General features: G+C 37.8%; 101 protein-coding genes and 3 tRNA genes. 86 read left to right on the forward strand and 18 right to left on the reverse strand.

Annotated features, from left to right (window positions below; all coding sequences use genetic code 11):
- Positions 1 to 58: 58 nt before the first annotated feature.
- From HMPREF0381_RS01550 to HMPREF0381_RS01560, 3 genes are all read right to left on the reverse strand, one after another.
- Positions 59 to 847, reverse strand: a complete 789-nt coding sequence (locus HMPREF0381_RS01550) for an ABC transporter ATP-binding protein (protein ID WP_008750100.1) — start codon at positions 845 to 847, stop codon at positions 59 to 61.
- Complete coding sequence (locus HMPREF0381_RS01555; RefSeq protein WP_008750101.1) at positions 844 to 1,863, reverse strand: FecCD family ABC transporter permease; 1,020 nt, start codon at positions 1,861 to 1,863, stop codon at positions 844 to 846. The genes HMPREF0381_RS01550 and HMPREF0381_RS01555 overlap by 4 nt, the downstream gene beginning before the upstream one ends.
- 220 nt (positions 1,864 to 2,083) lie before the next feature.
- Positions 2,084 to 2,734 carry a hypothetical protein gene (locus HMPREF0381_RS01560; RefSeq protein WP_040461021.1) on the reverse strand — a complete coding sequence of 217 codons (651 nt, stop codon included), beginning with the start codon at positions 2,732 to 2,734 and terminating at the stop codon, positions 2,084 to 2,086.
- Positions 2,735 to 3,269: 535 nt separating this feature from the next.
- Between HMPREF0381_RS01560 and lepA the strand changes: the two genes are divergently transcribed.
- From lepA to glf, 12 genes are read left to right on the forward strand one after another with little or no spacing between them, the layout of a single operon-like run.
- Positions 3,270 to 5,081, forward strand: coding sequence for a translation elongation factor 4 (lepA, locus tag HMPREF0381_RS01565; RefSeq protein WP_008750103.1), 1,812 nt, complete (start codon positions 3,270 to 3,272; stop codon positions 5,079 to 5,081).
- Between the two features lie 2 nt (positions 5,082 to 5,083).
- The gene (hemW, locus tag HMPREF0381_RS01570; RefSeq protein WP_008750104.1) at positions 5,084 to 6,241 is read left to right on the forward strand and encodes a radical SAM family heme chaperone HemW; all 1,158 of its coding nucleotides are present in this window, start codon (positions 5,084 to 5,086) and stop codon (positions 6,239 to 6,241) included.
- A gap of 12 nt (positions 6,242 to 6,253) precedes the next feature.
- The gene (locus HMPREF0381_RS01575) at positions 6,254 to 7,276 is read left to right on the forward strand and encodes a threonine aldolase family protein (RefSeq protein WP_008750105.1); all 1,023 of its coding nucleotides are present in this window, start codon (positions 6,254 to 6,256) and stop codon (positions 7,274 to 7,276) included.
- Positions 7,277 to 7,319: 43 nt separating this feature from the next.
- Positions 7,320 to 8,417 (forward strand): DegT/DnrJ/EryC1/StrS family aminotransferase, encoded by a 1,098-nt coding sequence (locus HMPREF0381_RS01580; RefSeq protein WP_008750106.1) that lies wholly within the window; start codon positions 7,320 to 7,322, stop codon positions 8,415 to 8,417.
- Positions 8,414 to 10,552, forward strand: coding sequence for a PEP/pyruvate-binding domain-containing protein (locus HMPREF0381_RS01585; protein ID WP_008750107.1), 2,139 nt, complete (start codon positions 8,414 to 8,416; stop codon positions 10,550 to 10,552). The genes HMPREF0381_RS01580 and HMPREF0381_RS01585 overlap by 4 nt, the downstream gene beginning before the upstream one ends.
- Positions 10,539 to 11,612 (forward strand): hypothetical protein, encoded by a 1,074-nt coding sequence (locus tag HMPREF0381_RS01590; RefSeq protein WP_008750108.1) that lies wholly within the window; start codon positions 10,539 to 10,541, stop codon positions 11,610 to 11,612. The genes HMPREF0381_RS01585 and HMPREF0381_RS01590 overlap by 14 nt, the downstream gene beginning before the upstream one ends.
- 15 nt (positions 11,613 to 11,627) lie before the next feature.
- Positions 11,628 to 11,993 (forward strand): diacylglycerol kinase, encoded by a 366-nt coding sequence (locus tag HMPREF0381_RS01595; RefSeq protein WP_008750109.1) that lies wholly within the window; start codon positions 11,628 to 11,630, stop codon positions 11,991 to 11,993.
- Positions 11,990 to 12,565, forward strand: a complete 576-nt coding sequence (locus tag HMPREF0381_RS01600) for a CDP-archaeol synthase (protein WP_040461024.1) — start codon at positions 11,990 to 11,992, stop codon at positions 12,563 to 12,565. Before HMPREF0381_RS01595 ends, HMPREF0381_RS01600 begins: the two co-directional genes overlap by 4 nt.
- A gap of 3 nt (positions 12,566 to 12,568) precedes the next feature.
- Entirely contained in the window at positions 12,569 to 13,165 is a 597-nt protein-coding gene (locus tag HMPREF0381_RS01605) for a CDP-alcohol phosphatidyltransferase family protein (protein ID WP_008750111.1), read from the forward strand.
- 9 nt (positions 13,166 to 13,174) lie between these two features.
- On the forward strand, positions 13,175 to 14,050 hold the full coding sequence (locus HMPREF0381_RS01610; RefSeq protein WP_040461027.1) for a phosphatidylserine decarboxylase: 876 nt from the start codon (positions 13,175 to 13,177) through the stop codon (positions 14,048 to 14,050).
- Positions 14,028 to 14,993, forward strand: coding sequence for a UbiA prenyltransferase family protein (locus HMPREF0381_RS01615; protein ID WP_008750113.1), 966 nt, complete (start codon positions 14,028 to 14,030; stop codon positions 14,991 to 14,993). Before HMPREF0381_RS01610 ends, HMPREF0381_RS01615 begins: the two co-directional genes overlap by 23 nt.
- 13 nt (positions 14,994 to 15,006) lie before the next feature.
- Positions 15,007 to 16,104, forward strand: a complete 1,098-nt coding sequence (glf, locus tag HMPREF0381_RS01620) for a UDP-galactopyranose mutase (RefSeq protein WP_008750114.1) — start codon at positions 15,007 to 15,009, stop codon at positions 16,102 to 16,104.
- Positions 16,105 to 16,121: 17 nt separating this feature from the next.
- On the opposite strand, the gene HMPREF0381_RS01625 is transcribed toward glf, so the two are convergent.
- The 7 genes from HMPREF0381_RS01625 to HMPREF0381_RS01655 form a co-directional block, all read right to left on the reverse strand.
- On the reverse strand, positions 16,122 to 17,003 hold the full coding sequence (locus tag HMPREF0381_RS01625) for a DUF3881 family protein (RefSeq protein ID WP_008750115.1): 882 nt from the start codon (positions 17,001 to 17,003) through the stop codon (positions 16,122 to 16,124).
- 142 nt (positions 17,004 to 17,145) lie between these two features.
- Complete coding sequence (locus HMPREF0381_RS01630; protein WP_040461032.1) at positions 17,146 to 18,495, reverse strand: DUF1576 domain-containing protein; 1,350 nt, start codon at positions 18,493 to 18,495, stop codon at positions 17,146 to 17,148.
- A gap of 208 nt (positions 18,496 to 18,703) precedes the next feature.
- Positions 18,704 to 19,729, reverse strand: coding sequence for a site-specific integrase (locus HMPREF0381_RS01635; RefSeq protein WP_008750117.1), 1,026 nt, complete (start codon positions 19,727 to 19,729; stop codon positions 18,704 to 18,706).
- 153 nt (positions 19,730 to 19,882) lie between these two features.
- Positions 19,883 to 20,536 carry a hypothetical protein gene (locus HMPREF0381_RS01640; protein WP_008750119.1) on the reverse strand — a complete coding sequence of 218 codons (654 nt, stop codon included), beginning with the start codon at positions 20,534 to 20,536 and terminating at the stop codon, positions 19,883 to 19,885.
- A complete protein-coding gene (locus HMPREF0381_RS01645) occupies positions 20,533 to 20,877 on the reverse strand; it encodes a hypothetical protein (RefSeq protein WP_008750120.1) in 345 nt (114 codons plus the stop codon). Before HMPREF0381_RS01645 ends, HMPREF0381_RS01640 begins: the two co-directional genes overlap by 4 nt.
- Positions 20,849 to 21,712, reverse strand: coding sequence for a ParA family protein (locus HMPREF0381_RS01650; RefSeq protein ID WP_008750121.1), 864 nt, complete (start codon positions 21,710 to 21,712; stop codon positions 20,849 to 20,851). The genes HMPREF0381_RS01645 and HMPREF0381_RS01650 overlap by 29 nt, the downstream gene beginning before the upstream one ends.
- Positions 21,713 to 22,253: 541 nt before the next feature.
- The gene (locus HMPREF0381_RS01655; RefSeq protein ID WP_008750123.1) at positions 22,254 to 22,619 is read right to left on the reverse strand and encodes a helix-turn-helix domain-containing protein; all 366 of its coding nucleotides are present in this window, start codon (positions 22,617 to 22,619) and stop codon (positions 22,254 to 22,256) included.
- Positions 22,620 to 23,157: 538 nt separating this feature from the next.
- Here HMPREF0381_RS01655 and HMPREF0381_RS14770 point away from each other — a divergent pair.
- Both HMPREF0381_RS14770 and HMPREF0381_RS01660 read left to right on the forward strand, forming a co-directional pair.
- Positions 23,158 to 23,325, forward strand: a complete 168-nt coding sequence (locus HMPREF0381_RS14770; protein ID WP_008750125.1) for a hypothetical protein — start codon at positions 23,158 to 23,160, stop codon at positions 23,323 to 23,325.
- Positions 23,326 to 23,333: 8 nt separating this feature from the next.
- The gene (locus HMPREF0381_RS01660; RefSeq protein ID WP_008750126.1) at positions 23,334 to 24,113 is read left to right on the forward strand and encodes a phage antirepressor KilAC domain-containing protein; all 780 of its coding nucleotides are present in this window, start codon (positions 23,334 to 23,336) and stop codon (positions 24,111 to 24,113) included.
- A 177-nt stretch (positions 24,114 to 24,290) separates the two neighbouring features.
- On the opposite strand, the gene HMPREF0381_RS01665 is transcribed toward HMPREF0381_RS01660, so the two are convergent.
- Positions 24,291 to 24,647 (reverse strand): hypothetical protein, encoded by a 357-nt coding sequence (locus HMPREF0381_RS01665; RefSeq protein WP_154647068.1) that lies wholly within the window; start codon positions 24,645 to 24,647, stop codon positions 24,291 to 24,293.
- A gap of 96 nt (positions 24,648 to 24,743) precedes the next feature.
- Here HMPREF0381_RS01665 and HMPREF0381_RS14775 point away from each other — a divergent pair, with 96 nt between their 5' ends.
- The 50 genes from HMPREF0381_RS14775 (at position 24,744) to HMPREF0381_RS01910 (ending at position 61,897) form a co-directional block, all read left to right on the forward strand.
- Positions 24,744 to 24,911, forward strand: a complete 168-nt coding sequence (locus HMPREF0381_RS14775) for a hypothetical protein (RefSeq protein WP_008750129.1) — start codon at positions 24,744 to 24,746, stop codon at positions 24,909 to 24,911.
- Positions 24,911 to 25,123: a hypothetical protein gene (locus HMPREF0381_RS01670; RefSeq protein ID WP_008750130.1), complete on the forward strand. Its 213-nt coding sequence runs from the start codon at positions 24,911 to 24,913 to the stop codon at positions 25,121 to 25,123. The genes HMPREF0381_RS14775 and HMPREF0381_RS01670 overlap by 1 nt, the downstream gene beginning before the upstream one ends.
- Before the next feature lie 19 nt (positions 25,124 to 25,142).
- The gene (locus HMPREF0381_RS01675) at positions 25,143 to 25,385 is read left to right on the forward strand and encodes a hypothetical protein (protein WP_008750131.1); all 243 of its coding nucleotides are present in this window, start codon (positions 25,143 to 25,145) and stop codon (positions 25,383 to 25,385) included.
- Between the two features lie 21 nt (positions 25,386 to 25,406).
- Positions 25,407 to 25,766, forward strand: coding sequence for a hypothetical protein (locus tag HMPREF0381_RS01680; RefSeq protein WP_008750132.1), 360 nt, complete (start codon positions 25,407 to 25,409; stop codon positions 25,764 to 25,766).
- A 2-nt stretch (positions 25,767 to 25,768) separates the two neighbouring features.
- Entirely contained in the window at positions 25,769 to 25,969 is a 201-nt protein-coding gene (locus HMPREF0381_RS01685) for a hypothetical protein (protein WP_008750133.1), read from the forward strand.
- Positions 25,953 to 26,309 carry an Rcat domain-containing protein gene (locus HMPREF0381_RS01690; RefSeq protein WP_008750134.1) on the forward strand — a complete coding sequence of 119 codons (357 nt, stop codon included), beginning with the start codon at positions 25,953 to 25,955 and terminating at the stop codon, positions 26,307 to 26,309. Before HMPREF0381_RS01685 ends, HMPREF0381_RS01690 begins: the two co-directional genes overlap by 17 nt.
- Positions 26,261 to 28,195 carry a DNA cytosine methyltransferase gene (locus HMPREF0381_RS01695; RefSeq protein WP_008750135.1) on the forward strand — a complete coding sequence of 645 codons (1,935 nt, stop codon included), beginning with the start codon at positions 26,261 to 26,263 and terminating at the stop codon, positions 28,193 to 28,195. The genes HMPREF0381_RS01690 and HMPREF0381_RS01695 overlap by 49 nt, the downstream gene beginning before the upstream one ends.
- A complete protein-coding gene (locus HMPREF0381_RS01700) occupies positions 28,188 to 28,898 on the forward strand; it encodes a 3'-5' exonuclease (protein WP_008750136.1) in 711 nt (236 codons plus the stop codon). The genes HMPREF0381_RS01695 and HMPREF0381_RS01700 overlap by 8 nt, the downstream gene beginning before the upstream one ends.
- Positions 28,899 to 30,248, forward strand: a complete 1,350-nt coding sequence (locus HMPREF0381_RS01705) for a DEAD/DEAH box helicase (protein WP_008750137.1) — start codon at positions 28,899 to 28,901, stop codon at positions 30,246 to 30,248.
- Positions 30,248 to 30,814, forward strand: a complete 567-nt coding sequence (locus HMPREF0381_RS01710; RefSeq protein ID WP_008750138.1) for an MT-A70 family methyltransferase — start codon at positions 30,248 to 30,250, stop codon at positions 30,812 to 30,814. The genes HMPREF0381_RS01705 and HMPREF0381_RS01710 overlap by 1 nt, the downstream gene beginning before the upstream one ends.
- A 19-nt stretch (positions 30,815 to 30,833) precedes the next feature.
- Complete coding sequence (locus HMPREF0381_RS01715) at positions 30,834 to 31,304, forward strand: gp33 family protein (protein ID WP_008750139.1); 471 nt, start codon at positions 30,834 to 30,836, stop codon at positions 31,302 to 31,304.
- Positions 31,304 to 31,975 (forward strand): PH domain-containing protein, encoded by a 672-nt coding sequence (locus HMPREF0381_RS01720; protein ID WP_008750140.1) that lies wholly within the window; start codon positions 31,304 to 31,306, stop codon positions 31,973 to 31,975. The genes HMPREF0381_RS01715 and HMPREF0381_RS01720 overlap by 1 nt, the downstream gene beginning before the upstream one ends.
- Positions 31,968 to 32,381 carry a hypothetical protein gene (locus tag HMPREF0381_RS01725; protein WP_008750141.1) on the forward strand — a complete coding sequence of 138 codons (414 nt, stop codon included), beginning with the start codon at positions 31,968 to 31,970 and terminating at the stop codon, positions 32,379 to 32,381. Before HMPREF0381_RS01720 ends, HMPREF0381_RS01725 begins: the two co-directional genes overlap by 8 nt.
- Before the next feature lies 1 nt (position 32,382).
- Entirely contained in the window at positions 32,383 to 33,318 is a 936-nt protein-coding gene (locus HMPREF0381_RS01730) for an AAA family ATPase (RefSeq protein ID WP_008750142.1), read from the forward strand.
- On the forward strand, positions 33,311 to 33,748 hold the full coding sequence (locus HMPREF0381_RS01735) for a single-stranded DNA-binding protein (RefSeq protein ID WP_008750143.1): 438 nt from the start codon (positions 33,311 to 33,313) through the stop codon (positions 33,746 to 33,748). The genes HMPREF0381_RS01730 and HMPREF0381_RS01735 overlap by 8 nt, the downstream gene beginning before the upstream one ends.
- Positions 33,749 to 33,759: 11 nt before the next feature.
- Positions 33,760 to 34,395, forward strand: coding sequence for a DUF7768 domain-containing protein (locus HMPREF0381_RS01740; protein WP_008750144.1), 636 nt, complete (start codon positions 33,760 to 33,762; stop codon positions 34,393 to 34,395).
- 1 nt (position 34,396) lies between these two features.
- Positions 34,397 to 37,102 (forward strand): DUF927 domain-containing protein, encoded by a 2,706-nt coding sequence (locus HMPREF0381_RS01745; protein ID WP_008750145.1) that lies wholly within the window; start codon positions 34,397 to 34,399, stop codon positions 37,100 to 37,102.
- A 440-nt stretch (positions 37,103 to 37,542) separates the two neighbouring features.
- Positions 37,543 to 37,929, forward strand: coding sequence for a hypothetical protein (locus tag HMPREF0381_RS01750; protein ID WP_008750146.1), 387 nt, complete (start codon positions 37,543 to 37,545; stop codon positions 37,927 to 37,929).
- A complete protein-coding gene (locus tag HMPREF0381_RS01755; RefSeq protein ID WP_008750147.1) occupies positions 37,926 to 38,105 on the forward strand; it encodes a hypothetical protein in 180 nt (59 codons plus the stop codon). Before HMPREF0381_RS01750 ends, HMPREF0381_RS01755 begins: the two co-directional genes overlap by 4 nt.
- A complete protein-coding gene (locus tag HMPREF0381_RS14295) occupies positions 38,095 to 38,577 on the forward strand; it encodes a VRR-NUC domain-containing protein (protein WP_008750148.1) in 483 nt (160 codons plus the stop codon). The genes HMPREF0381_RS01755 and HMPREF0381_RS14295 overlap by 11 nt, the downstream gene beginning before the upstream one ends.
- Entirely contained in the window at positions 38,577 to 38,816 is a 240-nt protein-coding gene (locus tag HMPREF0381_RS01765) for a hypothetical protein (RefSeq protein ID WP_008750149.1), read from the forward strand. The genes HMPREF0381_RS14295 and HMPREF0381_RS01765 overlap by 1 nt, the downstream gene beginning before the upstream one ends.
- Complete coding sequence (locus HMPREF0381_RS01770) at positions 38,806 to 39,291, forward strand: hypothetical protein (RefSeq protein WP_008750150.1); 486 nt, start codon at positions 38,806 to 38,808, stop codon at positions 39,289 to 39,291. The genes HMPREF0381_RS01765 and HMPREF0381_RS01770 overlap by 11 nt, the downstream gene beginning before the upstream one ends.
- 69 nt (positions 39,292 to 39,360) lie before the next feature.
- Positions 39,361 to 39,885 (forward strand): hypothetical protein, encoded by a 525-nt coding sequence (locus HMPREF0381_RS01775; RefSeq protein WP_008750151.1) that lies wholly within the window; start codon positions 39,361 to 39,363, stop codon positions 39,883 to 39,885.
- Between the two features lie 272 nt (positions 39,886 to 40,157).
- The gene (locus HMPREF0381_RS01780) at positions 40,158 to 40,712 is read left to right on the forward strand and encodes a hypothetical protein (RefSeq protein WP_008750152.1); all 555 of its coding nucleotides are present in this window, start codon (positions 40,158 to 40,160) and stop codon (positions 40,710 to 40,712) included.
- Positions 40,666 to 42,531, forward strand: coding sequence for a phage terminase large subunit family protein (locus HMPREF0381_RS01785; protein ID WP_008750153.1), 1,866 nt, complete (start codon positions 40,666 to 40,668; stop codon positions 42,529 to 42,531). Before HMPREF0381_RS01780 ends, HMPREF0381_RS01785 begins: the two co-directional genes overlap by 47 nt.
- 17 nt (positions 42,532 to 42,548) lie before the next feature.
- Complete coding sequence (locus HMPREF0381_RS01790) at positions 42,549 to 42,773, forward strand: peptidyl-prolyl cis-trans isomerase (RefSeq protein ID WP_008750154.1); 225 nt, start codon at positions 42,549 to 42,551, stop codon at positions 42,771 to 42,773.
- 5 nt (positions 42,774 to 42,778) lie between these two features.
- The gene (locus HMPREF0381_RS01795) at positions 42,779 to 44,293 is read left to right on the forward strand and encodes a phage portal protein (RefSeq protein WP_008750155.1); all 1,515 of its coding nucleotides are present in this window, start codon (positions 42,779 to 42,781) and stop codon (positions 44,291 to 44,293) included.
- Positions 44,238 to 44,894 (forward strand): HK97 family phage prohead protease, encoded by a 657-nt coding sequence (locus tag HMPREF0381_RS01800; protein WP_242824378.1) that lies wholly within the window; start codon positions 44,238 to 44,240, stop codon positions 44,892 to 44,894. The genes HMPREF0381_RS01795 and HMPREF0381_RS01800 overlap by 56 nt, the downstream gene beginning before the upstream one ends.
- Complete coding sequence (locus HMPREF0381_RS01805) at positions 44,891 to 46,420, forward strand: phage major capsid protein (RefSeq protein WP_008750157.1); 1,530 nt, start codon at positions 44,891 to 44,893, stop codon at positions 46,418 to 46,420. The genes HMPREF0381_RS01800 and HMPREF0381_RS01805 overlap by 4 nt, the downstream gene beginning before the upstream one ends.
- 16 nt (positions 46,421 to 46,436) lie before the next feature.
- Positions 46,437 to 46,763, forward strand: a complete 327-nt coding sequence (locus HMPREF0381_RS01810; RefSeq protein WP_008750158.1) for a DUF2190 family protein — start codon at positions 46,437 to 46,439, stop codon at positions 46,761 to 46,763.
- A 9-nt stretch (positions 46,764 to 46,772) separates the two neighbouring features.
- Positions 46,773 to 47,081 carry a hypothetical protein gene (locus HMPREF0381_RS01815; RefSeq protein ID WP_008750159.1) on the forward strand — a complete coding sequence of 103 codons (309 nt, stop codon included), beginning with the start codon at positions 46,773 to 46,775 and terminating at the stop codon, positions 47,079 to 47,081.
- Positions 47,082 to 47,087: 6 nt separating this feature from the next.
- Positions 47,088 to 47,423 (forward strand): hypothetical protein, encoded by a 336-nt coding sequence (locus HMPREF0381_RS01820; protein ID WP_008750160.1) that lies wholly within the window; start codon positions 47,088 to 47,090, stop codon positions 47,421 to 47,423.
- The gene (locus HMPREF0381_RS01825) at positions 47,420 to 48,034 is read left to right on the forward strand and encodes a hypothetical protein (protein WP_008750161.1); all 615 of its coding nucleotides are present in this window, start codon (positions 47,420 to 47,422) and stop codon (positions 48,032 to 48,034) included. Before HMPREF0381_RS01820 ends, HMPREF0381_RS01825 begins: the two co-directional genes overlap by 4 nt.
- Positions 48,034 to 48,510: a hypothetical protein gene (locus tag HMPREF0381_RS01830; protein WP_008750162.1), complete on the forward strand. Its 477-nt coding sequence runs from the start codon at positions 48,034 to 48,036 to the stop codon at positions 48,508 to 48,510. The genes HMPREF0381_RS01825 and HMPREF0381_RS01830 overlap by 1 nt, the downstream gene beginning before the upstream one ends.
- Positions 48,507 to 48,827: a hypothetical protein gene (locus tag HMPREF0381_RS01835; protein WP_008750163.1), complete on the forward strand. Its 321-nt coding sequence runs from the start codon at positions 48,507 to 48,509 to the stop codon at positions 48,825 to 48,827. The genes HMPREF0381_RS01830 and HMPREF0381_RS01835 overlap by 4 nt, the downstream gene beginning before the upstream one ends.
- Positions 48,827 to 50,287, forward strand: coding sequence for a phage tail sheath family protein (locus tag HMPREF0381_RS01840; protein WP_008750164.1), 1,461 nt, complete (start codon positions 48,827 to 48,829; stop codon positions 50,285 to 50,287). The genes HMPREF0381_RS01835 and HMPREF0381_RS01840 overlap by 1 nt, the downstream gene beginning before the upstream one ends.
- A 2-nt stretch (positions 50,288 to 50,289) precedes the next feature.
- Positions 50,290 to 50,817 (forward strand): phage major tail tube protein, encoded by a 528-nt coding sequence (locus HMPREF0381_RS01845; protein ID WP_008750165.1) that lies wholly within the window; start codon positions 50,290 to 50,292, stop codon positions 50,815 to 50,817.
- 11 nt (positions 50,818 to 50,828) lie between these two features.
- Positions 50,829 to 51,191, forward strand: coding sequence for a phage tail assembly protein (locus tag HMPREF0381_RS01850; protein WP_040461036.1), 363 nt, complete (start codon positions 50,829 to 50,831; stop codon positions 51,189 to 51,191).
- A 129-nt stretch (positions 51,192 to 51,320) separates the two neighbouring features.
- Positions 51,321 to 54,422: a phage tail tape measure protein gene (locus HMPREF0381_RS14300; RefSeq protein WP_008750167.1), complete on the forward strand. Its 3,102-nt coding sequence runs from the start codon at positions 51,321 to 51,323 to the stop codon at positions 54,420 to 54,422.
- Between the two features lie 14 nt (positions 54,423 to 54,436).
- Complete coding sequence (locus HMPREF0381_RS01860) at positions 54,437 to 54,667, forward strand: tail protein X (RefSeq protein WP_008750168.1); 231 nt, start codon at positions 54,437 to 54,439, stop codon at positions 54,665 to 54,667.
- Positions 54,654 to 55,688 carry a phage late control D family protein gene (locus HMPREF0381_RS01865; RefSeq protein ID WP_008750169.1) on the forward strand — a complete coding sequence of 345 codons (1,035 nt, stop codon included), beginning with the start codon at positions 54,654 to 54,656 and terminating at the stop codon, positions 55,686 to 55,688. Before HMPREF0381_RS01860 ends, HMPREF0381_RS01865 begins: the two co-directional genes overlap by 14 nt.
- 10 nt (positions 55,689 to 55,698) lie before the next feature.
- Positions 55,699 to 55,998, forward strand: coding sequence for a hypothetical protein (locus HMPREF0381_RS01870; protein ID WP_008750170.1), 300 nt, complete (start codon positions 55,699 to 55,701; stop codon positions 55,996 to 55,998).
- An 8-nt stretch (positions 55,999 to 56,006) separates the two neighbouring features.
- Positions 56,007 to 56,402 (forward strand): phage tail protein, encoded by a 396-nt coding sequence (locus HMPREF0381_RS01875; RefSeq protein ID WP_008750171.1) that lies wholly within the window; start codon positions 56,007 to 56,009, stop codon positions 56,400 to 56,402.
- A 9-nt stretch (positions 56,403 to 56,411) separates the two neighbouring features.
- Entirely contained in the window at positions 56,412 to 56,723 is a 312-nt protein-coding gene (locus HMPREF0381_RS01880; protein ID WP_008750172.1) for a GPW/gp25 family protein, read from the forward strand.
- Complete coding sequence (locus tag HMPREF0381_RS01885) at positions 56,707 to 57,870, forward strand: baseplate assembly protein (protein ID WP_008750173.1); 1,164 nt, start codon at positions 56,707 to 56,709, stop codon at positions 57,868 to 57,870. Before HMPREF0381_RS01880 ends, HMPREF0381_RS01885 begins: the two co-directional genes overlap by 17 nt.
- Positions 57,863 to 58,513 (forward strand): phage tail protein I, encoded by a 651-nt coding sequence (locus tag HMPREF0381_RS01890; protein ID WP_040461038.1) that lies wholly within the window; start codon positions 57,863 to 57,865, stop codon positions 58,511 to 58,513. The genes HMPREF0381_RS01885 and HMPREF0381_RS01890 overlap by 8 nt, the downstream gene beginning before the upstream one ends.
- Before the next feature lie 15 nt (positions 58,514 to 58,528).
- A complete protein-coding gene (locus HMPREF0381_RS01895) occupies positions 58,529 to 59,095 on the forward strand; it encodes a phage tail-collar fiber domain-containing protein (RefSeq protein WP_008750175.1) in 567 nt (188 codons plus the stop codon).
- Positions 59,095 to 60,417 (forward strand): hypothetical protein, encoded by a 1,323-nt coding sequence (locus HMPREF0381_RS01900; RefSeq protein ID WP_008750176.1) that lies wholly within the window; start codon positions 59,095 to 59,097, stop codon positions 60,415 to 60,417. Before HMPREF0381_RS01895 ends, HMPREF0381_RS01900 begins: the two co-directional genes overlap by 1 nt.
- A 78-nt stretch (positions 60,418 to 60,495) precedes the next feature.
- Positions 60,496 to 61,458, forward strand: a complete 963-nt coding sequence (locus tag HMPREF0381_RS01905; RefSeq protein ID WP_008750177.1) for a cell wall-binding protein — start codon at positions 60,496 to 60,498, stop codon at positions 61,456 to 61,458.
- A 10-nt stretch (positions 61,459 to 61,468) separates the two neighbouring features.
- Positions 61,469 to 61,897, forward strand: a complete 429-nt coding sequence (locus HMPREF0381_RS01910; RefSeq protein WP_008750178.1) for a phage holin family protein — start codon at positions 61,469 to 61,471, stop codon at positions 61,895 to 61,897.
- Positions 61,898 to 62,043: 146 nt separating this feature from the next.
- On the opposite strand, the gene HMPREF0381_RS01915 is transcribed toward HMPREF0381_RS01910, so the two are convergent.
- A tRNA-Leu gene (locus HMPREF0381_RS01915) sits at positions 62,044 to 62,123 on the reverse strand.
- A gap of 173 nt (positions 62,124 to 62,296) precedes the next feature.
- Here HMPREF0381_RS01915 and HMPREF0381_RS01920 point away from each other — a divergent pair.
- Complete coding sequence (locus tag HMPREF0381_RS01920) at positions 62,297 to 62,896, forward strand: uracil-DNA glycosylase family protein (RefSeq protein WP_008750179.1); 600 nt, start codon at positions 62,297 to 62,299, stop codon at positions 62,894 to 62,896.
- 198 nt (positions 62,897 to 63,094) lie between these two features.
- Here HMPREF0381_RS01920 and HMPREF0381_RS01925 read toward each other — a convergent pair whose 3' ends face one another.
- Positions 63,095 to 63,442 carry a choline-binding protein A gene (locus HMPREF0381_RS01925; protein WP_008750180.1) on the reverse strand — a complete coding sequence of 116 codons (348 nt, stop codon included), beginning with the start codon at positions 63,440 to 63,442 and terminating at the stop codon, positions 63,095 to 63,097.
- Positions 63,443 to 63,699: 257 nt separating this feature from the next.
- Here HMPREF0381_RS01925 and HMPREF0381_RS01930 point away from each other — a divergent pair, with 257 nt between their 5' ends.
- From HMPREF0381_RS01930 to HMPREF0381_RS01965, 8 genes are all read left to right on the forward strand, one after another.
- On the forward strand, positions 63,700 to 65,634 hold the full coding sequence (locus HMPREF0381_RS01930) for a thiamine pyrophosphate-binding protein (protein ID WP_040461041.1): 1,935 nt from the start codon (positions 63,700 to 63,702) through the stop codon (positions 65,632 to 65,634).
- Position 65,635: 1 nt separating this feature from the next.
- Positions 65,636 to 66,583 (forward strand): NAD-dependent epimerase/dehydratase family protein, encoded by a 948-nt coding sequence (locus HMPREF0381_RS01935; RefSeq protein ID WP_008750182.1) that lies wholly within the window; start codon positions 65,636 to 65,638, stop codon positions 66,581 to 66,583.
- A 65-nt stretch (positions 66,584 to 66,648) separates the two neighbouring features.
- A complete protein-coding gene (locus HMPREF0381_RS01940) occupies positions 66,649 to 67,764 on the forward strand; it encodes a class I SAM-dependent methyltransferase (protein WP_008750183.1) in 1,116 nt (371 codons plus the stop codon).
- Positions 67,765 to 67,833: 69 nt separating this feature from the next.
- Positions 67,834 to 68,223, forward strand: a complete 390-nt coding sequence (locus HMPREF0381_RS01945; RefSeq protein ID WP_008750184.1) for a DUF1304 domain-containing protein — start codon at positions 67,834 to 67,836, stop codon at positions 68,221 to 68,223.
- Positions 68,224 to 68,363: 140 nt separating this feature from the next.
- Entirely contained in the window at positions 68,364 to 69,161 is a 798-nt protein-coding gene (locus HMPREF0381_RS01950) for an HAD family hydrolase (RefSeq protein ID WP_008750185.1), read from the forward strand.
- 2 nt (positions 69,162 to 69,163) lie between these two features.
- Entirely contained in the window at positions 69,164 to 70,138 is a 975-nt protein-coding gene (locus tag HMPREF0381_RS01955; RefSeq protein ID WP_008750186.1) for a zinc dependent phospholipase C family protein, read from the forward strand.
- 15 nt (positions 70,139 to 70,153) lie between these two features.
- Complete coding sequence (locus HMPREF0381_RS01960; RefSeq protein ID WP_008750187.1) at positions 70,154 to 70,948, forward strand: TerD family protein; 795 nt, start codon at positions 70,154 to 70,156, stop codon at positions 70,946 to 70,948.
- 9 nt (positions 70,949 to 70,957) lie between these two features.
- Complete coding sequence (locus HMPREF0381_RS01965) at positions 70,958 to 71,665, forward strand: AIM24 family protein (protein WP_008750188.1); 708 nt, start codon at positions 70,958 to 70,960, stop codon at positions 71,663 to 71,665.
- Between the two features lie 42 nt (positions 71,666 to 71,707).
- Here the strand turns inward: HMPREF0381_RS01965 and HMPREF0381_RS01970 are convergent, their stop codons facing one another.
- A complete protein-coding gene (locus HMPREF0381_RS01970) occupies positions 71,708 to 73,489 on the reverse strand; it encodes a sugar phosphate nucleotidyltransferase (RefSeq protein WP_040461042.1) in 1,782 nt (593 codons plus the stop codon).
- Positions 73,490 to 73,751: 262 nt separating this feature from the next.
- Between HMPREF0381_RS01970 and HMPREF0381_RS01975 the strand changes: the two genes are divergently transcribed.
- The 8 genes from HMPREF0381_RS01975 (at position 73,752) to pepT (ending at position 80,678) form a co-directional block, all read left to right on the forward strand.
- Positions 73,752 to 75,410, forward strand: coding sequence for a cell wall-binding protein (locus HMPREF0381_RS01975; protein WP_008750190.1), 1,659 nt, complete (start codon positions 73,752 to 73,754; stop codon positions 75,408 to 75,410).
- Positions 75,411 to 75,728: 318 nt separating this feature from the next.
- The gene (gene mscL, locus HMPREF0381_RS01980; RefSeq protein ID WP_008750191.1) at positions 75,729 to 76,124 is read left to right on the forward strand and encodes a large-conductance mechanosensitive channel protein MscL; all 396 of its coding nucleotides are present in this window, start codon (positions 75,729 to 75,731) and stop codon (positions 76,122 to 76,124) included.
- 9 nt (positions 76,125 to 76,133) lie between these two features.
- Positions 76,134 to 76,505: a desulfoferrodoxin family protein gene (locus HMPREF0381_RS01985; protein WP_008750192.1), complete on the forward strand. Its 372-nt coding sequence runs from the start codon at positions 76,134 to 76,136 to the stop codon at positions 76,503 to 76,505.
- Positions 76,506 to 76,508: 3 nt separating this feature from the next.
- Positions 76,509 to 76,667, forward strand: coding sequence for a rubredoxin (locus HMPREF0381_RS01990; protein ID WP_008750193.1), 159 nt, complete (start codon positions 76,509 to 76,511; stop codon positions 76,665 to 76,667).
- A 262-nt stretch (positions 76,668 to 76,929) separates the two neighbouring features.
- Positions 76,930 to 77,100: a DUF6472 family protein gene (locus HMPREF0381_RS14950; protein WP_008750194.1), complete on the forward strand. Its 171-nt coding sequence runs from the start codon at positions 76,930 to 76,932 to the stop codon at positions 77,098 to 77,100.
- Positions 77,100 to 78,245, forward strand: coding sequence for a rhodanese-like domain-containing protein (locus HMPREF0381_RS01995; RefSeq protein WP_008750195.1), 1,146 nt, complete (start codon positions 77,100 to 77,102; stop codon positions 78,243 to 78,245). The genes HMPREF0381_RS14950 and HMPREF0381_RS01995 overlap by 1 nt, the downstream gene beginning before the upstream one ends.
- 35 nt (positions 78,246 to 78,280) lie before the next feature.
- Positions 78,281 to 79,462 (forward strand): metallophosphoesterase, encoded by a 1,182-nt coding sequence (locus tag HMPREF0381_RS02000; RefSeq protein WP_008750196.1) that lies wholly within the window; start codon positions 78,281 to 78,283, stop codon positions 79,460 to 79,462.
- Positions 79,443 to 80,678 (forward strand): peptidase T, encoded by a 1,236-nt coding sequence (gene pepT / locus HMPREF0381_RS02005; protein WP_008750197.1) that lies wholly within the window; start codon positions 79,443 to 79,445, stop codon positions 80,676 to 80,678. Before HMPREF0381_RS02000 ends, pepT begins: the two co-directional genes overlap by 20 nt.
- A 62-nt stretch (positions 80,679 to 80,740) precedes the next feature.
- Here the strand turns inward: pepT and HMPREF0381_RS02010 are convergent, their stop codons facing one another.
- Together HMPREF0381_RS02010 and HMPREF0381_RS02015 are read right to left on the reverse strand one after the other, a co-directional pair.
- Entirely contained in the window at positions 80,741 to 81,160 is a 420-nt protein-coding gene (locus tag HMPREF0381_RS02010) for an RrF2 family transcriptional regulator (protein WP_008750198.1), read from the reverse strand.
- A gap of 93 nt (positions 81,161 to 81,253) precedes the next feature.
- Positions 81,254 to 81,529, reverse strand: coding sequence for a GNAT family N-acetyltransferase (locus HMPREF0381_RS02015; protein WP_008750199.1), 276 nt, complete (start codon positions 81,527 to 81,529; stop codon positions 81,254 to 81,256).
- 124 nt (positions 81,530 to 81,653) lie between these two features.
- Between HMPREF0381_RS02015 and HMPREF0381_RS02020 the strand changes: the two genes are divergently transcribed.
- A tRNA-Thr gene (locus HMPREF0381_RS02020) sits at positions 81,654 to 81,726 on the forward strand.
- A 68-nt stretch (positions 81,727 to 81,794) separates the two neighbouring features.
- Here HMPREF0381_RS02020 and HMPREF0381_RS02025 read toward each other — a convergent pair.
- A complete protein-coding gene (locus HMPREF0381_RS02025; RefSeq protein ID WP_008750200.1) occupies positions 81,795 to 82,778 on the reverse strand; it encodes a biotin--[acetyl-CoA-carboxylase] ligase in 984 nt (327 codons plus the stop codon).
- Between the two features lie 14 nt (positions 82,779 to 82,792).
- A tRNA-Arg gene (locus HMPREF0381_RS02030) sits at positions 82,793 to 82,865 on the reverse strand.
- Between the two features lie 234 nt (positions 82,866 to 83,099).
- Between HMPREF0381_RS02030 and HMPREF0381_RS02035 the strand changes: the two genes are divergently transcribed.
- From HMPREF0381_RS02035 to HMPREF0381_RS02050, 4 genes are all read left to right on the forward strand, one after another.
- The gene (locus HMPREF0381_RS02035; RefSeq protein ID WP_008750201.1) at positions 83,100 to 83,918 is read left to right on the forward strand and encodes a hypothetical protein; all 819 of its coding nucleotides are present in this window, start codon (positions 83,100 to 83,102) and stop codon (positions 83,916 to 83,918) included.
- A 1-nt stretch (position 83,919) separates the two neighbouring features.
- A complete protein-coding gene (queA, locus tag HMPREF0381_RS02040) occupies positions 83,920 to 84,945 on the forward strand; it encodes a tRNA preQ1(34) S-adenosylmethionine ribosyltransferase-isomerase QueA (RefSeq protein WP_040461635.1) in 1,026 nt (341 codons plus the stop codon).
- A gap of 21 nt (positions 84,946 to 84,966) precedes the next feature.
- A complete protein-coding gene (locus HMPREF0381_RS02045; protein WP_008750203.1) occupies positions 84,967 to 85,572 on the forward strand; it encodes a L,D-transpeptidase family protein in 606 nt (201 codons plus the stop codon).
- A gap of 155 nt (positions 85,573 to 85,727) precedes the next feature.
- The gene (locus HMPREF0381_RS02050; protein ID WP_008750204.1) at positions 85,728 to 86,207 is read left to right on the forward strand and encodes a GNAT family N-acetyltransferase; all 480 of its coding nucleotides are present in this window, start codon (positions 85,728 to 85,730) and stop codon (positions 86,205 to 86,207) included.
- Positions 86,208 to 86,272 lie beyond the last annotated feature (65 nt).

Raw genomic sequence — 86,272 nt, forward strand, 5'->3', positions numbered from 1 at the left:
TCTTTCCTTTCTTTAAAATGTTAAACCATGTAGATGAACAGATTTTTCAAATACATGCTCAGTCTAAAAGATCCAGAGCGGTTACGGTAGTGTAATTCGCAATAGGGTTGGTATTGTTTACAATATCCACATAAACTTTGAAAGTTTTCTCAATATTTTCCTTATTAAGTACATCCTTAATATTACCGAATATACTTGTTTTATCCTTCCCTAACAGTATGCATTTGTCAGCAATAGAAAAAGAGTGGGCAGGATAATGCGTGTTAAAGATACAAATAAGTCCTTTATCTGCAAGTCTTCTTATTGTTTTTAATATTATAAGCTGATTTCTAAAGTCAAGATTACTTTCAGGCTCATCTAAAATAAGTATTGACGGTTCCTGAACCAGAGCTCTTGCAATTAAAAGCATCTGCAATTCACCACCGCTTATTTGATGACAGTATTTCTCACTCAGATGTGAGATGCAAAGTTCATCCATTACCTTATCCACCATTTCATAATCTTTTTTGCCGGGCTTTGAAAAATTTCCGATATGAACGGAACGCCCGAGGATTACAAGTTCTCTGGCTTTAAAAGCAAAGGCGGGAGCTTTAGCCTGCGGTACATAGGAGGCCTTTGAAAAAAATTCTTTGGGACTCATAGTTGAAATGTCCCTGCCGTCTATACTGCTGAAACCGCCTGACCAAGGATGAAGCCCTGTAATGCATTTAAGAAGAGTGGTTTTACCTACTCCGTTAGGACCGAGAATTGCCAATACCTCATTGCTTTGAACACTGAAATTAATGTTTTCAAGGATAGTTTTGGATTTTTTATAAGCAAAACTTCCGTTTTTTGCTTCAAATATCATAAGCTTTTCCCTGCCCTTCTAAGTAACGATAGAAACAGCGGAGCACCTATCACGGCAGTAAGTATTGAAACCGGGATTTCAGTTACCACTACACTTCTGGATAAAGTATCTACTAAGAGCAAAAAGGTTGCTCCTATGGATATGGATGTCGGAATTACTTTTGATGTATCACTTCCGAAAAGCATTCTGCATATATGTGGAATCAAAAGTCCTACCCAGCCTATCTGTCCACACATGGAGACAACGGAAGAAGTTATCATGGCTGAACAGATAATAACGGTCATACGCATATAGCGTATATTCATACCTAAAGACTTAGCCTCATCTTCGGTAAGACTAAGTACATTCATCTTCCAACGTATTAAAAGAAGTATTGATACTGCAATCAATATAGACGGAGTGCCAAGTATAATACTTTTATAATTGGAAGTGTATAAACTCCCCATCAGCCAATATGTGATACTGGGAAGAATCTCTTCAGTATCAGCCACATATTTGACCAATGAAACCATAGCCTGGAACAGTGAGCTTATTACCAGACCTGATAAGATGAGCATTATTGTTTTTTTTGCGCCTCTTATATCGGCAAGAATATAAGTAAGGAAACATGCCAAAAGCCCGAAACATAAAGCACTGAATTGTACGGTAATCATATTGGCTCTAAAAAGCAATGATAATGCGGCACCAAAACTTGCTCCGGATGCCACTCCCAAAGTATCGGGAGAGACCAAGGGATTGGAGAATACAGCCTGTAAGCCGACTCCTGCAACTGCAAGACCGCCACCACATATCATAGCAAGGATAATTCGTGGCAGACGCATATTTATAAGTACACTGTACTCATTTGCCGCAACAGAATCCTTACCTTTTTTGATAATGGAATAAAGAATTTTGATACCGTCAAAAAGACTTAGCGAAAATCTTCCCACTCCTAAACATATTCCTGCTACTATAAGAGGAACTGTAATCAAACCTATAATAAATATAAGTTTTTCACCTATAGTTTTCAAATACATACCTCCCTACATATAATATAGCAGTAAGAAAAACACTGTACGTATTGAAATTCCTCTAATTAAACTATACTAGATTAGTAGGAATAAGTAAAGATATAAAAAAGAGTCTTTTATAATATGTAAAAAAATTCAATTATTTACTTAAGTATAGACATAATAAAAAGGTGGGTTGAAAAATCAACCCACCCAAACACTTAACGTAGAATTTATAAAGAGAATATCATTTATCTATATACATATCATTAATTACAGGTGCTCCAAGCGGCAATGAGGTGTCACTTGGCCAATAAGCAACATTTAAATCAAATCCTGCTTTCACATGCTGTCCGTTATATGCTTTGATATCCGGCAAATAATTTAATGAAAGCACCTTAACAGTTCGAGAATAAGAGCCACCGTCAATGGTCTTACATGTAAGTTTCTGTGGTGTATCCAATATAAACAATATAAAATCTTTGTCTCTGTCTATAGAAGAATTCGGATTAGGATCACTAATTCCCTGTACCGCAAGAACTTCATTATATTTCAATACACGTATAGTACCGTTTAGTATGGTGTATCTTGCATCGGCAATATCTACTTTCTTGGTTTGCACTATATTATTTTTAACCCATGCACCCGAAGCATTAACACGGTAATTATCAGGAGTTATCGTATTTGTCATACAGTATCCGAATTTATCAAAATAATAGCACTCTGCTGTGCCGTCTGAATTACCGTCTATCCATTGCCATGAGTTGGAAGGCCATGTTCCGTTGCCTTGGTCATACCACCAACCCTTAGTATCCTGCTTCCAAGTTCCGGCATAAGCATTTATTGTAAAAAACACTACAAATACCGGTAATAATAACAGCATTTTGATATTTCTCATAAGCATTTCCTTTCTATAGAAATATTGTTCTATATTAACAGACTATGTGGTTACATAATAAGGCTATCAAATTGTACTTTCTAAGTCAAGGATATTTCTTATCGTTTATTTCTTACAATTTTACTATATCCGAAGACTTTAATAAAAAGGTAGAATGCTTAATTTATAGCGGCAGATGAATTGCATACTATCTATAAAGCTTGAGCATTCTCAAAGGCAAAATGGTTAGTTTATAATATTTAGATATACACTTATCCTTAAACCTACCTTGTGTTAATTCCTGCCAAGTGCTTAAGATCATTGCAAAAATTTTCTGCGTCTTGTTTACTCTTTGAGTATATTATAGCCTTGGTATTATTCCTTTGATATATTGAAATCTTTCTATGTCTTAAAAATAATAAAATCAATATTATACAATAACATTAAATAATTGCCTATAGCTTTAGTTCTAGATTCATTTTTACCATTATTGTAAGAAACTCAAAAAAATGGTATTATAAGCATTATTATCAACTTTTAACGATAGGAAGAAAAGATGACTGTTGACCAAAGTAAGATTAGAAATTTTTGTATTATTGCACATATAGACCATGGTAAGTCTACTCTTGCAGACAGAATTATAGAAAAGACCGGACTGTTGACCAGCAGGGAGATGCAGGCTCAGGTTCTTGACAATATGGACTTGGAGCGTGAGAGAGGCATCACTATAAAAAGTCAGGCGGTAAGGACTGTCTATAAGGCAAATGACGGAAATGAATATATATTCAATTTGATAGATACTCCGGGACATGTAGACTTTAACTATGAGGTGTCAAGATCACTTGCGGCCTGTGACGGTGCAATACTGGTGGTGGATGCGGCACAGGGTATAGAGGCGCAGACTCTTGCAAATGTATATATGGCACTTGACCATGACCTTGAGGTATTCCCCGTTATAAATAAGGTGGATTTGCCAAGTGCCGATCCGGATCTTGTGGCAAGTGAAATAGAAGATGTGATAGGAATAGAAGCACATGATGCTCCGAGAATCTCCGCAAAGATGGGACTGAATATAGAAGAGGTACTTGAGGCTATAGTAGCAAAAATTCCGGCTCCTAAGGGAGATATTAAGGCGCCGCTTCAGGCACTGATATTTGACTCCTTATATGATTCATATAAGGGAGTAATAGTCTTTGTGCGTATAAAAGAAGGCAGTGTAAAAAAAGGAGATACCGTAAAAATGATGGCAACAGGTGCTGTGGAAGAAGTGGTTGAAGTAGGGTATTTCGGTGCAGGACAATTTATTCCATGTGATGAACTTTCAGCCGGTATGGTAGGCTATATCACTGCAAGTATCAAGAATGTAAAAGATACCAGAGTCGGTGATACCATTACATTAAACAATAATCCATGTAAGGAGGCATTGCCCGGATATAAGAAGGTCACACCTATGGTATATTGCGGACTTTATCCGGCTGACGGAGCAAAGTATAATGACCTTAGAGAAGCATTGGAGAAATTACAATTAAATGATGCTTCACTTTTCTTTGAACCCGAGACCTCACTTGCTTTGGGGTTCGGATTCAGATGCGGCTTTTTGGGGCTTTTGCATCTTGAGGTAATACAGGAAAGACTTGAAAGAGAATATAATCTTGATCTTGTAACTACCGCACCGGGTGTTGTATATAAGGTGTTTAAGACAAACGGTGAAGTTATAGAGCTTACCAATCCTTCAAATTTGCCGGATCCGTCAGAAATAGAGCATATGGAGGAGCCTGTAGTGTCGGCAGAGATAATGCTGACTAAGGAATTTGTAGGGTCTATTATGAATCTGTGTCAGGAGCGAAGAGGTATATATCTGGGGATGGAATATATCGAGGAAAACCGTGCTATTTTAAGATATGATTTGCCGCTCAATGAAATAATATATGATTTCTTTGATGCCCTAAAGTCAAGGTCAAGAGGCTATGCTTCACTTGACTACGATTTAAAGGGCTATGTTCCTTCAAAGCTTGTAAAGCTTGATATATTGATAAATAAGGAAGAAGTGGATGCACTCTCATTTATCGTTCATGCCGACTCCGCTTATGAAAGAGGCAGGAAGATGTGTGAAAAGTTAAAAGAAGAGATACCGAGACATTTGTTTGAAATACCTATACAGGCGGCAGTCGGTTCAAAGGTCATTGCAAGAGAAACTGTAAAGGCAATGAGAAAAGACGTGTTGGCAAAGTGCTATGGAGGAGATATAACAAGAAAGAGAAAGCTGCTTGAAAAGCAAAAAGAGGGAAAGAAGAGGATGAGACAGATTGGTAATGTCGAAATCCCTCAAAAGGCATTTATGAGTGTACTGAAATTGGATGAGGATTAATAATGTCTATGAAAAGGTTGGAATTATATGTGCATATACCATTTTGTGAAAGAAAATGTGAATACTGTGATTTCCTGTCATTTAGCGCAGATGACGGTGAAAAAAGAGCCTATGTCGCACAGCTTGCAGATGAGATAAGGGCACAGGGAGAAAACTATAGAGATTATCTGGTAAGCTCAATATTTATAGGTGGCGGGACACCTACCACACTTAGCGGGATTTGGATACTTGAGATAATGAATACTGTCCGTGAAAGTTTCATTGTAGCAACTGATGCGGAAATCACTATAGAATGTAACCCCGGCACATTGTCAAAGAGCAAGATAATGCATATCAAAAAGGCGGGAATAAACAGAATAAGCTTCGGCTTACAAAGCAGTATAGAAGAAGAGTTAAAGGCACTTGGCAGAATACATACCTATAAGGGCTTTTTGCAAAGTTACCAGCTTGCAAGAGAATTCGGATTTACAAATATCAATGTAGATCTTATGAGCGGACTGCCATATCAAACAATTGACAGTTATAAGACTACTCTAAAAAGAGTCTGTGAGCTGAAACCTGAGCATATCAGTGCATATTCATTGATTATAGAACCCGGTACTCCGTTTTTTGACAAGTATGGAAGCGGAGAGGAAACGGCATTGCTTCCGGATGAGAATGAGGACAGGAGTATGTATGCTATAACAAAGGCTGTCTTAAAAGAGCATGGATATGAGAGATATGAGATAAGCAATTATGCCAAACCCGGCAGAGAGTGCAGACATAATATCGGCTATTGGACAGGTGTTTCATATCTTGGACTTGGAGTAGGAGCTTCTGGTTATGTAATGAACAGACGTTTTCATGTAGAGGGCGACTACAAAAAGTATATGAATATCAAGATGCAGCAGGATATTACACCGCTGTACTGTGACATTGAGGAGCTTGATACGAAGGCAAATATGGAAGAGTTTATGTTCCTTGGGCTAAGGCTTATAAGAGGAGTCTCAAGACATGAGTTTAATGAGAAGTTCGGTGTGGATATGTTTGAGGTATATGACAGGCAAATAAAGAGAAATATTATGTTGAAGCTTATGGAGTATAACTCACCATATTTGAGACTGACAGACAAGGGGCTTGATCTCAGCAATATGGTAATGTCCGACTTTTTATTGGACTGAGGAAAAAGTTTTATGCTATATTTTATAAATGATTACAGTGAGGGCATGGCACCGCAGATTTTAGATGTAATGATTTCAAGCAATATGTCAAAGCAGTCAGGCTATGGAGATGATGAGTTTTGCATATCCGCAAAGGAAAAGATAAAAAAAGAAATAGGAATGGATGCCGAGATTTTCTTTGTAAGCGGTGGAACTCAGGCAAATAAGATAGTTATAGCAAGTATTTTAAAAAACTATGAAGGTGTGATAGCTGCCGATACGGGACATATCGCCGTACATGAGGCAGGAGCTATAGAAAATACGGGGCATAAAGTCTTTACTCTAAATTCAAAGGACGGAAAGATTGATGCCGGAAGTATAAAAAGATTTTGTGAAAATTTCTATGCGGATGTCAACCATGAGCATATGGTATACCCGGGGATGGTATATATATCACAACCTACAGAGTACGGAACTCTATATTCCAAGAAGGAACTTGAAGAGATAAATAAGGTTTGTAAGGAATACGAACTTTTACTTTTTGCAGACGGTGCAAGACTTGCCTATGCACTTGGAAGCAGTGAATGTGATACTTCACTTAAAAGTATTGCAAAGCTTTGTGATGTATTCTATATCGGCGGTACAAAATGCGGTGCTTTACTTGGAGAATCCATAGTCTTTACAAATAAAAATATATGTAAGCATTTCTTTACCGATATGAAGCTGTTTGGCGGAGTACTTGCAAAGTCCAGAGTAATGGGCATACAGTTTGATGTGTTGTTTGGTGACGGATTGTATGAAAGACTTGGAAAGGCGGGTGTGGATGCCGCTATGAAGATAAAGCAGGCACTTATAGAAAAGGGTTATGAACTATACCTTAATTCTCCTACCAACCAGCAGTTTATTGTGGTAGATGATACCGTAAGGCGGAAGCTTTCAGAGAAGGTTGCATTCGGTTTTATGGAAACCCTTGATACCGGTAAGCATGTGATAAGATTTTGTACAAGCTGGGCTACGAGGGATGAGGATGTGGAGAGTCTGATATCTGTACTGTAAAATAGAGTGTATAATATTTACTGATATATAAAAAGGGAGGCTTATGAAAGAAAATAAAATATTTGTCACAAAGGCTACATTGCCTCCTAAGGAGGAGTTTCTTCAATATGTAGATAAAATATGGGACAGTGCATGGCTTACAAATATGGGTGATGTACACAATCAGCTTGAAAAGAGACTTAGCGAGTTTATGGACGGAATGGAGGTTGTACTTACGGTAAACGGACATCTGGCACTTGAACTTGCACTACAGTCTCTTAAGATAGAAGGTGAGGTCATCACCACACCTTTTACATTCGCTTCCACTACACATGCGATAGTAAGAAACGGCTTAAATCCGGTTTTTTGTGATATAAAAAAAGATGATTTTACAATAGACCCCGAAAAAATCGAAAAACTTATAAATAAAAATACAAAGGCTATAATGCCTGTACATGTATATGGCAATATATGTGATGTGGAAGCTATAGAAAGTATAGCAAAAAAATACGGACTATATGTGATTTATGATGCCGCCCACACCTTTGGAGAGAGGTATAAGGGAAAAAGTGTGGCGGATTTTGGAGATATGAGCGTGTTCAGCTTCCATGCCACCAAGGTTTTTAATACTATAGAGGGCGGTGCTATCGCTCTGAGAGATAAGAATATAAGAAAATCATTGGATTTTTTAAAAAATTTCGGTATTGCGGATAAGGAAAATGTACCCTATGTGGGCAGCAATGCAAAGATGAATGAGTTTGCAGCGGCTATGGGGCTTTGTAATATGAGGCATCTGCCGGAATATATAGAAAAAAGAAGGCATATATCAGAGATTTACACAGAAAGGCTGTCAGATTTAAAGGGTATCAGACTTAATAAATATAATAACGATACTGTATATAATTATGCCTATTTTCCTATAGTTGTGGAAAATGGAGACAGGGATGAATTGTATGAAAGTCTGGCAAGGGAGAATATTTTTGCAAGAAAATATTTTTATCCATGCACCAATGCTTATGAATGTTACAGCAAAAGCTTTGATGCAAATGATACGCCTATAGCTTCGGATATATCAAAAAAGGTTTTGACCTTGCCTATATATCCTGATTTGGAGGCGACTGATGTAGAGAGGATATGTGATATTATTCGGAGAGAACTATGAAAGCAAAGAATTTAGAAATTTTGCACAATAACGGCTTTTTGGTTCCCAAATTTCAAATCGTTCATCCGGAGGATGAGCCTGACTTTTCATATTTTGATTCGGAATTTTTTGCCATTCGTTCAAATGACGCACATGAGGATGGTGAAAAGTTTTCCTATGCGGGACAGTTTTTGACTGTTTTAAATGTGCCGAAAGATGGAGTAAAAAAGGCGATACTTTCGGTAGTTGAAAGTTATAAAAACAGGCATTATGAAAAAAAGTTGGGTATAAGGAGCGCAAATAATTACTCGGGTGTCATCATTCAGGAGATGGTGGAATCAGAGTATTCAGGTGTTTTATTTACTGCCAATCCTAAGGGGATTCTAAATGATATGGTGGTTGTCGCCGGAAAAGGACTGGGCAATAAAATAGTGGAGGATAAAGCTGAAACTGTTACCTACCATCATTACAGGGAGGGGGTTACCTATAAGGAGGGAAGCGGTGATTTTTTTCCAGAGCATTTTGTAAAAGAGCTGATTATCCTTGGGGAAAGGATAGAAAAGCTCTTTGGAAAGCCTATGGATATAGAATTTGCCATCAAAGAAAATAAAATATATATTTTACAGGCAAGAGAGATTACAGGTCTTGATTTTACTTTGCCTGTTCGTATACTTGATAACAGCAATATTGCGGAAAGTTATCCCGGAGTGTGCAGTAAGCTTACAAGAAGCTTTGCATGGGAAGTATATACAAGGATTTTTACAAGACTGGGACAAAGAGTGCTTGGGAAATCGGCAAAACAGTATGAAGATCTGTTTACAAATATGGTCAGTGATTTTGGCGGAAGGATGTATTATGAAATCAGCAGTTGGTATGATATTTTAAGACTGATGCCGCTATCTTTGAAAGTTATACCTGTTTGGCAAAGAATGCTTGGGGTGGAGGATACGGAAATTCACTTTTCCAAAGACAAGCCGGGACTGAATAAAAAAGTAAGACTTCTCTTTTCAACGCTTTATCTATTTGTACTTTCACAGAGAAAGATGAGGAATCTTTCTGTATTTTTCAAAAAAGAATTCCATTATTTTGATAAAAAAATTGAAAAGGAAGAAGATACAAAGAAACTATACCGTATTTTTAAGGAGATGGAAGAAACCTTTTTTAAAGAATGGGATTGGACATTGATAAACGATATGGTGTCTTTTTTGTCTACACATTTTGCCGGGAGCAGAGTAAAAAAGACATTGGCACTCGAGAGTAAAAAGCCGGTAGAGGCATTAAATGATTTGATTTATATATACAAAAGATTTGGAGATAAATCAAAAGAGTACCAAAAAGCAAAAAGAAGATATATAAAATACTATGGTGACAGAACTGTAGGTGAGCTCAAGCTTGAAACAAGGACTTTTGCGACGAATCCGAATCTTTTGGATAAGCTTGTGGAGGAAAGGGCATCACTACCTATTAAAAAATCAAGGAAAAGCCTTATAAATATAAAAAACTCATTAGCAAGAAGCTCAACCAATTACCGTGAGATTTCAAGGCTTAACAGAAGCAGGATATTCGGTCTTATGAGAAAACTTATTGATAAAATAGCTTTAAAAACAATCGGTGAAGATATTTATAATTTATCACTTTCTCAAATAGAGGAGATGATTTTTTTAAATAGGGATTTTAGTGAGGAGATAAAGGAAGAAAAAAATCTGATGCTTGTATATAATCAGATTCCGACTATAAAAAAGGTGAAACTTTTGGGAAATCCCGGTATTGATTTTTCCGGAATAGATATATCCTCCTGCAAAGAGGACAATAAAAGTGATTTTCTTGCAGGCAGAGGAGTGTCAAATGGGAAAGTCGTTGGAGAAGTAATAAAAATCACAGATATGAGCAAGGTATCTCTAAAGGATGTTAAAGATAAAATAATAGCTGCTTATTCTACTGATCCCGGATGGTTTCTTTTGCTGGATGTGGCAAGAGGGATTTTGGCTGAGAGAGGTTCACTTCTTTCACATACCGCAATCGTGGCAAGAGAGTTAAAAAAGCCGGCAGTGGTAGGGATAAGAGATTTGATGAGTCGGATAGAGAGCGGAGATATTGTGGAGCTTGATGGAGATAAGGGCTGTTGCAAGATAAAAAGGGAGAATGAAATTGAGTGAAATAACAGTAAGTATAGTTAAAAAGAATGAGGATAAGGAACTGTTTTTAAGGTTTCCGTCAAAAGTTTATGATGATAAACATATTATGCAGGATAAAGTCTTTGAGAGGGAAGTTTTAGAAAGCACCAATGTTTTATGCAAGGGGGTAGATATTATTCCTCTTATTGCAAAAAATAAAAAGGAAGAAGTAACAGGGCGTTGTTTATTATCTTTATATAAGGATGATGATACAGCATATATAGGTTTTTTTGAATCCGTAAATAAAGAAGAGGTCGCAAATGAGCTGCTTAATACGGCGCAAAATCTGTCAAAGGATGCCGGAAAGAAAAAACTTTTAGGACCTATCGACCTTTCCTTTTGGGCTAGATATCGCTTTTGTACGGAGGAGGGTTTGCCATATATAGGAGAGCCGGCGAACAGAGATTTTTATATAGGACTTTGGGAAAGGCGCGGATTTTCGGTGGCAGAAGAGTATTCTTCCAACTTTTTTGATATTCCCGATGAGGATTTTGAGAGTAAAAAAGCGAAGTTAAGACTTGAAAAGGTAAAAAAAGAGGGCTATGTTTTTTGCCATCCGAATGTAGATAATTTTGAGAAATATTTAAAAGATATATATCCTGTTTTGATGGAGGGGTATAAGTATTTTTGCGGCTTTAAAAAGATATCCGAGCAGGATTTTATAAAGCTTTATTCTCCTTTAAAAATGGTTATAGATACGGATGTGGTATTTTTGGCATATAAGGAAAAAAGATTAAAGGGATTTTTAATCTGCCTGCCTGATTATGGGAATTTGCTTTGTAAGCCCGGAACCCACGCACTTTTACTTAATGTAATGAGTGTAAAATCAAAGGCAAAAAGATATGTACTTTTATATATGGGTGTGGAAAAGGATTGTCTGGGGCTTGGTTCGGCACTGTCACAGATGGTTGTGGATAAATTAAGAGAGAAAAAGGCGAGCGGGATATCGGCACTGATACATACCGGAAAGGCAACCGGAGGATATTTTAAGGACAAAATAAAGACACAAAGAAAATATGTTTTGCTTGAAAAGATGATTTAAGATTTGAGGATATGGATGAAAAATAAGACCTTTTTAAAGAGTGTATATTGTGCAATTGAGGGGCTTATCTTTGCTGTAAAAACGGAAAAAAATTATAAATATTATCTATGTATTGATATTATATTTTTCCTGTTGGATTTCTTTGTTTTTAAGGTGGATAAAGCGACCTGGTTTGCATATATTATCACATCATCGGGGGTGTATGCAATGGAATGTATAAATACCGCCATAGAACATATAGCAGATCTTATTTCAAAAGAAGTGCATCCTGAGATAAAGGTCATTAAGGATATGGCTGCTGCGGGAGTACTTTGTTTTGGGATAGCATTCTTTATGGTGCAAATAATAGAATGTATAAATTATATGAGAGTATCAATATGATTATTTCACTATATATCAGTATGTTGCCGGTAATTTTCGGGGGTGTATTTAATATGCTTTTTGTAAAGATAAAAGCATTGTCGTTTTTACGGATTCCCGTGGATTGTGGCAAAAGTATAAAAGGTAAAAGAATATTCGGAGACAGTAAGAGCGTTCTTGGATTTATAGGTATGACATTTGGAACGGCTGTTATAGCAATCCTTTGGGGATTGTTTTTGAAAATGATGAATATGGAAGCCCTTAATCTGATTTATAAAAATCATCCGAATACAATTTTTTTGAATTTGTTTACAGGGGCGGCATTCGGATTTGCATATATGGTTTTTGAACTGCCGAACAGCTTTATAAAAAGAAGATTTGATATAGATGCAAGTAATAGAGGAAGGTTTCCGATAAATATTTTTATATTTATCTATGACCAGATAGATTCTATGATTGGGGTAATGCTTGTACTTTCATTGCTTGCAGGTTTGAATTTAAAGGAATATATATTGGCTGTTTTTCTGGGAGGATTTACCCATGTGGCAGTCAATGGTATTTTGATTTTGTTTAAAGTAAGAAAGTACTGGTGATAAATGAAAAGAATATTTTTGGGAGTATATCATCCGAGTGTGATACTTACCTATATAGGAATTTTAATATCAATATTCGGGATTTTCTTTGTCGGAGATTTATATATATCAACTATTTTTCTGATGCTTGCAGGGCTTTGTGATGCATTTGACGGAATATTTGCAAGAATGTATAAAAGAACAAGTCAGGAAGAAAACTTCGGGATACAGATAGACTCATTTGCGGATTTGATTTCATTTGGAATATTTCCTGTAAAAATATATATGAGCTTTTTTGCCGGTAATATATATATTTCCTTTATTTTAAGCGGCTTGTACATTCTGGCTGTAATAATCAGGCTGGCTTATTTTAACAGTGAGGGCAGTGAGGATAAAATATATTTTACAGGGCTGGCTGTAACATATTCCGCATTCTTTTTATCACTATATACAGTTATAGGCAAGTATATGAAAAGCTTTAATAAATTGCCGATAGAATGTTTGTATATTTTTTTGATTTTGGCATTTTTATGGAATAAGAAGATAAAAAAGCCGAATCTGTATATAAGAATAGCTTTCCTTGTTTTAGCACTTGTTTTTATAGTTTTATTGCTTTTATAGGTGAGTAATTTGAAAATAATAGATAGAAAAAACGGACAGATAATAAATGAAGTGGAAGACTCTTCAGGGATTATCAGGTTTTTATACCACAGTTTGCCGGGAAGGATATTTTTAAAGCTGTTTTTTGCAAGAGTATATTTTTCAAAACTGCTTTCAATATATTATAAAAGTCCTTTATCAAAAGCTAAGATAGAAAGTTTTGTAAAAAAATATAATATGGATGGCAGACTTTTAAAAAGAGGCTTTGTAAGTTTTGATGATTTTTTTACAAGAAAGGAAAGAATAAATCCGGATAGGGAAGGATTTATTGCAACGGCAAGTGCTAAGCTAAGAGTATTTAGAATAGGTGAAAATGGGGAACTTTATCAGGGCAAAAAAAGACTTAATATAATGATAAAGGGTAATGTTTATAATACCAATAAATTGTTGAAATCTCCACTGCCAAAATGGGCAAGAGGTGGATATCTTTTATTATACAGGCTAAGTCTGTCAGATTATCACAGATATATTTATCCTATAAGAGGTAGGTGCAAAGCTAAGAGAAGCATCGACGGGCATCTTGAAAGTGTAAGAAGGGATGCGGCTTATTGGAGAGCATTTGCGGAAAATAAAAGAGTATTGGAATATTGGCAGAGTGAGTATGGGAAAATGCTCCATATGGAGATAGGTGCAATGCTTGTCGGGCATATACACAATTATGAGAAAAAAGTTTTTTTGCGAGGTGAGGAAAAAGGATATTTCTCTTACGGAGGTTCAAGCATCGTGGAAATAGTCGGCAAAGGGATAGAGATAGATAAAGATATTTTAAAAAACAGTGAAAAAGGTTTTGAAACAAAGGTTAGAATCGGAGAAAGGATAGGATATGGAAAGACTGAAAAGGCTTAGAGTTTATTTTAATGAAATGTTTCCGCTGCTTCCAAGGCTATGTCTTGGCTATATTGTATTTTTAGAGATTTATTTTATCGTACTCTTAAATCATGGCGTGACAGGCGGGCAACTTCTCTTATTTGACAGAGTGGAGGGGCAATCCGACTTTATATCCTATTTTATACAGCATGATGTGACAGGCGTGATTATAGGCGGATTTACAATCTTCAGCTTTTTATTATGGCTTCGTATTGCAGATGATTTTAAAGACTATGAGCTGGATTGTAGACTTTTTGCAAGCAGGCCTCTTCCGTCAGGCAGAGTTCATAAAGATGATCTTAGAATTTTTGCCACCATACTTATTGGAGTAACTATTTTGCTAAATCTTATCTTTATGAGGAATTTTATATTCTGTTTGATTCTTTATACCTATGGAAGCTTGATGGCGGTATGGTTTTTTCAAAAGCATAAAATAGCGAAATCACTTCCGCTGGCTTTGGTGACTCATAATCCCGTACAGATAATATTAAATATTTATGTTATTTCCTATGCTATAATGAAGTATAAACTTCCGATATTTGATATTACAAATCTTATGGCGGTGATGACTCTGTATTTTCCTGCACTTATATGGGAGATTTCCAGAAAGATTCGTGCACCGAAGGAGGAAACAGAATATGTTACCTATTCCAAGCTTTTCGGATATAAGAAATGTATTGATTTTGTGTTTGTTCTTACATGGCTTGATATATTTACAAATATAGTGCTGGTTTGGAATCTGAATAAAATCTCAGTGGCGGCATTGCTTGCAAATACTGTATGGTGTTCTATGAAATTTTTTGAATATAAGAAGGATCCTACAAAGTACAGAATAGTAAGCAAGGTGGAAAGGTATACATATATACAGGAAAGTATGATGATTGCAACTATTATAATTTATTTGATAGTTGGAAAAATATAGAGAGGAGTAATGTATGAAATACGATTTTTTAATAGTGGGAGCGGGGCTTTTCGGAGCGGTATTTGCATATGAGGCAAAGAAGCGAGGTAAGAAGGTTTTGGTTATTGATAAGAGAGAACATATAGCCGGAAATATATATACCGAGAATGTAGACGGTATAAATGTACATAAATACGGTGCGCATATTTTCCACACCTCAAATAAAAAGGTTTGGGATTATATCAATAATTTTGCCGAGTTTAATAATTATATAAATTCACCTGTGGCAATATATAAGGATGAGCTTTATAACCTGCCTTTTAATATGAATACCTTCAGCAAGCTTTGGAATATCAAGACTCCGAAGCAGGCAAAGGAAAAAATAGAGGAGCAAAGAAAAGAATCAGGCATTACAGAACCGAAAAATCTGGAAGAGCAGGCAATATCTCTTGTCGGCAGGGATGTATATGAAAAGCTTATAAAGGGATATACGGAAAAGCAGTGGGGAAGAGATGCAAAGGAGCTTCCGGCATTTATCATAAAAAGATTGCCGCTTAGATTTACCTTTGATAATAATTATTTTAATGACAGATATCAGGGCATTCCGATAGGCGGATATACGGGAATAGTAGAAAAGCTTTTGGAGGGAATAGAGGTAAGAACAAGTACGGAATACAAAGACTTTATAAAAGAAAATCCCGATATAGCAAACAGAACTGTATATACCGGAATGATTGACGAATTCTTTGACTATCAGCTGGGGGTATTGGAATACAGAAGAGTATACTTTGAGGATGAAAGACTTGATACCGACAACTATCAGGGAAATGCCGTGGTAAATTATACCGAAAGAGATGTGCCTTTTACCAGAATAATAGAGCATAAGCATTTTGAGTATGGCAATCAGGACTTTACCATCATTTCAAAAGAGTACCCAAGTGAGTGGCAAAAGGGTGAAGAGCCTTATTATCCAATCAACAATGAAAAGAACAATGCTCTTTATGAAAGTTATGTAGAACTTTCAAAAAAGAGACCTGAGATAATCTTTGGCGGCAGACTTGGTGCGTATAAATATTATGATATGGATAAGGTGGTGGAAGCCGCACTTGAGAGTGTGGAGAGGAATTTATAAATATAATAAGCCACCGGCTAGGCCGGTGGAAATGATTCTTTATTTATTTTTCCATGTAGCCATATATTACCTTTGAATCGTCTGCCGATAAGCGGCTCACCTTGCAAATCATCCTTTTTTATAGCTACACTAATCTCTATATCACTACATTCTATTTGTAGTATTAATAACTTTTCATTAGTGATTATGTTTTCCTCTTCTTTTATAGCTAAGATATTTCCTACAATACTGTACATATCATTTTCCATACCATAGGGCATAAAGAGTGTATCCACTATACTGTATACATCTTCAGTCTGTATCCTGTCACTTAGTGCAGAGTATAACAGTGCCTCATCGGCAGTCAGAGTATCCATAGCGTTTTCATCACCGTGCATGGCAGCTTCTATAAGTAGAGACCTGTCCTGTGACCTCTGCTTGGAACTTTCTATCTCCACTAAGGTCTTCTTTATAGGCAATAAAACTTTGCCGTCTACACAGAAACAGAAGAGACTGACAGATGTTGTTTTTTTACTTGTATTGTCAACATAGTCAAGACAGTTGGAGAGCCTGAATATCAAAGACATTCCAAGTCTGTTGTCGTCAATCATACCTGAGAATGTAGAGCCGTCTATATGTCTTTCTATACTGCATTTAGAAGTGGAACTGTGAGGAGTATCCTTGATATATGGGAAGAATCCCTCTCTTACAAAGACTCCCAAGTTCTCAAGATAGCCGTACAGACACAATCCTGTTGACTCTGAGAGATCTTTACGTATCTCCCAAAGCCTTTCTTTTTCTGTAGTTACTGTAATCCTTGCCGAAGCTATATTCTCTCTTTGAATCTTATCCAGCAATTCCTTTACTTCATGTTTTTTCTTATACATTGAAAAGCCAATGCTTCTAATATAATTTTGCAATGTCAGATGTCCTTTTTTATATAATCCTACAATATCAAATCTTTAGTGCTACATAGACCGGATAGGTTGCATTTACCAAAAAATTCTGTCCTGTAGTCAGCTCCTCTACATAGCTGTTTACTCTGCCCCATGGTTGAGTTGTCTAATTGTCATTTTGAGGATTATCATTTTTAATCATAGTATCTGTAATATTTTCCATAGGTATCCTCGAGTTCTTTATATTTTTACTTTTTTCTATGATTGCTTCTATCACAGGTACCATAAAGATAGCTACAATACCGCCTGCAAAGCCGTTATTATAAAGGTTTAGACCTCGATAAACAATACCGACATTCAAGGCTACAGATGAATGTAAGAAACCTGCTATAAGTCCTGCCAATACACCGAACTCACCTGCAATAGGTGCTAAAGTGGTGGAAAGTAAAAGTGTAAGTATCGGCGCAGGGTCGTTCAGATACCATTGCTTCATAAAAGCGGAGATACATACTCCGACCATTATAGGCAGTATATTTCTCATATGCTTGCCGGCGGGAGAAAAGCCTACTATTGTGAATATGGATCCGATAGTAGGTCCGTTTAGGCTTCCTCTTGCAGCCAGTACAAATGCCGTGGCTATTATACCGTTTATAGCCATATTGAAGATATAGACCGCATCGGAATAATTATGTTTGTAGGTTCCATGCACTCCGGTTTCTTTTAGAAGCGTCATATATGACGGAAAAAGGCTTTTACCGTCCAGTACAATTGCAACCGTTACCATGCAGATAAACAGTATAAACAGCGCAACGGCAAAGAGTGAAGTATGCGAACTGTCCCAAATAAGTCTGGTTTCTATCTCAACGCCGAATGAACGGAATATGGATACAAGCACTGTAGCTATAATACCTGATGAAAACCCTACATTATAGAGAGAATAGCCCTTGTGTGCGGCTTTTACATGGAGTGAAATAGGAAGAAGTACATATCCGATAACAAGTCCGGTGACGGTTGCAAAGAGCAGCTGCCACAGGGTACTTTTGTGACCTATCTGCATTACCAATGTGATGGCAGGTGACAGGCTGGTACCATAAAGGCCGTAGTAGATATATTTTTTCAGTGAGCAACCATGCAGTTTGGCATAGATAAAGAAACCTATAAGTATCAGCCATATATTCACTACATTTTTGCCAAAGAGTGAAAAACCGAATATAAGGTAAGAGCTTACTACTATATGCCTGTCAAAATCCACTTTAAAGCGGTACAGCAAAAATAACAGAATAAGCGTGAGTATTCCCGCATTAAAAAATGCCGCACCGATACCGCCCACTACTATATAGTCGGTGATAAGCAGGTCGGGCTGTATGATGATTTGCCAAAGTCCCGGTAATATTTCCTTAACAGGAGAAAATATCAGTGCAAATATCATAAAATAAATGGGTACTGTAGAGATAAATAAAAATCTCTGCTTATAAGTTAATGCTCCGGCGGCTCTGTAATCCTTAAAAAATGCCATAAGAAACTCCCGTTTGAGGGTAAACCTCATCATATTTTTATTTATTATAATGAATAGCAGGGAGTTTCGTCAAATACTTTGGTGAGTATAAAGAAAATTATAAGAAATTAAAAAAGCTGTCACTAAATATGACAACCCGAAACTGCGGGTGACAGGAATCGAACCCATCATATATCCCTTTAAAGCCTTGATTTTAAAGGGGTTGCATTTATTCGTGTTGCATTTCGTGTTGCATACTCTCAAAATAATCATTTATTCTTTTATTAATTTCCTTATTTTTCCCCCTCATAGTATGTTGGTATACAGTCTTAAGTGTTGAGCTTGTGGACCATCCGCCGCGCTCCATAATGTATTTATCCGGAATTCCCATAGCGTGAAGAATCGAGGCGGAGTAATGCCTTAAATCGTGAAATCTGAAGTGTTTAAGACCGGCTTTTTTTAAAAGATTTGCAAAGCGATCCGTTATCATGTTAGGATGAAGGTTTGTAATTTTTCCTTCTTTAGGCAATAGATCTATAACAAAATCAGGGAATTCTATATATCTGTCACTGCTATAAGTCTTTGGGGCTTTTATAACCCATGATCTATCAGGAGCTTTTACCATAGCATTCTTAACATGAACGATATTGCCATTTATATCTGAAGCCTCTAAAGCACATATTTCACCCCGACGCATGGGACCGAAAGCGGCAAGCAGTATAGGTATTTCTAATTCTGTACCTTTTGTATATGCTAAAAGCTGCTTTACCTCATCATCTGAGGGTATATGGATATCCGGCTGTACTTTTTTAGGCAAGTCGGTTTTAAGTGCAAAATTAGGCCTGTATGTGCGAATAACGGCGTTAAGCAGCCCATGAACATTTCGGATAGTTTTAGGTGATAAAGTGCCGGCAATGGAGTTTATAAATACCTGAATTTGCTCTTGGGTGATACTGTCTATTTTAAGTTTTGCAATTTTACTGATCTGATTATTTGCTATACCGGTATAAGTTCTTACTGTGGTAGGGGACAAGATAGATAATCTATTATTGATATACTGTTCAGTGGCTTTGCTGACAGTAAGATTGCCTTTTACAGTGGCGGTTTCCTCTAACTTAAAGGAAGTAGCCAAGTATTCCGCTTCTTTTTTAGTAGCGGCAGTAAAGGACTTATAGTGTCTTTTCCCCTTATCATCTGTATAGTCATATATTTGGCATCTGTAACTTCCTGATGGGAGCTTTTTCGCTGTAGCCATAGTGTACCTCCTTTTTGGGTATGGTCAAAATGCTGTCGGCGTGATACAATATAGCTTGTCGATGGCGTATATTGTAAGCGTAACAGCTTTACAATGTATATGTGTGCCACTTGGTATTGGAGTACTGGGTGGCTTTCTTAATATAAAAAATATTTAGTTACCAATAAGGTATCTTAATATAGTTTTCTTCCTATGAAAACACGCATTTACAGTATCGGTATTATTAGAAATAATAATTCTAATGAATGTAGTTATTATTCTACTCATATTATTGTATAGTGCCCTTGAATTTTTAAACTCTAGTTTATTATTAATATATTCATCCAGTACGGAAATAAGGCTGTGTTCTAATTTTTTTCCTCCATGCACATAGTTACAGGAAACATTATACTCACTTTTTATTAAAGAAAATTCACTTTGAAATTGTGTATTTTTAAAAAAAGTGTTGTTCATTTCATCAAATAAGGAGTGAGTAACTTGACTGTCTTCAAGAGTCTTTTTCATAATGTACCTAGTAAAGTTTTCGATTATGGATCGCTCATTTAAGTATATATAACGGATTTCGTTTTTGATAATGCTAATTATAAGAAAAAAGAAATCTGATATAAGTACAGCGAGATTGTAGTTGTTTTCTTCATGATATAGATATTTTAAAAACATCAATTTTTTTGATAAAAAAGCAATAAAATCTTTAGTGCTTTGTTTGGATAGCGATTTATTCGTATCCAAATCATTTAGCTTTAGCATAAATGAGCTTAACTCTTCCTTAGTACTATTTAGCATGGAATTATTTATACTGTGTTTCATTGATTAAACCATCCATCAAGCTGATTTTTTTTCTTTTTATCCGGATCGGACATGCTGTCGATACGCTTTTGTATAAAACTATAAAGTTTATTTTTGTAACTTCTATCGTTTTCCATAGAGAAAATCAACTTAGATATTTTTGCGACAGTTAAAGTTCGTGATTTTATTAAATATGGTTTTAAATCTATAGAAAAAACATCTTTTACAAAATCATATACTGCAGCATTATTTTTGAATATTTCCTTTGATAGGAGTAGTGATGAAACAATACCAATTAGTTTATATTTAGGTATAAGTTTATTTTTTAACTCATTACGATATAATATTAGATCGTTGAACATCTTTTTCCTCCTTTTCTATCCTATCCATTAATTCTCTAGAGACCGCTATAATATCTTGCTTCGCTTTAATGTAATTAGTTGGATTTGCTCCCAACTTACCAAATTGTATACTTTTATAAAAAGTAGTCTGAGAAGAAAATATATCTATTCCTTCCAAACTTTTTTTGCTTTCGAAACTTTGCCTTAAATCTTCTTGTTTTTGTGGTGGGTTTTTATAAACCATAGTATAGACAATTCCAAGACATTTTAGGGGCAACTCTTCCTCACTTATAAGTCCTTTTATAGCTGATTGAAGAGAATCAATACCTATTATTGAGTACCTATCAATGCGATTTGGAATCAGATAATAATCCGAGGCTATTAAAGAACTATCAGTATAGATAGTCAATGTTGGCGGACAGTCGATAAAAATATAATCATATTTATCTTTTAGATTGCCCTTATCAATAAAAGTCTTAATTCTTTTAGCAAATCTTGCATTGCTAGAATTATTTGATAGGACTAATCTTAAGTCTCCACATATTAAATCCAGATTATCAGTTAGTGCAACTTTTAATTCATCAACAGTAGGATACTCATAAGCTTTAGTTAAGCTTTCTGTAGTTGAAAACAGTCTAAAAATAGTTTTTTCTTTGTTAATGACTTGTGATGTGTAAAAAGAGTTATCAGAGGCTTTATATTGATCTAATAACGATTGTGTTGCATTAAACTGTGGATCAGCATCTATAAGTAAAACTTTCTTACCAATTTCTGCAAGATAGTCTGATATACCGACACAAAGAGTTGTCTTACCAACTCCACCTTTCATATTAATAATCGAAATTACTTTTCCCATGCTTACTCCTAAAAATATATAATAATTTCTTAAATCTATAGTATAACAATCTACAGATGCAGACAAGCATAAAACTTCATTCTAAAATGTATATGTGTGCCACTTGGTATTATAGCGTACCGGGTGGCTTTTTTATTATCTTGTTTAGAAACTTGTTTTAAACTTAACTAAAACTCGTTTTAAGATATTTTAAAACAAGGATTTAGTCATCTAACTTCTTTTTCAACCTGATCGCAACTATCTTTATCAAAATCATTTCTCAGTATGTGTTTTACTTCATGTAGCTTCGTTCTTTTCGGATAAATTTTAATATTTTCATGATTAAAAATACTTCCTTCTGCTCTTGACAATAGAACGTATGTTCTATATACTTACTTCATCGCTACTTTAGATCGTGTGACTTAGGAGGATTATAGGTGGAAGATGAGTATAAAAATTTGATACTGGAACTTTTAGATAGACTTAATAAAAATCAATTAAGATACATCTACAAGCTCATAAAGGCTTTCTTAGACTAGGAAAAATCCCGCTTCGGCGGGTCCTAGTCTTTTTTCTTTAGCCCCTCTGCTATTTCACTAAGTACTTCCCATTGCTCAGGTGTCAACTTTGCAAGTACCGCTATAACTCTATTTTTAAAAGAATCTTCTTCTTCCAATAATAAATCCCTTGTCAATCTGGCGATTTCAGTTTCTCTGTCAAGCTTTATAAACATTTCACCGTTTCCGGTTCTTAGCCACTCTTCATTAACATTGAACTCCCTGCAAATAGCTAAAATCATTTGTTCGGTGAGATTATTTGTTCCCTTTTCCAATCGTGAAACAGCAGATTTACCAACACCTACCTTTTCACCAAAAGCTTCCAGAGTTAGTCCTAAGGCTTTTCTAAGTTCTCTTACTCTTTCGCCCATCCTACCTCCTTTCTATACAGCTTTACTAAATAGTAGGAATAAACCGACTACTATAATAGCTAATCTAAGTAAGGTAAATAAAAGCAATGATGTCTTTTTTATCATATTAATTACCTCCATGACTGAAGTATAAAACACAAGGGGAAAAAAGTCAAGAAAAAAGTTTCCTAAAGTAACAAAAAGCTATTGACAAAGTTACTTTAAGGAACTATAATGTTTACATAAGCAAAAGAAAGGAGAAACGCAATGAAGAAATGGTACAAAATCATTGATGAGCTCACCGTCTTAACCGGAAAGCTCATCAGGCTGGCATTAGAGATTGGCACTCTAATATCAGTAATACATATGATACTTCAAAGTATCAAATAAATAAAAACAGTCAGGAATGGGGCGAAAGCCTCAAACCTGATTGGATTATACCATTTCTTCATTGCAAGGGCAATAAGATGAAAATAGCAAAGTTGATTCTAAATGTGCTTAGATTAGCGGTTATTGTAGCAGGATTGTATTTAATTTTTTTCAGATAGGAGGTAAGAACATGGCACTTAGTAAAGAAGATAAATCAGTACTCATTAATTTGATTGACATTATCGAAAGGTTGGATGACGGTGCAAAAAAGTATCTTATGGGTGTGGCTGACGGAATGAGTTTTTGCAATATGTCAGAGGACTTAAAGAGAAAGCCGGAAGAAAAAGAGGCGGTTTAAAAAGGGAGGTGATTTTATTGAATGAATTAAAGATTTTTAAGAACAGTGAGTTTGGAGAAATCCGAATGGTGGAAATTTGCGGTGAGCCTTGGTTTGTGGGTAAAGATGTGGCGGAGGTGCTGGGATATAGCAACCCAAGAGACGCACTAAGTAAGCATGTAGACAGCGAAGATAAGGGAGTAGCGAAATGCGACACCCTTGGAGGAAGTCAGGACTTAACTGTCATCAACGAGTCTGGGCTTTACAGTCTTATTCTCTCGAGCAAGCTACCAAATGCAAAGGCATTTAAGAGGTGGGTAACTTCAGAAGTTCTTCCAGCTATCCGCAAGCACGGCTTATATGCTAAAGAAGAGTTACTGGATAATCCGGATATAGCCATAGCGGCTTTCAAGGCCTTAAAGGAAGAGAGGGAAGCAAGGAAAGCTTTAGAAGTTGAAAATAAGCAGATGCAACCTTTAGCCTTGTTCGCAAAATCGGTATCGTCGAGTGATACGTCGATACTTATCGGAGACCTTGCAAAGCTCCTGAAACAGAATGGATATGACACAGGACAAAAGAGGCTGTTTGAGGAATTAAGGCAAAGAAGCTTCTTAATGAAGAGCGGTAGCAGTAAGAACTTACCTACACAAAAGGCTATGGAATTAGGCTTATTTGAGGTAAAGGAAAGCACGATAAATAATCCTGACGGAAGTGTAAGAGTTACAAAGACCACAAAAGTAACAGGGAAAGGGCAAGTGTACTTTGTAAATCTCTTTTTAGGGAAGCAGGTAGAAGAAAAGGTTGGTTAGGATGAAGTATGACAGCGAAACCGATAAAGATAGAAATATTAACAAGCTATATCTCTGACATAGGGGGAATAGTTGAAGCAGTTAGAAAGTTAAGAAAGTCCAACCCTGACGAAACGTTGGAGGTTACAGTCAGGGTTGAGAAAATGTGTTCTACACATAAGGTTATAAAGGCAGATTTTAAGAAGCCTCTGGATTACCTATTGCTACTGCAATTACTTGATCAAAAAACAGGAAAAAGCTTGGTGTAGAAAAAGCTGAATGCCCGTTATTAATTGTAACATCTTTAAGTAGTATGAAGCCGTCATTCTCATTGATGTCTTTGAGGCTTTGAATGTTTTGCTCGTAGTCCTTTAATAAGGTGCCGGCAGTCATAGACATACTGCTTGAGGCTGTCCTTATATTTGATTTATCGTTAATTTCCGATTGATAGCCAGAGATAATACCGGCAGCAGTTATAAATACTAGTTTGTTGTTATCACTTGAAAGATTTGAAAGCGATTTAATAATGTGCTTTTTTAGGCTGATTTTAGACATACTCATATCCCTCCTTTCGTTTACTCAGCTACTGCAATAGCTTGTTATATTAGTTTAGTAGAGATTAGGGGGAAAGTAAATAGTAGGATTTTATGAATGAAAAAAAGAGTAGAAAAATATGCAGAAATGTCAAAAGGCATCCAATACCTTGAATGGTTAGAGCTTCAGAAGACTATAAACGAGATGTTCAGGGAGAAAACAAGAAAACTTCAGGAGGAACTTAGGCTTAATTTTGGTGAGAAAGAAGAAGGAGGTGAGAAGTGATGGCAGGAGTAGTTATACCATATTTGGGACCGTATGGAGAGCATAAAGGAAAAATTGAACTTATAGATATAAACAGGAAAAAGACAGAACCACTAAAAGGTGAAGTCGGTAGATTAAGAGAAAGAGTTACATGGCTTAAAAGTATAGTATGGGGGCTGGTTGCACTAAACATAGCCACGATAGCAATAGTAATATATTTAGTGACTAAGTAGAAAAGATAAGGAGGATCGTATGCCAAGACTTACACCATCCGCCACTGAGATGATGGATAGAGAATACAGGGCGGCATATAAGGCGGGGTTAGAGCTTAAAGGTCTTACACCTGCAAACATCGCAAAATTACTCGGAACATGTGAAAAAACAGTAAAAAGGCGAAAAGATAAGCCGGGAGATTTGAAGTTGTTTGAGTTAAGAGCAATAGCAGAGAAGCTTAACTTCACACCTGAGCAAGTAGTAAGGATGATTTTAAAGTAGAGGAGGTGATAAGACTTGAAGATGGCATTAAAAGATGGCCATATATTAATAAAAGAGGCTGACAATGTCCAATTCCAAATTATAAAAAGCTGGGGAAAAATGAAGTGGAGCAGGGTGAGTCAGACTCTAAGTGGAGTTGTAGATATTGAGCTACTTAATAAACTGGCAGGTCTTGTGAATCTACCAGCAAGTATAGAGGCAGAACGTAAGAGACTCAATAGAATAATGGTAGCAGTGGACAAGGAAAGAGTGAATGAGGATCCTGTACCACTGATAGATCCACCGATTAAGGTGTCACCATTTAAGCATCAGATCAGGGGCTACAACATGGCACTAATGGTTCTTGGACTAATTGAGCCACCAGTAGAAAATGAGAGGTAAGAATGACTGACTTTAAGAAGAAAATTATTGAACCACTACAGTACGCAAAATTTGAGTATAAGCAAAGGTATATGCAATCACCTTATTCCAATACACAATCTGAGGAAGTTAAGCAATTTATGGAAATAGTGACAGCATTAGATATGGCTATTGATATGTTGGAAAGGCAAGAAAGAATGGAAAATGATGAAAAAGACAAGTAAGTACTACAAGAAAGTTATATCACAACTTGAAGACTTATATCAGAATTCAAAGGATATGGCAAAAGACGGAAGTAAAGTATGGCGTGACGATATGGAGGCTTTACAGGTAGCCATGGATATCATTGAAGACTATGAGAAAATGTCTGAGCAGGTGTCAAGGCTGGTTAACAAATATGAGGTAGGGAAGCTACTTGTAAAGAGAAATACCGGTATATATTCATGTCCTGAGTGTGGAAGCTTAATAAAGAAAACTAATAGAAATCACTGCTACAACTGTGGACAAAGAATATTATGGCTAAAAAAGAAGGATGGAAAAGTAGTGAAAGGAAATCTCAGATGAAGCTAGGTGCTTTATTTAGTGGAAGTGGAGGGTTCGAGCTGGCTGGGCAGCTTGTAGGTTTTACTCCTGTGTGGGCAAGTGAGATAGAGCCTTTCCCTATATTAGTGACAACAAAAAGATTTCCTAGGATGTTGCACCTTGGTGATATTAAAAAACTTGATGGTGCGAAAATGCCAAAAGTAGACATTATAACGGGTGGCTCACCATGTCAGGATATGAGCATAGCCGGAAAGCGCGTAGGATTAGATGGCTCACGAAGCAATTTAATCAGAGAACAGATAAGAGTTGTAAAGGAGATGAGAGAAAGTGATAAGGCAGATGGAAGAACAGGAAAAGAAATCAGACCACGATTCATGGTCTGGGAAAATGTCCCCGGAGCATTCTCAAGTAACAAGGGAGAAGACTTCAGGTGCGTCCTTGAAGAAATCTGCAGAGTCGCAGATGCTGAAGTTTCTATTCCTAGACCTCCGAAAAGTAAATGGGAAAAGAGTGGAACAATCATGGCAGATGGCTACTCCGTGGCATGGAGAACACTTGATGCACAATACTGGGGAGTTCCCCAGCGAAGAAAAAGAATCTACCTTGTTGCAGATTTTGGAGGTGAATCCGCACCCGAAATACTATTTGAGCAAGACAGCTTGCGAAGGGATTCTTGTAAGAGCAGAGAGGAAAAAGAAGAAGCTTCCGGAAATTTTAGAGAAAGCTTTGAGAAATCAGATAAATACCGATTTGTAGTGATAGAAAATCATCCAGCGGACAGCAGAGTAGATATATGCAAAGATGGCAAAGTTCAAACTCTTACCGGCAGGATGGGTACTGGAGGAGGAAATGTTCCTATTCTTCTTGAAGAAATAAAAGCATTCCATATCACACAAGATCCAATAAGTATGAAGATTTCGCCTTGTTTGACACAAGGAAATTCAAATACAGGGCAAGCAACGATAGGAGTTGTAATCCCAGTAATGGATAAAGCTTCAAGATACAAGAGCCAAAAGACAGCAAACAGCTTTGGAGTAGGAGATGAAGATAATCCTGCTTATACCTTAACTACAGCTGATAGGCATTCAATTGCTTATTCAATCGACAGAGCAGCATTTAATCAGGATGTAAATGCGAAGTACGACATAGGCATTGCAGAAGATATTGCACAAACAATAGTTGCCAGAGGACCCAGTGCAGTCGCACATGAGACATATGCTATACAGGGCTTTGGAGAATACAAGCCTTCGGGTAAGGCCTCTTCAATTAAGCATAGGGACTTTAAGGATGCTACAGATTTAGTTGTGGCATTTGAACCTGGAACAGTTTCCAGAGTGGGTGGACATTATTATGAAGATGGGAAGGCAGGTACGATCAGAGCAAAGCCGGGAGACAACCAGCAGACGATTATAAATGATTACATAGTACGCAGGCTGACACCGAAAGAGTGCGGAAGACTTCAAGGATTTCCGGATGGTTGGACTGACAATCTTGCCATAGCAGAGCCTACGGAGGACGATATCCTGTACTGGAGAATGATATTCAAGGAACATGCAGAAGCATTTGGAGAAAAGAAAAAGGAAAAGACTGACAATCAAATTAGAAAGTGGCTGCAAAATCCTGAAAGTGATTCAGCAAAATATAAGATGTGGGGAAATGGAATAGCTTTGCCGTGTGCCACATTTGTAATGAAAGGAATCGCACAGAAATTACAAAGGAGAAGTATGAAGGAAATAAAAATAAATGTTCCGGATGGGACGCAATTGCTGCATGTATTGGCGGTGATAGATAATGGCAGAGAAATTCACTATGAGGCAAAGTTCTGTGATTTAAGAGATGGTAATACAGAGTACTCTATTAACTCCAATGATGAAAAAAATATAGGAGAATCAAAAGGAAATGTTTGAGAAAATATTTGAAAAATACAATCAAATTATATTTTTTGATACAGAAACAACAGGGTTTCACCCTGAAAGACTGGATCAAATAATAGAGCTGGCAGCTATAAGTATTGATAAAACCGGTAGACAGCAGGAGATGGATGAATTTATAAAGCTTTTCAGAGTACAAGAACTACCACAACAAATCACAGAATTAACAGGAATTTCAAGTGATACACTTTCAGCTCAAGGAAAAGATGAGTTCGCAGTATTAAATAAATTTATAGACATGATACAGGGTAATGGCAAAACACTTTTAATAGCACACAATGCCCAGTTCGACCTTAAATTTATGGCATATGCAATTCATAGAAACAAGAATAAAGAGTGGATGCAGGTGTTTAATGATTGCGACTATCTTGATACCTTAACAGTATACAAAGATCGCAGGCAGTATCCGCACAGATTAGAATCAGCAATAGTTCAGTATCACTTGATTAATAAAGTAAAAAATAGCCATAGAGCGATAGATGATTGCAGAGCGCTTATTGAAGTGACAAGGTGTATGTATGAAGAGAGAGAAGACTTGGATAGATATGTAAATCTATTCGGATTTAATCCAAGATATGGTCCTGATGAAAAAAAGCTTAAAAAAGTCACATATGTAAGTCAGAGTATGGATGCTTACTTGGGCAGACCATTATATGAAACTATAAAAAAGGGAGTATAGATGGGCATACAAAATAAGGGTTTCGGATTTCTATTCGAAATGGGATGTGGAAAAACACTCACAGCCATAGCCACACTGGGTACAGCTTATAAGCTTGAAAAAATAGAAAAAGTTCTTATTATAGCACCCACATCAGTCTGCAGTGTGTGGCCTAAAGAGTTTGACGATTACGCAGACTTTAAGACAATAGTAAAAGTTCTTTTAGGAGATAAGGATAAAAGAATTAAGGCACTCTCTGACTTAAATAGCTTTCCTTTTAAAGCATTAAAGGTGGCCGTGATTAATTATGAAAGTACATGGAGAGAAGATATATTTGAGGCACTATATGAATGGGATTCAGACATGATTATATGTGACGAGAGTCAAAGAATAAAGACTCATGATGCGGAGCAGTCAAAAGCAATCCATAAATTGGGAGACCAGGCACGATACAAACTGATACTGTCAGGAACACCAGTGCAGAACAATGCTATAGATTTGTACAGCCAGTACAGGTTCCTAGATCCAACAATATTCGGAACAAATTTCTATCAATTCCGAAATAGGTATGCAATTATGGGAGGCTTTAACAGGCATCAGATTGTAGGTTACAGAGACCTTGACCAGTTAATTCAGAAAGAGCATTCAATCGCTTATAGAGTTACAAAGGAAGAGGCTTTGGATTTGCCGGAGCAGACATTCCTTGAAAGAAGAATAACTCTATCTGCAAAGGAAAAGAATATATATAGCAAGATTAAAAGAGAAAGCTTTGCAGAACTTGATGGCGGTGGGAAGGTTACAGTCACAACTGTACTCACTAAGCTCCTAAGATTACAGCAGTTCACAGGTGGTTTTTTGGTGGCTGATGGATCCGAAAAGGCTGAGCTTGTGAGCAAAGGGAAGCTCAATGCTTTAGAAGAAATCATTGATGATTATGTAGTGGATGCAGACAAAAAGCTTGTAATCTTTGCAAGGTTTAGACCGGAGATTGATTTAATCGGTCAAATGCTTACAAAGAAAAAAATCAAGTATGGAGCCATATATGGAGATGTAAAACTGGAAGATAGAGGTGGCATAGTCAAAGATTTTCAGACAAATGAGAACACAAAGGTATTCCTTGCACAGATTGATACTGCAGGACTTGGTATCACGCTAACTGCTGCAGATACATGTGTATATTATTCTGTCAATTTTAATTATGCAGCGTACACACAGAGTCTTGCAAGAATCCACCGTATTGGGCAGAAGAATATCTGTACATATATTCATTTGATTACAGAGGGAACTGTGGATGAAACGATATTGAAAGCACTGGCAAGGAAAGAGGACTTGGCAAAGACGATAGTAGATGAGTGGAGGAATTACTTTTAATGGCAAAGATTGATATTTTTAATTCGGGAAATAAATACGATATCCTATACACAGATCCACCATGGCAACAAGGTAGGGGTGGAAAGAAGACGGCAAGACCAAACAGTACTGGAATGACAGTTCCATATGAAACAATGGACATCCCGGGTATTATGGAGCTTCATAACTATGTCACAAATAAACTGATGAATGAAAAGCACAATGTATTCATGTGGACGATAGACAAATACCTTCCACAGACAGAGGAAATCATGGATCTGCTTGGATATAAAATTCATGCAAGACTTGTATGGGATAAGGGTAATGGACCAGCACCCGCCTACACAGTACGCTTCGCACATGAGTATCTGCTCTGGTTCTATAAGAATGGGAATATTATACTTCCAAATAAGGACAAGCGTGGAACTTTTTCAACAGTACTCAGAGAGAATAGCAAGCGGCATCACAGCCAAAAGCCGGAGTGTGCCTATCAGATGTTAGAAACATTCTTCCCACAAGCAAAGAAGCTGGAGCTTTTCGCAAGGATAGAGCGTGACGGATGGGATGCATGGGGAAATGAATTATAAATCAAAGAAGGAGTAAATAATGGAAACGATTATAACGCTTGACGATAAGGTAAGAGCTTATAAGGATCTCTTAGATAAAAAGGATGAGCTGACAGAGCAGACAAAGGAAAATAATAAGAAGCTTGATGAACTTGAGCAGGAAATTGCACAGCAGATGGTAGATGAAGAAAAGCCTGATACTACAGTAGACGGTTTCAAATACAGTTTGCAGGAGAAGACCATCTATTCAAAAATCGGTGAAGACAAACTGATGGAGAAAGGACTGGACTTCTTCGAGGTACTTCGTGAGGAGGGATTCGGAGATTTGATTGTTGAAAGAGTGGATTCAAGGACACTTAATTCAGCGATGAATAATCTTGTAGAGGAAACAGGAGAGCTTCCGGAAGGGCTTGCGGAGTGCTTAAGTATTTACTCTCAATTAAAAGTTTCAAAGCGTAAGGCAAATACGAAGGCTCTTAGCAGAGCAAAGAAAGCACAGGAGGAAATCTGATGAAAAGACTTAGTGAATATACAAATGGGGAGCTTATAAACCTTACAAAGGAAGAATATGACGAATTGATTGATTTTGAGTGTATGTATCAAGGTGCACCATTATCAATTGAAACACCGACATACAAGGAGCTTCCATCTATTCCTGAACCTGAAGTGGTTCTGTACCAGGTAGCCGGATTTTTATTTGAAGACGAATCTGAAGCAAAAGAATTTTTAAAGGTTGTAAATAATCTAAAATCTTGCGTTGAAACAGATTATGATTACTACTCCGGAAATTCAGATTACAAATATGTGAAGAAAAGAAATGTACGACAGAATAATGGTATTACAGAAAAAAAGGTATACACAGAGGAAACATACTGCAGTGTTAGGGCAACTCTAAAAAGTATTGAAGATTTGGAAAAATACAATAGAGATGTAAAGGCTGAATATGAATCGAGATGGGCTCAAAGGAATGTAATTATTTGTGATGTTGATGAAGCTATAGACAAAGCTCGAGATGAATCTATAAAGTTAGAGAATGCTGTGCGAATGTATAAGAAATATTTAGAACTCAGTGAGGGGAATGAAACAATAGCACAAAGTTTCTTTTCTACTACAGAGTATGCAAACCTTTTCCCAAAGGTTTTAGAAAAGATTACAGGTCAGGAGGGAGCAACTAATGGATAACTACTTTGAGTGGAAAGATAATCTGAAAGAGAATATGCAGGAAGTGGCCAATAGAACTCTTGAGCAAATACAGGAAAATATAGTTCTTTCAGAGGTTAAAAACAGGCATGAGGGATACGGTATATCTGCAGAACACTATATCATAATGCAGAAAGCTTTTAAAAGCGTAAAAACGGATATGGATGACTTCCTTAAACTTTTGCCGGTAGAAGATAAAAATGCTTTAAATACGGTTAGTTCGCTATATAATTCAGCCATTGACATGGGAGTGGTTGCAATGGAGTTTGCTGCACAGTGTAAGAGAATTCTTGCCGACCTTTATGACAAAGAAAAGTCTCCATTGGAACAGTACATAGATGAAATGGAGTCGGACAAAGAAGATTTTGAAGATGTAGAGGAGAAATAAAATGGCAAAAATTAATTTTACAATTACAAAAGCAAAAAAAGAACAGATTTGTGTCAAGGTATTAGTCAGTGGACCTTCAGGAAGTGGAAAGTCTTATTCAGCACTTAGGCTGGCAACAGGAATTGCAGGCAAGGTAGGTGAAGGAACAAAGATAGGATACATAGGTACAGAGGGCATGAGAGACAAGCTCTATGCACATGAGTTCGACTATGACCTGATAAGTCTTGAAGAGTACAGTCCTGATTATTACATTGCTGCTATAGATGCATTCTTAGATGCAGAATACAAGGTCATTATTATAGATTCTATGACACATCTGTGGAATTGGGTGCAGGATCAGGTACAGGTTACCACCAAGGGTGATAATACATTCCAGGCGTGGGGAAAGTATAAAAAAGAAAATAAGAAGATTATCGAGAAAATCCTACTTGCACCGGCACACATCATAGTGACAGCGAGAGGTAAGGATGAGTATGTCCTTGAAGCCAACAGCCGTGGCAAGATGGCACCAAGAAAGGTCGGCGTGGGAGCTCAACAGGATAAAGACATTGAATACGAATATATGGTTACTTGGATGATTGATCAGGATACTCACCTTGCAGAGGCGGTAAAAGACAACACTCATATCTTTGAAGGTAAGATTCAAGTGCTTGATGAGAAATCCGGAGAGGCACTCTATGATTGGGCAAATGACGGCGATCCGGTCAAGTCTCCGGCACAGAGGGCAGAAGAAGTAAAGAAGATACATGATGAGATTACAGAAAAGGCAACAGAGCTTGGCGGTTCAAAGAATAAAGAGATGATGAAGTGGTATAAGGATAAATTTGGTGGAAACCATAAGAACAATAAAGACCTTGAGTTCTTAAAACAGGCTTTAAGTGAGATGGATCAATTCAAAGCAGTAGCAGAGGAACAAAAGGAGGACAAGAGTGAATAAAGTAATACTTATCGGAAGATTTGTACGTGATCCTGAAATAAGGTACTCATCAAATGATAAATGCTGTGCGAATTTTAGTATAGCGGTAGATAGAAAGTATAAGCAGGAAGGACAGCAAGATGCAGACTTTCCCCGAGTAATCGCTTGGGGAAAAACTGCAGAATTCATTGAAAAATATTTCAGGCGGGGAATGAAGATAGTAATTGAAGGACGAATCCAGACAGGCAAATATACAAATAAAGAAGGTCAAACAGTTTATACAACTGATGTGGTCGCAGAGTCTGTTGAATTTGCCGAAAGTAAATCTGCCACATCAGGCAATAATAACAAGTCGAAACCTGCAAAAAGCGACAACTATCAAGGCATGGATGAAGATGGATGGATGAGCATACCTGATGATGTGAATGATGAGGGACTGCCATTTAATTAAAAGGAGGAACTATGAAGCCATTACATGGAAGTTTTGATTACTTACAACAAAGAGAATGTATTCAAGTAGGAGAAATAGTAGATCCTGAAACATTCTGCCATTTTTCAGAAAATTCAACTTTTCAAAGAGATGATATATTTCAAATAGATTATGTAGCGGCAATAATCGGAGATGTTAAACTTTATGATACCATAGCAAAAATGAATAAATATGCACCTTGGAGATATGTAGGTCAGTGTGAAAAAGGGCATATAGAAAATAAGAATCCTGCACTGATGCCGTTTGTATATGTTTGTTCAAGGTACAGAGCAAAGACATCAGATGAAAGGCTACAAAATATTGAACTTGCTAAATATGCTTGTGAGAGAGTTATACAGACGGGGGCAATACCGATAGCACCGCATTTATACTTTACGAGATTTTTAGATGACAATGTCGAGTTTGAGAGAAGCTTTGGTATGGAAGCTGGCAAAAAGATGATGGAGATGTGTAGCTCTTTCTTTGTGCTTACAGTAGATGAAGAAATCAGTGAAGGCATGGATGAAGAAATTAAATATATGACAGGGATACTTGGACTTGAGGGTAGTAACAAGAACTATACAAAAGAAGAGGCAAAAAGGATTGTAGAGCAAAGATTGGAGATTTGATATGCGTGTAGATGAAGTGGACATTGATCACTTGGTCGATTATAAAACTGAATATTCTCGCATTATCCCAAAATACAAAATCTCCGGAGATAATCTGACAGGTCTGTGTCCATTTCATGATGATAAAAACAATTCTTTTTCAGTAGATCTAAAAACAGGCTGTTGGAAATGTCATGCTGAGGACAGAGGCGGAAATTTTACATCATTTTATGCAGAACTGAACGGTATCGATACTAAAGAAGCCTATAAAGCCATATTAAAGAAATATGGAGCTTATAAGGCGGAAGAAGATAAGAAGCCTGAAGGGAGCCTGTTATCGTACAGCGTAGCACAGTATGTGCTTGAAAAGAGGCTCCCGGAGGAGTTCCTAAAAGAGCAATGCTGTCTACAGACAAAAAAGGACAAACAGGGAATTCAATATTTATATATTCCATACTTCAATGAAAATTCTGATGAAGTGACCTACAGAAAGAGGTACGGAAACAAACAATTCAGATGGAAGTATGGAGCCGGCAAAGACATCTGCATGTATGGAGAGTGGAAGCTGGAACAGATACGGACTGCAGGATATGTAGTCTTAGTTGAAGGCGAATCAGACAGTCAGAGTATGTGGTATATGGGCATAAGTACACTTGGAATCCCCGGAGCCTCTATGATGAGAAAAGAGTGGGCAACCACTCTGCAGGATTTAAAAGTATATATCCATGTTGAGCCTGACAAAGGTGGTGAAACATTCCTTCATAAAGTTACTACCGCACTAAGAGACGGCAAGTTTATCGGACAGGTATACAAGTGGAGTTGCAAGAACTTAGGGTGCAAGGATCCTTCAGATGTGTATATCAAGTATGGCAAGGAAGAAGCTGCAAAGAAGATAAAATCAGCCATAAGTAATGCCAAAATTATAGATATAGATGAAGAATCAATCCCTGAAGCTTTACCGGGAGCACCCGTTAATTTAAGGCAGCCTGAAGGGTGGATTTATTCAGATAAGGGTATAAGTAAGATTGATGAGAAGAAATTTACACCTGTAACAGTTTGCAGAACACCGATTATTTTAACCAAGAGACTTAGAAGTATGGAGACCGGAGAAGAAAAAATGGAGGTAGCATTTAAGAGGGATGGAACTTGGCACAAAGCAATATATCCAAGAAGTACTATCTTCACGGCAAGAGGCATTACAGCACTGGCAGACCTTGGATGTACGGTCACTTCGGAGAATGCAAAGCAGGTGGTTAAGTTTTTGGCCGCACTTGAGGCAGAGAACATAGACATCATAAGAAAGGCTGACTCTACATCTACATTCGGATGGCAGGAAGGGAAGAGATTTATACCGGGACATGATAAAGATATAGTGCTTGATATAGATCCGTCACAAAGGGCACTTGCTGCTGCCTACTGTCAAAACGGTACATTCAAAGACTGGCTTGAGATGATGAGACCACACAGGAAGAGAGATAAGTTCAGATTTATTTTAGCTGCAGGCTTTACTGCTCCGCTTCTTAGAATAATTAAACAGAGAATATTCTTTGTATATAACTGGGGAGGCTCTAAAGGTGGAAAAACTGCAGGACTAAAGGCGGCACTGTCCGCATGGGGAGACCCTGAAAGACTGATGGTAAACTTTAATGCCACACAGGTGGGACTTGAGAGAACAGCAAGTTTTTATTGTGACTTGCCACTTGGGATTGATGAGAGGCAGCTTGCAGGAAACAATCAAAACAGCCTTGAAAAGATTGTCTATATGATAGCAAGCGGTACTGGAAAGATACGAGGAGCAAAGTCGGGTGGAATTCAGGCAATGCATACATGGAGAACTGTTGCTCTTGCTACAGGTGAGGAGCCACTGTCAACAGAAACGAGCCAGACCGGTGTCAGCACCCGTGTGCTTGAGATTTACGGCGGCCCCTTTGATGATGAAAGAGAAGCATCTATGATGCACCAGCAATCAGCTATAAATTGTGGCTGGGCAGGTCCGGCATTTATAGGGATGTTAATGCATACGGATGAGCGAAGCATAACTTTAAAATATGATGAGATGATGCAATTCGTATATCAGCTAAGCAAAGGCAAGAGCGGTTCGCATATAGCAGGTATAGCTGCAGTAGCACTAACTGATGCAATTATAGATACATGGCTGTTTGAGGGCTCAGAATGGCTTCATAGATATGAAGTCGGAGAATTTGACACTAAAGAGTCTAAGGACAATCCTGAAGCATTACAGATAGCTCCTGAGTCATGGGAAAGAGCCAAGGAGATGGCAAGAAACATCCTAAAAGAGCAAATGGATGCGGATGTTGGTGATGTAAATGAAAATGCAACACAATACATTATTGACTGGATTCTCTCAAATAAAGACAGTTTCGGAGAAAGGGTATACGGAACATGTTTGGGGCTTATACAAGGACCGGAAGTGTATATATTTCCATCAATGCTCACTCAAGCACTTACAAAGGCAGGATACTCATCCAGAAAGACTATGAAATATCTTGCAGATAAAAACCTGATCGGAACAACGACCAGTAAAAGCGGAGGAACTAAAAATTCAGTATTTAAGTGGTTCAATAACAGGCAGTGTCGGTTTGTAGAATTTCATCTTGGAAAACTGGTAAAGGAAAGTGAGCCGGCAGTAGATGAGAATGGAAATCCAATGGGAAACGGATGGAATAAAGTTCCTGAAAATGAGCAAATGGAGCTGCCATTCGATTAGATTGTGCAAAATCAAGAAGTCACCAAATTTCAAAAAAGGCCACCAAATTAAGAAATTGGAGCAAATTTGGTGACTGTATGAGTGCATAAAAATATTAAAATATCAGCATTAAAATATATTGAATATAACGAAAGTTACTACACACCTATTTTAAAATTAAATTAGGTGTGTAGTCAGGTGTGTAGTAAGAATGGCTTAAAATAAGGCTTTATAACACTTATACACACCTATAACACCTATACACACATTTATATACCAATATATTTTTCAGTGGAAAGTGGTGATACCTAGTCACCAAATTTGCAAAAAAAAACAAGGTGTATGTCAAAAATTAGGTGTGTAGGTGTGTAGTAAGCCCACAAACAGCGTAGTTGAGCCATTTTTACTACACACCTAAGGTTTTTCGCAGGTGTGTAGTAGGAAATAGGTGAGTAGTAAAAATGGATTTAAAAAATCAGGTTGATGAACTTAAAAGGCTTGTAGAGAAACTTAAGAGGAATGATTCAAATGTCTCTAAAGAGGATCTAATGACGAAGTATAAAAAGCCTTATATGGAGTTGAAAAATGAAATAAAGAAAAAAGTAGATGAGCTTACAGATGAGATACTTATAGAAGGCTTACTGATTGTTAAAGATGAAAGGGGATATAAATGTCTTGAAGATATAAGTCAATTTGTCGAAAAGAAAAAGGATGAAGGGATTATTAGGCAGTGCAGTGATTTAATCTTTAAGAAATATGATGTAGATAAAGTGGTTGAACTGGCTAAAGATGTTAAAACAGGAATTGATAAAATTTACAGTAAATATTTAGAGGAGGTAGAGCAATGAGTATGGCGGAAATATTAGGAATGCTTAACGAAAAAGTCAAGGAAGATGATAATAAGCATTCGCCTTGGACACGTATGGTATTAGAAAAAGATTTACTAAAAAAGTTAAGAACGGTTATTGTAATAGAATATGCCAAGAATATGAGACAAAAAAAGAGGAGAGAACATGGGAAATAGAGAAGGATATAAGGATCCGACCGCCGATATTGCAATACACAGAGCATATCATGCTCGTGGCAAATTAGATTATACGAAGTTCAACTCTTATGATGAGCTTAAGGATTACATAATGCAAAGGTACAAAATAAAGACAAGGTATGAAGCTGAAGTCTATATTAGAGAGCATATGCCAAAAGAATCGTATTTCCAAAAGCAGATAATGGACTGGATTAATAAAAACATTCCTGGGGCTGCTGTGTGGAAAGAAGCAGCCGGTCCGTATTCAGTAAGTGGGATTCCTGATATAACTTGTATAATAAGGGGACTGTATTATGGATTTGAGATTAAGCGCCCATTTATTGGGAGGCTTAGTAAGATTCAGAAAGAAACAATTGACCGGATAAATGAATCCGGCGGCAGGGCATATGTTGTGACTTCGGTAAAGGAAGTTGCAGAAATTCTAAAAGATGAACTTAGAAAGAGAGTGTGATGATGAATAAAGCCTCAGAAAGCAAGAATAAAATATATGCAATGCCATTGCTTAAGAACATCGGATTACAGGCAATGGACAGAAAAGAGTGGAATTTGCTTCAATGTCCGGTGTGCAATTGCAAGTGTTTTGAAATGCCACAGGCAAGGGTACTAAAGAGTTTAGGATACACAGGTATGTGTACAGAATGTATGCTTAAGCATCAATTTGGTGCAAAGGGAGAGGATAATGCAAACTGATAATAAAGAGTTGAAAGTGACTTTAAAAAAGTACCTTGGTCAATACTACAGAGCGAAGATAAAGCGAAAGCAATTGGAAATTAGACTTAAAAACTTTAGAGAAGAAATGGCTGGCACGCAAGGAGTAAAATATTCTCCTGTGCCGGGAGGACAGAGTGGAAGTCAAATATCCTCAACCGAAAATGCTGTTATGAGAGCAATGGAGATTGAGGAGAGAATCGTTAAACAGCAAGCACAGGTTCAAAAAGCAATGCTTGCTGTTATGGAGTTTATGGATTTCTTACCAATTGATTCTGTGGAGAGAAGTATACTTGAATACAGACACATAGACTGCTTACATTGGGAGCAAATCCCAGCAAGAATAAGTTATTCAAAAGCTTCATGCCATAAGTATTATAATGCAGGAATTGATATGTTACTTAGTTGTAGTGATGTACAGGAAACACTTCAAAAATATATTGGATTGGTTAAATAAAGTATATTGACTTTAGAGAACACAGGATGGTATTGTTGAAGTTACAAATACAATATATGGAGGGTATGTATGAATCAAAAAAGAAGAGGTATAGTGGCTATAATTTTAATCGCTATTATTATTGTGTGTGTCATTGGTATAATCATGACGAAACCTGCAGGTAAAAAAGTTGTGGATGAGAAGAAAGAGACAATGCAACCATTAGACATCTCAAATGTAGAACAGGAAAAAGAAACTGAAACATCAGAGCTATCTAAAACAATTGATAATGTTGATATTATCTTTTTTGAAAAAGTGCCAAAAGATTCAACAGGAAATATGAGGTTGGCAAAGGTCACAGGTAAGAAGTCTGCAGAGGGATATGCACTTGACTATTATAATATTTATTTTAAAGATGACAAGGAAGTACATGCGATAGTAAATTACACTCTCAATACTACAGCATGCATAACGAGTGTAGGTAATAAAATCAATGTGAGAATTTATGAACATAGGGATGGTGAAGAGAGTGATGCAAAAGAATTGTTTACTGGAGAGAAGTATGCAGAGTACAACATAGACAAAGAGACAGGAACAGTAGAGAAGATTGAATGATTAAAGAGTAGACATAAATAGACTTTTATATGTGTTATTATGGTAACATGGAGTATGATGGAAGAGGACAAGGTACAGGCTGATAGTGACCAGTACAATGTCCTTTTTTGTGTGAAATAATTTATAGCATCAAAAAAATAATAGGTACTACCAGAGGGGGAGGCCATATGCGGGGCGGAAAACAGCCCTGTCCTTGTCTCCCTAAAAATAGAAACACATGTTTGATTTCGTTACGACTGGCAGGGAAAGTAATCTATAGGAGGTGATGGTTGATGCTTGAAGAGCAAAATACTTATTGTCGTGTAGAAGTTATCTCCTCGCTTTTTGGTGTGACTGTGAGAAGGGTTCAACAACTTACACAAGAAGGAATAATATCTACTACAAAAACATTAGAGGGGAATAGGTATGAATTAGTTCCAACGACACAAAAATATATAAAATATCTTTCGGATAGAGCATATGGTAAAAGTAAATCTGAAAGAGAAATGGAACTTAGGGAACAAAAGCTTCAAGCTGAAATTGCTTTAAAAGAATCGCAAGGAGAAATGCATAGGTTAAAGACAGAGATAGCATCGGGTAAGTACATTGATATCGAAGAGGTGAAGATGGACTATAGCCGATTTTTTGTTTCATTCAAAAAATTTGCATTATCTTTGCCAAGTAGACTTGTAGGCAGAATTATAGGACACTGTGATCCTGTTGAACTTAGAGCAGTGGAGAAGGATTTGAGTTCAGAAGTTATAAGATTGATGGACAGCTTTGTGGTGGCAGGCTGCACACATGAAGAATTGGAAAAGAAAAAGCGTGGCAAGAAATCCGTTCCGTAAATTTGAAGTAACAAATTATCAGAAAGAAGTACTTAAATTCTTAAAGCCACCAGAAGATATTACAGTCACACAGTGGGCAGATAAATATAGAGTTTTAGACTTAAGGTCTTCTGCTATACCTGGGCCGTGGCGAACAGAACACACACCATATTTGAAAGGAATAATGGATGAATTTAATAATTATGAAACAGAGGAAATTATATATGTTAAACCTACTCAAGTAGGTGGCACGGAATGCCTACAAAATATGGTTGGATATATTATTCAGCAGGACCCGTCTCCAACTATGATAGTGTATCCTACTGATAAACTTGCTGAATCAGTATCTCAAAACAGGCTTCAACCTATGATAAAGGCTTCTACGGGGCTTAGAAACAGATTTTTAGAAAACGAGTCAACAAGGTTGGAGTTACAGTTTGATGGAATGTATTTAACTCTTGCAGGTTCAAATTCTCCATCAAGTCTTGCAAGTAAGGCAATCCGATTTCTTTTCCTTGATGAGGTAGATAAATATCCAGGTGCAAGCAAGAAGGAGGCTGACCCAATTTCTCTTGCAAGGGAGAGAACGAAAACATTCCATAATAAAAAAATATTCCTGACGAGTACGCCTACCTTAAGAGAGGGGCATATATGGAAAGCTATGGAAGATGCTGATATTGAAAAGCATTACTTTGTGCCATGTCCACATTGTGGAGAGTATATTGAATTAAAGATGAAACAAATCCAATTCCCCAAGGGTGAGGATATGAGCTATGCAGACCGTGCAGAGTTCGCAACGTATGTGTGCCAAGAATGTGGATGCATAATAACAGATAGAGATAAACCGGATATGCTTAGGCTTGGAGAATGGAGAGTTGTCAAGGAAAACACTAAGTTCGCAAGAAAAGTTGCATTCTGGATGAATACGTTGTATTCGCCTTTTGTGAGGTTTTCTGAGGTTGCAAAAGAATTTCTTGAAAGTCATGATGACCCCGAGAAACTGCAAAACTTTGTAAACAGCTGGCTGGCAGAGCCTTGGGAGGATACAAAGCTTAAGACCAATGCAGACCTCGTTATGGAAAGGCAGACAGAGTATGAAGAGTTTATTGTTCCTGAGTGGACGAAGGTTCTGACAGGAGGAGTTGATGTTCAGGAAAACTGCTTTTATTGGAGCATAAGAGCATGGGGAGATTATTTCACAAGTCAAAATATAGCACATGGCCAAGCATATTCATTCCAGGAGGTGGAAAGAATAATGAATTTGTCGTACCAGATGCCTGACAGTACTCCTCTTGTAGTTTCACTCGCATTGATAGATTCAGGAAACGATACCGACAGAGTATATGATTTCTGTGCAAACAACTCTGAGTGGGCATTACCAAGTAAGGGTGCTTCAAATAATATGCTTACTCATTATAAATTGTCTAAAGTAAATAAGGCTGACAGTAAAGCATATGGGATGAATCTTGTACTCGTTGATACCGGTAAGTATAAGGATATGATTGCAGGACGTATGAGGAAAGATAATGGAACCGGTTCATGGATGGTGTATAAAAATTGTGATATGGAGTATGCGACACAAGTAACTGCAGAGCATAAAGTTAATGTTAAAAACGGAAAAGGTGTTGTTAAGCAAGAGTGGAGACCAAAAACAGCACATGCTGATAACCACTATCTTGACTGTGAGGTTTATGCACTATGTGCAGCGGATATTCTTGGAGTGAGAACAATGCATCTTGATAATGTTGTTGAGAATGTAGGGAAGAGCGCAAAGCAAGATAATACGAAGCACTTTCCTGAAGAACAGTGGATTAAAACTAGTGAGAACTGGAATATTTAAGGCTAAGGAGATTTGCAATGAATAACAATTATACAGCAAGAGAAATGCTTGAAGAAGTTAATAATGCAATATATACAGTTCTTGTAGGAGGACAGTCATATAAGCTTGGTACAAGGCAGATGACACGTGCAGATTTGAATCTACTCTACAAGATGAAAAATGATCTGACCGCACAAATACAGTCAGAGAACGGTAATCACCTTTTAGATGATACCTATGTTGCTATATTTAGCGGAAGGTAGGTAATATGAGTTGGTTAGATAATTTAATCTCTTTTATATCACCTGAATGGGGTGCAAAGAGAGAAGCATGGCGACAAAATCTTGAGGAAATGAGGAGCTATGATGCGGGTGATTACTCAAGAGGGAATGCAAATTGGAGAGTGATAAATCAGTCAGCGGAGTATACCGATAAATACAGTCGTGATAATGTCAGAGCCAGAGCCAGGGACTTAGAGAGGAATTCGGATATGATGAACTCCGTTATAGGTGCCTATAAGAGAAATGTAATAGGTGGCGGATACACCTTGCAGGTAAAGACAGGTGATGATGAATTAAATGATACCATAGAGGCGGCATGGAAAAAGTGGTGTAAAAAGCAAAACTGTGATGTTACCGGAACTCAATCATTTACTCAGATGATGCGAATGTGCATGAAACGAAAGAAAATAGACGGAGGAATTCTGATAGTAAAGAGGTATACAAGTGACGGGTTCCTGCCATTTAAGCTTCAGACATTTGAGGTGGATGAACTTGATAATTCTCAGATGACACCAAAGGTTCAAGGTAACAAGGTGGTTGGCGGTATTGAGATGAATGAGTACAATAAACCGGTTGGCTATTGGATTAGGCAATATCCTGTTGACAGTTTAGCACTGACAACACCTGTATACATTGAGGCAAAGGATGTTATATTCCTGTACACAAAGCATAGACCGTCACAGATTAGGGAAATTAGCGATATGAGTCCTACAATCACAAGAATTCGTGATACAAACGAATTTATGGTAGCTGTATCGGTGAAAGAGAGGATAGCGGCCTGCCTTTCGGTATTTATAAAGAAAACCATACCAACTACGGGCATAGGAAGAGGAATTGGTGTAGGGCAGGGAGCTCTCCATGATTATCGAGGAAAGTCTATAACACCCGGAATGATCAAAGAACTTAATGCAGGAGATGAAATACAAGTTGTTAATCCTGCAGGACAGGCTACAGATGCAGCAAGCTATATAAAACTTCAGCAAAGACTTGTTGGTGCAGGACAGGGCATCAGTTATGAAGCAACAAGCAGGGATATGAGTGAAAGTAATTATTCTTCTACAAGACAGGGAATTATCGAAGATGAGATGACCTATGCGGAAGAAAAAGAGATGCTGATGGAAGTAATGGATGAGATATATGAGACATTTGTTATATCCTTATGGCTTTCAGGAAATATCTCGCTAAAAGATTTCTGGGGAAATAAAGATAAATATTTGGAGCATACATGGATTATTGCACCTAAAAAATGGATTGATCCACAGAAAGAAGCAAATGCAAATCGTATTGCTTTGAACACAGGTCAAAAGACCTTTAAACAGATTGCTGCAGAACAGGGCAGGGATTGGAAAGAACAGATTGAAGAAATTGCAGAAGTCCTTGAGTACGCTAAAGGTTTTGGCATTGATATGGGCAGTGTGATTTTTAATAAAACAAAGGAGGAGTTATATGAAGATGAAGAGGAGAGTTCTTCAGAGGGACAAGCCGGTGCAAAAAAGGAGTAAGGATACAGCAACCAGAGAGCTGATAAAAAACAGTATAAGAGCTTTAGATGGAGAGGGGAATGAACGAAAGTTTATCCTCTCTTTTTCATCTGAAGAACCGTATCAAAGATTCTGGGGAACGGAAATACTTGATCACTCAGAGGGAGCTGTAGATCTTACAAGGATTCAGGAAATTGGATGTTTGCTTTTTAATCACAATCGTGATGCGGTAGTAGGAAAAATCACAAAGGCATGGCTTGAAAATGGCCGTGGCATGGCAGAGATTGAGTTTGATACGGATGAAGCTTCAGAACTTATTTATCAGAAGGTAGCAAGTGGAACACTCAAAGGGGTGTCGGTAGGCTATCAGATAGATTCTTGGGAAGAGGTAATGCCTGGGAAGCATTCGGCAGATGGAAAGTTTACGGGACCTTGCGATATTGCAAGGAAGTGGACACCTTATGAGATTTCAATCGTGAGTGTACCTGCAGATCCTACAGTAGGCGTAGGCAGAGAACTTGGAGAGGAAAAGGTAACTTCAAGTAATCGCTCTTTAGATTGGTTTAACAGGCAACTTCAAATAAATAAAACAAGGGTAAAACAAGGAGGAAAAAAAACATGAATAAAAAAGCATTAAGACAGACAAAGCTTTTACGCCAGCAGGATATAGTAAATGCTGCAAAAGAAGCAAACAGGGATTTGACTGTTCAGGAGCAGGCGGAATTTGATGCTCTTCAAAGAGATATTGATTCGTTAACGGCAGAAATTTCAGCAGAGGAAAATCCTGCAGTCCCTGCCACAGGAGAGAGGGATGGAGATATTCTTCAAAGGGCAGTTGCTGAAGAGAGGGAACGTATAAGTTCGATAAATGACTTGTGCAGAGAGTTTGGGATGGATGCACAGGGATATATTGATAACGGTTCAACTATTGATCAGGTTAGAGATGCAGTTCTTGAACATGTGAGAAAAAACGGTGCACCGGTTGCTGCAAGAGGAGTTGATGTAACAGCTACTGCAGAAGATAAGTTCAGGGCAGCGGCAGCAGATTCCCTGTTACTTAGGAGTGGAATGAGCATTGAAAAGCCTGCTGACGGTTCAAGACAGATGATGGGAATGTCGCTTCGTGACTTGGCTATTGAGTGTCTTGCAGGTGAAGGAGATAGCAGTTTAAATCGCAGATCGTCTGATGAACTTTTTGGAATGCTTCAGAGACAGTTCTATAATCCAACTGCTTCTTTCCCGGCAATCTTAGACAATGCTATCAATAAGGCATATGTGGAAGGTCATAAGACTGTATCTGTGACATTTGACAGGTGGACTAAGAAGGGAAGCCTAAAGGATTTTAAGACTAATGATAACTATTATTTAGCAGGTCCGGCAGGAGAGTTCCTTGAAGTGCCGGAGGGCGGTGAGCTTAAGCATGATACCTTCAGTGATGAAAAGCGTCCGACGAGAAGATTGAAGACTTACGGTAGGCAATTCACACTTACAAGACAGGCATTCATAAATGATGATATAGATCTTGTAACAAGAATACCGGCAAAGTATGCAGCAAGTGCAAGAAAGACAATAAATAGGCAGGTATACAATATTTTGATAAAAAATCCGGCAATACATGACGGCACTGCTTTATTCTCAACAATGCATAAAAATCTGCTTGCAACAGGAACAGGAATAACAAGGGAATCTATGCAGAAAATGATTATTGCACTTCAGAATCAGGTGGATGAGTTCGGAGATGCAATAATTATAAGACCGGCTACATTGGTTGTTCCTTCCGGTATGGGATTTGAGATATTTACAATATTCAACAGCCCTACAATTAATACATCCGGCAATACACAGGCAGTAAACCCATTGTTTAGATATGCAAGCTCTATTGAGATTGTGGAAGAGCCAACTATCAATGTATTGTGTGGAGGCTATGGAAAGACAATGCCATGGTTCTTAATCGGACATAAGGATGATACGGACTTTATAGAAGTTGATTATCTTAACGGACAGGAAGTTCCAACTATACGAAGAATGGAAACACCTGGGCAGCTCGGATTCGTTTGGGATATATACCTTGACTGGGGTGTTGCGGTTATGGACTGGAGAGGTGCAGTCAAGAATAACGGTACCACAGTTGCAGACCCATTGGCATAAATAAAGGAGGTTTAGTATGGCAAGTGCTACATATTTTCAGAGAGGGGAAGCCCTCGATTACACAAATACTGGCAGTGATAAGATTACTGTCGGCACTGTAATAAAGATTGGAACAAGAATTGGTATAGCAGGGGACGACATCCTGCCAAAGGCAACGGGAACGATTCATGTTTCAGGAGTGTTTGAATTTAAGAAAACCGGAACGAATGAAATAAAAATGGGAACGAATGTATACTTTGACGGCACGGGAATAACTGAGACCGCAGGAAGCAACACACCTGCAGGATATGCTGCTGAAGATGCAGTGGCGAGTGCTACATCCATCAAGGTAAAAATTGGATAGGAGGCAAATATGCGAAAACTTATAGCTAAATATCCAATTCTTTATTTGTCTAAGCAATACGACATTGGAGATGAACTGGTCGCAAACAATCCTGAAATGGTGAGTGCATGGATTGAGGCAGGGACTGCCGAGTGGGTAGAGGATGAGGAATCTGCATCGGATGGTACTACAGATGAAAAATCAGAAGAGAAATTGCCACCTGCTAAAGCAATTCCTGTAGTGGCAGAGGCAGGACTTGCAGGTGATGCAGTAGGTTCAGAGACAGATGAAAATCTTGTAGGTAAGATACCGAAGACACCTGTAAGGAGCAGAAAGTAGGTATTGATGCAAAGGAAGTCATTCAAAGAAATTTTAAATCAGGATATTGAGAATGTATTCCTTAACACCTTGGAGTTTGCAGATATCCATAATGTAGATGGAAAAGATATGCCGGTGCAGGTAGATGATAATGAGGTTATAGAGAGAGAAAAAAAGGCAAAGTCTAATATGGACGGAGTATATGTTAAGCAAAAGTTGATTTATGTGAAAGCGAAGGACTTTGGATCATTGCCTGCAATCGGAAGGCAAATCATGCTTGACGGTAAGCGATATTTAATTACTGACTCTACAGATGAGTATGGTATTTATACGATAACATTGGAAGGGAATAGGAGCAAATGATTGAGTTTGGTATTGATGAGGTTAGCCTTTCAAGGGTCAGAGCTAAACTTTTGTTGTTCGAAAATCAAGTGCCTAATGTTATAAAAAAAGCCTTAAACGCTACTGCCAGAGATGCAAAGACAGCTCTGGCAGATAAAGCGAGGGAGACGTATGCTGTAAAATCTCCAAGATTTAAAAAAGCAATTAGGCAGAAAAATGCAACCGCTTCAAATCTTGTTGCGACTTTAAAGATAACAGGAAAGGCTACTGCACTATCGGATTTTAAATATAGAAGGCATAGCGGTGGAGCAAGTGCAAGGGGTAAGTTGTATAAAGATGGAGCTTTAAAGGACTTGTCATTGAACGATAAGTTAAAAGCATTTGTTGTGAAGTATCATTCAGGACATGTAGCTGTAGTGAGGAGAGACCCACCTAATAAATATACAAATGGTATATCTAAGAGAAAAGAAACCGGTGGAGATACTACTAAATTAAAAGAATTTTACAGCCCATCAATCCCTAGAATGATTGGAAATGAGTTAAAAGTATATGGCATCGTCAAGCCTAAGATACAAGAAAGCTTGAAGAAACATATCAATAGGGAAACGAGTAGAATTTTCAGAGGTAGATAATGACAGCAGGAAATCTTCAAAAAGAGTTGATGAAAGATATCGGTGGTATTTTTGAGAAAGATTTATTTAAAGATTCTCTTGGTAAGTATGGCTCACTAAATATATATGCACAGAATCTTCCAATACGAGAAGATGAGGATGCACCGGATCCTGTTCCATATATTATCGTGAGGATTTTAGATGGCAAGATAAAAGGATGGGTGGAAGCACAGGAAGTTCAGGTAATGCTAATTCTTGGATGTTTTGATGATAATTTGAACAATGATGGCCATGAGACATTGCTTGAATTAATTCAGAAAATTAGTGAGCGATTTTTGAAAAATCCTATCTTGGCAAATCAGTTTGTATTTTTAAATGATGAACAGCATCCATTTGAGTGGGCTCTTCAGGAAGAGGAGTCATTCCCATATTTTTTCGGAGCTATCAGCATGACTTTTAAGACAGCAGCTATAAGAACGGAGGATAAATACGCATGAGTGAACTGAAGAAAACAATAACAGAACCGGTGGAAGAAGAGGTAAGAGCACTTATACCTACATCCCAACCCAAAGAAGTGGAAACACTTGTTTATGTTGGTCCTACAATAATAGGTGTAGCAAGTCACAATACTATATTCAATAATGGTCTACCGGATAATTTAAAGGCGGCAATTGATAAAGAGCCTGCATTTAAGGGATTAGTTATTCCTGTAAACAGGCTTGCAGATGCACTAAAAGAAATTGAGACGAAGTCAGGAGCAACATTCTCATTATATGAAAAGGTTGCAGATTATAAATTACAGGAGGATAGTTAATGGCTTATAATCACGGAATAAGGATTGAGGAACAGGCAACAAGTATTGTTGCTCCAATTACAGGAAGTGCAGGACTACAGGTTGTAATTGGAACTGCACCGATAAATCTTGCAAAAGACCCATATAGTGTTACTAATGTACCACTGATTGCATATAGCTTTTCAGAGGCAGCGAGTCAGCTTGGATACAGTGATGATTTTAAAAAATTCACTCTCTGTCAAAGTATGGATGCAAGTTTCAGGATTTTTAATGTGGCTCCAATTATTTTTATTAATGTATTGGATCCTAAAAAGCACAAAAAAGATAATACAGAGGCTTCAGTAAATGTGGTTGCAAAGCAGGCAAAGCTTGAAGAAGATGGGATTCTTATTGATACTTTAGTGGTTAAAGATGGGGCTGCTACGCTTGTAAAAAATGAAGATTATATTACAAGTTTTACTGATGATGGAAAAGTACTGGTATCTCTGATTGAGGGAAGTTCACATGCAGGAGCAAGTACATTAACAGTAAAGTCCACAAGTATAGATCCTTCGGCTGTAAAGGCTAAGGACGTAATTGGTGGATATGATGCAGCTACAGACAAAGAAAGTGGGCTTGAGCTTATTAGACAGGTATATCCGAGGTTCAACATGACACCCGGTCTTTTACTTGCACCGGGATGGTCGCAAATACCTGAAGTAGGAATTGTTTTGGGAAGCAAGTGTTCGGAAATCAATGGAGTATTCAGTTGTGAATGTGTCCTTGATTTAGACAGCAGTAGTACCGGAGCAAAGAAGTACAGTGCAGTTGGAGAGTGGAAAAATAAAAACGGATATACAAATAAACATAGCGTTGTGCTATGGCCACAAGTAAAGGTTGGTAAGAAGCAGTACGCATTTTCGGCAATATTTGCAGCACTTACTGCTTATACAGATGCAATTAATGATGATGTTCCAAATCTTTCACCTTCAAATAAGATGGCAAAAATCACAGGTCTGGTACTTGATGACGGAACAGAGGTAACACTTGATCAGAATCAGGCAAATCTACTTAACAGCCAGGGTGTTATCACAGCAATTAATGTTAATGGTTGGAGAACATGGGGAAATAATACAGCAGCATATCCCGGAGTGACAGACCCTAAAGACAGATGGTTCTGCTGTAGAAGGTTTTTTTCATGGTGGGGTAACAGCTTTATTATGACATATTTCCAGAAAGTGGATGACCCTGCAAATTATCGTTTAATTGAATCAATTGTCGATAGTGAGAATATCAGAGGAAATTCATATGTGTCACAGAGCAAGTGTGCAGGCGCAAGGATTGTATTTGAGGAAAAGGATAATCAAATAACGGATATACTGAATGGTAAGATTAAATTCCGTCAATATCTGGCACCTTATACACCGGCAGAGGATATCCTTAATGTTTTGGAGTTTGATCCAAGCATGCTTGCAGCAGCAATAAGTGGAGGAGGTAATTAATTATGGCAGGAGTTCTTGGGATACCGGGAGTGATTAACAATTTCAATCTTTATTATAAAGGAACTGCTCTTGTGGGATTGACAGGTGAGATAACTCTCCCTGATTTTGAAGGAACAACGGAGACGCTTAGCGGACCGGGCATACTTGGAGAAATAGAAGAGGTTGTAATCGGAGCTTTCGGAAGTATGGAGCTTGAAATTCCATTCCGTATACTTGATGAGGATGCTTTTAGCCTTATGTCTCCAACAGAAACTCTTGACTTAACTCTTAGAGCAAGTGAACAATATACGGTAAAGAGTACCGGTGGAATAGATACTAAGGGAATGAGAGTTGTAGTCAGGGGAAGGCAAAAGAAGCTTACAGGGGGAACTATTAAGCAGGGCGGAGCAATGGATGCCTCTGTTACTGTTGAGGTGGCATATATCATGATAGAGCTTGATGGTAAAAAGAGAGTTGAACTTGATAAGCTTAATAATGTTTATAAAGTCAATGATAGAGATTTGTTGGCGAAGATTAGAAGTCAGTGCTAAAGGAGACAGATATGGCAGATAGAGATAAAGTAGTTAATGTATCAGTTGCTCAGGATATTACTGTAGAGGGTCCTAACTCTGAAAATTCTATGGTGATTACTTTTTCAAGAAAGTACAACTATGAGGGCGAGGAATATGGACAGGTAGATTTAAGTGGATTAGAGGATATGACTGCAACCGATATGATTGCAGCAAATAAAATACTGGAAAAAAGTGGAAGCTTCTCATTCTTACCTGAGATGTCACTTGAATATGCTTGTATCATATCAGCAAGAGCAACAAAGATGCCTTTAGAATTTTTTCAAAGATTACATCCAAGGGATGCTATCAAGGTAAAAAATAAGGTAACCTCTTTTTTTTACGGAGAGGGATAAGACCTGAAGATGGTAAAAATTTAAGAAAAATTGCAATACAGCTTGCTATGTCATTACAGACAGGGATTGATTATTTTCTATCCCTGTCTGTTTTTGAATTGATAGAAATAGCAGAGGAGGTGGAAGAGATTGGCAGGAAGCAGCGAGCAAGAGCTGGCAATTCGAATCGCAGGTAAAGTAGAGAACTCTTTGAAGCAGAGCCTTGGCATGACTGAAGATGGGATTAGTCACCTTGCAGGAATGGCAAAAAAGGCAGCTGTTATGATCACTGGAGCATTTGCTGCAATAAAGGTTGGACAATTTATTGGAGATGCGGTCAGTGAGTATTCTGAATTCGAACAGTCAATGGCAAATACAGCAGGTATAGCCGGTGCTACTGAAAGTGAATATGAAAAACTGTCAAAAGCTGCAAGAGAAGCAGGAAAAGCCACCACCTTCACTGCATCTGAAGCCGCTGATGCATTGGGATATATGGCACTTGCGGGTTGGAATGTGGAGACCAGCACAAAAGCACTTACTCCTGTCTTAAAGCTTGCAGAGGCTACACAGGCAGACTTGGCAACCACAAGTGATCAGGTCACTGATTCAATGAGTGCAATGGGAGTCGGTATAGACGAACTTCAAGAATATCTTGATGTAGTAGTTATGACAAATAATAAGGCAAATACAACTTCTGCAGCATTGATGGAAGCAATGATTGGGTGTGGTGGTGCCGCTAGGGCATCAGGCATGGATTTCAAGGAGACTGCAACCGCTCTTGGTATACTTGCGAATAATGGTGTAAAGGGTGCAGAGGCAGGTACTGCCCTGAACTCAATGTTGGTGCGTATTTCCACCAAAGATGCGGCAAAGGCGGCATTTAAGGAGCTTGGTGTCGCTGTCTATGATAATACCGGTAAAATGAGAGATATGCGTCAAATCCTTATTGATTTGAATGGTGCGATGTCAGGTCTGACAGAGGAAGAGAAGAATAACTATATGGCAGCCATTGCCGGAACAAACTACTACTCAAAGTTTGGATATCTCCTTGATGGTGTAAAAGAAGGTGTAGACGGTACGGCTTCAGCATGGGATGCACTATCAGATAACCTTAATAATTCCGAAGGTGCACTGGATGAAATGGATAAAAAGGTCACAAACACCTTGAAGGGTGCAATGGCAAGAATGGGCAGTGCTGTAAGTGATCTGAAAATATCAATGATTGAAGCCTTTGGACCACATGCGATAAAAATAATGGATGGATTTTCCAATACTATTCCTAAGATTACTGAAAACTTTGTCGGAATGATAAATAAACTCCCAATAGATGAGTTTATGACAGGTGTAGGTAATATGACTACAGGTGTCATGGATTTCTTGGTGGCGGTCACAGGCGGTGAAGGAGATATAAATTCTTTCAGCACAATGATGGAGGAAAGCTTTGGAATTAAGTTGCCTGATTCAGTAAGAAGTGCCATTGAAGTGGCTCAGGATTTCATCAGTAAAGGTCAGGAAGTGGCAGATTTTCTGATAGGGACACTTGAAAGTGCGGTCACCGGGGTAGCAGAAAAAATCTCGGAAAACGAGCCTGCAATCCAAAGTGTTATAGATTTAGCAAGTGATTTAAAGGACAGGTTATTCGAAGCTTTTGATAATGCCAAGCCTACGATTACATATATAGCCGAAACGGCTATTCCAAATATTACGGACGCACTTCTTAAAGTGGTAGGAGGTGCCGCAAATGTGGTGGATGCATTTGTAGAATGGGATGGATTCTTGCCTACAATCACTGCAATAGGTGCAGCAGTCGGAGCTGTTAAATTTTATCAGCTTGTAACAGGTATTTATTCTGCTGCAAAGGCTATGACAATTTTAAATATTGCAAAAGCAAAGGACATTGCAGCAACAATATATATCAATGGATTATATGCTCAAGATCATATTCTGACAGGAATATCAATTGCTAAGAAATATGCCCTCATTGTTTCAGAAAAAGCACACACTGTTGCACAGTGGGCAAGTATAACTGCAACAGCAGCTTGGAATACTGTGGCAGGCATTGGTGCAACAGTGACAAGTGCACTTGGTGCGGCATTTGCTTTTTTAACTAGTCCTATAGGTTTGGTGATTTTGGCAATAGGTGCGATTATTGCTATCGGAGTTTTACTTTGGAAGAACTGGGATACGGTAAAGGAAAAGGCAGGACAGCTTGGATCATGGCTTGGTGAGAAGTTTAATGCCATTAAAGAATCTGTTGGGAATGCTATAGAAAGTTTTAAGAATAAATTCCCTGTTGCTTTTGCATTCATTGAAGGAGTCTTTAATGGATGGAAGGCGACAATAGATGGAGTTATTGGTGGAGTAAAACAGGTATTTCAAGGAGTCATAGACTTTGTGCAAGGAGTTTTTACAGGCAACTGGTCGCAAGCTCTTGAAGGATTGAAAGGTATCTTCTCAGGTGCATTTGGTGCATTGAGTTCTCTTGCCCTTGCACCACTTAATGCAGTGAAAGGAGTTGTTGTTGGTGCTCTTAGTGCAATAAATGTGGCTACAAATGGCAAGTTGTCAGAAATAAAATCATTTTTTACTACTCACTTAGAGGGTGCAAAGAACACAGTGGTTGGCATACTTGATGGAATAAAGAATGCATTTAGTGAAAAGCTTGAAGCGGCAAAAAACATTGTGTCTGGTGCAGTAAATGCAATAAAAGGATTTTTTAACTTTAAATGGGAACTACCCAAGCTAAAAATGCCGCATTTTTCAATAAAGGGAGATTTCAGCCTTGCACCACCAAAGGTACCTACTATGGGAGTAGAATGGTACAAAGATGGTGGAATAATGACCAGTCCCACAATGTTTGGAATAAATGGGAATAGTGCTATGGTAGGTGGAGAGGCAGGAGCTGAAGCAATACTTCCGTTGTCAGATCTGTGGAGTAAAATGGGTGGATTTATTGACAGTGCAATAGGTGCATCTGTAAAACTTCTCGCAGAGCGCATTGAAGACTTACAGATGGGAACAAACAGGGTTCCACTATCAACACTGAGTGATCGAATAGCTACTTCAGGATATGAGGTCGAAGATGCAGGTCGTGACAACGGAGCGGTGTCAATAAACTATGCACCTGTATATCACTTTGAAGGGGCAGCACCAACAAAAGATGATATTGTTCAAGCAGAGAAAGAATCACAGTCTGAATTTGATAAAAAGATGGAGCAATGGCTTAAAAGAAAAAGAAGGACTAACTTTTAGAAAGGCAGGAGTATATGAGAGTATATACAACAATTCAAGGTCAAACATGGGACCAGATTGCATATGAGGTATATGGAAACGAATATATGTGTGACAAGATTATGGACTTAAATAGGGATAAACTTGATACTTTCATATTCCCTGCAGGAGTAAAGCTCATGCTACCTGATGAAGAAAATATAATCAGACAATCTGTGCCAAGTGACTATCCAACATGGAGGACTATGCTTAATGCAAAAGGCTAGAAAAGTTACATATCAAATACTTTATGACGGAGTGGAGGTAGGTCTGTCAAGCCGATGTGAAAGTATATCGTATACCGACAATGATTCAGGAAGTGCAGATGAAATCACGATAGATTTGGCTGACAGAAATGCTGCTTGGGCAATGGGCAAAGGTTTTGTCCCGGAAAAAGAGCATGACCTTGATGTAAGCATATTCTTTCACAACATGACAGGCACCAATACATATCAGAAGTATCACTGTGGAAACTTTACAATAGATGATATTACATATTCAGGTGGAAGCAGTGGACATAAATGCAGTATTAAAGGAATTTCCCTTCCGGCAAGTCAGGGCTTTCAGACAGGTAAAGTAAGCAAGACTTGGGAGAAGGTCACTGTGAAACAGATTGCAGAAGAGATAAAAGGTAAATATGGTATGACTGACCTCTATTTCTGGGCAGGGGAACCGATAATCGAAAAGATAGATCAGGAAGAGCAATCTGACAGTGAGTTCATATCAAAACTTTGTAATGACCAAGGTCTCTTTATAAAGATTTATAAAAAGGCTTTGGTTATCTTTGATAAGACTATTTATGAAGGAAGAGGTATAACTGCAACATACTCAGAGCACGACTTTGAAGAGTGGGCTTGGAATACAACTCTTGTAGGTACATATACCGGAGCAAAGATATCATACACACAGGTAGATAAAAATGCTAAAGATGAAAAGGAAAAAACAAAAGTTATATCTGTAACTGTCGGAGATGAAACAAGGCTTTTAATACTTAATGAAAAGGCTGACAGCAAGGAAGAAGCTGAGAGAATTGCAAAGGCAAAGGTTAACTCTGAAAATGAAAAGGCTGTAACTTTAGAGTTTACAGCTTTAGGAGATGCCAATATTGTGGCTTCATGCAATATAGAGGTAAAAGGCATGGGAAGGATTGACGGTAAGTACTATGTAACTAAGGTCAGCCATGAGCTGTCAGGAGGTTCGGGCCATAAGATGCAGGTTAGTGCCTACAAAATATTTGAACGATTATAGGAGGCAGATAATGATAAGAATAGGATTTGTAAGCAGTATTGGAAGTGGTGGAGTGTCTGTCACCTATCCGGATACCGGGAAAACAACCACAGAACTTCCGGTATTGGCTTTTGCAGGGATAAAACAGACATTCGAAAAAGATGATGCAGTAGTGGTTGCCCACATGAGCAATGATAATTCAACGGCAGTAATTCTTGGGAAGTTTTACGCCGGAGACGATCCAAAGGCAGAGATAAATGTAAGTAATGGAGTATTAAATTTCAAAGACAAGTCGGGAAGTATCAGTTTAGCAGAGATTATTGCTAAGTAGGAGGACAAATGGCAAAGATTGGAAACTGGGGGCCTTATCTTAAATTTGAAACCAGTGATAAAAGAATCCTTACATTTAACGGATTTAAAAGGGATTTCGGAGTCAGAACTACATTACATCAGATAATTGGTGGCAAACCCTTAGTTGAATTACTGGGGAGCGATCTTCAAACAATAACATTCACAATAAAAGTTATTGCTACAAGGGGAATGTCACCTAAGAAGCTTGAAAAGAGACTCATAAACTATATGACATCAGGAGTGATAGCTCCACTTGTGATCGGAAGGCGGAATATATGTTCTAAAGCTATGATTACAGCAGTGTCGGAGAGTTTTGGAGTTGTACTTCAAAAAGGCGAGCTCTTAAGTGCGCAGTTTGATATTACAATGACGGAATACAGATAGGGAGATTATATGAATGAATTTCAGTTTGAATTTTTAGATGAGGTAGACAAATCTGAAATCAAAGATATTCTTAGAAATTTGAATAATATCTTCAGACTGTCTGAAGGTACTGTGCCACTGATTAGAAGCCTGGGACTGTCAATTGATAATGTTTCTAAAATTCCTGTGGATCTTGAGAATGATATTGCAACAGATATTGTTGCAAAGGTTGAAATATTTGAGCCAAGGGTGTCTGTAAGCAGTGTGGATTTTAAGCATACCAATGATGGAGAAACAAAGATAAAAGTATACCTTGAGAGGGGTGATGGCATTGGAGAATAGTAACCTAAAGAGTATAAAAGACTATCCTGAAATATCTTTTATGAAGAACTATACAATGGAGCAGCTTGCAGATGATATGATTGCCTGGTTTAAAGAAAAATATAAGGAAATCACAGGTGAAGATATTGTACTTGGTAAAGCAGATGATAGGCGAATAATATTGCTTACAGGCGCATACTTTATCTATCAGGGATATATGTATTTGGATGATGCCGGCAAGATGGGGCTTTTAAAATACAGCAGAGGTGACTACCTGGAAAATCTTGGTGCACTAAAGCATATCTATAGGAAGCCTGCAACAGGTGCTACAACTACAATAAGATTTTCAATGACCACTCAAAGAGTATCTGCGATAGGAATTCCTAAAGGGACAAGGGTGACTGCCGGAGATAATATTTATTTTGCTACAGATGTGTATGCAGAAATAGCAGTAGGTAAGAAGTATGTAGATGTTCAAGCGACTTGCACGATCACAGGAGCAGCAACTAATAATTATGATATTGGAGACCTTAATACAATAGTTGATATAGTGGCTTTTGTAGATAGTGCAAAGAATATAACTAAACCTGAGAACGGAGCCGACATAGAGTCTGATGAGTCACTAAGACAAAGGATATATATTGCTCCTGCGTCATACTCAACTGCAGGTTCTGTGGACTCATATGAATACTTTACAAGGCAATACAGTTCGGATATCAGCAATGTAAGAATTACAAGTCCTGAGCCCGGAGTCGTTCAGATACGATATCTTTTAAAGGACGGTGCAATACCTGAAGCTGAATCAATACATAAGCTAAAGGAATATCTGTCAGGAGAAAATATAAGGCCGTTGACAGATAAAGTTGAAGTGCTTGCACCTACAAGAAAAAAATATAATATTAACCTGACTTATTATATCAATAAAAGTGATCAATCAATGGCAAATACAATACAGGCGAAAGTTACTCAGGCAATAACAGACTATATTGCATGGCAAAGAGCTGAGATTGGAAGAGATATCAATCCTGATATTTTAAAGCAAAAAATTATTGATGCAGGAGCAAAGAGAGCAGACATAACATCCCCTGTTTTTATAGTGGTTGATGAAAATTCAGTGGCGGGCATTGATACACAGACAGTAACTTATGGAGGTCTTGAAAATGATTAAGTATGAAGATGCTGAACTTATTTCCGTTTTACCTTCGGTGCTTTCGTCTGAGCCAAGTAATGTAGCTATCAGCTATGCATACAAGATGGCAATGGAGAAAATTATAAGGTTTTCTATTCAGACATTGCTATACGCTGATATTGACCACATGGAAGATGATATATTGGATTTAATGGCTCTTGAGTTTAGAACACAATATTATGATGAGAACTTGCCAATCAATATAAAGAGACAGCTTGTAAAAAATGCACTGGTATGGTATCAGAAAGCAGGAACTCCAAGTGCCGTCAAAGAACTGATAAACACAGTTTTTGGAGATGGTGATGTTGTAGAATGGTTTGATTTCCCGGATCCACCTTATACACCGGGAACTTTTGAGATTCAGACAGCGGCAAGGGTGACTGAGGAGCTTATGCTCTACTTTGCAAATCTCATTCAAAAAGTTAAAAATGCAAGGTCGCATATCAGAAGAATTACAATTTTGCGTAATGTAGGGATGAGAGAAAAGGTGGGTGCAGGAATAGTAAGCAAGCCGGAAAGAAACATATATAATTATAATAGTCGTGATGAGCTTGTCAAAGGCGGGTCTTATATAGGTGTAACAGCGATAAGCTTTCCGGAAATAGTAATTTATAACAGGTAGGAGAGGTAAGAAAATATGGCTGGAGTATTTAAAGAGGCTGTTCTGACAAAAAAAGGCATTGCCCTGCTTGCCAAAGCACAGGTAAATAAAGCAAAGATAGAGTTAACTAAAGCGGTATCGGGAGATGGAAGCTATAGTATATCTGATGATTTAACCCAAAGAACTGCTCTAAAGGCACAAAGACAGGAATTTAAGTTTGTAGCATTAAAGAGACAAAATGATACTAATGTCTTTATAAAATTCCTTATTACAAATAAGCAGGAAAGTGGAAATTTGCAAAATGGATACTATATCAAAGAAGTGGGTATATATGCAAAAGACCCGGATGAAGGTGAAATTCTATATGCAATTGCTATTGCAAATGATAATCAGTGGGACTATTTACCGGCTTATAACGACCTGCTACCATCTACAATTGCAATAAATTTCTTAATCGAAGTTTCAAATGCTGATAAGGTTGTAATTAGGATGGATGCACCACTACAGGTCAATACAGTTATTCTGACAGATGATATAACAGGTAAAAAGTATAGGCTTGGAGTCAGCAATGGTGCTTTCTACTATGAGGAGGTGGAAGAATAATGGCAAAGGTATTTTTGGCAGACAAAGAAACGCAGGATAAAATTTATAACATTGTCAGGGATGACCAGGTGTATGGATTCGTTGAACACATGAGGGAATCTAATCCTGCAAAAAAGATTGAGTATATTGGAGCAAACAAGGACTTTACTCCAATTACACAGGATTTGGATCAAAGCAAAGTAAATTATGGTTCATGGGAAAAATTTCCCGTGATTGCCGGCAATAAACCTTGGATGGTACTTGAAGCCGGTATTGGTGATTACAGGTTGAATGAGGATGACTACACAAAGAGGCTGGATGGATCTGCTTCAGATGTAAGTAATGCAAGGTATCCGGGTGGTGCATACTCGTGGCTTCCAAGAGTATATACAAGACAGGAAGTCTATGGTGATGATAGATATGTGTGGTTCAGTTTTGAAAAAAGAGAAGGTTTTGAGGCTATCGGATTTAGAGAGTGGAACGGCAGTAAATTTGAAGAGGTAGAAGGAGTTTGGCTGCCAATGTTTTATGGCTCGAAGTTAGCTGATAGTGTTATGAGCATTTTTAAGTCGAAAACCGGTACAGGAGATACTAACAGTGTATTTCTAACGAGTATAGCAGGGGCTGAGGTGTTTGCAGGAAATAAGACACAAATACAACATTTAGTTGGAGCTGTATCATTATGGAAAGGTGATGAGCTGCTTCGTGGCTATAGACTTTTGCAAGGTGCAATACTGAATGTGATTACCGATTTACTTATTTTATTTGCAAAGACTACAGATTTAAAAAGTGTGTTTGGTAAAGGAAGACAAAATATTAGAGTTGGAAGTGAGCAATTAAAAAATGACATTGTGTCGGGTGGGCAGTTTATGGGAACTTCAGATGGAAATTCCTTGAATAAAATATTTCACTCTATTGTACTTGGCTCATACCAGCTGGCACAGGTGGATGCGACAATGCATATTAATAATACAAATGATAAATCTTTTCTTTGCGTCCAAAAAGAAGAGACAATAAACACTTCCAATTTTTCTGATCCTGCAAATTATGTTCAAGTAGCATATTATAAAAGTAACTTGCTTGATGGAACTTGGAGAAGCGTTGACACAAGTCGTGTAAAGGCAGATTATGGAGCTGTACCTGCTACACTGTATAGTGATGCAGGTATAGGTGATGTTAAGCTTAGAGCAAGAAGCAGCCATACATGTGTTAGACTCTCACCGGGAGAGAATGCAAGCTTTAGAACATATGATTTTGCGTCTGTGCAAATCGGAAGTACGGATATAGGTAATGGAGTTGGAGCATCTACTATGCTTATGCCACCTGTTGGATTAACTCCGTAGGGTAAAAAGAATAGAATATTAAGTAGTTTTTAGAGAGCCATAATGTGCTCTCTTTTTTATACAGAAAGAAGGTAAATAATGTTGAATGCGTTTTTAGCAGGCAAAAAGCTTATGGGTGGAGATTACTCGCAGTTCACTCTGGCAGGTAAAGCTTTACTAAGTAGACAAGGAAGAATTAGTAGAGAACCACATATTGGGGATAAGGTATACTTTTATAGTCAGAGCCTTGGCAGAGTGGCACATGTAGGGATTGTTGTATCTGTGGAAAAGATTGGAGACAGATACAATATTGAAACAGTGGAAGGCAATACAAGTTCCGTAAGTTTTGATAGAAATGGTGGATGTGTAGCAAGAAAAAAATATTCTTTCGCTTTAGCAGAGGTGGGAGGAACTAATAGAATCAATTGTTTTTGTAGTCCATTGTTTGGGGACAACACCTGTACAGCTGAAGAACTTGTAAAAGTAGCTTGCGAAGAAATAGGCTATGAGGAAAAGGCAAGCAATGCAGGTCTTGACGGTAAACATACCAATGTGGGTAGAAATAACTATACCAAGTATGGAGAATGGTATAAGGAAAATTGTGATGGCAACCATCCGGCATACTGGTGTGAGCAATTCACAAGCTGGTGTGCTTATAAGGCTTGTGAGATGCATAAAAAGAATTCCTTTACAGGATGGGTGCAGTTTGACGGCAAGTGGATATATGAGCTTAACGGTGTGGTGTTAAAAGGTCAATGGATAAAATCCGGTGATAGATGGTATGTGACAGATGAAGCTGGTTATATGATCACAGGCTGGTTTAAACAGGAAAATGATGAATGGTATTATCTTAATCCACGGGACGGAGCCATGCTTAGTGGAAAATGGATAAATGTTGATGGTACTGACTACTATCTCACAAGCAGTGGTGTAATGGCGAAAAGTGGATATATAAAGGATTCTGATAAGGAGCTTTACTACTGGGTAGATAATAAAGGTAAGTATCAGAAAGAATATGATACAGTGGCACCGGAATTTGATGAGTATGAGCTTATAGAATAGGAGGATTCATATGAAAGCAAATGTTTTATATTCAATTGTTGGAGTGATAGGGGGATTTATAGCAACTATGTTTGGCGGATGGAGCGATGCGCTTATTACACTTATAATTTTTATGTCGGTAGACTATGTGACAGGGATTATAGTTGCCGGAATTTTTAAAAAGAGTAAGAAATCTGAAAGTGGAGCACTGGAATCACGTGCGGGATTCAAGGGGCTGTGCCGAAAGGGTGTTGCACTACTTATAGTTTTAGTTGCTGTAAGGCTTGATGTGGTGATGAAAACCACATATATTAAGGATGCAGTTATCATTGCTTTTATAGCAAATGAAGGAATAAGTATCATTGAAAATGCAGGATTAATGGGCATTCCGGTTCCTGGTATAATTGCTAGAGCGATAGATGTTCTTAAGAAGAATTCAGATGAAAAAATGGCAGGTTAGCGTGTTGCATTTCGTGTTGCATAGTTGTGAAAAACAAGGTATCTTAGAAGAAAAATAAATCTTTTAAGAGACAAAAAAGAACGCTGGGAATGGCTATTTCCTAGCGTTCTTTGAAAAAATACGATTTTATCAAGTTTTGTAAAAACTGCGGGTGACAGGAATCGAACCTGCACGGTCTCCCACAAGAACCTAAATCTTGCGTGTCTGCCAATTTCACCACACCCGCACACATTTAGGAGTATACTCTGAGGGTGCAGGAAATGTCAAGTGAAATTTGAAGAGGCTACATTTTTTTAAGTGTATTGAAAAGTTTTTCAGTTTGAAAACTTTTTTGCTTTGGTTTATCATAGGTAAGAAAGTTTATAGATATTGTTCACCAAAAAGAATGTGAGGAATTTTATGTTTTCAGAAAATGTTCAAAAGATTTTTGATGAAATCATGGCAGATAAGGAGAACAGGGAGTTTACTGAGGCGGGAATAAAACCGCTGTTTTGCGCACCGCAAAATGCCAGGGTGATGATTGTAGGTCAGGCACCAGGAATCAAAGCACAGGAGGCAGGGAAGTATTGGTTTGATAAGAGTGGAGACAGACTTAGAGAGTGGCTCGGTGTTGATAAGAAGACCTTCTATGAGTCGGATGTTTTTGCCGTCATTCCGATGGATTTTTATTATCCCGGAAAGGGAAAAAGCGGTGACCTGCCGCCAAGAAAAGATTTTGCCCCGAAATGGCATCCAAGATTGTTACAGGAAATGCCGAATATTGACCTTATTATTCTGATAGGTCAGTATGCACAGAAGTATTATCTTGGGGATAGAGAAAAAAGTAATCTGACTGAAACCGTAAAAGCATATAAGGAGTATTTACCAAGGCTGTTGCCGCTTGTGCATCCGTCACCAAGGAATCTGATCTGGCTTAAGAAGAATCCATGGTTTGAAAAAGAAGTTGTGCCGATGTTACAGGCAAAGATAAAAGGATACCTGAATTCGATAAAACTTTAAGTACACAGTAAGAGATTGGGTATGTCCCTTCTGAAATGCAAAATATGATAGAGATATAAATGAGAAAAAATGATTGATGAGTTGAGAACCGGAAACGGAAATCTTCCGATAGTTTGTCAAAGAGTGGAGGAAACTGTAAACGGGCTGTAATGACCATCAGGGGCATTGAATATTCAATGCCCCGTTTTTATAGTTATACTACTGTATTTTGGTCATCTTGCCACTTTCATCAACATAGTAATTATCAATCCACTTATCTTGAGCCAATGTACCGTTGTCATTTAGGTAATACCAGGAACCCGATGACTTGATCCAACCGGTTTTCATAATGCCGTTTTTATCCAGATAATAAATCTGATCATTGTAGCTTATAAAACCTGTCGCAGGATTGCCTGAACCGTCAACAACTTTCCACTCACTGCCTGTTTTACTCCATTTGTAGGAGTTAGCGTCTGTAGTTTTTAGGGCAGCATAGCCGGGTACAGCAACAGTCATGGAAATAGTGGCAGTAAGTAATAGCATAGACATAAATTTTTTAATAAACATAACTGACCTCATTTTCCATCAAAATATTCAAACTAAACCTATAGCCTGTATCTACATTATAGCAAGTTATTTTTATTTGAAAAGAGAAAATATATAATGGTAAGAAACTGTAAGAAAAAAGAAAGAGATTGGAGTAAGATAAAAGAAGTATTATACTTGTCAATCTTATGGTATAATCAAAGCATTGATAATTTTTAAAATTTGGTCAGGTTTACTGACTTGATATAAAAACTTATGTACTTATCATGGAGAAATTTATGAAAATCAAATTAAGCAAATATATTGCAAAGAAGCTTGTTAAGCTGGGTATATGTCATGGCTTCAGTGTAACAGGTGGCGGTGCAATGCATCTGAACAACGGGCTTGGGCATCAAGAGGGATTGACAATGACCTATAATCACCATGAGCAGGCCTGTGCAATGGCGGCGGAAGCCTATGCCAGAATCAACAATCAAATCGCAGTGGTCTGTGTGACTACAGGCCCCGGAGGCAGTAATACAATCACAGGAGTATTGGGAGGCTGGCTTGACTCTATACCGATGTTTATACTTTCAGGTCAGGTCAGATATGACTGGACTGCCAGATATTCAAATACAGGAATCAGAGCTATGGGAGATCAGGAATTTGATATCTGTAAATCTATAGAATGTATGACCAAGTACAGTGAGATGGTCATAGAGCCGATGAGGATAAGATATGTTATAGAAAAATGTATGTACCTTGCTATGAACGGCAGACCCGGACCTGTGTGGCTTGATATACCGCTGGATGTACAGGGAGCATTTATTGAAGAGGATGAGCTTATAGGATTTGACAAGGAAAAGTATGAGGCGGGTGAAGACGGTTGGGCCTATGAATCACCATATAAGACAGATTTAGACGACAAAACAAAACTTGATTTATCTGATATGCCAAAGCCTTTATCGGATGAAGTGTTGAAAGAAATTGTTGAAAAGATTAAAAATTCAAAAAGACCGGTGTTTAATGCAGGTAACGGTATAAGAATAGGTAATGCACATAAAGAGTTTTTGGAGCTTGCAGATCTGCTTAATATTCCTGTGGTAGTAGGTTGGAATTCTGAGGACTGTATGTGGGTGGATCATCCTTTGTATGCAGGCAGACCCGGAAATTTCGGCGATAGACCCGGAAACTTTACAGTGCAAAATTCAGATCTTGTTCTCTCGGTAGGTTCAAGGCTCAGTCTAAGACAGGTGGGATTTAATTGTAAAGGTTGGGCAAGAGAAGCATTTACAATAGTAAATGATATAGACGGTGAAGAACTGAAAAAACCGACAGTACATATAGATATTCCTGTTCATACAGACTGTAAAGTATTTATGAGACAACTGATCGATTTTCTAAAGAAAGAAAAGACCCCGGTATTTGAAGGCGGTAAGGGGCTTTATGATATGAGTTGGACTGAAACAGTCAAGTATTGGCTGAAAAAATATCCGGTATGTAAGGATGAATTCCTTCAAAATGATGACAGTAAAAAGGCAAATGTCTATGCTTTTATCAAATATATCGGTGACAGTGCAAAAGAAAATCAAATCACAGTAGTGGGCAACGGTTCTGCATGTGTTGTAGGAGGACATTCATATATCATCAAAAAGGGACAGAGATTCATATCCAATTCGGCAGTGGCTTCTATGGGATATGATTTGCCTGCCGCTATCGGTGCATATATGGCAAACCTTGACGGCAAAAGATATGATAAAGAGCTGATACTTATTACAGGTGACGGCAGTATACAGATGAATTTACAGGAGCTTCAGACCATAGTTCACCACAGGATGAATATAAAAATATTCCTTATAAACAATGAGGGGTATCACAGTATCAGACAGACACAGTCAAGGTACTTTGAAGATGAGCCGCTTGTAGGTATCGGACCTGACAGTGGAGACCTCTCATTCCCGGATATGGGAAAGATTGCAAATGCATATGGTATTACATATTTTTGTGCAAAGACCAACAGTGAACTTGAAGATGCCATAGCCAAGGCCTTTAGGGCGGTCGGTCCCGTTATCTGCGAGGCATATGTGACAAAGGAGCAAAATTTTGAACCGAAATCGTCAGGAAAGCAGCTTGCAGACGGAAGGATGGTCAGCCCTCCGCTTGAAGATTTGACACCTTTTTTATCTGATGAGGAGATGGAAGAGAATATGATAATACCAAGGATTATTGAATAATATGAGAATACTTATTACAGGGGCGGCATCATTTTTGGGGAGGCATCTTGTAGAATATTTTCTTAAAAAAGGTGATACTGTACTTGCACTGGCAAGAGAAAATGCGGCAGGCAAAGAAGCAATTGAAAAGTACAAAAAAAATGATAATTTCAGACTTATAGTTCTTGATATGAAAGAAATAGAAAATTTGGAATGTGACTTTGATATATGTATACATCTGGCATGGGGCGGTATCGGTAAAGAGGGCAGGATGAATAAGGATATTCAAAGAGAAAATATAGAAGCCTCAATAAATCTTATGAAAGTCTGCAAAAAAAGAAAAGCAAAAAGATTCCTTTTTGCAGGCTCACAGGCGGAGTACGGTCAAACTCTGGCAGATATAGTGACAAAATACGGCAAGGACTTTGATATAAATAAGATACCGAAGCAGGATGAGAACTCACCTGTCAATCCCAAGTCGGAATATGGCAAAGCAAAACTTGAGTTAAAGAGCAGACTGAAAGAACTTGGAAACAGCTTGGATATAGAATATGTCCATATGCGTATTTTTTCGGTTTTCGGAAGAGGAGACCATGAGACCTCGCTTATATCCGCCTGTATCAAAAAATTTAAAGAGAATAAGGATGTACATATAGGAGAATGTATACAATCATGGAATTATATATATATCAAAGATCTGTGTGAGGCTGTATATCTGCTTTCAAAAGAGGATTTGCATAATGACTTTGTATTTAATGTAGCAGGTGAAACAAATCGTATACTTATGGACTATGTAAAAGATATGAAGAGAATACTCAAAAGCGACAGTAAAATTGTAGTGGAAAAAAGAGAAGTTGCAAGTGAGGGTTTGCCGTTTCTTAATCCCGGTATAGAACCGCTGAAGAAGTTGGGATTTATTGAAAACTACGGATTTGATAAGGGAATAACAGATTACTCCGATAAAATGTAGATTAGTTATAAAGTCAAAAGTTGAAGGCTTTAATATAGTTATAGGAGATAGTTTTGGAAAAATGTATGAAAAAATGTATTAGTTGTAACGGTTCATTACATGAACTTATGAAGATTGAAAATATGCCTGCAAGTGCACAGGATATTCCGCATAAAGGAGAACTTTATAAGGATGTCGGCATAGAAGTGGTACTGTGTGTGTGTGAGGACTGCAATCTGGTTCAATTAAAAAATGATGCGGTACACTACTATAGAGATGTAATAAGAGCCGGAGGATATTCCACTACAATGGAAGAACTCAGAAAAAGCGAGTACGGACATTTTATAGAGCTTGCATCACTAAAGGGTAAGAAAATAATAGAGGTCGGCTGTGGAAGAGGTGAATTCTTGGGGATGCTAAAGGGCTTTCCTGTAGAAGGCTATGGAACCGAGCATAAAAAAGAGCTTGTAGAATTAGCTAAAAGTGCAGGGCTAAGAGTAGATGAAGATTTCCCGGAGAGTGAAGATCATATATTTAAAGACGGCCCGTTTGATGCTTTTATGTCATTTAACTTCTTGGAGCATCAGCCGCATCCAAGAACATATCTGAAAGCAATCTACAATAATCTGGTGGAAGGGGGGTATGGACTTATCACGGTACCAAGCTTTGAGTATATCTTAAAGCAGAACAGCTTCTATGAGATAATCCCCGACCATATAGCTTACTATAGTTTTGACAGCCTCACACATCTACTGAATATAAGCGGATTTGAGGTAATTGAGTCGAAAACGGTAAACAGAGATACTATTGAGATGATAGTAAAAAAGAGAAAACTGCCGGATGTTGGCGGTATTATTTTAAAAAAGACCGATATTGCAAATGAAGTACTGGATACGGTAAAGAGCTACTCAAAGATAGCCGTATGGGGAGCGTCACATCAGGGTTTTACACTTTGTTCCACTACAGGTATTGCAAAGTATGTGGACTGCATTATAGATTCGGCACCTTTTAAGCAGGGGAAATTTGCACCTGCATCACATATCGGTATTATTTCACCGGATGAGGCGCGAAAGAGAAAGTTTGAAGCTATAATAATAGTTGCACCCGGGTATACAAATGAGATTGCAAACATCATAAAGACTACATTTGACAGTGACATAGATATCTACACATTGATGACGGATAAACTTAAAAGACTGTAGAAAGACTTATAAAAGAGCGGTATAGGCAAACACTAAGAACCATAAGAACAGTAGTTAAAGGAGGTAGATATGACAAAGGCGGCAAAGATTTTTGCAGTATTGGCAGCACTTGAGTGCTTTGGGATAATGGTTTTGGAAATGTTTTACTGGGAGAAAGCAGGTATGAATGTGGATCCTGCATTGAGTGCGGAATTTTTGACTCAGACAGTTTCCATGGCGGCTAATCAAGGTTTATATAACGGATTTTTAGGCCTTGGTATTATAGTCGGTATGATTGGCAGAAATAAAGTACTTATGTTGTTTTCCATTTTCTGCGTTATACTTGCAGCGATATACGGTGCCTACAGTCTGGATATAACTATTATATTTAAGCAAGGTATTATACCGATAATAGCATTTTTTTTAAACTTGACAGCAAAAGAAAAAAGAAAAAGCAACAGTACTTTACATTTTAAGTAATTCTAAATCAAGTTATACTTAACAGATAAAAATCCCCTCAGTGAAAGCCGGGGGATTTTGATATAATTTTTTATAATATAATTTTTTATAATATAAATTTTTTTAAAGACTATTTTATAAAAAAGTGTTAAACTGTTCCTATGAATATTTTGTTTACAGATTTGGACAATACTTTGATTTATTCAAAAAAGGTAGATATAAGAAACAGAATAAGTGTGGAAGTTTATAAAGGAGAGGACAACAGTTTTATGTCGGAGTATTCCTATGAACTTTTAAAGCAATTAAATGAAAAACTTTTTATAGTTCCTGTGACTACAAGAACATATATGCAGTACAAAAGGATAAACTTAAGTATAGTTCCAAAGTATGTACTGTGTGCAAACGGCGGTCAACTGTTAAAAGACGGCAGGTTGGATGATATCTGGTATGGTAAAAGTCTTGAGATTATAAAAGATTCGGATGATGAGAGGAAAAAAGCATTCTTACTGCTTAAGCAGGATAAGAGAAGAAAGTTTGAATGCAGAAATATAGATAACTTATTTATATTTACAAAATGTGACGATATGGAATCTGTGGTAGAGGATCTTAAAGTCCGCTTAGACCTTGATTTGGTAGATATTTTATATAATAAGGAAAAGCTTTATATAATGCCGAAGAATTTAAATAAGGCGGATACGGTAAGGCGGTTTATAGAGGTATATGGCAAAGAAACCGTATTTGCGGCAGGTGACAGCGATTTTGATATATCTATGATAAAACTTGCAGATATAGGTTTTGCACATAAGGACTTGAATAAGGATTTTAATAAGGATTTTAATAAGGATTTTTTTAATAAGGATTTTGATGTAGAAAATATTTTTAATAAAATTTATAATAAATACGAGGGGCTTTTTTCAGATTATTATTTGACTAAGGTCTATGAATATATTAAGGAGTAAAAATGCCGGGATTTACAACACATTATATCTTGGGTGTAAAGGCATACGGAGAACTGGAAAACTCAGGACTGAAACATATAATTTCTAAATATAGATGGTTGTATCAGCTTGGTCTGCAAGGCCCTGATATGTTCTTTTATAATATACCGATATTAAGACATAGAGATTATAGAAATGTAGGTTCATATATGCATGAAAGTCATGTAAATGAATTCTTTGCAAATGCGTTGTATGAGATACAGGGTATGGACTCAATGCAAAAGCAGCAACAGGCAATCAGCTATATAGCAGGGTTTCTTTGTCACTATGTGGGAGATTATATTTGCCATCCATATGTCTATGCAAGAATTGGACATGAAAGAGGCAAAAACAGTGCCTATATATACGGTATGCATGCGGCACTTGAAAATGATATAGATACATTACTTTTACAAAAGTATAAGAAAAAGAAGACTTCAGAGTTCAATCAGGCGGCGACATTGGCACTCAACGGCTTTGAAATACAGTTTGTATCGGACTTTCTTGCAAGAGTGATCAATAAAACATATTATCCGATAACATATAAGAACAATTTCAGGGTGACACCTGCAATGGTACACAGATCTGTACTTGCGATGAGATTTGGAGTGAGGACATTTGCAGATCCTACAGGCAGGAAAAAGAACAGGATAAATGCAATAGAGTCAATATTTTTGAAAACACCTATAGTTTCACAAAAGATACTTTCAGATGATATTCCGGATGCTAAAAAGACCTTTAATCTAAATCATGAGCTTTGGATAAATCCATGGGATAATACTGTTTACTCCAGAGAAAGCTTTCCGGAGCTGTTTGAAAGATGTATTAACAGATGTGAGGAAATATTTAAACTTTTAAATATAGAAATAATGCCGGAAAGACTGGAAGATACAGATTTCCATAGATTACTAGCTAATATAGGAAATTACTCATATCACTCCGGTCTGGATGTCGGGTAAGAAAGAGAGGTGAATATGAGTAATTTTGTAATGAATATTACAAAACCGATTGATGCAGGAAGCTTGGCAAATTTGAATCAAAAAAAGGGTATTGTACTGACAGGTGAAAATGTGAGTATCTTAAACACTTCATATTATAAGAAGAAAAATGCCGCGTCTTTACAAAATAACGGTGTGGAAGGAGCCGGTCAAAAAAATATACAAACTGACAGCACCGGCAAGTCTGAAAGCGTAAATGTTAAGCATATCACATTGCCAAGTCTTACAAAGAAAGTTTCAAAGGGACAGAAGGTGCCGATTAATTTCAGTTCAAAGAAAATAAAGGTGAATTTCGGTTGGAATGTAAATAATCCGGCATGTGATGTGGATGTATCTGCGTTTTTATTGTCAGGAAGCGGAAAAGTCGTGGGTGATGACTATTTTGTTTTCTATGGTCAAAAGAGCAGTCCGGAAAAAAGTGTATTATTTAAGAATGTGGAGACTGCAAATGTATTGGAAGTGTTTGATATAGATACAGGTATTCTAAATCCGTCAGTAGCTAAGATAGTCTTTGTAATGACTATCAATGATGCACTTGAGAATTCACTGAATTTCAGTATGTTAAAGGATGCCTATATTCAGATAGTGGATCCGGTAAACAATACGGAACTGGCATCATTTTTGGTAGAGGAATATTATAACAATATCAATTCAATGATGATGGGTGAGATATATTTACATAATGGAGCATGGAAGTTTAATGCAATAGGCAATGGGGTAAACAAGGATCTGGCAGGTCTTTGTGAATTTTACGGAGTAGCGGTCGAATAAGGAGGAATTATGCTGACATTTGAAGTTATTAATGAGTTGACACTGAAGGTTACCTGCAAAGGCAGTGATACATTGATTGCAAAGGCTGGAGCCTTTATAGCAGGTGAAAATGCCGGAGCAAAGAATTATTCTTTTGAGAAGATGATACTTGGACCGGGAGGCAGTATAGGTCAGGCGATATTCGGACAATTGATAAGAAGAGTTGCAGGTGAGAATATACCCCTTATGAAGGTAAATATGCAGGGAGATTCCACCACATATTATGCAAACTATGGGCAACATGTGGTGGTATATAAACTTGCTGTAGGAGAGACCGTATCTGTGGAGTCTGAAAATATTTTGGCATTTACAAATGACTGTGACTACTCTGTAAGATTTTTGGGAATCGGTGTGTTGTCACAAAAGGGACTTGCCACCACAACCCTTGTAGGCAGAGGAAATGATGCATATGTTGCACTTTTATCTGACGGCAATCCGCTGGTTTTATCAAATGTAAAATCAATGGACAGTATTGCGGTAGATCCTGACGCTGTAATATGCTGGTTCAGTAAGAACGGTATGGGAGATCCGCAGATTAGAGCGGATATATCATGGAAGACCTTTATAGGACAGGCATCAGGCGAGTCTTATACTTTCGAGTGGCTTGGAAATGATCAGGTGACAGTGCTTATTCAGCCAAGTGAGAGAAGAGGCGGAATAAGTGTAAGCGTAGATTAAGAAAAAAGCCGGGGAGTTTGGCTTCCCGGCTCATTATTTTTGTTAATCGCTCATTGCCTCCACAAAGAAATCTTTGGCATATCTATACATTTTCAGAGAGTACTCACCGAATTCTTCACCGATATTTGATTTATATACAGTCCACAATGCCCAAAGGTAACCGCTTAGAGCCATATAGGCATAGAGTTTTTTATACTCACAAGCAGTAGGTTGTCTTTTTAAGTAACTTTCCAAAAGGGCATCAGCCTCTTCTTTAGTATAATAAGAGTAAATAGCACACATTGCTATATCTATTATAGGTTCAGCCATACCTGCATATTCCCAGTCAATAAGTTTTATTCTGTTATCTGCCGTAATAATAAAATTGTCGGCAACACTGTCAATATGACATAGACAGGTCTGTGACTTCATCTTATCAAGAACATCAAGTAATATCTTCATATTCTTTTGTACAAAATCTACATCCTCAAAAGATATTCCGCCGCTTTCTTTACAAAGTTCCGTATAATATTTTATTCTCTCTGCAATATCAAAGTTGTGACCGACCTGTATATGTTTGTCATGCAGACTTTTCAGAAGTTCCATACATCTGCTCATCTCCTTAGTGTTCTTAGGGTCGGCATTTCTTGAACCTTCATAGAACTTTGAAATCTTGTATCCGCTTTCCTTATCAAAATAGATGATTTTTTCTGTAATATGAAGCTCCTTTACCGCCATATATGAGTCATACTCATGCTTTCTGTCAATAAGTACATCAGTACCCTTGCCGGGAATTCTGCATATATAGCTTTGGTCATTCACTTCAAAAAGAAATGATTTATTGGTCATGCCTGCCTTTAGAGTGCGAAGACCTCTTATATGACTTTGTGGAATGTCAAATACTTTTGCAATAATTTCAAGTGCAACATTGCCGCTGTTTTCCTTGTATTTATCATCAAATGAGCGAAGCTCTTCAAGATTTTCAAACTCATACACCTGACCTGGAGGCTGAGGGTTGATATGCATAGCGGGCAAAGCCATGTTTTTATTCTTTATCTCATTCATCAAGACATTTTCCCAGTACCAGTCGTCACTGCCCGGAGCGGCAAAAGCTTTTTCAAGGATTGGCATAAATACATGAGAAAAGTCCTTACTGAAGTATACGGGACCATACATCACATAGGCATCCCTGCCGCCCACAGTAATATCTGTAATCTCATGCCTTTTATTAAATTTTAATACCCATTCATTTGTATCACCTTCCATATATACGGAAGAATACCATGAATAAGGTTCATAGCGGTGGTACATATTTGTACGCATCCAGTTATCTGAAGATAATATATAGACATTTGAGCCTGTAATATATTCTGCGGCATAGTGCAATGTGGAGATATTGTTCTTAGCGGAGTAGTCCGGGTTGTATACAAGCTTTACATTGTATTTGTCTATAAGATAATCAAAATGCTCTTTAAGATACCCTACTACAATAACAATATCATATATGCCCGCTTCATGAAGCTGCTTAATCTGGCGTTCAATCATCCTTTCGCCAAATACCTCCAGAAGTCCCTTTGGAGTTTCAAAGGTAAGCGGAACAAATCTTGAACCGAAACCTGCCGCCATAATAACGGCTCTGTCCACCTTAAATGCAGACAAACAGTCAAGCCCGGAGGCGGTCAAAATCAGTTTGTTTTCAGACCTGGCTATATAATCAAGTGAAAGTGCTTCCTTTATAAGAGTGTTGACACTGCCGAGTGAAAGCGACAGTTTTTTTGCCAGTTCTCTCTGTGTAACGGCACTACATTCAAATATTTCTCTAAGTAAATAAGCGTATTTTTCCATAACGACTCCTTGCACAAGTTCAAAAATAATAAAAAAATATACACATTGAACATGTTAGCACAATAGATAAGATAAGTACACATATTCACAGAGGAAGTATAGTTTTGTAATATTTTCGTAAGAAATCAGAAAAAGAAAATATATTGTAAGTGACAAAAGAAAGTTATATACTACTAGTGTCTTTAAGGAAAGGGACTAAAAGAGAACCCTTACCGGACGCATTAGATTTTTAAAAGGATTTCAAAAAGGAGATGCATTCATTATGAGAAAGCAAACAAAGATTGCTGCATTGATTTCTGCAGCAGCTGTTCTCTCAGTAGGCGGAGCTATGACAGCATTTGCCGCTACAGGCTGGCAACAGGAGAACGGTACATGGGTATATTATAACAGAAATGAAGAGAAAGTAACAGAGCAGTGGCAGAAGTCAGGTGACTACTGGTATTATCTTGATGACAACGGCGAGATGGCTGTTGACTCACTTATTGATGATAATGACAGTACATACTACGTTGATGTAAACGGTGTTATGGTTACAAATCGTTGGGTAGCAGTTGACAATGAGAATGCCGGTGACGAGAATGAGCCGAATCAGTGGTGGTACTACTTCGGTGCCAACGGTAAGGCTTATAAGAGAAGCGATTCATCTACAAGTGATGTTTCTTTAAAGACTATCAACGGTAAGAAGTATACATTCAATACTGACGGTAAGATGCAGTATGGTTGGGTAAAAGACGGTGAGACTCAGCATGACGACAATGCTTGGCAGGAAGCCGACTATTACTTCGGAGATGAGAACGACGGTGCTATGGCAGAGGGATGGAAAGAGATTTCTATAACAGATGACCAGGCGGCAGACCTTCAGCCGGGTGACAACTACTGGGATGAGGATCAGACAAGATGGTTCTACTTCAAGGCTTCAGGTAAGAAGGAGAAGAACGCTACAGGTAAGACAATCAACGGTAGAAAGTATGGCTTTGATGAGTACGGTCGTATGAATGCCGGATGGATTACAGAGGCTACAGCATCTAACGCATCTAAGAAGGATGGCGGTTCACAGGGTATTGCAACATACTCCAACACATTCATGAACTACTCAACACCTGAGGACGGTGCTAGACACACTAAGGGTTGGTTCAAGACAACTCCCGGTTACTATCTACAGAGGAATAAGTATGAGGACGGTGCCGACTACTGGTACTATGCAGATAACAACGGTAAGCTTGTTACAAACGAGATCAAGACTATCAACGGTAAGAAGTATGCATTTGATGAGTATGGCAGAATGATTACCGGATTTGTAGTACTTCAGATGGAAGGTAATGCGGTAGGTTCAGGATACAGCACAAAGAATATCGTTCAGAAGGTTGATGATGAGAACGCATATGACACAGAGGATAACTTTGATGCATTTGTAGCAGCTAATCGGGCAACATTTACTTCAGGAGAGCTTAGAACATACTTCTTCGGTGGAAGTGATGACGGTTCTATGAAGACAGGTAAGCAGTCTGTTGAACTTGACGGTGAGAAGCTTACATTCGAGTTTGAGAAGAACGGTTCAAACAAGGGTGCAGGAATCATCGGTATGGATGACCACAAGTTCTATATCGGCGGAAAGCTTGCTATGGCTGGCAACGACAATAAGATTGAGGTTGTTGTACTTGACAGTGACAACAAACTTATCTCAAAGCAGAGCGTTGAAGATGCACTTATAACATATGGTGACGGCGGTAAGCAGGTTAAGAAGTCAAACGGTGACCTTGACTATACAGAGTTTAAGTTAACAAAGCTTCCTGCTAAGGCTAAGGCTTATGTTGTTAACACAACAGGTGCTATGGTTAAGAGCGGTACAAAGAAGGATGGAGATGACTACAAGGTTAAGACATCTAACTATACAATAGATTGGATTCGCCTTGAGGAATAATCTCATATAATTAAAAGGTTTTTATAGGCTTGAGGTGGAGCGTGGCGAAGCCTCATGGCATCTGATAAATCTAATGCGAGAGAGATATCTTCTGATAGAGGGTGTCTCTCTTTTTTATTTTTAGCTAAGAGATTAGGATGCTGGAGAATTAAACTTAGAAAATATTATTGATAATAAAATTATAGGAATAATTCTTATTATTACCGCTTGACTTTTTTTAAAATATGATACATAATAATAGCACATTGAGGTTGTGCAAAATTAAATCTACTGATTGATTTATATTCAGCTCATGCACAACTGAAGATAGGAGGACAAATGTTAAAAGATTTTAAAGAGTTTGCTTTTAAGGGTAATGTTTTGGATATGGCAATAGGCGTTATCATAGGTACTGCTTTCGGTAAGATAGTGACATCTTTGGTTAAGGATATGATTATGCCCATCATCTCCATACTGACAGGCGGTATAAACTTTACAAATTTAAAGTTTATTATCACTCCTAAACATGGTGATGTAGCTGAGAATGCTATAGCATACGGCACATTTATCCAGAATGTAGTTGATTTTCTTATCATTGCATTTTGTATATTCCTCTTTGTAAGACTTATAGAAAAATTTAAGAAGAAAGAGGAGGTTAAGATAGAGGCACCTAAAAAGGCAGATGACATTGTCCTTCTTGAGGAAATAAGAGATTTGTTAAAGGCAAAGAAATAAGGAGGAAATATGTTTTATCGTTGTGGACACTGTGGAAAGATTGTCTCAGTTGTAGTTGATGGTGAAGGCTCATTTAACTGTTGTGGTGAAGATATGAAGGCTTTAAAAGCCAATACATCAGACGGAGCTAAGGAAAAGCATGTACCGGTGGCTACTGTTGAGGGAAATAAGGTTGTTGTTAATGTAGGTAGTGTTGATCATCCTATGACACAGGAGCATTATATTCAGTTTATCATGATTGAGACAAATCTTGGTAAGCAGTATAAGGGACTTACACCTGAGGATAAGCCACATGCTGAGTTTGTTTTGCAGGACGGTGAGAAATTGGTAGCAGCTTATGAGTATTGCAATTTACATGGTTTATGGAAAGTAGAGGTGTAATTTATGAAGTATGTATGTGATGTTTGTGGATGGGAATATGATGAGACAGTCGGAGATCCTGATAACGGAATAGCTCCGGGAACAAAGTGGGAGGATCTCCCTGATGATTTTGTTTGCCCTGTATGTGGAGTAGGCAAGGATGAGTTTTCTAAGGAAGACTGATAATATAATATATGGAGCCCTTAGGGGCTCTTTTTATTATTGAAACTTTGTGTAATATAATATACAATAAACAGACCGGGACGGAGTAAAAAATTGACAAGGTATTGCTGTCTAAAAGGGAGAGGGCTGCACGGTATTCGGCTTTTGAGGCTGTAATCAGTGGAAGCAGGCTTTTGGAGATGCGGAAAATATTTGGCTAAGGGAGTATGCGCCTTAGGAGTGTAAGAGAGAGGTAAAAAGAGGCAAATAAGAACAGAATACTATGATTTGTGATTTTTGTATAAATTATATATATGACGAGGATGCAGAGGGTTATATATGTGATGTAGATATGGATGAAGATGATTATGTAAGACTGAAAAGCAGTAAATACTCTACTTGTCCGTATTACAGGAATAATGACGACTATTTGATAGTAAGGAAACAGATTTGATGGAAATTGATATAGAGAAGCTGTTGGATAAATTTGACAAGACAGTGATTGATATACGACCTGAGCATGAATTTATAAGAGGCAATATTCCGGAATCTGTCAATATAGCAGAAGATAAGATATTTGAAAGGATTAAGGAATTTGATAAAAGCAAGGGAATATGTTTAGTCTGTGCGACAGGTAATAAGACTGAGTATCTGACTGAAGAGCTTGAGAGTTTAGGCTATGAGAATATATACAATCTAAGAGGCGGATATGAAGCCTATATGAAATTTAAGCTGAATGAGTTTTTAAAAAATGAGAGTGAAAAGTCCGGGGATATCAATAAAGCTAAGGATATTGAGCGAAGTATAATAAAAAAGTTTAGAAAGAGTATCTGGCGAAAGTTCACTGCTGCTGTCAATGAGTACGAGTTGATAAAGGACGGTGATAAGATTGCGGTGTGCATATCGGGAGGCAAGGATTCTATGCTTATGGCAAAGCTTTTTCAGGAGTTGTTGCGACATGGCAAAAAAAACTTTACACTTGTATTCTTAGTGATGAATCCCGGATATGATGATATCAATTATCAGACCATACTTGACAATGCAAAATTATTGGATGTACCTATAACAGTGTTTGAATCTTCTATATATGATATTGTGGCGGAGGATGAAAAATCTCCATGTTATCTTTGTGCAAGAATGAGAAGGGGTCATCTCTATGCTAAGGCAAAGGAACTTGGTTGCAATAAGATTGCTTTGGGGCATCACTTTGATGATGTGATTGAGACTATTGTGATGGGCATGCTGTATGGAGCTCAGATACAGACTATGATGCCGAAGTTGCATTCTACAAACTTTGAAGGAATGGAACTTATCAGACCGCTCTATCTTGTAAGGGAAGATGATATAATACATTGGGCAAGGTATAATGAACTTAGTTTTATCAGATGTGCCTGTAGACTTACAGATAACTGCTCTATATCTGAGACCGGTGACAAGGGCTCTATGAGAGCGCAAGTAAAGAAACTTATAAGGGAATTGGCTGCAAAGAACCCATATATTGAGAAAAATATCTTCAGAAGTGTGGAGAATGTCAGCCTGGATACAGTGATAGCCTATAAGAAAGACGGTATCAAACACTCCTTCTTGGAAAGATATTAAAGTCTATAAAAGGCTTATATTAAGAGGAATTTTGTATGAGTGAAGGAATTTTGAATATTATGATTGCGACAGATCTTCACTATCTTTCAAAAAGCATCAATGACGGTGGTGAGGCTTTTAGTAAGATGATGGCTAAGGGTGACGGCAAAGTGATGAAATATATCGAAGAGATTGTGGACGCATTTGTACTTGAGGTAATAAACAGAAAGCCGGATGCACTGCTTTTGCTTGGAGATTTGACCTTCAACGGAGAGAGAGTAAGCCATATGGAGCTGGCCATAAAGCTTAAGGAAATAGTTACTGCGGGAGTAAATGTGTATCTGATACCCGGAAATCATGATATAAATCATGAGAGATGTATGGGCTTTTGTGGTAATAAGATTTATAAGGTAGACAGTGTATCACCTGATGAGTTTAGAGAGATTTATCATCACTGCGGATACAATCTGGCAATACACTTTGATAAGACTTCAGCCAGTTATGTGGTTAAGCTGTCTGACAGTCTGTATGTTATTATGCTTGATACAAACTCGTACAATCAAAATTTTCTCAGTGATGAAAGTCTTTATTGGCTTGAGGGTGTACTTAGTGAGTTATCAAAAACAGGTGCCGATATACTTGGAGTCAGTCATCAAAATCTTTTGGAACATAATTTTATGTTTACAGAGGGATTTATGATAAAGAATGCCGACAAAATAGAAGCACTGTATAATAAGTACAATGTAAAATTAAACTTAAGCGGCCATATGCATATCCAACATATTGAAGACAGGGGCGTGGCGGAGGTAGTCACTTCATCTTTGGCGGTTGCACCGAACCATTTTGCAAATATCAGATATGATAAGAAGTCTTTCAGATATTGGACAGAATCTTTGGAGGTTTACAAGGTGGAATGCTTTGAAAAGATAAGCAGACATGAGTTTGACGGTGTGGGTCAGAGGCAGCTTGTAAGACTTTTTAAGACAAATAGCTTTGAGGATATTAATGAGTCTGATATTGATAAAATGGGAAAGACCTTTGTTAAGATGAATGAGAAATACTTTTCAGGTGAGGTTTTTGATACTGCCGGATTTGAAGAAGGCATGAAACTTTGGGAAGAACGGCCTGAGAGCTTCACTTCATTATATATAAGGAGTATAATGGACTCTGTATACAAAGATCAGAATACCTTTGAATTGAAATTACGGAAAGGAAAAAATGGAGAAGTTTTTAGATAGATTTTTAAATTACGTTAAGAAGAATACAAGATCGGATGCTGCTAAAGCCGGAGTTGTGATTCCGTCTACACCTTCACAGATGGAATTTTTACATGAACTTAGTGAGGAATTAAAGCAGATCGGTCTTGTGGATGTGAAGATAAACCCTAAGAATGCATTTCTTAGTGCCACTCTTCCCGCAAATCTTACTGTAGATGCAGATAATGTCCCGATAATCGGGTTTATTGCACATGTGGATACGGCGGACTTTAATGCAAAGAATATTTCGCCGCAGATTCATGAAGATTATGACGGTAGGGATATTATTTTAGGGGACAGCGGATTTGTACTTTCGCCAACAGAATTTCCGAATTTAAAGAATTATATCGGTCAGACGCTTATCACTACTGACGGAACCACACTTTTAGGTGCCGATGATAAGGCGGGAGTATGTGAGATTGTTTCCGCTATGGAATATTTGATAAATAATCCGCAGATAAAGCATGGAAAAATTCGTGTAGCATTCGGCTGTGACGAGGAGATAGGTGTAGGTGCAGACCACTTTGATGTAGAGGATTTCGGTTGTGATTTTGCCTATACTATGGACGGCAGTGCAGTGGGAGAACTTCAGTTTGAGTGCTTTAATGCGGCGGAGGCCAAGATTGATATTTTAGGTAAGAGTGTACACCCGGGAGATGCCAAGGATAAGATGATCAATGCACTTAGTATTTCAAGAGATATTCAAAATGCAATGCCGCTTGTATGTGTTCCCGAAAAGACAGAGAACAGAGAGGGCTTTATACATCTGATAGAGGCTCATGGAAATGTTGAGAATGCAAGTCTTACATATATTATCAGAGACCATGATAAGACTCTTTTTGAAAATAAGAAATATATTGTAAAAAAGATCTGTGAAGATATCAATTCAAAATATGATATAGAAAGAGTAAAACTTTCTATGCATGATGAATACCACAATATGGCTGATATCATAAAGAAAGATACAAGGAGTGTGGATATTGCAACAAAGGCTATGCAAAACCTTGGAATAGAAGTGAACAAGGCACCTATCAGAGGTGGAACTGACGGCTCTAAGATTTCATTTATGGGATTGCCGACTCCGAATATCTTTGCAGGCGGTGAAAACTTTCATGGCAGATTTGAATTTGTCAGTGTTCAGGCTATAAAAAAGGCTGTTGATGTTATAGTCGAAATAGTAAAGATAGCGGCAGAGTAATAAATATATAAACATTATAAAAGGTTTTACACTGTACAGTATAAGTGTAAAACCTTTTTGTATCAGATGATAAAGTCATTTCCGGGATCTTCCACTATCAAATCCGCAATAGATATGCTGTCAAAGTAGTCATTAATCATCTTTGAGAGTTTGCTCCACATATCAATGGTTCTATATTCACTGGTGCGATACATACTTTCGGTATCTTCCTCATCAATCATTATATTTTCTTCTGCAATCCTAAGTACCTCGCCTACTGTGATGTCGCTTGGTCTTTTGGTCAGTTTGTAGCCGCCGCCCTTGCCGCGCAAGCCTACTAGCAACTTATTTTTTACAAGCAGTTTTATAATGCTTTCCAGGTACTTTTCTGATATATCCTGTCTTTTGGCAATATCACGAAGCGGAATAAAGTCATCTGACTGATTCTCAGTCAAATCAATCATTACAAGTAGTGAATATCGCCCCTTTGTTGAAATCTTCATATAATTACCTATCCTTAGTTTATAATCCTATTATACAGGTAGGTAATAGGTAAATCAAGCAAATAATAAAACATATGTAAAAAATATGTTTTATCAGCCTATGTAGATATCTTTATATTCGTTTTTGTTTTTATCAAACCACTTAACGGCATAGGAACAACTTGCCTTTATCTTTTTATTATGAGTTTTAGCATAGTCTATGACCTCCAACATAAGCTTACCTGCCGTTCCTTTGCCACGGAGACTGTCATCCACAAAGGTGTGATCTACAAGTATTGTATTATCATCAAGCTCCGTAAAGGTGACCTCTGCGATCATCTTGCCCGCATCATCATTCATATAAATTCTGCCGTCTGTTATATTAAACATAGTACCTCCAATCTTTTTATAAGAGTAGCATTTTAAGAAGAAAAGTCAAGGTGTCAAATTTTGTATATTTGAGGTTTTTACATATATTGACAGCTATATATCTTTATGCTAATATTACATAGATGCTGCTGTGGCACAGGTGGTAGCGCACCTCATTGGTAGTGAGGAGGTCACGGGTCCGAGTCCCGTCAGCAGCTTAAAAAGCCTTGAAATTTGTTTCAAGGCTTTTTGCATGTATATTATTTTAAAGTTAAGGTGATAAAATTTATATATAGCCGTAAATACCTCTGACACTTACTTCACCGCTGATAATTCTTTTTATTTTTCCGTCAGCATTTACAAGTAAGGCTCCGGTTTCATCAATTCCAAGTGCAGTTGCATTATACTCGCCCTTCGGGTCAAGTATTCTGACTTTTCTGCCGACATTTGCCAAATGGCTTTCATACTTTGCTTTGATAGAAGTCATATCCTCGGTTTGCAGAAAAATATCAAAGTTCTCATAAAAATGATAGATAACGCTTGCAATCAGTCTTGCTCTGTCCATGACTATACCGGTTTCAATAAGCAGTGAGGAGGCCGTATTTGCTATATCAGCCGGAAACTCATCGTTATTTACATTTATCCCGACACCTGAAATAATATACTTTATTCCGTCTATATCGGAACTCATTTCAGTAAGTATCCCGCAAATCTTCTTTGAATTGACAACTATATCATTCGGCCATTTTATAAGAGGTTTTGTAGAATAAAGTTCCTCTATGGCATCACAGAGTGAGGCGGCCATTACCAGAGTAATCATAGAAGCTTTTTCAAGCGGCAGATCAGGTCTGATACACAGGCTCATAGAAATACTTGTTGTACCGGGTGAAGTCCAACTCCTGCCAAGCCTGCCTTTGCCGAGAGTTTGTGTATTTGCCACCACAAGAAAATCCGAGGTAATCGAGTCGGCTGCTTTCTTGGCATAAGTATTGGTGGAATCTATCTGATTAAAGTATATAACCTTTGGGAGAGTCTTATATTTGTATGAGTGCATGCATTGTTCTATTTCTATCCGGTTTAAGATGCCTTTATTTTCTAAAAGCAGATATCCCCTGTTATTGACCGACTCAATATTGTAGCCGTCATTTTTCAGTGCATTAACAGCTTTCCATACAGCTGTTCTGGATACTCCAAGTCTGTTTGATATAGTTTGACCGGATATATGACTGCTACTTGCAAGCAGTATTTTTAAAACTTCATACTTTAACATAAATCTCCTTAAAATGTATCAAGTGGGATTCGAACCCACCATCTTCAGAGTCGGAGTCTGATGCGTTATCCGCTACGCTATTGATACAAAAATATAAATAACGATACCGATTTGTGATATAGACCTCGGTATCACAAATATTATAGAATTATATCATTTTTTATAATAAATTGATAGGTGATTTTTATTCTAAAATTTGATAAAATCATAAGAGTATGTTTTTAAGTCTATCCGGTGATTATAGATTTTTGCATTAGTGTAAGGAAAAGTCTATGGATAACAGCAATTAAACTGTAACTAATATAATATAAAGAGGAAGTTATGAAGAATAGAAAAATAATAATGGGGTTAGGTATGATAGCGGTGATGACGGCGGTAGCTACCGGCTGTAGCCAAAAGAATGCTGCAACAGTCGGCACCGAGGGGACAACTACTGTAGCGGAGTCTACAATGTCGGAAGAAGAAAAGAAGCTGTCGGATTATAAGACCTATGGTATGCAAAAAGATCCTGTTAAAGGTATTGTGGAACTTGTGAAGAACTACCAGTACGCCAAGGTCAACGCAGATGCAAGAAGGATGTACAATGTATTTGGAAGAAGCGATGAGGACGGGCTTTCCGACCTACAGACTAAGCTTAGTGAGGAAGCCAAGGTATATGAGGAATTTGATGATACCGTCACTTATGTGACAAGGGGATATGAGGCGAATTCATATGTAGTATTTATCAGTTCAAATGTAAAATTCCGTGATATTGATACAAAGGCACCTATGCTTACATGGGCATATGTGATGGAGAGTCCGAAAGATGCCTTCTATATGGTGGAAAATGATAAAATGACTGAGGATGAGAAAAAGTATGTGGATGAGGTCTCAAGATCTGAGGACATAATTGCACTTGATGCACAGATGAGAAAGGATCTTGCAACAGCTGTAACAAGTGATATTCAGCTTGGTACACTTTATTCTATTTGGGTTCAAAATGCATCCACAAAAGACAGTGATACTGAAAAGGAAACAATTAATGCAATAACTGATCCCGCTGCCGAAACAAGTGGTGAAGAAAGCACGGTAGAAAGCATCAGTGAAACCTCTAAAGATGAGGCCGATATATCTATAGCGGAGACAAAGAGTGGCAACTAAGATGGATGTAAAGGATTTTCGGTATGATTTGCCGCAGGAACTTATAGCACAGGATCCGCTTGAGGACAGGTCATCATCAAGACTTCTGGTACTTGATAAGGATACCGGCGAGATTACTCATAAACATTTCTATGATATTATCGACTATCTGGATGAGGGGGATTGCCTTGTCCTTAATGAGACTAAGGTAATACCTGCAAGGCTTATGGGTGTAAAGAAAGATACAGGTGCGGTTGTAGAGATACTGCTTCTAAAAAGAAAATCAAAGACTGTCTGGGAATGTCTTGTAAAGCCGGGTAAGAAGTGCAGAGTAGGAGCGGTAATTGAGTTTGGTGAAGGCTTATTGACAGGAACTGTAAGTGATATTGTGGAAGAGGGAAACAGAATTATAGAGTTTGAGTTTGACGGTATTTTTGAAGAAATACTTGATAAACTTGGTACAATGCCGCTTCCTCCATATATCACACATACACTTAAGGACAGGAACAGGTATCAGACAGTGTATGCAAAAAATGACGGTTCTGCGGCGGCTCCTACAGCCGGATTGCATTTCACAAAGGAACTGCTTAAAGATATAGAGGATAAAGGGGTCAAACTTGCAAAGGTCACACTCCATGTGGGACTTGGTACATTTAGGCCTGTGAAGGTGAGTGATGTCAGACAACATCATATGCATTCGGAGTTCTTTCAGGTTTCAAAAGAGGCTGCGGATATTATAAACAGCACAAGAGCAAACGGCAAAAGAGTAATCTGCGTGGGAACTACAAGCACCAGAACTGTAGAGAGTGCATCGGATGATAAAGGATATCTAAAGGAGACATCAGGTTGGACCGATATATTTATATATCCGGGATATAAGTTTAAGGTATTAGATGCACTTATTACAAACTTCCATTTACCGGAATCCACTCTGGTTATGCTTGTGAGTGCATTGGCAGGCAGAGAAAAAGTATTACACGCATATGAAGAAGCTGTGAAAGAAAAATATAGATTTTTCAGCTTCGGGGATGCGATGTTTATAAAATAATTATTATAGGAAAGGAAATTTATGAAGATAAGAAAAAGTTTTGTGGCAGCACCGGTTTTATCAATGCTCATCGGTTTGATGAGTTTTAATGCATATGCCGCAACAGTAAGAAAGGTGACTACAAGCAGTTATACACCGGTATCATTACAACAGAGTGTTGAACCGTCTACCAGAATTTATGTAAGTAAGATGAGTAAAGAGCTTACACTGATAGCTGACAATAAGGTAGTGGGTAAGTGGCCATGTAGCTTGGGAGAGTTCTCGGCTAACGGAACAAAGAAAAAGCAGGGGGATAGAACCACTCCGAACGGTGACTACTATATCTGTGTAAGAAATGACAAGAGTGCATATCATCTTTCACTTGGATTGTCTTATCCTGACAAGGCGGCGGCTGACAGAGGATTTGAGTCGGGTATTATTTCTAAAGAAGAAAAGGATACCATATACAGTGCTATTGACAGGAAAGTATGTCCTCCATGGGATACGGCACTTGGCGGTGCGATAATGATTCATGGCAATTATCAAAAGGGCATACCTACAGCAGGTTGTGTAGCTGTAAGTGATGATGTAATGGATATTCTTTGGCCGTACGGACAGCTTGGAATCAAGGTTTCGGTAGGACCGTAAAGATATAAGGCATATTGTAGCAAGGCTATGATATGCCTGTTTTTATAACACATAGATTTGGAGAACAGATGAATATTAGAGCAGCCGGTATACGGGATATGGGCAGAATATTGGAGATATATGAATATGCATTTGTATGAATTAAAGGAGGATATATGATCAGACATGTGAAAGAAGAGGATTTGGACAGACTGGCAAATATAGAGGCTGCATCCTATCCGAAAGCTGAGGCTGCAAGTAAGGAAAGTATTAAAAAAAGAATTGAAAGTTTCCCGGAGTGCTTTTGGATTTTGGAAGAGGACGGTATCATAAAGAGCTTTATAAACGGTATGGCTACAGATATTCCGGAGCTTACCGACATTATGTATGATGATGCCGCTATGCATAAAAAAGACGGAGAGTGGCAGATGATTTTTTCCGTGGTGACGGATAAGCCGTATAGAGGTATGGGACTTGCAAAGCTTGTAATGAATAAGGTAATAGAGGACTCAAGAGCCGCAGGCAGAAAAGGAATTGTACTTACCTGTAAAGACGGACTCAGAATGTTCTATTCAGACTTCGGTTATGAAGATGAGGGGATATCACAATCAAACCATGGGGATACTATCTGGTATAAGATGAGGCTTACATTTTAATAAGCAATATAAAAGGACCGGAGAAGATTACCGGTCTTTAATATTATAAAGTGTTGTGAACTACC

It is taken from the genome of Lachnoanaerobaculum saburreum DSM 3986 (assembly GCF_000185385.1).
GTDB classification, from domain to species: domain Bacteria; phylum Bacillota; class Clostridia; order Lachnospirales; family Lachnospiraceae; genus Lachnoanaerobaculum; species Lachnoanaerobaculum saburreum.

Bases quoted from the DNA above. Each gene is read 5' to 3' on its own strand.
- HMPREF0381_RS01940 (WP_008750183.1), top strand. From the start codon at position 66,649: ATGAAAAAATGTATTAGTTGTAACGGTTCATTACATGAACTTATGAAG.
- HMPREF0381_RS01970 (WP_040461042.1), bottom strand. From the start codon at position 73,489: ATGGAAAAATACGCTTATTTACTTAGAGAAATATTTGAATGTAGTGCC.
- HMPREF0381_RS01930 (WP_040461041.1), top strand. From the start codon at position 63,700: ATGAAAATCAAATTAAGCAAATATATTGCAAAGAAGCTTGTTAAGCTG.
- HMPREF0381_RS01730 (WP_008750142.1), top strand. From the start codon at position 32,383: ATGGCAAAAATTAATTTTACAATTACAAAAGCAAAAAAAGAACAGATT.
- HMPREF0381_RS01690 (WP_008750134.1), top strand. From the start codon at position 25,953: ATGAAAAAGACAAGTAAGTACTACAAGAAAGTTATATCACAACTTGAA.
- HMPREF0381_RS01820 (WP_008750160.1), top strand. From the start codon at position 47,088: ATGCAAAGGAAGTCATTCAAAGAAATTTTAAATCAGGATATTGAGAAT.
- HMPREF0381_RS01875 (WP_008750171.1), top strand. From the start codon at position 56,007: ATGGCAAAGATTGGAAACTGGGGGCCTTATCTTAAATTTGAAACCAGT.
- HMPREF0381_RS14770 (WP_008750125.1), top strand. From the start codon at position 23,158: ATGGCACTTAGTAAAGAAGATAAATCAGTACTCATTAATTTGATTGAC.
- HMPREF0381_RS01580 (WP_008750106.1), top strand. From the start codon at position 7,320: ATGAAAGAAAATAAAATATTTGTCACAAAGGCTACATTGCCTCCTAAG.
- HMPREF0381_RS01840 (WP_008750164.1), top strand. From the start codon at position 48,827: ATGGCTTATAATCACGGAATAAGGATTGAGGAACAGGCAACAAGTATT.
- HMPREF0381_RS01785 (WP_008750153.1), top strand. From the start codon at position 40,666: ATGAAGAATTGGAAAAGAAAAAGCGTGGCAAGAAATCCGTTCCGTAAA.
- HMPREF0381_RS01615 (WP_008750113.1), top strand. From the start codon at position 14,028: ATGGAAAGACTGAAAAGGCTTAGAGTTTATTTTAATGAAATGTTTCCG.
- HMPREF0381_RS01740 (WP_008750144.1), top strand. From the start codon at position 33,760: ATGAAGCCATTACATGGAAGTTTTGATTACTTACAACAAAGAGAATGT.
- HMPREF0381_RS01560 (WP_040461021.1), bottom strand. From the start codon at position 2,734: ATGAGAAATATCAAAATGCTGTTATTATTACCGGTATTTGTAGTGTTT.
- mscL (WP_008750191.1), top strand. From the start codon at position 75,729: ATGTTAAAAGATTTTAAAGAGTTTGCTTTTAAGGGTAATGTTTTGGAT.
- HMPREF0381_RS01655 (WP_008750123.1), bottom strand. From the start codon at position 22,619: ATGGGCGAAAGAGTAAGAGAACTTAGAAAAGCCTTAGGACTAACTCTG.
- HMPREF0381_RS01845 (WP_008750165.1), top strand. From the start codon at position 50,290: ATGGCAGGAGTTCTTGGGATACCGGGAGTGATTAACAATTTCAATCTT.
- HMPREF0381_RS01965 (WP_008750188.1), top strand. From the start codon at position 70,958: ATGCTGACATTTGAAGTTATTAATGAGTTGACACTGAAGGTTACCTGC.
- HMPREF0381_RS02025 (WP_008750200.1), bottom strand. From the start codon at position 82,778: ATGTTAAAGTATGAAGTTTTAAAAATACTGCTTGCAAGTAGCAGTCAT.
- lepA (WP_008750103.1), top strand. From the start codon at position 3,270: ATGACTGTTGACCAAAGTAAGATTAGAAATTTTTGTATTATTGCACAT.
- HMPREF0381_RS01635 (WP_008750117.1), bottom strand. From the start codon at position 19,729: ATGGCTACAGCGAAAAAGCTCCCATCAGGAAGTTACAGATGCCAAATA.
- HMPREF0381_RS01795 (WP_008750155.1), top strand. From the start codon at position 42,779: ATGAGTTGGTTAGATAATTTAATCTCTTTTATATCACCTGAATGGGGT.
- HMPREF0381_RS01935 (WP_008750182.1), top strand. From the start codon at position 65,636: ATGAGAATACTTATTACAGGGGCGGCATCATTTTTGGGGAGGCATCTT.
- HMPREF0381_RS01870 (WP_008750170.1), top strand. From the start codon at position 55,699: ATGATAAGAATAGGATTTGTAAGCAGTATTGGAAGTGGTGGAGTGTCT.
- HMPREF0381_RS01815 (WP_008750159.1), top strand. From the start codon at position 46,773: ATGCGAAAACTTATAGCTAAATATCCAATTCTTTATTTGTCTAAGCAA.
- HMPREF0381_RS01895 (WP_008750175.1), top strand. From the start codon at position 58,529: ATGGCTGGAGTATTTAAAGAGGCTGTTCTGACAAAAAAAGGCATTGCC.
- HMPREF0381_RS01945 (WP_008750184.1), top strand. From the start codon at position 67,834: ATGACAAAGGCGGCAAAGATTTTTGCAGTATTGGCAGCACTTGAGTGC.
- HMPREF0381_RS01830 (WP_008750162.1), top strand. From the start codon at position 48,034: ATGACAGCAGGAAATCTTCAAAAAGAGTTGATGAAAGATATCGGTGGT.
- hemW (WP_008750104.1), top strand. From the start codon at position 5,084: ATGTCTATGAAAAGGTTGGAATTATATGTGCATATACCATTTTGTGAA.
- HMPREF0381_RS01595 (WP_008750109.1), top strand. From the start codon at position 11,628: ATGAAAAATAAGACCTTTTTAAAGAGTGTATATTGTGCAATTGAGGGG.
- HMPREF0381_RS01630 (WP_040461032.1), bottom strand. From the start codon at position 18,495: ATGGCATTTTTTAAGGATTACAGAGCCGCCGGAGCATTAACTTATAAG.
- HMPREF0381_RS01910 (WP_008750178.1), top strand. From the start codon at position 61,469: ATGAAAGCAAATGTTTTATATTCAATTGTTGGAGTGATAGGGGGATTT.
- HMPREF0381_RS14295 (WP_008750148.1), top strand. From the start codon at position 38,095: ATGGGAAATAGAGAAGGATATAAGGATCCGACCGCCGATATTGCAATA.
- HMPREF0381_RS02050 (WP_008750204.1), top strand. From the start codon at position 85,728: ATGATCAGACATGTGAAAGAAGAGGATTTGGACAGACTGGCAAATATA.
- HMPREF0381_RS14775 (WP_008750129.1), top strand. From the start codon at position 24,744: ATGAAAAAAAGAGTAGAAAAATATGCAGAAATGTCAAAAGGCATCCAA.
- HMPREF0381_RS01810 (WP_008750158.1), top strand. From the start codon at position 46,437: ATGGCAAGTGCTACATATTTTCAGAGAGGGGAAGCCCTCGATTACACA.
- HMPREF0381_RS01775 (WP_008750151.1), top strand. From the start codon at position 39,361: ATGAATCAAAAAAGAAGAGGTATAGTGGCTATAATTTTAATCGCTATT.
- HMPREF0381_RS01645 (WP_008750120.1), bottom strand. From the start codon at position 20,877: ATGTTCAACGATCTAATATTATATCGTAATGAGTTAAAAAATAAACTT.
- HMPREF0381_RS01555 (WP_008750101.1), bottom strand. From the start codon at position 1,863: ATGTATTTGAAAACTATAGGTGAAAAACTTATATTTATTATAGGTTTG.
- HMPREF0381_RS01675 (WP_008750131.1), top strand. From the start codon at position 25,143: ATGCCAAGACTTACACCATCCGCCACTGAGATGATGGATAGAGAATAC.
- HMPREF0381_RS01885 (WP_008750173.1), top strand. From the start codon at position 56,707: ATGGCATTGGAGAATAGTAACCTAAAGAGTATAAAAGACTATCCTGAA.
- HMPREF0381_RS01590 (WP_008750108.1), top strand. From the start codon at position 10,539: ATGAAATTGAGTGAAATAACAGTAAGTATAGTTAAAAAGAATGAGGAT.
- HMPREF0381_RS01600 (WP_040461024.1), top strand. From the start codon at position 11,990: ATGATTATTTCACTATATATCAGTATGTTGCCGGTAATTTTCGGGGGT.
- HMPREF0381_RS01585 (WP_008750107.1), top strand. From the start codon at position 8,414: ATGAAAGCAAAGAATTTAGAAATTTTGCACAATAACGGCTTTTTGGTT.
- pepT (WP_008750197.1), top strand. From the start codon at position 79,443: ATGGAGAAGTTTTTAGATAGATTTTTAAATTACGTTAAGAAGAATACA.
- HMPREF0381_RS01605 (WP_008750111.1), top strand. From the start codon at position 12,569: ATGAAAAGAATATTTTTGGGAGTATATCATCCGAGTGTGATACTTACC.
- HMPREF0381_RS01960 (WP_008750187.1), top strand. From the start codon at position 70,154: ATGAGTAATTTTGTAATGAATATTACAAAACCGATTGATGCAGGAAGC.
- HMPREF0381_RS02000 (WP_008750196.1), top strand. From the start codon at position 78,281: ATGAGTGAAGGAATTTTGAATATTATGATTGCGACAGATCTTCACTAT.
- HMPREF0381_RS14950 (WP_008750194.1), top strand. From the start codon at position 76,930: ATGATTTGTGATTTTTGTATAAATTATATATATGACGAGGATGCAGAG.
- HMPREF0381_RS01990 (WP_008750193.1), top strand. From the start codon at position 76,509: ATGAAGTATGTATGTGATGTTTGTGGATGGGAATATGATGAGACAGTC.
- HMPREF0381_RS01900 (WP_008750176.1), top strand. From the start codon at position 59,095: ATGGCAAAGGTATTTTTGGCAGACAAAGAAACGCAGGATAAAATTTAT.
- HMPREF0381_RS01720 (WP_008750140.1), top strand. From the start codon at position 31,304: ATGAAAAGACTTAGTGAATATACAAATGGGGAGCTTATAAACCTTACA.
- HMPREF0381_RS02010 (WP_008750198.1), bottom strand. From the start codon at position 81,160: ATGAAGATTTCAACAAAGGGGCGATATTCACTACTTGTAATGATTGAT.
- HMPREF0381_RS01575 (WP_008750105.1), top strand. From the start codon at position 6,254: ATGCTATATTTTATAAATGATTACAGTGAGGGCATGGCACCGCAGATT.
- HMPREF0381_RS02045 (WP_008750203.1), top strand. From the start codon at position 84,967: ATGAAGATAAGAAAAAGTTTTGTGGCAGCACCGGTTTTATCAATGCTC.
- HMPREF0381_RS01865 (WP_008750169.1), top strand. From the start codon at position 54,654: ATGCAAAAGGCTAGAAAAGTTACATATCAAATACTTTATGACGGAGTG.
- HMPREF0381_RS01905 (WP_008750177.1), top strand. From the start codon at position 60,496: ATGTTGAATGCGTTTTTAGCAGGCAAAAAGCTTATGGGTGGAGATTAC.
- HMPREF0381_RS01985 (WP_008750192.1), top strand. From the start codon at position 76,134: ATGTTTTATCGTTGTGGACACTGTGGAAAGATTGTCTCAGTTGTAGTT.
- HMPREF0381_RS01835 (WP_008750163.1), top strand. From the start codon at position 48,507: ATGAGTGAACTGAAGAAAACAATAACAGAACCGGTGGAAGAAGAGGTA.
- HMPREF0381_RS01695 (WP_008750135.1), top strand. From the start codon at position 26,261: ATGGCTAAAAAAGAAGGATGGAAAAGTAGTGAAAGGAAATCTCAGATG.
- HMPREF0381_RS01770 (WP_008750150.1), top strand. From the start codon at position 38,806: ATGCAAACTGATAATAAAGAGTTGAAAGTGACTTTAAAAAAGTACCTT.
- HMPREF0381_RS01850 (WP_040461036.1), top strand. From the start codon at position 50,829: ATGGCAGATAGAGATAAAGTAGTTAATGTATCAGTTGCTCAGGATATT.
- HMPREF0381_RS01860 (WP_008750168.1), top strand. From the start codon at position 54,437: ATGAGAGTATATACAACAATTCAAGGTCAAACATGGGACCAGATTGCA.
- HMPREF0381_RS01750 (WP_008750146.1), top strand. From the start codon at position 37,543: ATGGATTTAAAAAATCAGGTTGATGAACTTAAAAGGCTTGTAGAGAAA.
- HMPREF0381_RS01890 (WP_040461038.1), top strand. From the start codon at position 57,863: ATGATTAAGTATGAAGATGCTGAACTTATTTCCGTTTTACCTTCGGTG.
- HMPREF0381_RS02015 (WP_008750199.1), bottom strand. From the start codon at position 81,529: ATGTTTAATATAACAGACGGCAGAATTTATATGAATGATGATGCGGGC.
- HMPREF0381_RS01710 (WP_008750138.1), top strand. From the start codon at position 30,248: ATGGCAAAGATTGATATTTTTAATTCGGGAAATAAATACGATATCCTA.
- HMPREF0381_RS01790 (WP_008750154.1), top strand. From the start codon at position 42,549: ATGAATAACAATTATACAGCAAGAGAAATGCTTGAAGAAGTTAATAAT.
- HMPREF0381_RS01640 (WP_008750119.1), bottom strand. From the start codon at position 20,536: ATGAAACACAGTATAAATAATTCCATGCTAAATAGTACTAAGGAAGAG.
- HMPREF0381_RS01680 (WP_008750132.1), top strand. From the start codon at position 25,407: ATGGCATTAAAAGATGGCCATATATTAATAAAAGAGGCTGACAATGTC.
- HMPREF0381_RS01800 (WP_242824378.1), top strand. From the start codon at position 44,238: ATGAAGATGAAGAGGAGAGTTCTTCAGAGGGACAAGCCGGTGCAAAAA.
- HMPREF0381_RS01705 (WP_008750137.1), top strand. From the start codon at position 28,899: ATGGGCATACAAAATAAGGGTTTCGGATTTCTATTCGAAATGGGATGT.
- HMPREF0381_RS01925 (WP_008750180.1), bottom strand. From the start codon at position 63,442: ATGTTTATTAAAAAATTTATGTCTATGCTATTACTTACTGCCACTATT.
- HMPREF0381_RS01685 (WP_008750133.1), top strand. From the start codon at position 25,769: ATGACTGACTTTAAGAAGAAAATTATTGAACCACTACAGTACGCAAAA.
- HMPREF0381_RS01755 (WP_008750147.1), top strand. From the start codon at position 37,926: ATGAGTATGGCGGAAATATTAGGAATGCTTAACGAAAAAGTCAAGGAA.
- HMPREF0381_RS01920 (WP_008750179.1), top strand. From the start codon at position 62,297: ATGTTTTCAGAAAATGTTCAAAAGATTTTTGATGAAATCATGGCAGAT.
- HMPREF0381_RS01995 (WP_008750195.1), top strand. From the start codon at position 77,100: ATGGAAATTGATATAGAGAAGCTGTTGGATAAATTTGACAAGACAGTG.
- HMPREF0381_RS01550 (WP_008750100.1), bottom strand. From the start codon at position 847: ATGATATTTGAAGCAAAAAACGGAAGTTTTGCTTATAAAAAATCCAAA.
- HMPREF0381_RS01665 (WP_154647068.1), bottom strand. From the start codon at position 24,647: ATGTCTAAAATCAGCCTAAAAAAGCACATTATTAAATCGCTTTCAAAT.
- HMPREF0381_RS01765 (WP_008750149.1), top strand. From the start codon at position 38,577: ATGATGAATAAAGCCTCAGAAAGCAAGAATAAAATATATGCAATGCCA.
- HMPREF0381_RS01880 (WP_008750172.1), top strand. From the start codon at position 56,412: ATGAATGAATTTCAGTTTGAATTTTTAGATGAGGTAGACAAATCTGAA.
- HMPREF0381_RS01805 (WP_008750157.1), top strand. From the start codon at position 44,891: ATGAATAAAAAAGCATTAAGACAGACAAAGCTTTTACGCCAGCAGGAT.
- HMPREF0381_RS01975 (WP_008750190.1), top strand. From the start codon at position 73,752: ATGAGAAAGCAAACAAAGATTGCTGCATTGATTTCTGCAGCAGCTGTT.
- HMPREF0381_RS01650 (WP_008750121.1), bottom strand. From the start codon at position 21,712: ATGGGAAAAGTAATTTCGATTATTAATATGAAAGGTGGAGTTGGTAAG.
- HMPREF0381_RS01955 (WP_008750186.1), top strand. From the start codon at position 69,164: ATGCCGGGATTTACAACACATTATATCTTGGGTGTAAAGGCATACGGA.
- HMPREF0381_RS02035 (WP_008750201.1), top strand. From the start codon at position 83,100: ATGAAGAATAGAAAAATAATAATGGGGTTAGGTATGATAGCGGTGATG.
- glf (WP_008750114.1), top strand. From the start codon at position 15,007: ATGAAATACGATTTTTTAATAGTGGGAGCGGGGCTTTTCGGAGCGGTA.
- HMPREF0381_RS01700 (WP_008750136.1), top strand. From the start codon at position 28,188: ATGTTTGAGAAAATATTTGAAAAATACAATCAAATTATATTTTTTGAT.
- HMPREF0381_RS01780 (WP_008750152.1), top strand. From the start codon at position 40,158: ATGCTTGAAGAGCAAAATACTTATTGTCGTGTAGAAGTTATCTCCTCG.
- HMPREF0381_RS01715 (WP_008750139.1), top strand. From the start codon at position 30,834: ATGGAAACGATTATAACGCTTGACGATAAGGTAAGAGCTTATAAGGAT.
- HMPREF0381_RS01950 (WP_008750185.1), top strand. From the start codon at position 68,364: ATGAATATTTTGTTTACAGATTTGGACAATACTTTGATTTATTCAAAA.
- HMPREF0381_RS01725 (WP_008750141.1), top strand. From the start codon at position 31,968: ATGGATAACTACTTTGAGTGGAAAGATAATCTGAAAGAGAATATGCAG.
- HMPREF0381_RS01670 (WP_008750130.1), top strand. From the start codon at position 24,911: ATGGCAGGAGTAGTTATACCATATTTGGGACCGTATGGAGAGCATAAA.
- HMPREF0381_RS01745 (WP_008750145.1), top strand. From the start codon at position 34,397: ATGCGTGTAGATGAAGTGGACATTGATCACTTGGTCGATTATAAAACT.
- queA (WP_040461635.1), top strand. From the start codon at position 83,920: ATGGATGTAAAGGATTTTCGGTATGATTTGCCGCAGGAACTTATAGCA.
- HMPREF0381_RS01825 (WP_008750161.1), top strand. From the start codon at position 47,420: ATGATTGAGTTTGGTATTGATGAGGTTAGCCTTTCAAGGGTCAGAGCT.